The sequence below is a fragment of the Brevibacterium metallidurans genome (assembly GCF_037101285.1).
Taxonomy (GTDB): domain Bacteria; phylum Actinomycetota; class Actinomycetes; order Actinomycetales; family Brevibacteriaceae; genus Brevibacterium; species Brevibacterium metallidurans.
Genome location: NZ_BAAAAF010000007.1, coordinates 1 through 115,343, shown reverse-complemented (window position 1 = coordinate 115,343; position 115,343 = coordinate 1). Strand labels below are relative to the sequence as shown.

Genomic DNA, 115,343 nt, shown 5'->3' with positions numbered 1-115,343 from the left:
GGTGCGGCACTCGTTCGTCCGGGCGCTGCTGTGGCAGTTCGAGGTCATCGCGACCGGGGGCGGGATCGCCGCCCTGACCGGTCTCCTCTCCCCGCAGACGAAGCGCCTCGGCGACTATATGGCCGGGACCATCGCCGTGAGCGAGCGGGCGACGCCCCCGCCGCCGGTCGACGCCCATGTCGCCCCGCAGCTGTTGCCGTGGCTGCAGGTCACCGACGTCTCGGGCGTGCCGACGGGACTGCGCCGCCGGATCGTCCAGTTCCTCTCCATCGCCCCGGGGCTCACGCACGAGTCACGCTGGCAGCGCGCGATCGAGCTCGCAGTAGAGCTCAATCCGCACGTCGCTCCCGCCCCGCCGGAGGGCACCCTGCCCGAGCAGTTCCTCGCAGCCGTCGTCGCCCGCGGGCGGGTGGCCGACCGGGAGAAGGCGCAGCGCCGAGGCGCGCGGGCCGCTGCCTTCGCCGCCAGCGTCGACCGGCTGCCGCACGGTCTGCGGCTGCGTCAGTAGCGGTAGTGCTCGGGCTTGTACGGGCCGGCGACGTCGACGCCGATGTACTCGGCCTGATCCTTCGTCAACTCGCTCAGCCTGGCCCCGAGCGCCGGGAGGTGGAGGCGGGCGACGAGTTCGTCGAGATCCTTGCCGAGCCGGTGCACACCGATCGTGTAGTCCTCGCCGTGGGTCCACAGTTCGATCTGGGCGAGCACCTGGTTGCTGAATGAGGCGCTCATGACGAACGAAGGGTGGCCCGTGGCATTGCCGAGGTTGAGCAGCCGGCCCTCGGAGAGGACGAGGATCTGGGTGGTCTCCCGCTCGAGTCCTGCCTCGGCGGGCACGGGGATCGTCCATTCGTGGACCTGGGGTTTGATCTCGGTCGCGCTCACTCCGGGGAGGCGGCGCAGACCGGCGAGGTCGATCTCGTCGTCGAAGTGGCCGACATTGCCGACGATGGCTCCGGGCTTGAGTCGCTGGAGGACATCGACGTCGACGACGCGGGTGTTGCCGGTCGTCGTGATGACGATGTCAGCGGTCTCGGCGACCTCGGGCAGCAGGGCCACCTGGTAGCCGTCCATCGCCGCCTGGAGCGCGCAGATCGGGTCGATCTCGGTGACGATGACGCGGGCGCCCTGCCCGCGCAGGGCCTCGGCGGCACCCTTGCCGACATCGCCGTAGCCGACGACGACGGCGACCTTGCCGCCGATGAGGACGTCGGTGGCGCGGTTGAGCCCGTCGGGCAGGGAATGGCGGATGCCGTAGCGGTTGTCGAACTTCGACTTCGTCACCGAGTCGTTGACGTTGATGGCCGGGAACGGCAGACGTCCCGCCTCGGCGAGGCGGTAGAGACGATTGACCCCGGTCGTCGTCTCCTCGCTCACGCCCCGGATCTTCCCGGCGAGTGTGGTGAAACGTCCCGGGGAGGCGGTCATCGCGGTCTGGATCTGGGCGAGGAACGCGCGGCGTTCGTCCGGATCGTCCTCGCCGGCGGTCGGCACCCGACCGGCGGCTTCGGCGGCGGCGCCCTCGAGGACGTACATCGTCGCGTCCCCGCCGTCGTCGAGGATGAGGGTGGGTCCGTCCGCGAAGTCGAAGATCCGATCGGCGGCCCACCAGTACTCCTCGAGGCTCTCGCCCTTCCACGCGAAGACGGGCACTCCGCTCGGCGCCGCGGGTGTGCCCTGCCCGACGACGACGGCCGCGGCCGCTTCGTCCTGGGTGGAGAAGATGTTGCAGCTGGCCCACCGGACTTCGGCGCCGAGGGCCGTGAGGGTCTCGATGAGCACCGCCGTCTGCACGGTCATGTGGAGGCTGCCGGCGATCCGGGCACCGGCGAGCGGAGCGGCATCGGCATACTCCTCCCGCAGGGCCATGAGCCCGGGCATCTCCCGTTCGGCGAGGCGGATCTGGTGGCGTCCCGCCTCGGCGAGGCTGAGGTCGGCGACCTTGTAGTCGGTGGACTCGAGCATGGAACCTCCTGGGGTCTGTGGGGTGGGGCGGGTGCCGGTCATGCGACGCGACCTTGGACGACCTCGGTGGCCCGAGCGGTGAGCTCGCGCATCCGCACGTCGTCCGGGGCTTCGACGTTGAGCCGGACGAGGGGTTCGGTGTTCGACTTGCGCAGGTTGACCCACCAGTCCTCGCCCTGGAGGCTGATCCCGTCGAGGTCCTCGATGAGCGTCGGGGCGAAACCGGGGCCCGCCTCGGCGAAGGCTGCGAGCACCGCATCGGGGTCGGCGACGGTGAAGTTGATCTCCCCCGACTGCCGGTACGTGTCATGGTCGGCGACGAGCGAGGAGGCGAGCACCTCGGCCTCGGCGAGGGCCGCGATGAGGTGGCAGGCGGCGAGCATCCCCGAATCCGCGCAGTAGAACTCCTCGAAGTAGAAGTGCGCGGAGTGCTCGCACGCGAACACCGCGCCCTCGGTGCGCATGAGGGTCTTGATCCCCGAATGGCCGACCTTCGAGCGCACCGCCCGACCGCCGGCGGCGGCGATCGCCTCGGGCACGCTGCGGGAGGTGATGAGGTTGTGGATGACGGTCGGGGTGTCGCGTCCGGTGTTGCGGGCGCGTGCGATCTCGCGTTCGGCGACGAGTGCGCCGACGGCCGAGGCCGACATCGTCGCCCCGGTCTCGTCGATGAAGAAGCAGCGGTCGGCGTCGCCGTCGAAGGCGAGCCCGAGGTCGGCGCTGTGCTCGACGACGGCGGCCTGCACGTCGCGGAGGTTCTCGGGTTTGAGCGGGTTCGCCTCGTGGTTGGGGAACGTCCCGTCGAGTTCGGTGTAGAGGCCGATGACTCTCAGCGGCACGGCCGGCAGACCGGCGTCGGTGCCGAAGACCTCGCCGATGAGCCGCCCGGCCATGCCGTTGCCGGCGTCGACGACGACGGTGAGGCCGGTGACGTCGTCGATGCGGGTGAGCTCCCGGATCCGGGACGCGTAGTCTCTGCGCATCGTCGCAGCCGCCTCACTGTCCTCGGCCACCGAGGGTGCGGTGGGGTCGGGGACCGGAGCATGCGGGGCGAGGTCGCGGATGCGGCCGAGACCGGAGTCGAGGCTCACTCCGCCGGCCCCGGGCGAGCAGATCTTGATCCCGTTGTAGTCGGCGGGGTTGTGGCTCGCGGTGATCATCGCCCCGGGGAGGTCGAAGATTCCGGAGGCGAAGTAGAGCTGGTCTGTCGAGCACAGGCCCAGCAGCACGGCTCGGGAGCCTGCCGCTTCGACGCCGACGGCGAAGGCCTGGGCGAATCCGGGCGAGCTCGGGCGCATGTCGTGGCCGAGAACGACCTCGGTCGACCCGTGGATCTCGCGCATCGCCTCGGCGGTGGCCCAGCCGAGGGCGAAGAGGATGTCGTCGTCGAGTTCGTCGGGGATGCGTCCCCGGATGTCGTAGGCACCGACGGCCGTTGACAGGGCGCGGGTGCGGGCTGAGGGGATGTTCTCACCTGACATGGGGGTGTCCTTCGGTTCGGGCTCGGTGGCGCTCACGGGCCGATGATGCGCAGGTGGCCGTGCTTGCGGCCCTCCTGGGTGCGGGCGTCCTCGGTCTCGGCGGCGGGCTGGGCCGGCGTCGAACCGGACTGCCGCGCCGCGGTGCCGGCGGCTTCGCGGACCGCGTCGGCGATCGCAAGCAGGTCGTCGTGGGTGCGCTCGGGCGGCTCGTCGGTCGCGCCGATGCGGATGAGCTCCCAGCCCACCGGCGGGGTGAGTCGAGCGGCATGGTCGGCGCACAGATCATGGGCGCCGGGTTCGGCGCGCCGGGCGAGGGGACCGATGACGACGCAGGCGTCCGCGTGGACATAGGTCATGGTCGCGGAGGCGCTGCGCGAGCAGCTGACTTTCGAGCACGTTCGTAACGCTGACACAGTCGACAACTCTACACGTCGGACCTCTCCGGATCCGGCAGGCGCCGCCGGGGCGGGCTCGGTAGAATGAGCGCTCATGAGCACACGCCGCAGACGGGACCGACACGGCAGGGGCCTGCGCTCCCCGCTCTTCCGCGCCGACGTTCCCGCACGTGAGTCCCGGGCCGAGAGCTTCGCCCGGCTCGCCGCCGAGGAGTTCGCCCGGCATCGCGCCCGGGATCCCGAACTCCTCGCCGATGTCGTCCTCGCCGTCGATGCGGTGCCGCCGGCCTCCTCGGGCGAACCGAGCTTCGGGCGGGTGTTCCCCGCGACGAACCAGCGGCGGACCCACATCGTCCTCTACCGCAGGCCCATCGAATACCACAGCCTCGGAGGGCAGCGGGAGAGCCTCATCGCCGAGGTGCTTGCCGATCAGGTCGAACTCCTCCGCGGTCCCTGAGCGCTGTGCCCGGCAGCGGTGAGGAGCAGCGCTTACCCGAGCCGGATGTCGCGGTAGGCGACTCCGGCAGGTGCCGGGGCGGGCATGACCGCCGACAGCCCCGTCTCGGAATTCACGAGCAGGCTCGCGTGGACGCCGCCGGACTGTGAGCCTGCCGCGTTCGCCCCGCTGATGACCAGCGCGCGCACGGCGTCCGGGGAGACCTCGGAGGGGCTGATCCTCGTCGTCGCCGTGGGCGCGAGGTCGAGGGTGCGGGGATCGGTGAGCGTGCCGTCGTCGCGCATGCCCGAGACCTGCACCTGGCCCTGGCCGGGTGAGAGGTAGAGCTGCGCGGTGCCCGTGCGGGGCAGCGCCATGATCTGGGTGTCGGCGAGGTCCTCGGTGGCCGTCAGCGTCGCGAAGTCCCCCGTGCCGGTGCCGTCGTTCGTCGCCACGGTCGCCGCGGCCTGGACGGGCTGGCTCGAGGTAAGGACGATGCTCGTGTCTGTGAGTTCACCGAGGTCGGCCTCGGCGACGCCGCCGGCGACGACGGTGAGCGAGGACCGGGGAACCTCGTACTCGCCGTCGGGCCCATAGGCCTTGAGTCCCACCTCGGCGAGGTCGCCTGAGGGGTTGGCCACGCGCACGCGCACGTTCTTGCCGCTCAGCCCCGTGAGCACCTGTTCGTCAGCCGCGTCCGCACCGGTGGCCGCGAGGTCGATGCCCTGCGGGGTGAGGCCGTCGAGCTTCGTCTCCTGCACGGAGCCGGCGAGCACTCCCCCGTCGACGGAGACGTCGACGGCGAGTTCTGCGGCATCGCCGGCCAGCCCGGCCAGGCGCACCGCGCGCTGCGCTCCGGCCTTGATGCTCAGCTGGGTCGGCTCTCCGCGGGCGCCCGCGGCAGACATCACCTGGATGCTCGCTTGGACGGGGACGGTGCCGGGATTGCTCAGCAGCAGCTGGGAGTTCGAACCGGCCTGCCCGGAGCCTGCGACGATGCGGAAGTTCGAGGCCGGGGCGGCGCACGTGAGTGTTGCGAGTCCCGTGAGGTCGCCCGAGGTGCCTTCGACGGTCTCGAGCGCCGTGGTCAGCGCGGGCGCCCCGGGGCGGGCGAAGCCGGTGACGATCTTCGTGCTGTCGACGGGGTCGTCGCCGGAGACGAAGCCCGTGGAGGCGGGGTTGTCGAAGTCGGCGGCCCCGCCGAGGTCGGCGACCTGCAGGCGCGCGGCGCTGACCGATCCGTCGGCGGCGCCGATGGGGGCCGTGGCGGAGACGACACGGGTGCTCACGTTGGAGTCGTCGACGAACTCGGCATCGGTGCCTTCGGCGGCCTTGTCGGTGAGCAGCGGGCCGGGGCAGATGACGCGGGTGTCCGCGGTGGGCATCCGCACCTGCTCGGGACTGCGGTCGAGCGTGCCCGAGGCGAGCGGGGTGAGGAACGAAGTCGTCGCGACGAGGACTCCGGGCACGGCGATCGCGGCGAAGGTGACGAGGCTGCGGTTGTGCTTCATGGCGTCTCCTTCGTCAGTGTCCGCGCGGGAGGCTCCGGACTCCCGTCTCTGCGGCCGGTGCCGTCGGCCGAGCCGGCACTGTCGTCGGGGCCCGTGGGCGTCGACGCCTTGGCCTTGGTGGCCTTGGTCTTCGCGGACTTCCTCGACGCCTTCTTCGAGGACGTCCGCTTTCTGGCCGTCGCCGTCGAGGATGCCCCGGCCGTTGCCGCGCCTGCCTCAGCCGTCGACTCCGCACTCGCCGAATCAGTCCCCTCCGGCTGCGCGGGCTCCGGCTTGTCACTCTTCGACTCCGCCGGCTTCACCGGCGAGTGAGTCGCCGAGGCGGTCCTGCGGGGTCGCGCGCGGCTGCCGATCGGCAGGGCGACGACGAGGCAGACGAGCCCGAGGACCCAGCCGGCGATGACACCGGCGGCCACGAGCGGGGAGCCCTCGCGCAGTTCGACGGTGCCGCCGGCGGCGGGCAGGGAGAACTCCTCGTCCCAGTCGGCGCTCGGTTCGGCCGGGCGCGGCAGCGACGTGCCGTCGATCGCGGCCTCCAGCCCATGCGCGGACTCAGCGACGATGAGCGTGCGTCCTTCCGCACCGGGAGCGATCTCGATCGTCCCCCCGGAGACCGGGGCGGTGCTCAGCGTGCCGTCGGGTTCGGCGATGAGGTACCGGCCGCTGTAGGGCTTGTCGACCTGCCACAGCGTGCCCGACTCGGTGGGGCCGACCTCGACGAGCCCGGTGGCCGCGGCCACAGAGCTGCGCAGCGAGTCGTCGCCGGAATCGACGAGGACGAAGTCGGCGCCGAGCCGACCGAGGAGGTCGCGGACGTCACCAGCATCATCGGCCGAGAGCGCGGCGGCGGCCTGGGCGACGAGCACCTGGTCGGAGCCGATGGGCAGGGGCCTGCGCTGCCACGGCGGCCCGCCGACCGCCTCGGCGGCCCGGATCGTCGAGGTGCCCACCACGGTGCCGTCGTCAGAGGAGACGAGGGTGGCGAGCACTTCGCCGTCGACCTCGTTCAGGCGCAGGGTGCGCGCTTCGGCTGCTCCGGCGGCACGATCAGCGGCGAGTGCGGGCACCGACCCGTGCTCAGCAGTCCGCACTGTGTCGGCGGAGGTGAAGGCCGGACCGGTTCCGAGGACGGCGAACCCGAGGGCGGCGACGGCGACGAGACCGGTGAGCACGCGCATGGGCGCGACCCGGCTGCGGGCGCCGAGGCGGTCGGCACCGAGGACGAGGAGCGCGATCGCACCGAGGCTGGTCAGCGTCAGACCGGCCGCCGGATAGGAGCCGATGAGGTGGAAGGGACCGACCTGGGCCGGGAGGTGGACCTGCAGGGTCGCGAGCAGGAGGCCCGCGAGGTAGAGCCCGACGGTCCAGGTGAGGGTCGGCAGCGGGATGCGGGCCTCGATGAGCGTGAGGAACGCGAGGACGAGCATGGGCAGCACGATCGCCGGCGCCCACAGGCCCACGGTGCCGGCCACTCCCGGGGCGACGCCGAGCGAGGTGAGCACTCCGGTCAGCCATTGGAGGTCGAGCGGGGCGGGGAAGCCGACGGCGAGCAGATAGGTCGGCGGAGCGCTCGGTGCCAGTGCCTGCCCGGGCATCGTGAGCAGCGTCCCGGGTTCGGTGACGACGCCGAGCAGCCACGGCCAGGCGAGGACGAGGGTGGGGGCGAGCAGCCACAGATGGCGTGTCCCCCGGCGGAGGACGAGCAGGACGATCGTGAGCACGATGCCGACGACGAGCAGCAGCGGGACGCCTGCGACGAGGACGAAGAGGAGGAGTCCGCCCGTCGCCGCGGCGGACACCGAGCCAGTGCGCAGGCTGCGGCTCAGGGCGAGGACGATGAGCGGCGCGACGATCCAGGCGAGGACGACGCCGAGGCGACCGGTCGAGAGCGCGGTGAGGAAGAGCGGGGCGACGACCCAGAGGAGTCCGGCCAGCGCCCTGATCCAGCGTCCGCGCACGAGGATCCCCGCGGCCGCGTATGCGGCGATCGCGGCGGCGACCGGGGCGAGGAGGATGAGGACGCGGACGGTGAGGTCGATGTCGCCGAGGAAGGGCAGACCGAGGACGGCGAGGACGAGCTGCAGCGGGTCGGCGGGGACGTCGGCGCCGGTGCCGACGTCGAGGAAGCCTCCGAAGAGGCGCCCGACGAGGTCGGGGAAGCTCACATCGGTCGAGCCGAGGGCCCCGCCGACGAGGTGGCCTGGACCGAAGAGCCGGAAGGAGACGAGGCCGCTGAGGACGCCTGAGATGAGGATGAGGTAGGTCAGCGGGTGGGTGAAGATGCCCGCTGAGCCGCTGACCTCGAGGCGGGAGAAGGAGTCGATGGCCTCTTCGGTGTCCCCGACCTGGTGGAGGTCGGCGTCGTCGAGTGTGTCGGCGGTCTCGCCGGGGGTCGGACGGGCGCCGGCCTCGACGAGGCTGCGTCTCTGGACGGCGAGTTCGTCGGGGTCGGCGTAGAGCGCCGAGAGGTGGGCGCTGTTCGCGCGTCTGCCCAGGCGCGCGCGCTTCGCGTTGGCCCTGCGCAGCCGGGCGGTGGCGCTGACGTCGGCGGAGAGGCCGAAGAGCGCGCGGAAGTGCCATCCCGCGGTGCGCGGGTCGTTGCCGAGGAGGGCGAGGAGTCCGTCGCCGAGGCGAGTGAGCGCGAGCAGGCAGACCAAGGGCACGAGTCCGGGCCGGGCGAGGCTGAGCCGGTAGCGCTGCTCGGTCCGGATGTGGGCGGCGGCGCGCGGAGGACGGGGCGAAGTGCCCAGCTGGGCCGCCTCGGTGGCGGAGATGCCTAAGCGGGCGTGCGGGGCGAGGACGACGCGCTTGCCGAGGTCGCGGAAGCGGCGGGAGAACTCGATGCCGCGGTAGGCCGGTCCCAGCGCCCGGCTCGGGGCGCCGACCCGGGAGAGTTCGGCGGTGGCGATGAGCATGCCCGGCAGGTCGAGGGCCAGGGTCTCGCCCTCGCCGTCGCGCTGGCCCTGGTCGATCTCGCCGGATCCGACAGGGTTGAGGCGCACCCCCGCCGAGGTGGTCGTCACTCCTGCGGAAACGATCCTCTCCCCGGCCATGAGCTTGGGACCGACCGCGGCGATGGACTCGGTGGCGCTGATCGCTTCGATGAGTTCGTCGAGGCAGCCGGGCTCCGGGCGCGAGTCGGGCGTGAGGAACCACAGGTACTCACTGCCGGAGACCGCGGGCAGCTCAATCGCCTCGGTGACGGCGAGGCCCCCGAGATCGACGACGGGGATCTCGGGGTGGGTCCGCCGCAGAGCCGATTCGAGCTCGGCACGGGAGGAGTCGTCGCCGGAGAGGACGACGACGGTGACAGCAGGCCTCACACGACTCGCTTCTTGAGTCGGCGGCGTTCGCGCTCGGACATGCCGCCCCAGATCCCGAACCTCTCGTCATTGGCCAGGGCGTACTCGAGGCATTCGGAGCGGACCTCGCAGGATTCGCAGACGCGCTTGGCCTCCCGCGTCGAGCCGCCCTTCTCTGGGAAGAAGGCCTCAGGGTCGGTCTGGGCGCACAGCGCCTGGTCCTGCCAGGACAGTTCCCCGTCCTCGGCGGCGCCGAGGAGCAGCGACAGCGGTGAGACTGCGGTATCGTCGACGGGCAGCGGAGTGAGGTCGTTCGGGTCGATGGCCAGCGGGTCCGGAAGCGTGTCCGGAGTCCTGGCGCCGGGTTCGACGAACCAGTCGCCGGCGCTGCGGGATGTCACTCCCGGTACGACGGAGTGCTCCTCCTGCTCGAGCCTCTTTCTCTGTGCGCTCTGCACGATGTTCCCCTTTCCCACGCTCAGCGTGTTGTGCCAACCGAATCCGTGAATTCGTGCTAAGCGCGTTCCCCTTAGGTATAAATTACACGCGTGTCATTACCGTCGAGTCAAGCCCTCGTGGAGTATCTGGGCGGTCCGCGAGCTCGTATTCGAACACACCTTCACATGCACACGCGCCGCCGACACAACATATGGGGATGCACATGCCTCCCTGCCACTATCCATGGGGTCCGCCAGATGAGACTGTGAGAATTTCGGATTCGTTCGCCCGAGGTGGGAATATGGAGGGATGACAGCGAGCGCGGGCATGAACGACAGACTCCTCACGGTCTACGCCCCTCCGGTCGACGACGACATCCGTCCCGGGTCCGACCTCGCGGCGATCCTCGTGACCAGCCTCCGCCGCAACCGCATCGACCTCAAGGACGGCGATGTCCTCGTCATCGCCTCGAAGGTCGTCTCGAAGGCCGCGGGGCGGCTGACGAGGGTGGCCGACCGCGCCGAGTTCGAAGATCTCGTCGCCCACTCCTCGACCCACCTCGTCGCCGAACGCAGCTACGCCTCGGGCACGACCGTTCAGGTGGTGCGGACCCGTGCCGGCACGGTGCAGGCCGCGGCGGGCCTCGATCAGTCGAACTCCGGCGGCGACGTCGTCCTCCATCCCATCGACGCCGACCGTTCGGCGGACGAGCTGCGCGCCCGCGTCGAGGAGGCCTTCGACGTGCGCATCGGCGTCGTCGTCTCCGATACGACCTCGCGTCCGTGGCGGGTGGGGGTCGGCGACATCGCGCTCGGGCTCTCCGGGTTCTCCGGCCTCGACGACCAGCGGGGCCTGCCCGATGACGACGGACGCGTGCAGACGGTGACCGTGCGGGCGATCGCCGATGAGATCGCCGCGGCCGCCGACCTCGTCAAGGGCGCGGCCCGCGGTCTGCCCATGGCGCTCGTGCGCGGCGCGGGAGGCTACCTCGACAACGGCAGAGCGGGGGCGAAGGCACTGTGCCGCGACCTCGGTGAGGACTGGTTCCGCTACGGCCACGTCGAGGCGATCCAGCGCGGACTCGGCGTCGAGACCGTGCCGGGCCGTCCGGCGGCCGGTGACGGCGGTGACGACATCCTCGAACGCGTCTCCCGGGCGATCCGCGTCGTCCGCGGCGGGATCTCCCGGACTCCGGGGCACGCGGCCTGGCGGATGCGCATCGAGGGCGCGGGGTCGCGGATCATCATGAGCCCCTCGGATTCGCCGGCGATGACGCAGGCCGACGGTCCCCCGCTGCTCGAGGCGATGGTCGGCCTCGGCTCGCTCGTCGAACGCATGCACACCGCGCTCTTCGCCGAAGACCTCTCCGCGACGACGAAATGGCACTGGGCCGACGGCGAGCTCGGCTCCTTCCCCCGTGGGGTGACGATCGACATCGGTCTCCTCACCCCCTGAGCGGCCTCCCGCGGACTGACCGCGGGCGCTCCGCCAGCCCTGACATTCCGACCCCCTGACGTTACGAACCCTTGACGTTCCGCCCCCGGACGTTCTCGCCCCGACGAAAGCAGGTCACCCATGGCACTGACCCGACTCAGCCGCACCGGCGGTCCCGTGCTCTTCTGGCGCGGACCCGACTACGACAGCCTCGACCTCACCGGCCCCGTCATCGCCAACTGGGTGCACAAGGGAGTCGGGCTCTTCGGCGACTACGAGCTCGGACCGGACTTCACGCTCTTCGTCCCCTCCCCGTCCGGTCTCCACTGGCGCGAACTCGTCGCGGTCCTCAGCGTCCTCCTCGGCGGCGGCCGCGTCATCCTCGCACGGGGCGGGGACGCAACGGACAGCGGCACCGGAAGCGCAGCCGACTCCCCCGCGAACGGCGGCGACTCCCCCGCTAGCGACCCCCAATCCTCTGGGGCCGGCGGCATCGATCCCGCGACGGTCCCGGACGGGGACTTCCATGCCTTCGTCCCCCTCGGCTTCGAGACCGACCCGGCGATCGCCTCGGCGGAGGAGATCTTCGTCTTCAATCCGCCCGCACTGGCCCTGAGCACTCCCGTGGACGCCGACTTCATCGACGTCAACTCCGCGATCCGCGCCTACCCCGACGTGGCGTCCCGGCGCTTGGTCCGCTCCGGGACCCTCGCCGTGGCCGGCGCCGACGGCACGAGGGAGATCCCCTGGGCCGAAGCCGCCGCAAGCGATGCGGACACAGGCACTCGGCCCACGGGCATCCTCGTCTCCCACTCGACCCCACGGCCGGACGAGTGGCCCGAATTCCTGCACCACCTCCTCGGCGGGGGTGAGACCGTGCTGGGCACGGGAGTCGAGGTGGCCCACATCACGGACCTCGCACGGACCCTCGGGGACGTCCGTGGCAGACTGGGCTCATGGACAAAGTAGTTGACACGCCCGCAGCGGCGGTGGCCGATATTGCCGATGGATCGTCGATCGCCGTGGGCGGGTTCGGGGTCGTCGGCGTACCCGAATACCTCATCCGGGCCATCCGGGACCAGGGGACGACCGACCTCGAGGTGATCTCGAACAATGCCGGCGTCGACGGCCGCGGACTCGGCGTGCTGCTCGCCGACCACCGGCTGCGCCGCATCATCGCCTCCTACGTCGGGGAGAACAAGGAGTTCGCCCGGCAGTACCTCTCCGGTGAGCTCGAGGTCGAGCTCACCCCGCAGGGCACGCTCGCGGAGAAGCTGCGGGCCGGTGGTGCGGGGATCCCCGCGTTCTACACGATCACCGGTGCGGGCACGCAGGTCGCCGAGGGCGGCATGCCGTGGAAGTACGATGCGGACGGCAACGTGATCAAGGAGTCCCCGGCGAAGGACACGCGGGTCTTCGACACCTTCGGCGAGGAGAAGCAGTACGTCCTCGAGGAGTCGCTGGCTCCCGACTATGCGCTCGTGCGGGCCGCGATCGGCGACCGCGACGGCAACCTCGTCTTCCATTCCTCGGCACGCAACTTCAATCCCCCTGCCGCGCAGGCCGGTCGGATCACGATCGCCGAGGTCGAGAAGCTCGTCGAGCCCGGCGAGATCGACCCGGACCAGGTGCATGTGCCCGGCGTCTTCGTCCACCGCGTCGTGCCCCTGACCCCCGAGCAGGTCGCCGACAAGCCGATCGAGAAGCGCACCCTGCGCCCCACCCCCGCCGCGAGCGCCTGAGGAGAGCCCCTATGTCACTGACACGCAACCAGATGGCGGCACGTGCCGCGCAGGAACTCGCCGACGGCAGCTACGTCAATCTCGGCATCGGCATGCCGACCCTCGTGCCGAACTACCTGCCCGAGGGCGTCAGCCTGGTCCTCCAGTCCGAGAACGGCCTCCTCGGCGTCGGCCCGTACCCGACCGAGGACGAGGTCGACCCGGACCTCATCAACGCGGGCAAGGAGACCGTGACGATGCTGCCCGGCGCCTCGTACTTCGATTCGGCGGCGAGCTTCGGCATGATCCGCGGCGGCAAGATCGATGCGGCGATCCTCGGCGCGATGCAGGTCGCGACCAACGGCGACATCGCGAACTGGATGATCCCGGGCAAGATGGTCAAGGGCATGGGCGGGGCGATGGACCTCGTCCACGGCGCCAAGCGCGTCATCGTCGTCATGGACCACGTCGCCAAGGACGGCTCGCACAAGCTGCTCGAGGTCTGCGATCTGCCGCTGACCGGCAAGGGCGTCGTTGAGCGCATCATCACCGATCTCGCCGTCCTCGACGTCTCCGGGAATGCGTTCACACTCGTCGAGCTCGCTCCCGGGGTCACCGTCGAGGAGGTCAGGGAGAAGACCGGCGCCGAGGTGATCGTCGAGGGCGAGGTCCCCACCGTCTCCGTCCCCGACGTCTGAGCCGCCGGCGCGCTGCGCCGCGCTGGGGCGCTGGTCTCCGCTTCGCGACCACCCGCGGCCGCACGAACCACCCTTGGCTCCTCGAACCACCCGCGGCTACACGCACCACCTTTGGCTCCACACACCACCAGGAGCTCAGCACACACCACCCGGAGCAGCTCGTCCTACCCGTGCAAAGGTAGGACGAGCCGCTGACCGTGCGGGTTGCGGGGTGTCGCGGATCAAGTGCCGCAGGTCAGGAGCCGCCGGTGAGGTGCCGCTGGCCGGTAGCCGCGAGTCAGGTGCCGCTGGCCGCCAGCCGCCATCGAGCAGCCGCCGACCGCGCCGGCAGGCGGACCTCCGCTCTCAGGCGAAGGGCAGGGCGCGGTCGAGACCGGTGGTCGCGATGAAGAGGTCGCCGTGGCCGTCGGCGGTCACGGCAGGTTCGTTCGCGCCGATGAACACGCTCTGCCCACGGGTCAGCGTCGTCGAGGCGCCCACCGAGGTCAGCGTGATCGACCCTGAGGTGCACAGGGCGATCGCCGCACCGCGACGATCGATGCGCTTGAGTCGCGGGCACCGCAGGGCCTGGAGGGCGAAGTCCTCGGTCGCGCCCTTGAGCACGCCGTCGCGATCGGGTTCGATCAGCCTCGGCGCCCCCGAGGTGAAGGTCGCGGTCGCCGTGAGCTCGGGGATGTCGACGTGCTTGCTCGTCAGTCCCCCGCGCAGGACGTTGTCGCTCGACGCCATGATCTCGATCCCCGTGCCGCCGAGGTAGGCGTGGAGGACGCCGGAGTCCATCGCGAGCGCCTCGCCCGGCTGGAGGTGGACGCGGCAGAGCATGAGCGCGACGAGAACACCGGGGTCGCCCGGATAGTCGGCGACGAGTTCGCGGAAGGTCTGCATCGGATCGACCGCGGTCCCGATCTGCGAAGCGTGACCCCGCGGCGGCGTCGCGAAGTCCTGGCCGGCGATCTCGTCGACGAGGCCCGGCGCCCGCGGGTCGCCGAGGATGCGCTCGACGGTGCGCGAGAACGCCTTCGCCTCACTCAGCGCCTTGAGCGATCCGAGGATCTCACCGAGGAAGTCGAGCGAGGTCGCGGAGAGCGAGAGCGAGAGGAAGCGCTCGAAGGTCGCCCGCACGGCCTTGCGCGGGCGGAATCCGGACAGCGCGTGGAACTCGGTGAGCGCGTAGATGAGCTCGGGTTTCGCCGAGGCGTCCTTGTAGTTGCGTTCGGGCGCATCGAGATCGGGGCCGGTCTCCTCCTCCCGCGCGAAACCGGCTGCGGCCTGCGCGGGCGTGGGGTGGACCTGGATCGAGAGCGCCCGCTGGGCGGAGAGGACCTTGAGGAGGAACGGCAGACGGGGGCCGAAGACCTCGAGCGAATCCCGGCCGAGGAGGCCCTCGGGATCGCCGGCGATGTATTCGATGAGGTTCGGACCCGAGGCGACCCGGCCGTTCGCGCGGACGTCGACCGATGAGGAGGAGCCGACGCGGCCGTAGCCGAGAGCGGAGTTCGTCTCCTGTGCGGCCGCGACCTCGAGACGTGAGGGGCTGAGCGGGTGGGCCCCGAGCCAGAGCTCGGCGCACGGCGTTCCGTCCGGGACGGTGCCGAGGATCGCAGGGATCGCATCCGGGGTGCCCCAGTCGAAGTTCTTCACCGTGTTGTTCAGCCGCCGCACCGACCCAGCTCCTTCCGTTCGCTCGTGCTCATCCCACCACCGTAGCGTGTGCGCGTCCCGGATTCCGGAGATGACGCTGTGACTTCATCTCCTGTTCAGGGCCGTACATCAAGAGTTCACTGCGGCAGGCTCGTCGAACAATAGGGGTACCCGCCGTGAATGCGCGCGGGCCCCGCAGCGCGTTGGCACTGCGGGGCCCTGCTTGCGCTGATCTCTCAGCGCTTCACTGACTTCTCAGCGGCTTCTCGATCAGCCGACGACGCGGATGACCTTGGCGCCGCGGCTGAGCATCCACTCGTAGCTGCGCTTGGCCGTGTTCGTCCGGGTCGAGCCCGCATCGTACATCTGCCCCTTGGTCTCGGAGATGATGCCGATGTGACCGGGGATCCAGATCAGGTCACCGGGCTTGGCGTCCTTGACCGAGACGACCTTGCCCACATTGCGCTGCTGGCTGGTCGTGCGCGGCAGCTTGATGCCGTTCTTGCCGTAGACGTACTGGGTGAACCCGGAGCAGTCCCATCCCTTCGGCGTGGTCCCGCCCCAGACGTACTTCACACCGAGGTAGGACTTCGCGTCCTTGACGATCGCGTTGCGCTGGGCCTGGATCTGCTCTTCCTTGCTCGGCTTGTCCTCCTTGGGAGGCTTCGTCGGCTTGGGCGAGGGCTTCGGCGCGGGCTTCGTCGGCTTCGGGGCCGGCTTCGTCGGCTTGGGCTTCGGCGCAGGATTGCTCGAATCGTTTCCGTCGGCTGCAGCACCTTCCCCGGAGTCTGCACCCGAACCGCCGTCTGCGGCATTGCCTCCCGGCGGCGAGTTCTCATCGACGACACCGCCGGAGATCTTGCCGTTCGGTGAGAACTCCGTGGTCCCGTAGCCTTCGGCCCAGACGAGCCTGGCGCCTTCGAAGAGCTGCTCGGCGCGACCGTTCTTCACCGTGGGGTTGGTCTTCGGGTACCCGAGGTGCCCGCGTTCGTACCCTTTGGACTTCCAGTAGCTCTGCAGCACACCGGTGGTGTACTTCGCCCCGGTCTTGGGCGACCAGTGGAACGTTCCCTTCGAGAAGGTCTGATACGCTCCACCGTTCTTCAGGCCGCCCTTCTCGGTCCCCGTGGGCAGCCCGACCTGCTGGATGACGTCACCGGTCAGTGCGCCCCTGATCGCGCCCTTGACGTGGTAGGCACCGGTCTTCTGGGACCAGTAGACGACGCCCTTCTCGTAGTTGCGTCCCTTGGCGCCGGCGATGCCCTTGACGTCGAACTCGTTGCTCGTGGCCTTGCCGAGGTTGTTCTTCTCGGCGTAGGACTCGATCGCGGTCTTCGGCTTCGGCTTGGGCTTCGGCGACTCGGTCTTGTCGTCGGCAGGCAGGTCACCGGACTTGAGGATCGCGTTGACGGTGCTGCGGACCTCGCCGAGCTTGGCGTAGAACGCATCGCCCGGGCAGTCGGTGTTGCCGAGGTCGCGGTGGCCGACGAGGGTCGACTTGCTCGCGGTCAGCCCGTTGAGCGAGAACTTCCAGGCGATCGCGGCCGCCACGGCGTCACGGGTCTTCTTCGGAGGAGCCGAGCCGTTGTACGTGCCGAGCACCGAGATGCCGAACGTTCCGGTGTTGTACCCGGCGACGTGCGCACCGATGACGGCCTTCTCGAGCTTGCCGTCGCGGGCCTGCCACAGGCGGCCGTACTTGTCGGCGACGACGTTGTATCCGATGTCGGACCAGCCGCGTCCCTTCTGGTGGAAGGACTGGATGCCGCGGATGATCGAGGGCACGTCCTCAGCGGAGTAGCTGTTCGACCCCGAGGTGTGGTGGACGACGGCCTGCTTGATGCCGCTCGCGTAGCTGACGCTGCCCTTGTACGGCTTCGCGCCCCAGGACTTGCGGGAGGCGATCTTCGGCATGGGCACCTTCGCCGACTTCGCGACGGTGTCCACCGTGGAGGTGCCGGGAACGTAGTTCTGGGTGCTCACCGTGGCGGCACCGGCAGCTGAGACGTTCGTCGCCTCGGCGCCCGAGCCGTCGACGGCCGGCACGGTCGTCCCCGCGTCGGTCGTTCCGGCGTCGGTCGCGGCCGATTCCTCGGTCGCACCGGTCGACTGCGGGTCGATCTGGACGGGAGCGTTCTCGGCGACCGCCTGGGCGTCTGCGGACGAGCGCTTCGGGTCGACGAGGACGAGTTCGGCGTCGCTGGGAGCCTGATCGCCGAGGATGCGCATCTGCACACCGTCGGCGCGGTTGACGGTGAACGGCTCGGAGCCTTCGTTCTTCGCCTCTTCCTGCTTCTCCTCATCGAGGGTCTGCCAGGCGCCCCATCCGCTGCCGCTCTTGACGCGGACCTGGATGCGGATGCTGCTGGCGGCGTCGGAGAAGGTGACGCCGACGAGGCTGGGGTTCTTCGACGGCACGTCGAGGACGTCGGAGATGAGCGCGATGTTCACGCCGTCCTCGGTCTTCTGCTGCACGGAGCCGGAGATGTCGTCGCCGTCCTTCGACGGCTCCTTCGTCTCCTCCGCCGGAGCGGTCTCCTCCGCCGGTGCGGTCTCCTCGGCGGGAGCGGCGTCGCCGGACTGGCTCTGCTCGCCCTCTGCGGGGGTGGTGGAGTCTCCCGATCCCTCGGGTGAGGTCAGGCCCGCCGAGGCGGGGGTGACGGTCGCCGACGCCGGCTGCGCGCTGACGTTGACCGTGGCAGGCACCTGGGTGGCTGCGAGTGCGGTCTGCGACTTGAATATGTTCGGAAGGTTGCTCGATGCGCTCTGGTTGGCGACGGAGGCAGCTGAGTCACTGGAGTCGCGCGCGCCGGGGACTTTGAGTCCGTCCTCGCTCACGTTGAGCGCCTTCTGGGTCACTTCCGGCTCGACGGTTGCAGCAAAGGCGGTCGGAGCCGTGACCGCTAAGGTGCCGACGAGTGCGACTGAAGCGCAGCCCGCGACTGTGGGCAGAATGTATTTCATCGTTACAGCCTTTTCGAGGAAGTCAGGGAAGTTCAGGCCTTGGGAGTCCGCTTCACCGTCGGCAGAACGGTGGGCAACCCCAACATCTCAAAATTGTTACACATTTCCGGCGTGTCAGACTAGCCAAATAACGAATGAACATAATTACACGGGTGTGGTTCCCAGTGTTCTTGGGCGACACACCGAGCGAAAGTTTTTTCGTCGGGTCCTGCTTCGGTCATCCTCGACCGGACCGACACGCCGTGACCGACCCCGGTCTCAGCGCCTCACGGGACGTAGCAGATCGACCGCGCGTCGGCCTCGGATCCCTTCTCAGGGCTCGCCGAGGCGCTCACGTCGGTCGCCTGCGAGGCGGCCGCCTCGGTGCCTGCGGAGGCACTGACCACGGCTGCCGCGGAGGTGCCTGCGGCGACGCCTGCGGGGGCTGAGAGCGCATTGCTCTGCTTCTCAGCGTCCTTGGTGGCTTTGTCGATCGCATTCGCAACGAGGCGGCGCGCTTCGGCGAAGTCCGGTTGCGATGGTGTCACGCGCGGCGGAGTGAGGTCAAGCGACTCGATCTTCTGGCTCTTCACTTTGAGCGCCAGGTCGACGAACATGTCGACCTGGGTCGAGGGGATGTCGGTGGACACAGCTCCCGGGGTGGCTGCGGCGATGTCCTGGTAGCGGGTGAGCACAGTGGCCGGGTCGAGCTGCTTGACCATCGCCTCCTGCACGCACCGCTGCCGGATCATCCGCTCGTAGTCGCTGGAGAACTCGCGCGAGCGGGCGAACCACAGCGCGTGGTAGCCGTCGAGCTTCTGCTTGCCCGGCTCGATCCAGCCCTTGACGGGGCCGTGCTTGCCGGTGGCCGGGTTGACCTTCGAGGAGATCGGCACGCGCTTGCCCGAGACCAGGGTGATCCCGCCGAGGGAGTCGATGAGCTTCTCGAAGCCCTTGAGGTTGACCATCGCGTAGTACTGGACCTTGAGCCCGGTGATCGCCGAGGCGGCGTCCATCGTCGCCTGCTCGCCTGCTCGCTTCGGGTCGGGGAACTTGTCCTTGTACTTCTCCCCCTGCTGGAACACGGCGTTGAGCAGGCACTCGTTGCCGCAGTTGAATCCCTGCGGGTAGATCGAGGCCAGCGGCGAGCCCTCGGCGAAGGGGACGTTCTGCATATTGCGGGGCAGACCGACGATGACGGTCTTGCCCGTCTCGGCGTCGATCGAGACGAGCGACATCGAGTCGGGACGGATGCCGGTGCGGCCCTTGCCGGCGTCGGAGCCGAGCAGGAGGATGTTGTAGCGGCCGTCGACGGGCTTCGCGGCCTTGCCGGAGGCGAAGAGGTCGCTGACGAGCCCGCGCTGGGAGTTGAGCATCGTCGTCCCCCACGCCAGAGGCCCGGTGACGACGAGGAGGAGGGCGCAGAAGGCGCCGAGGAACCGCGTGCGCGCCTTCTTCGACAGGGTCACCAGCCGGATCCTGCGCACGGTGTCGAAGAGGCAGATGACCCAGTTGAGGCCGACGACGGGCACCCAGATGGTGAGGAACGTGAGGATGTAGGGGTTCGTGCCGATCGTGAACGCGAAGGTGCGGTTGATGAGGATCGCGATGACCGAGGCGATGAGGAGGATCCAGCTGATCGCGGTGATCGACAGGGAGATCTTCGCCCAGCGCCGGGAGCGGAAGAGCAGCTGAACGCCGCCGGGCAGCAGGGCTGAGACGAGGAGGAGCAACCACGCCCGCACGTCCCGCGTCGGCTGCGAAGCGTAGGACGGGAAGCGGATGGGGTCGATGTATCTCGTCTCGGCCACTGCCTCACCTTCTTCTGCTCGCGTGCCGACCCACCGTCCCTGCACAGGCATCAATCCTGCCAAACCAACGTCCGAGTCCTCTGTGTCCATCCATTGTGTCCCGTGGGCGCGGCCGAATCCCGCACATCCGGTCCTCGCATGTCGTGCCTGCGCACGTGTTCTGCCCCACACTCACGCAACCGACCGCCCTCGCACGGGTGCGAGGGCGGTCGGTCGCCGCGGGGACTGCGAGCTGCGCTCAGCCGAGCAGCTGGCGGCCCATGACGAGACGCTGGATCTGGTTGGTGCCTTCGTAGATCTGCGTGATCTTCGCGTCCCGCATCATCCGCTCGACGGGATGGTCGACGACATAGCCGGCCCCACCGAGGAGTTGGACGGCGTCGGTGGTGATCTCCATCGCCGCATCGGAGGCGAAGGCCTTCGCTGCGGCCCCGAAGTACGTGAGGTCCTCATCCCCGCGCTCGCTCTTGGCCGCTGCGGTGTAGGTAAGCTGACGGGCGGCTTCGAGCTTCATGCCCATGTCGGCGAGCATGAACTGGATCGCCTGGAAGTCGGCAATGCGCTTGCCGAACTGCTGGCGCTCCTTGACGTAGGCCAGCGCATAGTCGAGCGCGCCCTGGGCGATGCCCACGGCCTGTGCGGCGATCGTCACCCGCGTGTGGTCGAGGGTGCGCAGGGCGATCTTCAGCCCCTCACCGGGGGCACCGACGATGCGGTCACCGGGCAGCCGGACGTTGTCGAAGAGCAGTTCCCGCGTCGGTGAGCCCTTGATGCCGAGCTTGCGCTCCTTCTCCCCGAAGGTGAAGCCCTCATCGGACTTCTCGACGACGAACGCGGAGATGTTGCGTCCGCGCGCCCCGTCGGGGTCGGTGACGGCCATGACCGTGTAGTACTCGGAGACCCCGGCGTTGGTGATCCACGTCTTCACGCCGTTGAGGATCCAGTCATCGCCGTCTCGGGTGGCACGGGTCTTCATCGAGGCGGTGTCCGAACCGGCTTCGCGTTCGGAGAGACCGTAGGAGAATCCGGCCTCGCCGCGGGCGAGCGGGGCGAGGTACTTCGCTTTGATCGCCTCATCGCCGCCGAGCTGGACGGGCATGCTGCCGAGCTTGTTGACGGCGGGGATGAGGGAGGAGGAGGCACAGCCGCGGGCGACCTCTTCGATGATGATCGCCACCGCGAGCGCGTCGGCGCCCACTCCCCCGTACTGCTCGGGGACGTGGGCGGCGAAGAAGTCGGTCTCGACGAGCGCGTCGTGGGCTTCCTGCGGGTACCGGGATTCGGCGTCGACCTCGGCGGCGAAGGGGGTGATCCGCTTCTCGACGACGTCGCGCACCGCCGCGCGGATCTCTTCGTGCTCTTCACTGGGCTGGTAGAGGTCGAACATCATGCTCCTTTGACTGATCGATCGTTCAGTCAGCAATTATTGCCCGAGCGCCGCCCCTTTGTCGAGGGCGACCTGGCGCAGGCGCGCCCGATACTCGTCGAGACTTGCCCGGATCCGCAGTGATTCGGCGTCCGTTCCGGCACCGAGGATGCGGGCGGCGAGCAGACCCGCGTTCCTCGCCCCGCCGATCGAAACCGTGGCCACGGGGACCCCGCCGGGCATCTGGACGATCGAGAGCAGCGAGTCCATGCCGTCGAGGTGTTTCAGCGGCACGGGCACGCCGATGACCGGCAGCGAGGTCATCGAGGCGATCATGCCCGGCAGGTGCGCGGCTCCGCCTGCTCCGGCGATGATGACGCGCAGACCGCGGTCGGCCGCGGTCTTCGCCCACTCGACCATGTCCTCGGGCATCCGATGGGCGGAGACCACCTCGGCGCTCGAGGCGATGCCGATCTCCGTGAGCGCCTCGGCGGCGGCGGCCATCGTCGGCCAGTCCGAGTCCGAGCCCATGACGATGCCGACGGGGACCGCCGGTGCGGGTGTGTCTGCTGGAGTGCTCATGTCAGGCCCCTTCCCCGGGGTTGTTCGGTGCGGTGAGGTTCGTCGGTGTCGCGGCCGCCGAGGCGGTGGCCTCGGGCATCCGGGGATGCGGGTCGGTGTCGACGCCGGCGATGAAGTCCGCGGCATGCCGGGCACGGGCGAGGACGAGCTCCCGGTCATCGCCGTAGGCGTTGACGTGGCCGACCTTGCGTCCCGGCCGCACCCCCTTGCCGTAGAGGTGGACCTTGACCGCGGGGTCGTGGGCCATGACGTGGAGGTAGGGCTGGTAGAGGTCCTCGTGTTCGGCGCCGAGGATGTTGACCATCACCGACACGTCCTCCCTGGCCTCGGGGCTGCCGAGCGGCAGGTCGAGGACGGCACGCAGATGCTGTTCGAACTGGCTGGTCACCGACCCGTCCTGGGTCCAGTGGCCGGTGTTGTGGGGGCGCATCGCGAACTCGTTGATGAGGAAGCCGTCCGGGGTCTCGAACATCTCCATCGCCATCACCCCGGTGACGTCGAGGGCGCCTGCGACGGTGAGGACCGCCTCGGTGATCTCCTTCGCCTTGTCGCCCGAGAGGCCGGGGGCAGGGGCGATGGCCTCCTTGCACACCCCGTCCTGCTGCCAGGTCTCGACGACGGGCCACACGGCGGTCTGCCCCATCGGGGACCGGCCGACCATGACGGCGAGCTCACGGGTGAAGTCGACCTTCTCTTCGGCGAGGAGGACGGGGACCTCGCGCAGCCACTCACCGACCTCGTCGAGGGAGGAGATGACGCGCACGCCCTTGCCGTCGTAGCCCCCGCGCGGGGTCTTGAGGATGAACGGCAGGCCCACCTCGGCGGCGAAGGCCTCGGCATCGGAGACGCTCGTGATCTCCGCCCATCGGGGGTTGGGCAGGCCGAGTTCGTCCATCCGGCGGCGCATGAGGATCTTGTCCTGGGCGAAGATGAGCGCCTGCGGGCCGGGACGGACCGCGTGCCCGGCGGCGACGAGCGCCTCGAGGTGCTCGGGCGGGACGTGCTCGTGGTCGAAGGTGATGACGTCGACGGTCTCGGCGAAGGCCTTGAGCGTCGCGAAGTCGGTGTAGTCGCCGACGACGACGTCGTGGATGACCTGGGCGGCCGGGGCGTCGGCGGTCTCGGCGAGGACGGCGAACCGGACTCCCAGTGCCTCAGCTGCGGGGGCGAGCATGCGGGCCAGCTGGCCTCCGCCGATGACGCCGATGGTAGGAAAAGTCACGCCTCCCATCCTAACGGCGGCCCGGCCCAGGACGCTCGCGGCTCCCAGCTGACCGACATCCTCACTGTCGTACGATGGACCTCGTCGAGTGCCACGAGGTGAGGAGGGGACCGTGGGCCGCACGCGCACCGAGTTCTCCCGCCTGGCGAAGTTCACCGCCGTCGGCGCCGTCGCCTTCCTCGTCGACCTCGCCGTCTTCAACCTCATCCTCTTCACCACCGACATCGGCCCGCTCATCCCCAAGGTCGTCTCGGTGGCCGCGGCGACCACGGTCAGCTGGCTCGGGTCCCGGCACTGGACGTTCCGCGACGGTCGCACCCATCGTCCGTGGCGGGAGGCGGCAGGCTTCTTCGCCGTCAATGCGATCGGCCTCGGCATCGCCGGCCTCTGCCTCGTCATCAGCCACTACGTCATGGGCCTGACCTCGCCGCTCGCCGACAACATCTCCGGCAACGTCGTCGGTGTCCTGCTCGGCAACATATTCCGCTACCTCATGTACTCCCGCGTGCTCTACCGCGTGCCCGGCAGCGCCTCGACGACAGCCTCGCCGAGGCGGGAGGTCGTCGTCGCCGACACCGACCCCGCAGTCACGGACGATGCCGTCGCCGACGCCGGTCTCACACGAGCAGCAGAGGGACCTGGAGTTCGCGTTCGGTAGTCGCGCCGTGATGGCCGATGAGGGCGAGCGCCGAGGCGGACTCCGTGTCCGAATCGACGACGGCGAAGCCGTCGGCGCAGATCGCGATGACGTCGCCGATGCGCCCGAGCACCCGCGGGTCGACGGGTCCGAAGTACCCGCGGGCGATGGCCTCGGCGCGGGGCAGGACGAGGGCGCGCCCGGCCAGGGTCTCCGTCCACGCGGCCGCCACGTCCGCCTCGGCGCCAGGTTCGGCGTAGAGATGGAGGGCACGCGGCTCCCCGCCGAGGTGGCGCAGCCCCGACTTGAGCTCGGGGGCGTCGACGAGGTCGAGGCGAGTGTCGTGGTCGATGTCGACCATCCCGTGGTCGGCGGTGACGAAGAGAGCCGAATCGTGCGGCAGGTCCTGGGCGAGCCGGGAGAGGACGAGGTCGATGCGCTCGAGCTCCTCGGTCCAGGCCGCCGAGTTCGAACCGTGCACATGGCCGGTCTTGTCGAGGTTGCCCCAGTAGAGGTAGACGAGCCGGGTGCCCGGTGCGCGCACCTCGGCAAGCGCCTGCGCGCTGCGCTCCTCGAGCGTCTTCGAGGCCCGGAACCGGCCGCCGCGCAGCGAGGCCCGGTTGAGTCCCCGACCGGCGAACTTCGCCTCGCCGAGGCTGACGACGTCGACCTCGGCCGATTCGAGGCGTTCGAAAAGAGTCGCATCGGGCACCCAGGCGACAGGGTCGACGTCGAGGTCCCAGGTGAGCTGGTTGAAGACGGCGTCCTTGGCCGGGTCGAGGAGGCGATAGCCGACGACGCCGTGGGCCCCGGGCAGACGGCCGGTGGCCAGGGAGGACAGGGAGTTCGCCGTCGTCGACGGGAAGCCCGCCGAGATCGGGCGGCGGGCGGAGGCCAGTGAGCGGAAGAAGGGTGTGTACCCGCTGTCGCGGCTCAGCAGCCGCTCTCCGAGTCCGTCGATGAGGACGACGATCGCGGTGCGCACCTCACGGTCGGCGCCCAGCGCCTCGGCCCGGCTCAGCGCCGTGCCGTCGAGGATGTGGCCGGCACCGAGGGCGAGCGCCGCGGCGGGCACGACGTCGGAGAGCATCGGTCCCGCGTAGTCGGGAGGTCCGAGCAGGGTCTCGAGGCTCTCGGTCGGGGATCCCACCATCAGCGCCGCGACCGGAGGCGGGCGTGGAAGACGGCCTGGCGCAGGCGGTCGGCGAAGGCGGCGATGCGGTCGACGGCGGCCTGCCCCTCGGCTTCGGCGGAGACGCGGAGGACGACATCCTCGGCGAAGGTCGATCCGCCGTAGCCGTGGTCGCCCATGCAGTCGGGGTCACCGCAGGTCTCGGGGAACGCCTCGATCCGGCGGGCGGCACCCCAGGAGAGGGTCAGCGAGACCTCGACGGGGGCCTCGCCCGGCGTATACGAGGCGGGGTCGGCGAAGGTGCGCCCGACCATGACGGTGCCGAGGCGTTCGAGTTCGATGTCCTCGCTGCTCGTCACGGCCCGCGCCTTCCCACCGGGGGCCACGGCCGGGTCGTCGTCGACGTGGGCGAGCAGCAGGCGGGTCTCGGTGAGGACGAACGCGGTGACGTGACGGTGGATGGACTCGATGTCGACGTGCGTGTCGATGTGGACGAAGTGGCTGAGCACCGGTTCGCCGAACAGGGAATCGGTGAGGATGCCCTGGGTGAGCTGCGGATAGTATCCGGCCGATTGGAGGTCGCGGACGAGGACTTCGGGTAATGCCATGGACTCCATTGTGCCGTACTCGTCCCCGCGCCCCGCATTTATGCTTGAGCCATGGAAGACTATCCTGCCGGGTGGGAAGCCGATGTCGTCCTCCGCGACGGCGGCACCGCCCATCTGCGCCCGATCGTGCCCTCCGACGCCGAGGCGCTGGCCCGCATGCACGAGGCCCAGTCGCCCGAGTCGATCTACCTGCGCTTCTTCGCTCCCCTGCCCAAGCTGCCCCAACGCGACCTCGACCGGTTCGTCAACGTCGACCACAACGACCGGGTAGCGCTGGTGATGACGATCGGCGACGACATCATCGGGGTCGGTCGCTACGACCGGATCTCCCCCACCTCGGCGGAGGTCGCCTTCAACATCGCCGACGCCCATCAGGGGCGCGGCATCGGCTCGATCCTCCTCGAGCACCTCGCCGCTGCCGCCCGGGAGTCGGGGCTGAGGAAATTCACCGCCGAGGTGCTCCCCCAGAACCGCTCGATGCTCCAGGTCTTCCAGGCCGCCGGCTACGAGGTCAGCCGCGGCTTCGACGACGGGGTCGTGGCCGTGACCTTCGACATCGACCCCACGGCCCGTTCGATCGAGGTCCAGGCCACGCGCGAGCACCGCGCGGAGGCCAAGAGCGTGCGCACCGTCCTCCACCCGTCCTCCGTCGTCGTCATCGGCGCCAGCCGGAAGCGGAACTCGACGGGCAACCTCCTCATCCGCAACATCGTCTCAGCCCACTTCACCGGGGACCTCTGGGTCGTCCACCCCGAAGCCGACCAGGTCGCCGGCGTGCCCGCGTATGAGAGCCTCGACGCCCTGCCGGGCACTGCGGATCTCGCCGTCATCGCGGTGCCCGCCGACTCCGTCACCGAGGTGGTCCAGGAGTGCGCCGCCCACGGGGCCAAGGCCGTCCTCGTCATCTCCTCCGGCTTCGCCGAGACCGGCCGGGCCGGCGCCGAACTCCAACGTCAGGTCGTCGCCACCTCCCGGGCCTACGGGATGCGGCTCATCGGACCGAACTCGTTCGGCATCGTCAACGAGGCCCCCGATGTCAGACTCAACGCCTCGCTCGCCCCGTTCCTGCCCGAACCCGGCACCCTCGGCCTGTTCAGCCAGTCGGGGGCGCTCGGCACGGCCCTGCTCGCCACGGCGAAGAACCGCGGCCTGGGGATCTCGACGTTCGTCTCCGCCGGCAACCGCGCCGACCTCTCCGGCAACGACCTCCTCCAGTACTGGGAGGAGGACCCGGCCACGCACACGGTGGGCCTCTACCTCGAATCGATCGGCAATCCGCGGAAGTTCTCCCGCATCGCCCGCCGGGTCTCCCGCGTCAAACCCGTCATCGTCGTCAAATCCGATGTCACGGGCCGCGAACTGCCGCCCGGACACGTCGTGCGCACCTCCTCGCTCGCCCCGCACGCCCTCGACCAGGTGCTCGGCCAGGCCGGAGTGGTCCGCGCCGACACCGTCCACCAGCTCTTCGACTTGGCGCAGGTCTTCTCCACCCAGCCGCTGCCGGCCGGGCGCCGGGTCGGGGTGATCGGCAACTCCGCGGCCCTGTCGACGCTCATCGTCCAGCGCGCCCGCGCCGAAGGGCTGACCGTCGAATCCGCGGTCGTCTCCCTCCACCCCGAGGTCGAGGCCGAGACCTTCGGCAGCGAGCTCGAGGCGATGTACGCCCGCTCCGACATCGACTCCGTCATCGTCACCTTCACCCCGTCGGCCGGGGCCGAGGAGAACGAGATCGCCGCCCGCCTCGCCGAGGCCGCGGCCCGGTCGGAGAAGACGACGGTCGCATGCTTCCTCGGCATCCACGGCGTCCAGGACGAGCTCACGAGCTTCCTCACCGATGACGAGGGCAAACGGGTGACGCACACGGTGCCCAGCTACCTCGGACCCGAGGACGCCGTGTGGGCGCTCGCCCGGGCCACCGACTACTCCCGGTGGCGTGCGGCCGACCACGGACGCTTCCTCGAGATCGAGGACCTCGACGACAAAGGGGTGCGCGAGATCGTCGATGCCGCACTCGAGGGCGCCGGCCCCGGCTGCCCCGTCGTCCTCTCCCGCGAGCGCGCCCGGGACCTGCTCAGCTGCTACGGGATCGAGACGGTCCCCTACATCACGGCCGCCTCGGTGGCCGAAGGACTCAAAGCCGCGGAGACGATCGGCTACCCGGTCGCGCTCAAGGCCGTGACGAAGTCGCTGCGCCACCGCATGGAGCTCGGCGGGGTCCGCCTCAACATCGACACGCCCGAGGAGCTCACGGAGGACTTCACCGCCATCCAGAGCCTCATCTCCTCCCTGCCCGGGGACGAGGAGCTGCTCGTCGACGTCCAGGCGATGGCGCCGCCCGGGGTGCCCTGCGTCATCCGCGCCGGCGAGGACCGCCTGCTCGGACCGATGCTCTCGTTCTCCCTGGCCGGGGACACCACGGAACTCCTCGGCGATGTCGAGCATCGGGTCGCGCCGCTGACGGACAAGGACGCCGGGGACATGATCCGGTCGATCAAGTCCTCGCCGAGGCTGTTCGGCTACCGGGGGCTGCCCCCGGTCGACATCGATCCGCTCATCGACGTCCTCGAACGCCTCTCCGTCCTCGTCGAACGCCATCCGCAGATCCTCGACGTCGAGATGCACCCGATCGTCGCGACCGAGACGAAGAGCCACATCCTCGACGTGCGCATCTCGCTGCTCGCCGATGCGACACGGATCGACACGACCAGGCGGCTGCTCAGCTGAGCAGAGATCGGATGTCTGCCGATTTCGCGGCGGTCCTGGACGCAGCCGACCCGATTGGTGGGAACCGACTGACTTTTTGGCGAGTCATATACCAATCCATCGACCGAACATGTAGTGTCTGTATCCGTTCGAGCATGAATAGTTATGCATTTGTGCCCTAAATAGCACGGCCGGTCCCCGGCCGCAGTCTGTGACCGAAGTGGGTCATTACCGTCAGCAGGCACCCTTGTGCTTCAGGGGTGTCCACGAGAGCGAGGCAGAGAGCATTGATTTCGCGCAAAGATGTCGTCACGGATTCCGCCATCGCCGTCGTCGCCGAGCAGGGGGTCCGCGGACTCACCCATCGTGCGGTCGACGCCATGGCCGAACTCCCCGTCGGCTCGACATCCAACGTCTACCGCACGCGTGACGCCCTCGTCACCGGAATCCTCGAGCGCATCGGCGAGCTCAACTCCCGCCAGTTCGATCGCCTCGTCGAGAACACGACGACGGGTGGGACCCCGCTCGTCGACGCTGCCATCGGACTGTGCTTCGACCTGCTCACCACCGACCGCAACCGCTTCTACACCTCCGTCATGCTCAGCCTCGACCCGGCCCTGCCCGCCGAGGCGCTCGCGGCGAAGAAGGCGAACATGGCCACGGTGGACTCCTTCGTCATGCAGCTCAGCGGCATCGACGCCGACCTGGCCCGCCGCATCACGAGCTCGGTGCTGGGGATGATGATCAGCGAGCTGATGTCGGGTGCCCCCAAGCGCGAGCATGTCGAGTCCTACATCAACGAACTCGCCGCCTGGATGAACGACTACGCGCCTGCGCAGTGAACGCCTGACGACACGAGCCCGACCGGGTGAGCCGGGGAACACGATTCGAACGTTAGAATCGACGGGTGCCGCCGCTGAGGGACAGCGGACCGGCGTGTGAGACAGGAGTTCCATGACCGAAGGCAGAGTCATCGATGTCGACGTCTCGGCGGAGATGGAGAGTTCGTACCTCGAGTACGCGTACTCTGTCATCTACTCGAGGGCTCTGCCGGACGCCCGTGACGGCCTCAAACCGGTGCAGAGGCGCATCGTCTACCAGATGGGCGATATGGGTCTGCGGCCCGACCGCGGCCACGTCAAGTCCTCCCGCATCGTCGGCGATGTCATGGGCAAGCTCCACCCGCACGGGGATTCGGCGATCTACGACGCGCTGGTGCGGCTGAGCCAGGACTTCATCATGCGGGTCCCGCTCGTCGACGGCCACGGCAACTTCGGCTCCCTCGACGACGGTCCGGCCGCTCCGAGGTACACCGAGGCCCGGCTGACGACGGCGTCGATGCAGATGATCGCCGGCCTCGACGAAGAGGTCGTCGACTTCGTCCCCAACTACGACAACACCCTCACCCAGCCCGACGTCCTGCCCAGCGCCTTCCCCAACCTCCTCATCAACGGAGCCTCGGGGATCGCGGTGGGCATGGCGACGAACATGGCTCCGCACAATCCCGGTGAGGTCATCGCCGCGTGCTGCCACCTCATCCGCAACCCCGAGGCCGATCTCGCCGAGCTCATGCGCTTCATCCCGGGCCCCGACCTGCCCACGGGTGGGCGGATCATCGGCCTCGACGGGGTGCGGGAGGCCTATGAGACGGGGCGCGGGACGTTCCGCACCCGGGCGACGGTCTCGATCGAGAACATCAACGCCCGCCGCAAGGGCATCGTCGTCACCGAGCTGCCCTACCTCGTCGGCCCGGAGAAGGTCGTGGCGAAGGTCAAGGACGCCGTGGGGGCGAAGAAGCTCACCGGCATCGCCTCGATCGACGACTACTCCGACCGCAAGAACGGCATGCGCCTGGTCATCGGGGTCAAGAACGGCTTCAACCCCGAGGCGGTCCTCGCCGAGCTCTACCGGCAGACTCCGCTCGAGGAGTCCTTCGGCATCAACAACGTCTGCCTCGTCGAGGGCCAGCCGCGCACCCTCGGGCTGCGCGAGCTCCTCACCGTCTACCTCTCCCACCGCATCGACGTCGTCCGTCGGCGCACGGTCTTCCAGCTGCGCAAGGCCAAGGACCGCCTCCACCTCGTCGAGGGCCTGCTCATCGCGATCCTCGACATCGACGAGGTCATCCAGCTCATCCGCTCCTCGGACGATGCCGGCACCGCGCGGACGAGGCTCATGGACGTCTTCGACCTCTCGGAGCTGCAGGCCACCTACATCCTCGACCTCCAGCTGCGGCGGCTGACGAAGTTCTCGCGTCTCGAACTCGAGGCCGAGCGGGACGAGCTGAAGAACCGCATCGAGTACCTCGAAGGTCTGCTCGCCGACGAGTCGAAGCTGCGCGAGCTCGTCGCCACGGAACTCGAGGCCACCGCCGAGATCATCGGCACGCCCCGTCGCACGGTCCTCATCGAAGGGTCGATGAAGGAGCTCACGGCGAAGGGGAAGAAGGCCCCGGACAACCTGAGGATCGCCGACGCCCCGACCCGGGTGCTGCTCTCGACGTCGGGCCGGATCGCGCGGACCTCGGATGCCGCGGTGCTCTCCCGGTCGGGCAAACGTGCCAGCCATGACGCGCTCGTCTCCGAGGTCGTCGCGACGACCCAGGGGAAGATCGGGGCGGTCACCTCGTCCGGGACCCTGCACATGATCGACGTCGTCGACCTGCCGGCGCTCCCGCCGGGAGCCTCGCGGCCGAACGTCGCAGGAGGCGTCAAAATCGCCGAGTACGCGGCGCTGGAGAAGAACGAGAAGGTCATCGGGCTGATCGACCTCGAACGCGAGTTCCTCCTCGGCACCGCCGACGGTGTCGTCAAGCGCGTGTCCGTCGCGGGTCGGCCGAACAAGACCGAATGGGATGCGATCGCACTCAAGGGCAAGGACTCCGTCATCGGTCTCGCCCAACCGCGTGACATCGACGCATCGCTCGCGGTCTTCGTCACCTCCGGGGCCCAGCTGCTCGCCTTCGACGCCTCGGGTCTGCGCGCGCAGGGCTGGAACGCCTCGGGTGTGGCCGGCATCAAGCTCGGCGCCGAGGCCAAGGCGATCTTCTTCGGTGCGGTCCCCCATGAGGCCGACGAGGAGATGAGCCTGTCGGTGGTGACGATCGCCAGCGGCGAGAACTTCTACGGGGCACCGTCCTCGTCGATCAAGGTCAGCGAGTTCGCGGAGTTCCCGACGAAGGGACGCGCCACCTCGGGCGTGCGCGCCCACAAGTTCCTCAAGGGCGAGACCGAGCTCTCGCTCGCCTGGGTCGGCGATTCGCCGCAGGCGGCCGCGCAGGCCGGTGGGGCGAGGGCCCTGCCGGGCGAGATGTCTCGCCGCGACGGCACCGGCTCCCCGCTCGAGGCGAAGATCGATGTCATCGGCACGCTGCCTCGCCTCGGCGCCCCCGGTGAGGACGTCACCGGTGGCACGGTCGATGGGGACTTGGGTGACGGCGGCGGCGACGGAGTGGGCTCTGAGGCGTCGGGCTCTGACGGTTCGGGCGGCGGCGGTGAGCCGCAGGCGGCCGCTTCGGGCGGATTGGCGACGAGCTTCGAGGGTCTCGACCTCGATCTCGACGACGCGCGCGAGGCGATCTCCCGCGCCCGCATCGACACCGACAACGGCGTCATCGTCTCCCACGACGAGGATGCCGAGGACGACGACTCAGCGCTCTTCTGACGCGTGTTCCGCACGCACGAGCTCGCCGAAGCGTGTCCTCCTGACGTGCACTTCGAGTCGAAGCACTGCGGGTGCCGCATCAACCGGAACCCGCAGCGCCACGTCCTACATCCAGCACTCAATCGCACGTTCGGCTCTACGTCCTCCACTCCGCTCACCGAACGGCACCCGCAGCTTCTTCTCCTACACCAGGAAGGGTAGGACGTAGCGCTGAGGGTGACTGTTGGTACGTGCGGCGGAACCTGACGCCGACGACGTGACGCGGCGACCGATGCCGCTGCGGTGACCGAGGCGGCTCAGGATTCGTCGTCGAGGTCGAGCTTCATCCGTGCGGCCGTGCCCCGCTCCATCCGGCAGATCCCCGTCTCCCCCAGCCCCTGCAGGGTGAGCGATCCGCGGGGTTCGAACACGTAGGCGTCGGAGGTCGAGAGCACCCGCGCGGTCTCCTCGTCGGTGAAGATCGTGCCGGGTTCGGCCACGGCCGTGAGCCTGGCCGCGAGGTTGACGCTCGAGCCGAAGATGTCGCCGAGGCGGGAGAGCACCCGGCCCCAGACGAATCCGACGCGCGCCTGCGGCAGATCCGAGGCCGCGGTGACGCGTTCCATGAGCGTCATCGCGATCTCCGCGCCGGCCATCGGCGTCTCGGCCGCGAAGAACACCTCGTCGCCGACGGTCTTGATGATCCGCCCGCCGCCGGTGGCGACGATGTTGTAGCAGATGCCCTGGAACTCCTGGACCATGTTCGCCAGCTGACGCGGTTCGAGCTTCTGCGACAGCCGGGTGTAGGAGACGAGGTCGATGAACCCGACGGCCCGGGCCAGCGGCATCGACGAGTCGTACCAGCCCTGCCGGTTGTCCATCGCGAGCCCGTCGGAGACGTTGACGTTGAGCCTGCCCATCACCTCGGCGAGGTTGCGCCGCCACGAGTACACGAGCATCTTCTGCATCGGGTCGATGAGATCCTCGATGACCTCGAGGGCCTCCCGCCGGGCCTCGGGTTCGCTCATCCCCTTCTCCTCGGTGAGGTATTCGACGAGCGTCTCCATCTGCCACACGACGAGGCGGTCCGTCGTCTGCCCGATCGCGCGCGCCAGGGACAGCGCCGTCTCCTGGTCGATGAGCCCGTCGGCCACCGGCTTCGCCCACATCCGCAGGGCATGGGCATCGCTGACCGTGTACGCCTTGTCGTGCGCGTCGGTCTGGGACATCCCCAGCGCCCGCCACATCTTCCTCGCCGAGACCGTCGAGATCCCGCCGAGCTTCGCCGCCTCCCGCCGATCGAGCACGCGTTTGCCGTCGAGGAGGATCTCCTCGAGACGCTCGGCCGCGGATCGGGTCTCGTAGATCGGATCGTCGTCCTCGTCGACGATGTCGATCGCCGAGGTGCGCGGATCCTCGTGCAGTCCCTCGGAGAAGTCGTCCCACGTCGAGGTCCCGGATTCCGCGGGGTCGGTCGCTCCCCCACCGGTGCTCTCACCGGATGCGCGACCGGGAATCATGTCCTCACGGATGATCGGCATCGCCGAGGTGGCAGGCAGTTCGCTGTCATCGACCCGCAAGCGACCGCGGACTCCGGCAGAACCGGGGCGGGACGCTGCAGCGCCGGCCGCCGCAGGACCGGTCGCTGCCGAGGCCCCTGCGACCGCCGCGTCGTGTGCAGCTCCGCGGTCAGCGGGGCGTCGCTCACCGGTCGGCCGAGCATCCGAGGACTGGGCAGCCGACGGCCGAACATCCGACGGCTGGGGATCCAGCTCATCGGCATCCGAGCCTTCCAGGTAAGCCTGCCCCGCATCCTCCCGCTCGGCAGCTTGCCGCTCGACGTCAACCTGCGCGGCAGCCTGCCGATCGACGTGATTCTGCCCGGCATCATCCCGCCTGGCACCTGCCCGTCCGGCCTCGACGCCATCCTGCCGCTCATCGGCCGGGTGGTGATGGGACTGCCTCTCTGTCACGGTGTGCGGGGAATCATCGCGACGCTGCGTGTCGTCGCCGGCGGCAGACGCAAACCCGTGCTGGGTGTCCTCACTCATCATCTCTCTGTCGCCCCGGATGGGGTCGTCCCGGAGGCGGTCTCGTCGGACAGGGTCTCAGGGGCCGGGCGCAGATGGTGGACGTCGCCGGCGCTCACGGTGATCTCGTCATCGATGACGAGGTCGCCGGAGGGGTCGAGTCCGGTGGCGCGGCCGATGAGGTGCCCTCCGTCGGGGCGTTCGACCTTGACCCTGGTTCCCAATGTCACCATGCCTGCACGCACCTGCTCGGCGGTCCGGCTGCGGCTGAAGTCCTCGTCACCATACTCGTCGATCTCCCTCAGGGCAGGAATGAGTGTGCTGAGGATCGACACTAGCAACGCTTCATGATCGATCTCTGAACCCGGCTCACCGCCAGGACCCGTACCCGCATCTCCGAGTTCGATCGCCAGGGAGCTCGCGTCCTCCCGTGGCAGATCTTCGGGTTCGAGTCGCGTGTTGATCCCCATGCCGAGCACGATGTGCGGACCCGAGTCGAGCATCTCGATGCGGGCGAGGATCCCGCACAGCTTCTTCCCCTCGGCGGTGAGCACATCGTTGGGCCACTTGAGCACGGCGGGGACTCCCACCTCGGCGACGGCAGAACGCACCGCCTCACCGGTGATGAGCGGGATCCACCCCCAGGATTCGACCCCGACGCTCGGGCGCAGCAGGATCGAGAAGGTCAGCGACCTGCGCGGCGGAACCGTCCACGTGCGTCCGAGCCTGCCGTGACCGGCGTTCTGGTAGTCGGTGCCGAGGATCGTCAGCTCGGGCAGGCCGTCGGGGAGGTCGACGTCCCCGGCGATCTCGCGGACGACCGCCTCGGCGGAGGAACCATTCACCTCGTCGGCGGGGGCGCCCCCCCCCGCCTCGGCGGACAGCGTCTGAGGACTGCGGACCAGGGCCGCGAGCTCATCGTTCGTCGACGGACTCGTCTCGTCCCAGATGATGAGCGGAAGGTCGATTCCGGCGGCCTCGGCGCGGGCGCGCAGCGAGCGGACATCGACGAGGAAGGGCGCGTGTTGGCTGGTCACCAGTCCACTCTAGATTCTTTTGGTGGGAGTGCACAATGAACTCGTGCGCCCTCGATAAGGTGGGGGCATGACGGAAACTCCACGCACCACCGCCGAGCGCATCGACGCCTTCGAAGCCCGCCGCGACGCGGCCCACACCGGCAACGAGAAGTCGGTGGAGAACCAGCACAAGCGCGGCAAGCAGACCGCCCGCGAACGCATCGACCAGCTCCTCGACGACGGATCGTTCCAGGAGATCGACGAGTTCGCGCGCCACCACAACACCCAGTTCGGGATGGCCGCGAACCGTCCCGACGGTGACGGCGTGGTCTGCGGCCTGGGCACGATCGACGGCAAGACCGTGGCCGTCTTCGCCCACGACTTCACCGTCCTCGGCGGCTCTCTCGCCGAGGCGAACGGCCGGAAGATCGTCAAGGTCCAGAAGCTCGCGCTCAAGCTCGGCTGCCCGATCATCGGCATCAACGACTCCGGCGGCGCCCGCATCCAGGAGGGCGTCGGCTCGATCGCGCTCTTCGCCGAGATCTTCCGCCTCAACGTCGCCTCCTCCGGCGTCATCCCCCAGATCTCGCTCATCATGGGCCCCTCGGCCGGCGGTGCCGTGTACTCCCCGGCGCTCACCGACGTCACGATCATGGTCGACAAGACCAGCCACATGTACATCACCGGCCCCGACGTCATCCGCACGGTCACCGGTGAGGAGGTCGGCCACGAGGAGCTCGGCGGCGGACGCACCCACAACACGGTCTCCGGCAACGCCCACTACCTCGCCAGCGACGAGGAGGACGCCCTCAACTACGTCCGCGACCTCCTCTCGTTCCTCCCCCAGAACAACCTCGACCCGGCCGACGCCGACGTCTTCGAATCCGACCTCGAGCTCACCACCGAGGACGAAGCGCTCGACACCCTCATGCCGGATTCGCCCTCGCAGCCCTACGACATCCTCGACGTCGTCACCACGGTCCTCGACGACGGGGAGTTCCTCCAGGTCTCCGAGCTCTTCGCCCCCAACGTCGTCACCGGCTTCGGCCGCGTCGAAGGCGTGAGCGTCGGCGTCATCGCCAACCAGCCGATGCAGCTGGCCGGCACCCTCGACATCGACGCCTCGGAGAAGGCGGCCCGCTTCGTCCGCCTCTGCGACGCCTTCAACCTGCCGATCCTCACCTTCGTCGACGTCCCCGGCTTCCTGCCCGGCACCGATCAGGAGCTCGGCGGGATCATCCGCCGCGGTGCGAAGCTCATCTACGCCTACGGTGAAGCCACCGTCCCGCTCATCACGCTCATCACCCGCAAGGCCTACGGCGGCGCGTACTGCGTCATGGGTTCGAAGCAGCTCGGCGCCGACATCAACCTCGCGTGGCCCTCGGCGCAGATCGCCGTCATGGGTGCCCAGGGGGCCGCGAACATCGTCTACCGCCGCAAGCTCAAGGCCGCAGAGGAGGCCGGTGAGGACGTCGACGCCCTGCGCGACGAACTCATCCAGGACTACGAGGACGCTCTGCTCAACCCGTACCTCGCGGCCGAGGAGGGCTACATCGACGCCGTCATCAAGCCGAGCGAGACCCGGGCGCGCATCGTGCGATCCCTGCGGGCGCTGAAGAACAAGCACGTCGACGCGCCGGCGCGCAAGCACGGTAACATCCCCCTATGAGCGAGGAACTCACCGAGACCGCATCGAGTGCACGGTCCGCGTCGACGCCGGAGACGTCTGCGTCGGTCGAAGACCGCACTCGGGTGCGCGCCGACGACGGTCAGCCGGTCAGCGACGAGATGGCCAGCGCCGCAGCCGTGGCCGCCGTCGTCGCGATCCGACAGGTGGCGCTCGCCTATGCCGCCCACCAGGCCGAAGCCCTCGCCGAGGTGGAGACGAAGAAGCACGACCGTGCCGGCTTCAACGCCCCGCGCCGCAACGTCCGCCGGCGTCTGCCCCAGACCTGGACGCAGCCGCTGGGACGCTGACTCAGTCGCCGAGGCGGTGACTCAGACGGCGGGCCGGTGACTCGGCCGCCGGGCAGCTGACCCGAGTGCCGGGCAGCTGGTCAGTCCGCGCTGCGCTCATCCTCGGCGAAGACCGCGCGGAGTTCGGCGAAGATCTCGCGGATGACGGGATCCGGGTCGCCCTCGTCGCGGCGCAGGCGCATGAAGGTCGTCCTGATCGCCATCATCGCCAAGGCGGCCACCGCTTCGGCCCGTGGGGACACGGGTGGCCCCTCGTCACCAAGACAGTTCCCGACCTCCCCCGCCGAGGCGGTCGCGTCGTCAGTCGTATCCGTCTCCCTTGCGTGCCCAGCCGGTGTGGCGCCGTCGTCCGGTGCGACGCCGTCGACGGGTGCTGAGCCGTCGACTGGTGGCCCGCCCTCGAGTCGACGGTGGATCATCTCGCGGAAGAGGCGCTCGTTGCTGCCCATGCGCGACATCTGCAGCTGCATGAGCGCAGGCTCCTGCTTGAGGATCTGGTGAAACCGGTGCATCTCCTCACGGCGTCGCAGCCGGCTGCGGATGACGACGGTGAGCAGGCCTTCGAGGTCGGTGAGCAGACGCCCTGACGGGCCGCCGGCTTCGAATTCGGCGATCGCCGGACGGTCCTCGTCGTCGAAGACGGTGTCGGAGCGCCCGAGGAGCGCTTCCTCCTTGTTGCCGAAGTAGTTGAAGAAGGTCCGACGGGAGACTCCTGCGCGGTCGCAGATCGCCTCGATGGTGACGTTGGCGAAGCCGTTCTCGGCGGTGAGGTCGAGGGCGGCCCGACGCAGGGCCTGTTCTCGTTCGCGCTTCTTCCGCTCCCGCAGTCCCTCTTCCGGCACGGTCTCCTCTGCTGCTGCCATGCCGCCATTATCGCGCTCGGTGCGATCGCCTCTCAAATGCCGTGACCGTGCTCACGGGCTGCACGCTCACTTCCGACCCACTCCCGCCGAAGCCGGTTCAGTACCCCAGCTTCGCGTTGACGAGCACGGGCAGCGCCTCGGCGGCCTCATCGGCGAGACCGAGGTCGAGGTCGACGACCTCGAGCATCTCCTCCCCGCCGAGTTCGACGACGACGGCGCCGAACGGGTCGGCGACGAGACTGTGGCCGACGCCCGTCGGTCCCTTCGGCGGCACGTCGACCCCGGTGACCTCGGGGTCGGCCTGACCGAGGGCGAGGACGAACATGTTCGAGTCCAGCGCCCGAGCCCGGGCGAGCAGCTCCCACTGCTCGACCTTGCCCGGCCCCGCACCCCACGAGGCGGAGACGATCGCCAGCCGTGCGCCTCGGCGGCTGAGTTCGGCGAAGAGCTTGGGGAAACGGATGTCGTAGCAGATCGCGATGCCCACCTCGTCGCCGGCAAGCGAGACGACAGCGGGATCCTGTCCGGCTGTGACGGTGTCGGACTCCTTGAACCCGAACGCGTCGTAGAGGTGGATCTTCGCGTATTCGGACCGGGTGCCGTCGGGGGCGTAGACGGCGAGGAGATTGACGAGCTTGCCGTCTGCGACCGCGAACTCGCCGACGACGATGCTCGTGTCGGCGTCCGCGGCGAGTGCGGTCAGCGCTTCACGCCACCCGGTCGCCTCCCGTTCGGCGATCTCGGCCAGGCCGCGGCCGAACGCCGACATCGTCGCTTCGGGGAAGACGACGACCTCGGCGTCGGCCTCTGCCGCCCGGTGCGTGTAGTCCCGGACCTTGGCGAGGTTGGCGGCCACATCCGTCGTCGTGTTGATCTGGGCGAGAGCGAGTCGCATGTCATCCTCCGTGCTCGGCGTCGGTCTCAGGCTACTCGGAACCGCGCCGGAGGTCACCCGGGGTCCGGCCTGTGACGGCAGCGACAACCCAGCCGACCTCGGCTCATGCTGCCGTCGTCCTCAGCTGATGAATTCGCGTCCCGGCCGACCCCCGCGACCGCGGCCGTGGACGGCGGTGTAGACGAGCATCGAGACGAGAACGAGGCCCGCACACAGGAGGAACATACCGCTGCCGCCGGTCAGCGGCATGAGCGCGCCGAGGACGATCGGCCCGATCCCGGAGCCGGCGTCGAGGAGGAGGAAGAACGACGCGGTGGCCACCGGCACCCGCGACATCGGCACGGACTTCACCGTGATCGTCTGGGCGCTGGGCATGAGCGAGCCGAAGCCGAAGCCGATGAGCACGCCGGCTGCCACGATTCCGGCTGTCGTCGGCCACATGGCCAGGAGCACATTGCCTGCGGCGTTGAGGGCGAGCGAGGGGTAGATGACGATGTTGTCGCCGTAGGCGTCCTGGATCCGGCCGACGAAGAGCCTGGCCACGAGCGAGGCGGCCGCGAAGGCGATGAAGAACAGTGAGGCCGCACCGGGCACGCCGTTCTCCGCGGCATAGCCGGCGAGGAAGACGAGTGCCGCGGCGAACGCGACGCCGGCGATGAGCATGATCAGCCCGATGCGCAGCCCGTCGCGGTCGACGAGGGTGCGGGGGTGGAGGTGCCATTTCGCGGCGCGCTGGGCCTCGCTGAGCTCCTGCTTCGGCAGGTCGAGGAAGAAGCAGAGGATGAGGGAGACCGCCGACATGAACGCCGAGGCCATGAAGAGCACCGTGTAGTCGAACTCGTGCGGTAGGAGCACGCCGAGGTAGGGGCCGAGCGCCGTGGACAGCGTCGTCGCGGTCCCGAAGTAACCGGTGCCCTCACCTCGGCGAGAGGACGGGATGACCGACTGGATCGCCGTCATGATCGCCGTGTTCCCCGCCCCGAAGGCGACGCCGTGGATGAGGCGGATGACGATGAGGAGGGCGAGCGTGTCCGCGGCGATGTAGGCGAGCGAGGCGAGGACGAAGACCGCCATGGAGATGACGAGCAGCTTCCGGCGGCCGATGAAGTCGAGGTACTTGCCGGTGAGCACGCGGGCGACGACGGCGCCGACGATGAAGCTCGAGGACGCGAAGCCCGCGGCGGCCTGACCGGCGGAGAAGCGGGCGATCGCGTAGCCGGCCATCGAGGTCATGAGCAGGTAGAAGACCATGGACATCGCGAGGTTGAGGCAGATCCCGACGATGAAGTCCTTCGTCCACAGCTGTGCTCGTGCCACGCGTCCTCTTCCCTCTGCTCAGAGCGGCCCGCCGAGCGGCGAGCCTTACCAGGGTATAGCTTCAGGGAATTCTCAGGCAGGGGTGTCCGTCGCTCAGCCGTGTGCCTCTCCTCATAGGCTGTCGCCCTGGTCACGGGGTGTGTCTCAGCTCATATAGGCTGATGGTCATGACTGAGAAGAGAACCCCGTCGGCCGTCGATGCCGTCGCCGAAGAGTACGTTGATGCCTCCCTCGCCCTCTCCCCGTCCCTCGCCCTGTTCCTCGGGCTCGAGGGCGCGAAGGGCTTCGACGACTACTCCCCTGCCGGGCTCGCGAAACGCCATGAGCTGACCATGGAGACCCTGCGCAGACTCGACGAGGTCGAAGCGGATGCCGACCTCGACGACGTCGACCGGGTCACGCTCGACGCGATGCGCGACCGCCTCGGCGTGGACCGGGACTACTACGAGGCCGGGTTCGACCATGCGAACCTCAACGTCATCGAATCCCCGCTGCAGAACATCCGCGACACCTTCGACCTGCTGCCCACCGCCACCGCGGCCGACTGGGAGTCCATCTATGTGACCCTCGCCGCCGTGCCCGCCTCGATCGCCGGCTACCAGGAGTCGCTGCGCCTGGCCAAGGACCGCGGTCAGGTCGCTGCCCGGATCCAGATCGAGAAGGTCATCGAGCAGGCCCGCGATCTCGCCGGGGAGGATTCGACGTTCCTCAGGCTCATCGCCGGTGCCGATGAGGTCGCCGAGGTGAGCCCGCAGCTGCGTGCGGATCTCTCCACCCACGCCGAGGCGGTCCGCACGGCGTTCGCGGGACTCGCCGACTTCCTCGGCGCCGAACTCCTCCCCGAAGCCCCGGAGAACGAAGCGTGCGGACGGGAGGCGTACGCGCTCCATTCGCGGAACTTCCTCGGCGCGGAGATCGACTTCGACGAGACGTACCGGTGGGGGCTCGAGGAGCTCGCCCGCATCGATGCCGAACAGCGGCGGGTCGCCGAGGAGATCATGCCCGGCGTCGACCTCTTCACGGTGATGAAGGCCCTCGATGAGGACCCGAAGCTCACGCTCAAGGGCAAGGACGCGCTGCGCGAGTGGATGCAGGGCGTCGCCGACGAGGCGATCGCCGAACTCGGGAAGTCCCACTTCGACATCCCCGAACCCGTGCGCACGATCGAATGCATGATCGCCCCGTCGGCGACCGGCGGCATCTACTACACCCCGCCCACCGACGACTTCTCCCGCCCCGGCCGCATGTGGTGGTCGGTGCCCGAGGGAGTCACCGAGTTCGCGACGTGGCAGGAGAAGACGACCGTCTACCATGAGGGCGTTCCCGGCCATCACCTCCAGGTCGGCCAGGCCACGTATGTCTCCGACACCCTCAACCGGTGGCGCCGGCTGATGTGCTGGGTCTCCGGCCACGGTGAGGGGTGGGCGCTGTATGCGGAGAAGCTCATGGCCGAACTCGGCTACATGGACGACCCCGCCGACTACCTCGGCATGCTCGACTCGCAGCGTCTGCGTGCGGCCCGAGTCGTCCTCGACATCGGCTTCCACCTGGGCCTCGAGGCCCCTGAGAGCCTGGGCGGCGGCATCTGGGACCGAGAGAAGGCGTGGCAGTTCCTCACCGACAACGTCGCGATGGACCGCAGCTTCCTCGCCTTCGAACTCGACCGGTACCTCGGCTGGCCCGGCCAGGCGCCGAGCTACAAGATCGGCCAGCGGCTGTGGGAGCAGTTCCGCGACGAGGCGAAGGCCGAAGCCGGTGACGACTTCGACCTCAAGGCCTTCCACACGAAGGCGCTGGGGATCGGGTCGGTCGGCCTCGACACCTTGGGGCGTGCGATCAAGCGCTGAGCCCGGGATTCGCCGAGGTGGTCCGCCGTGCGATCAGCAGTGCGGTGGGTTGCCTCGGCGGGCCTGGCGGGGCGGCGCCACAGGGCCGGCGGTCTGCCTCGGCGGGGCCGGTCGTCCGCTTCGGTGGGCGCAGCGGGGCGCTTCGGCGGGCGCAGCGGGGCGCTTCGGCGGGCACGGCTGTCCGCTTCGAAGGGCGCAGTCGGGCGGCGCGGAGTGAGAGAATGGCGGAGTGAAGAACAACGAGAGTCCGCGGTCGGAGACCGTGCGGGTCACGGAGGCCCTGCGCGATGAGATCATCGACGGGCAGCGTGCCCCGGGCAGTCGTCTCGTCGAACGCAATCTCGCCTCCGAGCTCGGTGTGAGCCGGGTGCCGGTCCGGGAGGCCCTCAAGCAGCTCGCCTCCGAAGGACTCGTCACGCACCGGCCGAACACGTGGGCGACGGTGCGGGAGTTCTCCCCCAGCGATGTCGCCGACCTGGGCGAAGTGCGCCAGGCCTTCGACCTCCTCGCCTTCGAACTCGCCGCCCAGCGCCACACGCGGGAGGGTCTGGCCGCGCTCGAGGCGACACTGGAGGCGGGCCGGCGGCAGGCGGAGGCCGGCGACGCCGTCGGCGCGCATCGCAGTGCCGCAGACTTCCATGCGCAGGTCACCGAGCTCTCAGGCAATCGTCTCCTCGTCGAGGTCGGCGAGCTCCTCGATTCGCGGATGCGCTGGCAGCTGAGCCAGCACGACGAACTCGATGTCGTCGCCACCGAACATGCCGAGCTCTTCGACGCGATCGCCCACCGCGACGTCGACCGGGTGCGCGAACTCGCCGCCCACCACCTCGGCACGAGCAGGCAGCAGCATGACAAGCACCGCGAGCGACTCGCGCATGAGACCCACGCCCACGACGACAAAGCCGCTGGCGGCGGCACGGCAGAGGGCGTCAGGGCAGCTGACACGGCTGAGGACGTCAGGACAGTTGACACTGCAGCGGGCGACGACCGCTCGGCTCAGCCTCCGATCATCTGACCCACCTCGGCTCGGCCGACACCCTCTCAGCCCGCGCCGGCGGCCCCGGAACGACGGGCGTCGGCGACGGCCCCGGACCCACCGACCGCCTCGGCGAAGCCCCCTCCGGACCCAGGGGCCGCCTCGGCGAAGCCCCCTCCGGACCCACCGCCCGCCTCGGCGAATCCCCCTCCGGAGCCAGCAGCCGCCTCGGCGAAGTCCCCTCCGGACCCCTGGACTGCCGCTGAACCACCGCCCCCGCCGAACGGCCACCCGCTCAGGCGCTTCGGCCTCGCCGGAGCATAGGTGCGCACCTTCGACGTCGTGAGCCCGAGCCCGACGAGGGATTCGGCGAGCCGCACGGCGGCGGCGACTCCGTCGACGACGGGGACCGCGCAGCGCTGCACGATCGTCTCCGTGAGGTCGGCCATTCCCCCGCACCCGAGCACGATGACTTCGGCACGGTCGGAGTCGACCGCCTCGGCGGCCTGGTCCGCAATCGCCTCGACCGCACGTTCAGGGTGCGCTTCGAGGTCGAGGACGGCCATCCCGGAGGCCCGCACCGAGACGCAGTGCCGGTCGAACCCGGACAGCAGCAGGCGGTCCTCGATGAGGGGGACGGTGCGGTCGAGCGTGGTGACGACGGAGAACCGGTGGCCGAGGAACATCGCCATCCCGGCCCCCGCCTCGGTGATGTCGATGACGGGGACGTCGAGGAGCTCCTGGAGGCCTTCGCGACCGTGCTCCCCGTATCCGGCCTGGATGACCGCATCGAACTCGCCGTCGTAGTTGAGCACGGCGTCCATGACGCCGAGGGCGGCGAGGTAGCTCTCGACGTTGCCCTCGCACGATTCCGCGCCGAAGGTCGGGGTCAGTCCGATGATCGAGGTGCCCGCCGAGGCGGCCTGCCTTGCCGCACGGGCGATGCCCTCGGTCATGGCCGGGGTGGTGTTGACGTTGACGACGAGGATGCGCATGGTGTGACTCCGGTCTGGTGCTGGGACGGCTGCGGACTCCGCAGGCTCAGTGGGCGGTGGGCACGGCGATCTCCTCGCCGTCGACCTCGCGGAAGGTGAAGTCGCGGCGGGCGATGACGAAGTAGATGATGGCGGCGATCCCCGCCCCGAGGAACCACGAGAACTGGGAGACCGAGGCGAACGCGGGGACGAGGGCGAGGATGAGCGAGAGGAGGGCGGCGGGGACGAACGCGCCGATCGCCCGCCAGTTGACTCCGTGGTGGTAGAAGTACTCGCCGTCGCCGGCTTCGGTGTAGAGCTGCGGGACGTTGACCTTCGTCTTCCGCACCACCCAGTAGTCGACCATGATGACGCCGAAGAGCGGTCCGAGAAGGGCACCGAGTCCGCCGAGGAAGTAGACGATGACCACGGGTGAGTCGTAGAGGTTCCACGGCAGGATGGCGAAGCCGATGATCGCGGAGATGATCGCGGCCTTGCGGAAGTTCAGGTGACGCGGGAAGAGGTTCGTCAGCGCATACGTGGGGGCGACGAAGTTCGCCATGAGGTTGACGGCGATCGTGAGCACGAGAAGGGACAGCGAGGCTAGGGCGAGCAGGATCGGGCTGCCGATCTCCTGCACGATGTCGGCCGGGGAGCTGATCACGGTGCCGTCGATCGTGTACTGGGCACCGGCGAGCGAGATGACGACGAGCCCGAAGACGAGCATGTTGATGGGGATGCCCCAGAAGTTTCCGACGACGATCGACCCCCGTTTCTTCGCCGATCGGGTGAAGTCGGAGAAGTTGAGGACGAAGGTGCCGTAGATCGCGACCCACAGGGCGCCCCCGCCGAGGATGTTCGTCCACATCTCCCACCCGGTGAGCGGGTCGTCGATCGAGAAGGAGATGCGGAAGTCGACGCGCACGAGCATCCAGATCGCCAGGGCGAGGAAGGTGGCGAGGATGATCGGTCCGGCGATCGCCTCGTACTTCCGGATCATCTCCATGCCGTAGCTGACGATGATCACCTGGACGATCCACAGCACGGTGAAGGAGAACCAGCCGAGGCCGCTGAGGCCGAGGAACTCGACCTCGGCCCACGACTGCAGGCCGGGGACGAGGGTGAGAAGGAGGACGTTGAGGACGTTCGCGGCCAGATACGTCTGGATGCCGAACCAGGCGATCGCGACGATGCCGCGCACCGAGGCCGCCAGCTGCGCGCCGTGGATGCCGAAGGCGATCCGGCACATCACCGGGTAGGGCACGCCGGTCTTGTGGCCCATGAATCCGGAGAGGGTGAGGAGGACGAAGAGCAGCCCGGCCCCGACGAGGAGGGCGAGAAGGATCTGCCAGGCGCCGAGCCCGAGCGCGAAGAGACCGAGGGCGAACCCGTAGTTGCCCAGCGAGTGCACGTCGTTGGCCCACAGCGAGAACACGCTGTAGGCGGTCCAGCTGCGGCCTTCCTTCCGGCTCGGGGCAAGGTCGGCGTTGTAGAAGCGCGGACTGATCCGGTGGGCGGCGAGCTGTTCAGGGCCCGGCCCGAGGCGCGCGGGAGCGGTGCCTGCCGACGGGGTATCGGGCGACGGAGTGCCTGTCGCCGGGGTGCCGGGCACCGGCTGCGGCTCGGGCACGGGCTGGTCGGAGGTCACGGTGTTCGCCATGGGAACTCTCATATCCGAGAAGCACACCGCTGGAATACCAAATGCTCAATTCGTTGCGGCGTGGGGCTGACTGCTGACGGCGCCAGCGTAACCTGGCTCACATTGGTTCCACAATAGGGAAAACGCTTTCCGGGGGAGCGATTGCACGCCGATACTGCGTTCATAGTGAGTGGGCCGACCATGCCGACCTGGAAGGATTCCGCCAGCACCACTCTCAGCGGTATCGATTATTTGGCATACCATTTGCTCACTATGTGAACTCGGGCCGCCGATTCCACCCCTGCACCCCTTGACGCGGACTCGAACACGTGTTCGAATGAAGGAGTGAGATGGGAAGCGCAGGAGCAGGCGGAGCAGGTGGCCGGACTCTTCGGGGTCAGGGGCCTCGTCCGCAGCGTCCGCACCCCCGAGTTCGCCGGGATGACGTTCCACGAGGTGCTCGCGAAGTCGGCCCTCAACCGGATTCCGAAGAACTCCGCGATGCCCTTCGACTGGACGATCAATCCCTACCGCGGCTGCTCACACGCGTGCGTGTACTGCTTCGCGAGGAGCACGCACCGCTACCTCGACCTCGACACGGGAGCCGACTTCGATCAGCAGGTCATCGTCAAGGTCAACACTCCCGAAGTCCTCGCCGCCGAGGTGGCCAAGCGAACCTGGTCGCATGGGCTCGTCGCACTGGGCACCAACACCGACCCGTACCAGCGGGCAGAGGGACGCTACAGTCTCATGCCCGGGATCATCACCGCCCTGGCCGAGCATGCCACCCCGTTCTCGATCCTCACGAAGGGCACCCTGCTGCGCCGGGACCTTCCGCTGCTCGCCCGGGCCAAGGAGGACGTCCACGTCGAGCTGAGCATGTCGATCGCCGTCCACGACGACGAACTCCAGCAGTCGCTCGAACCGGGCACCCCGACGACGGCTGCCCGTCTGGCCACGGTGCGCGCCGCGGCCGACCTCGGCTTCCGTGTCTCGGTCTTCATCATGCCCGTCATGCCCAAGCTCACCGATTCCCGCGAGCACCTCGACTCCGCGCTGCGCGCGATCAGGGACGCCGGGGCGAGTCGCGTCGCCTACGGCGCCCTCCACCTGCGCCCGGGCGCCAGGGAGTGGTTCTTCGCGTGGCTCGAACGCGAACGCCCCGAGCTCCTCCCCCGCTACCGGCGCATGTACTCCCGCTCGGCCTACGCTTCGAAGGAGTATCGGTCGTGGCTCAAGGCGCGCATGGATCCGCTCATCGACGCCTACGGTCTGCGCGGATCGGCCGATGACGACTACCGCGCGACGAAGTGGAAGCGGACGGAAGGCGCCGGCGAGCTCGCCAGCCCGCAGGGCGCTCTGTTCTGACCGCCTCGGCGACGCCACCACTGTGACCGTCGTCGCGTCCGGGCGCTGAGGGGAATAACCTCCACGACCAGGTAGTTGAAAGTGTCATGAAAATTGAGATCTGGTCGGACATCGCATGTCCGTGGTGCTACATCGGCAAACGTCGCTTCGAATCCGCACTCGACGGGTTCGAGAACAAGGACGACGTGGAGGTCGAGTGGCGCAGCTTCCAGCTCGATCCCACCCTTCCCGACCACGTCGAGGAGTCCGAAGCCGACTACCTCAGCCGCTCGAAGGGCATTCCCGCAGACCAGGTGAGGCAGATGTTCGCCCAGGTCGGAGCCCAGGCTGCCGCCGAGGGGCTCAACTACGACTTCGACAGCGTCAAGGTCGCCAACAGCTTCACCGCCCATCGGTTCCTCCACCTAGCCAAGTCTCGCGGCGTCATGGCCGAGGCCGAGGAGGCCCTCATGTCCGGGCACTTCGAGTCCGGTCGTGACATCGGCAGCATCGATTACCTCGCCGAGGTGGGAGCGCAGTTGGACATCGACCCCGACGAGACCCGTCGTGTCCTCGAATCCGAGGAGTACACCGACGCCGTCGAGGCCGATGTCGCGCAGGCAAGGATGCTCGGCGCGAACGGCGTTCCCTTCTTCGTCATCGACCGCAAGTACGGGATCTCCGGTGCCCAGCCGGCCGCAGCGTTCTCCCAAGCCCTCGAGACCGCATGGGCCGAATCGCAGAAGGTCACCGTGCTCGCCGATCCGACGGCTGCCTCGACCGGCTATCCCGAGGGCGCCGTATGCGGTCCTGACGGCTGTGCGTGAGACCACCTCGGCGACGACCGCCGTCGTCGCAGACGACCATCCGAATCCGCAACACTGAGCTCTGAACCGAAACCCGACCTGACAATCCCAATCTGACGAGGACCCAAGCCCATGACAGACACGACGACACCACTCATCCGCATCATCGTCGGCAGCGTTCGCCCCGTGCGCGTCGGCGACCAGATCGCAGCCGCCGTGGCCGAGATCATCGCCGACGCCGCCGACGCCCGCACCGAGATCATCGACCTGGCCGATCTCAACCTGCCGCTGCTCGACGAACCGCGCATGCCCGCCCTCGGCGACTATCAGAACGCCCACACGAAGGAGTGGGCGGACATCGTCTCCGGGTCCGACGGCATCGTCTTCGTCACCCCGCAGTACAACGCTGGCTACCCGGCGTCGCTGAAGAACGCGATCGACTACCTCTTCGCCGAGTGGAAGGACAAGCCTGCGCTCATCATCAGCTACGGCGGCCACGGCGGCGGAATGTCCGGGGCCCAGCTGCGGTCGGTCCTCGACTTCATCGGCCTCGACCTCGTCGGCGACAACGTCGAGATCACGCTGCCGCGCGACTCGTACGGACCCGACTGGCGGCTCGTCGACGCACAGGCGGTCGTCGCCCCTTATACCGAGGAGCTGCGCACCGCGGCACGGGCCCTCGACCGCAGCCTCGTCCCCCAGAGCTGAGGCCAAGCCGTCCAGAGCTGAGGAAGAATCATTCGGGGTTGAGTCCGCGACAGCACCGCTGATCCCGACAGAGCACCCGCGCAGATCTCCGCACATCCACCGCCGAGGTGGGTGTGCGGAGATCGGCGCATTCACGGGTGCTTCGGGTCTATGGTGAGGGGACTATGGACCCTTTCAGCGACTTCTTCGGATCGACGGTGCGCACCGAGGTGGTGCTGCTGCTCGCAAGCTTCGTCCTGTGCTCCCTCATCGGCTTCGAGAGGCAGTTCCGGCAGAAGAGCGCAGGCTATCGCACGCATGTGCTCGTCGGCATCGGCACGTGCGCGTTCACGCTCGTCTCCGCGTACGGCTTCGCGGGCGTGCTCGACAGTGATGTCCAGCTCGATCCCTCCCGGATCGCCGCACAGATCGTCTCAGGGATCGGCTTCCTCGGCGCCGGTGTGATCTTCAAGGGCCGCAACGTCGTCCGCGGTCTCACGACCGCCGCGACGATCTGGGTGTGTGCGGCCGTCGGCATGGCCTGCGGGGCGGGCATGCTCGCGCTCGCGACGATGCTCACCGCCCTGCATCTCATCACGCTCTTCGTCATGGCGCCACTCATCCGCCGGATCCCCGACAGCGATCACGGCAAACTGCTGCGCATCGTCTACCGCGACGGCGGCGGGATCCTCCGCGAGATCCTCTCCGTGGCGAGCACGATGGGGTTCAAGAGCACGATCCTCGACTCGCAGCGGTTCGAGACCGAGGACGGCGTGACGATGGTGCGCATCGATGTGAAGTTCGACGGCAAACGGCCCCTGCACATGCTCATCCCCATGATCATGGAGCTCAAAGGAGTCGACAAGGTGAGCATCCGCGAGGACCGAGTCCATTCCGTCGACGAGGACGGGGACTCGGTCTGAGCCTGCCGGCGCCTGAGGTTCGGTTTCAGCCTCAGCCGCGCAGGCTGCGCTGCCACGCGAGGGTGGCGAGCGCTGCGGCCTGATCGGGCAGGTGCGCGTCGTCGAAGAGGACTTCGGGCGAATGGTTGACGGCGGCGGTCTCGGGATCGATCCCCTCCGGGGTGACGAAGAGGAAGACGAAGGCGCCGGGGACCTCCTCGAGGACGTAGGAGAAGTCCTCGGAGCCCATGACCGGATCGGGGGCGCTGACCACGCGGTCGGGGCCGAAGGCCTGGGCGAGGGTCTCGAGGGTGAAGGCCGCCTCGGCGTCATCGTTGATCGTCACGGGATACTGCTCGTTCCACACCACCTCGGCGGTGCAGCCGTGGGCTGCCGCGATCGACTCCGCCAGACGGGTCGCGAGTTCGGGGAACCGGGCGGTCGTCTCGGCGGAGAGGGTGCGCACGGACATCGCGAGCGAAGCGGTCCCGGGGATGACGTTGACGGCGGTGCCGGCATCGAGCTGCGTCACCTCGGCGACGATGGGGTCGAAGACGCTGAAGGACCCGGTGACCATCGAGTAGACAGCCTGGCCGAATTCGAGGAGCGGGCGGATGGGGTCGACGGCGTCCTGAGGGCGGGAGCTGTGCCCGCCTTTGCCGTGCATCGTGAGGTGGAACGTGTTGGCACCGGCCATGATCGTGCCGGGGCGGGTGACGAAGGTGCCCGGTGCGCCGGGGGCGACGTGGATCGCGTAGGCGGCGTCGGGTTTCGTGCCGATCGCTGCGAACATGCCTTCGTCGAGCATGTCCTTCGCCCCGCCCATGCCCTCTTCGCCGGGCTGGAACATGAAGGCCACGGTGCCGGCTAGGTCGTCCCGGTGGGCGGAGAGCAACTTCGCGGCGCCGACGAGGCCGGAGACGTGGAGGTCGTGACCGCATGCGTGCATGTTCCCGTTCGTCGAGGCGAAGTCGAGGCCGGTGGCCTCGACGACGGGCAGTGCGTCCATGTCGCCGCGGAGCAGGATCGTCGGTCCGGGTCGCCCGCCGCGGAGGACGGCGAGAACGGAGCTGAGTCCGCGGCCCGTGGTGATCTCGAGCGGCAGTCCGTCGAGGGAATCCAGGATGCGCTGTTGGGTCCGGGGCAGGTCGAGGCCGAGTTCCGGGTTGCGGTGGAGGTCGCGGCGCAGGTCGATGAGTTCGGTGCTCAGGGCGGTGGCTTCTGCGGTGAAATCGATGGTCATGTCTCTGCTCTCTGTGGACGGGGTGGATGGGTCTAGGTGGTGGACGGCAGCGGTCCGCGGATCATTCGGCGAGGCGGGGGCGGTGCGGTTCGGGACCGAATCTCGCTGCCGTGTCCTTGACGACGGTGCCGCCCTGGATGACGGCACGGACGTTGTCGGGTCGAGCGAGCGGGGTGATGTCGGTGAGCGGGTCGAAGTCGAGCACGATGAGGTCGGCGAGTTTGCCGACCTCGAGGGTGCCGAGGTCGTCGTCGAGGCGCAGCAGTTCGGCGGCGTTCTTCGTGCCGGCGACGATCGCCTGCATGGGGCTGAGGCCGAGTTCGACGGCATGGACGGGTTCGCGGAGGTTCTCCCCGTGCGGACAGACGCCGGCGTCGGTGCCGAGTGCCACGCGCACGCCGGCGGCGAAGGCGGCGGTGATGCGTTCGCGGGCGATGGCCGACCACGTGACCTTCTTCTCGTAGAGGTAGCCCGGCACCCGGTCGGGGTCCGGGACGCGCAGTGCGCTCGAGAGGGTCGGGACGAGGAAGGTGCCGTTCTCGAGCATGAGGTCGATGCCCTCGTCGTCGATCCCGTAGCCGTGTTCGACCGAGCGCACTCCCCCGCGGATCGCTGCCTTGATGCCCTCTGCACCCTGCGCATGTGCGGCGACGGGCTGGCCTGCGCGTTTCGCGGTCTCTGAGACGATGAGGCGGACGTGCTCTTCGGGGACGCCGAGGTCGTCGGGGGTGTCCGAGGGGCTCGAGACTCCGCCGGTGGTGCAGATCTTGATGACGTCGGCTCCCCCGCGGATCAGCAGGCGCACGGTGCGGCGGACGTCGTCGTCGGTATCGATGATCGGGTGGACAGGCATCGGCACGGGGACCGCTCGGCCGTTGGGCAGAGTGAAGTCGGTGTGGCCGCCGGTGGGTGAGAGGGCGGAGACGGCGAGGTGGAGCCGGGGTCCGTGGATGAGGCCGGCTGCGATCGCGTCGCGGATGCCGCGGTCGATGCCGCCGAGGTCGCGGGCCGTCGTCACTCCCGCCAGGAGGGTGCGGCGGGCGTTGAGGGCGGCGCGCAGGGTGCGTTCGGAGTCGAATCGGGCGGCGTCGGCCTGCTGGTCTTCGATCGAGAGCCCGAGGTGGACGTGGGCGTCGATGAACCCGGGCAGGATCGTTGATCCGGTGAGGTCGACGGTGCGGACATTCGAGCGGGTCGGGGTGCCGCCTCGGCGCGGGCCGGCGTAGACGATGCGACCGTCGGAGATCTCGATCTCGGAGTCCTTCACCGGGGCTGTGCCGGTGCCGTCGATGAGGACGGCGCCGAGGAGGATCAGGGGCTCCGGCGACGGCGGTGTCGTCGGAAGATGGGCTGTGGGCATCGGTGTCCTCTCGGTGGTGTCGGTCGGTGGGCTCACGGGGCGGTGGTCTGCGGGGCGGTGGTCTGCGGGGCCTTCATGTGGAGCGGCCGACGAGGGCGCGCACGAGTGAGCGGTAGGTCCGGAGCATCTCGGCGTCCGAGCGGGGCGGGTCATCGGCCCGTTGGGTCAGGGTGAAGAGGGTGAAACCGGCGAGGGTGTCGAGGATGACGTCGTGGTCGAGGTCGCTGCGCAGCTCTCCGCGGTCGACGCCGCGGGCGAGGATCGCCCGTCCCATGGCGTGGCGCTTCTGCATGAAGGCCTCGGAGATCAGCGGCATGACGTCCATGTCGAACATCGCGAGCAGCAGGCCGTTGCCGTGCGTGCGCGAACCGCGGACGTTGTCGACGTTCTGCCACGCGTGGGCGACGAGGTCGTCGACGAGGTCTCCCGTATCCGGCATCTCGCCGAGGGCGAAGCCGTCGAGGATGGCGGCCGCGGCGAGAGCGGGTTTGGTCGGCCAGCGCCGGTAGATCGCGGTCTTGCCGCATCCGAGGTCGGCGGCGATCTTCTCGATCCGCAGGTTCATGAAGCCGAACTCGTCGAGGTCGGCACGGACGGCGGCGAGCACACGCGCGGTCAGCTCGGCATCGAGCGGCCGACCCTTCGGTGTGTCCTGCGTCATGATCGGAGCCTCTCACGTCCGCACTGGATTACGCAACACAACGTTTCGTTTCGAGACGGCGGGATTGCGAGGCCTCTGCCGGTCAGCGCTCGAGTTCGGCGAGCAGGGCCGTCATCGACTCCGTGATCATCGTTCGCGCCTCGGTGCCGAACACGGCCGTCTGGACGATGCCGCCTTGGATCATCGCAAGCACGGCAGGAGCGCAGCGGCGGGCGCGGTCTGCCGCGTCTGCCTCGGTCTCGCCGAGCGACTTCCGGAAGTACGCGCTGAGGTAGGCCTCGAAACGGGCTCTCACCTCGGCGAAGATCGTCGAGGCCAGGTCCGCGAATTCGGGGGTGTGCACCGCTTCGGCCCAGACCTGGATGACGAGCGGGGCGAACGGGTTGTCGTCGAGCATCGCATTGAGCAGGCGCGGGAAGACAACCTGCGGAGGCGGGACGTCGGCGGCGGTCGCAAGGTCGTCGAAGACACTCAGCCGCTGCTCCATGATCTGCCGCCCAGCGTCGAACATCAGCTCGGACTTCGACGAGTAGTAGACGTAGACGGCGCCTGCGGAGAGGTCGGCTTCTTTGACGATGTCGGCCATCGACGCCGCGGCGAAGCCCTTCCGGGCGAAGCACGCGAGCGCGGCATCCTGGATCCGGGCGCGCATTGCGGCCTTGTGCTCATCGGTGACCTTCGGCACGGCTCCTCCAAAAACGAATATTCATTCTTGATTTATTCTAACGCAGGGTTTAAAAATGAACGAGTATTCGTTTTCGATGATTGGACGGACATGGCGACACGACTTCTCGGCAGCTCCCCTGCTCGGCGGGGCGGCGAATCCGCGGGCGGGACAGGAGGCGGGACCGCAGGTGCGACCGGCGCGGACTCGGCAGGCGCAGACGCCGGCGACCAGCCAGGACCCTCGGGGCAGGACAGTGCCTCGGCGACGAAACGGACCGCGGCGGACGGCACCGGTGCGGTCGCAGCCTCCGCACGCCACGGGGCAGGGTCGTCAGAGTCAGGATCGCACGGGGCTGGGTCTTCAAGGGTCGGGTCGCACGGGGCCGGGTCGCACGGGATCGAAGCCGGTGCACCGACGGATGAACCGCTGCCCAAGCACAGCGTCGGGCGGGCACTGCTTGCCGCGGTGTTCGCGGCGGCCATCGTCAGCGTCATCCTGTTGGCGTTCAGTTGGCCGACGGTGACCTCGGATCCGCGGGATCTGCCGATCGCGGCGGTCGGGGACGCCAGTCGGATCACCGCGAACGCTCCCGACGGGATGATCGACCTCAAGGAGGCGGACTCCCGGGCCGAGGCCGAGCAGATGATCCGGGAGCGAGAGGTCTACGGTGCCTTCGTCCTCACCGGGGAGGATCCGGAGATCCTCGTGTCCTCGGCGGCTTCACCGGCTGTCGCCCAGCAGCTGCGCGGCATCGGCACGCAGATGCAGGAGGCGATCGACGGCCAGGCGATCTCCGGAATGCAGGAGGGGATGAATCAGATGCAGGCAGCCCTCGAAGCTGCGGCCGAAGCGGCGGAGAATCCCGGGGCGCGAGCTGCGGGAGCCGGCGGTCAGCCGGGGCAGAATGGCCAGCCGGGCGCGAACGGTTCTGGGGCGGCAGAGGTTCCGGACGCCTCGGCGATGGAGGTTCCCAAGGTCACGGTCACCGATGTCGTTCCGCTCTCGGAGGACGATTCGACTGGCGCCGGATTGGCGATCGCGGGTTTGCCGTTGACGATCGGCGGGATCGTCGGCGGTGTGCTCACGAGCATGCTCGTGAGGTCTCGGCGGATGCGGGCGGTCGCCGTGATCGCCTACGGCGTCATCGGCGGCGTGGCTCTCGCGCTCATCCTGCAGGCGTGGTTCGGCATCCTCCAGGGTGACTTCTGGCTCAACGCTCTGGCTGCGGGGCTGGCCGTCGCGTCGACGTCGGCGATCATCAACGGGTTCGTCTCGCTCATCGGGCCGGACGGGATCGCGGTGGGTGCGGTGCTCACGATGTTCATCGGCAATCCGATCTCGTCGCTCACTCAGCCCAAGGAGTTCCTTGCCGGCGCGTGGGGCGAGATCGGCCAGTTCTTCGTGCCGGGTGCCGCGGGAACGCTCCTGCGCGACCTGTCGTACTTCCCCGATGCGCCGATGGCGACGTCGTGGTGGGTGCTCATCGGGTGGTTCGTCGTCGGGATCGCGCTCATCCTCCTCGGTCATCTCATCGCGTTAGCGAAGAAGCGGAAGGTCCCGGCCGGTCGGCACTGAGAGCCGGGTGCCCGGCGCCGGCAGCGGTCCAGTCACCACCGAACCACGGCGATCAGCGCGCCTTCACTACACCAGCCTCTGCTGGGGCGCGGGCGTGGATAGGCCACGCGTTGCGGGTGAAGGCGGGGCACGCGCTGCAGGCGCGGAAGAGGCACGCGTTTCGTGTACAGGCGCCGCGGGCGCGGACGGGACACGAGCTGCGGGCGCGGGTGTGGCACGCGTTGCGGACGTGGATGGAGCACGCGTTTCGTGTACGGGCAATGCGGACGGACGGGGCACGCGTTGCGGACGTGGACGGGGCACACGCTGCGAGCACCGACGGCGCAGGCACGACTGCCAAGATTCCGACTCGTTGTGCTCACGGTGACGTGCGGGAGTGGCGTAGCCTCGAGGGAGTTCGCCGCACACGCGCCGCCGATCTGATCCAGCTCTACCGCTGAGGAGTCTCCGATGATGGACGACGACATTCACCGAACGGACGATGGCCGAGTCCGCATGCGCAGCGGACGGTCGGCGATCGTCCACACTGCAGGGGCGGCGGCAGAGACGGCCCCCGTAGCCGTCATGCACTACGGCACGCCGCACACGGGCCGACATCCGGCGGTGATCGCCCAGTTGGCAGAAGAGCTCGGAGTCCGCCTCATCGCGGTCACTCGCCCCGGATTCGCGGGCACCGACCGTCACCTTGGTCGTTCGGTCGCCGATGCCGCGGCCGAGGTGGTCGAAGTTCTCGAGGGATTGGAACTTCGAGGCGAAGCAGCGCCGCGCGAAGTGGTCACCGTCGGGTATTCGGGCGGCGGACCGCATGCCCTGGCATTCGCTTCTCTGTTGCCCGACCGTGTTCGCGAGGTAGGGGTCTTCGGTTGTCCGGCCCCGTATGACGGATCGGTGGAGTGGTTCGCGGGCATGGCAGGCAACGGAGGCGGCCTTCGCCCTGCTGCAGAGGGGCGGGTGTCGCGTGAAGCGCACCAATCGAGCGCGGAATTCGATCCGGAGAGCTTCACTGCGGCCGACCTGGCCGCTCTCGACGGTCGCTGGGCGGGCATCGGCGAAGACGCGCAAGCTGCTTTCGCGCTCGGAAGCGATATGGGAGAGATCGACGACGACCTCGCCTTTGTCGCGCCGTGGGGATTCGACCTCGACCGGATCACGGCCCGGGTCTCCCTGTTCCAGGCGGAGGATGATCGCATCATCCCGTCTCACCACGCCGTCCGATTGAAGCGGTTGCTTCCCGGCGCCGAGGCCCGCTTCCTCAAAGGATCAGGGCATGTTGCGATCCTCGATGCTCTGCCGGAGTGGATGAGGGCTGCGGTCGCCCGTCTCTCGTGACCGGACGGCGTTCGCTCGCTTTTCGTGACCGGAGCGCGGTCGCCGGCCTGATCCAGCCGGACTGCGGTCGTCCGTCTCTCGTGACCGTAGCGCAGTTGCAGCCGGACGGCTGTCACCCCTCCGACAAGACCGGACTGCGCCCACCCCTCGGCAATTGACGAGGCGAGTCTCTTTGCCGACGGTGGTCGAATCCCATCAAGAAACTCACTGCGGAAACATCGTCATCGCACGCAGAGGCCATAGGCTCGAACGAGGAGGCTCAACGATGACGCAATCACCCAACGAACGAGTATCGACCGACACCCGGGACCGCCTCGGAGATGTCACGATCTGCCGTAACTGCGGTGTGGAGACGGGTGCCTCTCCCCCGCTGGTCTGCCCGATCTGCACGGACGAGCGGCAGTGGATGCCGAAGACCGGGCAGGACTGGGTGAAGCGCTCCGAGCTCGAGACCGAAGGTCATCGGATCGTCGTCGACGAACGCGAACCGGGTCTCTTCGGTCTGCACGTCGAACCGCACGTGGGCATTGGGCAGACGTGCTATCTCGCGCAGACGGAGGCCGGCAATCTGCTCTTCGACGTTCCGCAGTACATCGATACCGAAGCCGTTGCGGCGATTCGGGCTCTCGGTGGGATCGCCGCGATCACTCCGAGCCATCCGCACATGTTCGGCATGCAGTTGGAGTGGAGTGCCGCGTTCGACAATGCTCCGGTCTTCGTCTGCGCGGCAGACGCCGACTGGGTGCAGAGAGCTGGACCGGCCATCAAGTTCTACGACGAGGAGGTCGTCCCTCTGCCGGGCACCGTCCTGCGCCGGGTCGGCGGTCACTTCCGCGGCAGCGCGGTCGCGACGTGGCCGGGCCAAGACGGACGCGGAGTCATGTTCAGCGGCGATTCGATCGGTCCGGTCGCCCGGTCGGGATGGGTGACGTTCATGCGCAGCTTCCCCAACTATCTGCCGTTGTCCGGTCCCGTCGTCAGAAGGATCGCCGCCTCAGTGGCCGACCTCGACTTCGATCGAATGTACGGCAATTTCGGCAGGATGATCGATTCGGGAGCCGCCGAGGCGGTGCAGAGTTCCGCTGACCGTTACGCCCGCTGGGTCTCGGGAGAGTTCGACGACCTCACCTGACCGACTGACGAATGAGTGCCTGACCATCGCTCGGCACTGGGACCGGTGGGCAATGCGGGAGCCCATGTCCGTGCCCAACTCAACTTCGGGCGGAGATCAGCGATCGGGAAGCCAACCGGCGGTCAGTGCTCAGAACGGCGGAGGATCGTCGGAGTAGTCGTGGTACCACTGGACCGGTTTGCTCCAGACGTCATCGAGCGGCTCGGTCCAGGTGTCGCCGGCTTCCTCACGTCGTCGCGCCGACTCCCATGGATCCGCCTGCCTCGCCGGCATCAGCCGTTTCATCGTCACAGGGTCGGAACCGACGGGCAGACACGGCTGCTGGGCGACGTTCTTCCAGTTGAGCAGATCCGCGAGCCGCTTCCGGCGTCGAGCCTCCTGACTGCGCTGGTATTCCACGTCGATGCGTCGGATGCGTTCCGCCTCGGCGGCCGCTCGCGTCTCCTCTTCCTCCCGACGCCGGATCTCCTCTTCATCGGGAGGGAATTCGACATCGTCTTTCGGTGGCGGGATGAGGTGATCGGGTATCGGCACCTCGCCCGGACTGAGACCGCACAGTTCCGCGAACTCGAATGCGTGGGCAACATCGATCGGCTGATCCGGAGCACGGGACTTGGTGGTCACCCCGTGTTTGAACTCGTACTCGACGACGCCTGATTCGCGCATTCGAGCACGGAGGCGCCCCGCGGTTTTGAGCGCATGATGCCGTTTGCACAGAGGGTGGAGGTTGCCGAATCTGGTGAGTCCGCCTGCGAGCGGTTTGAGATGGAAGAACGGATCGACGTGATCGATCTCCGAGGTCACAGCCTTGCGTGGACATCCGGGGACTGTGCACATCGCCCATTGTGCGATGAGGGTCTTGCGCACATTGTTCGGTATCCGATAGGTGGTCGCTTTGGCGTCGATCGGTGTGCCGGTGGCCGGTTCGGTGAGGATCCTCGTCACCGTCGAGCATCGGCCGGCGATTCGTCGGGCGGTCTCTGCCGGAATCGGGGATCCGTCGGGGAGGACTCCCGGAAGCTTCGAGTCACCGAAGAGCGAGAGGAACGGTACGGTGACGACGACGCCTGCCTGCATCGCCAGCCACCATTGGTGGGTGGGCATCGCGATGACGACCATGCTGTCGATGATCACCGGTTCGTTGAGACCGAAGGCGGAGAAGGCACTCCCCGAGGCCGGCGGACGGTGCGCGTTCACGCCGGCACCTGCGGCCGACCCGGAGAGTCCGGCCCTGCCGTCGCCTGCTGCGCGTTTGATGACCTCACCGGAATCCATCACAATCGAGCCTTCGGCGTCGATGTCGAAGAGCAGGTTGCCGTCGGCGTCGAGAAGCGGTTCTTCGCGGGTGGTCTGGAGACCGGTCACCGGGTTGATCGATCGGACCTTGAGAGCCAGTTTGGGCTGCGGCCGCGTGATGATGTCGTACATGAGGTTGTCCATTGCGCGGTCGTCGACGATCTCGACTCCGGGCGGCAGGTCGAATCCGGCTCCGCGACGCGATCGCACCGCACGAGCCATCGCCTCGACCCGGCGGAAGCACGCGTGAAGTTCGTCTGCCGGACCGTTGAGCGTCATGACCGCTCCGCCGTTCTTGAACGTGTGAAGGTCGACGCGACGTCGTTCGGCAGCGATCTTCGATCGGTCCTCCGGCGGCTCGAGGACGTTGATGAACTTCCGCAGTGAGATGCGCAGCTTGTCGCTGGTGACATCTGCACGCCGTGCGGCGAGGTGCTCGTCGATCCTCGGAAGGTACCTGAAGGCTACGGAGCGGCAGAGGTCGGCGACGACGGCGACATGGGCCATGGTGAAATCCCCGGTGCGGACTCGATCGGCGAAGCGGGGAAGACCGTGGATGATCGTGAGGGCGACGCCGAGGTGACGGTAGGCCTTGGCTATCGACATCCCGAGGATCGTCGCCGTCTCTGCAATGTCCTCGGCGGGGACGTTGTCGCTGATCCAAGCCGACATGTCGGTGCCCAGACGGAATTCGGGGAACTCGACCGGAGGTTCCTGCGTTTCGGTCTCCAGGTCTTCTGCGTCCGAGACCGTTTCTCCTTCGACGGCATAAAGACACGTGTGGTCGTGTGTCATCCGAGCGCAGAAGTCAGCGTCGTAGACGGCGAGCACGGTCGAGGTTCGCGGCACATGGACGAGATCGGTCGACGCACCCGTGTGAGGACCGAACTGCGCCGCGGAGGATTGAGGACAATGCGACGTTGTGGTCGACGCGGCTGCTGACTCGGCGCGGGTGGAAGCTTTCGAGGTGCCGGAGGCGGCAGAAGCAGAGTCGGCCTCGGCACTCTCGGTGCACCGCGCGACGGCGGCGACGATGGATTCCACTCGATAGGGAGTGTCCCCTGCAGGCAGAGGCGCACCGAAGAAGCGAACGGCCCGTTCGAGGACGATTCCGGCCGTCACTTCGAGCACTCTGAGCTGCACCTGGTCGGATTCTGCGGCGATCTCGGAGAGCTCGGCGACACTCGATCCGATGCGCACTGTATGGCGAGCGCCTCCGACAGCATTCCGGCCAGCGACACCCGGCAGGGGACGAGCGGTGCGCTGCTCGTTCACGTTCGGTGCGTCCTTCACGGTGTCTCACCTGCCTTCGACGTCAGTGTCGGGGAAGTGCTTCTGGGAATGCGATTCCCTAGTACATCAATGGTATTCTATTCGAACGTATTCCGTGAATACATAATCTGAAAATTCTTCTATGAATTTTCATCCTCTCTGATATCCTCCTCTGCTCTGTGATTCCCATTGTTGCATTCGGCACTGACATGGGAATCCGACGAGCAATCGTTCGGAGACACCGGAGGTCGGCGGAGGATGACAGCGCAAGCGAGGAGCCGTGACCATTCGGCAGCGTCAGTCCCTGCGCCAGCCTCAGGACCCATAGGTGGCGTCAGCCCCCGCGTCCGCATCAGGACCCCGACGCGGTCGCGTCGATGTCGGACCCCTGGTCCCCCACCTCGGCGAACCGGCTTCGCGTCGGCCAGGACAGGGCGAGGTAGAGGAGGAACGAGATGACGAACGACGGGATCGTCGCTCCCAGTGGACTCGGCCACACGTAGGTGAGGAGGTAGGAGGCGAGCGCGCCGACGATCCACACGATGACCGCGGACCAGTTGACGCCTCGGACGTAGGCGTAGATGCCGCCCTCGTCGCGGAGGATGTCGCGGGTGTAGACGCCGCGTTTGATGATGTAGTGGTCGACGATGAGGATCGCGAAGACGGGGACGAAGAACGCGCCGATCATCGTGAGGAAGTCCGTGTACTAATCGAGCAGAGCCAGCCAGGTCGAGCCGATGATCGAGATCGCGCCGAGGATCAGGGCGACGGGCAGGAAGCGCAGCCGTGAGCGGCTCCTGGCTCCGAGCACTGAGTTGACCATTCCGTACACGACCATCGTGTTCGTGGCCATGACGGAGAGGAAGATAACGATCGCGAGCGGCCAGCCGAAGCGGTCGGCGAGCGCGGTGGGATCGAAGGGCTCGGCGGTGCCCCCGTCGAGGAGGATGAAGCTGAAGGCCGTGAGACCGAGCAGCATCGCCAGCACCGTCGAGGTGATGTATCCCAGCCCCGAACCGACGATCCCCGCCCGCTGACTGCCGGCCAGCCGGTTGAGGTCACCCGAGAGCACCGTCCACGAGATCGCCGTGGCGATGACGATGTCGAGTGCGAGCACCGGAGTGAATCCGAGTCTCTCATCAGCGGGGATGCTCATGTATTGGATCGGCGCGTGGCCGGTGAACGCCGTGACGAAGACATAGGCCATGACCAGGAGGATGAGGAGGGCGAACCACGGTTCGGCCTTCTCGATGCCTTCGTGGCCGAGGATGGCGAGCTCGACGACGAGCGCCTGACAGAGCACGGAGAAGAGGATGGGGTTGGAGAATCCCGTCGTCTGCTCGACGACGTAGTTGACGCTGATGCCTGCGAGCATCGCCTGCAGCCATGACCACCCCATGAGGATGACGACGTTCGCGGCCACCGGCAGATAGCTGCCCTTCGCGCCGAACGCGCCCCGGGTGATCGCCATCGTCGCCAGTCCCGTGCGGGTGCCGATGTTCCCGACGAGGACGAGGACGATCGTGCCGGCTACCGTTCCGGCGACGATGACGACGACTGCGGTCATGTAGTCGATGCCGGGGACGAAGAGCGTGCCGGTGAGCATCGTCGTGACGACGAGGTTCGCGGCGAGCCAGATCATGAACATCCGCCCTGTGCCCAGCCGCCCGTGCACGACCTGCGAGCTGTTCGAGTCCGACCCCACCCGCTCCTCGAGCCTGCGGTACCAGTTCATCGGTCGACCGCCTGAGTGCGGGGTTCGTCCCCTGTCCTCGCCGAGGCTGCCGTGCCCGAGCCATCGGAGGTGACCGAATCGTCGGGGGCGACCGACCCGGCGGAGGTCGAGCCGACGTCCGGGACCGTGGACAGGTGCTCGTGGATCGCGATGAGTCGACCGTCGCCGAGGTGGCGGAAGACGATGCTCTCCCGTTCCCGATACGACTCCCGGCCGTCCCCGGTCTCGACCGTCGTGTCGACGGTGTGTGAGAAGACTGCGCCGCCGGGGAAGGTCTGAACGAGAGGGTCCGAGGACACGCAGTCGACGACCGACCATCCGTCGGCGAGCCATCCTCGCCATGTCTCTTCATACTCGGCACGAGAGTTCAGACGGTGGTCCTCGGGGTGGAAGATGAAGGAGGCTTCCTCGGCGAATCCGGCGAAGTAGGCATCCGTGTCCGTGGCAGCGAAGGCTGCGACGATTGCGGCCGCCGCCGCGGTGACGGACTCGGCCGTCGGAGTCGCGGCGATCAGCTGCACAGCCGCCGGAGTCTCAGCGTAGGGCTGGCTCGACGTCTCTGTCATGGTGGGCACCCTTCTGCTTTCCGGCCCGTCGTCGGCCCGGCATGCTCAGACACTCTAGTGACGGCGAGCCCGAGCGCACTATCCATGTTGGACAGGTTTAAGCAGGAATGTGCCGTCGTGGACGGGGCCGCTGACGCTTTCGCGTCCCGACACCTCAGCCACAATGCAAGATTCCGACTTCGAGGCGTGAGATGGTCGGCTAACGTTCGAAGAGTGCCGACCGTGATCGGCGGGACCGTCTGCGCCCCTGCATGTCGCGCGGCCCCGGCCCGCTGAGCGCCGCCTGGCCCGCTGCACGCAGCCTGGCCCACTGAGCGCGGCCCCGGCATGCTGAATGCCGCGCGACCCCGGCCCGCCGGGCGACCCGGGCGTACGAAACGACCCCGGCACTGGGAGTGATGGAGGAGTGACAATGAGTATCGAACTCATCTGCGTGATCGTCCTCGGACTGATGTTCGTCATCGGCACGTGGCGCGACATCAACATGGGCCTGCTCGGCTTCGTCGCCGCAGCCGGCGTCGGCGGGCTCGTCCTCGGCCAGGCGCCCGAGGAGTTCCTCGCCGGCTTCCCCGTCGACCTCTTCCTCACTCTCGTCGGCCTCACCTACCTGTTCGGCTTCGCACAGAACAACGGCGTCATCGAAGTCATCGTCCACTGGTGCGTGCGCCTCGTGGGCGGCCGGACGGCGCTCATGCCGTGGATCTTCTTCCTCCTCACCGCGATCCTCATCGCCCTCGGGGCGCTCTTCGCTGTAGCGATCGTCGCTCCCCTGGCGCTGAGTTTCGCCCGGCGCGAGCGGATCAACCAGTTCATGGTCGGCCTCCTCGTCGTCCACGGCGCACTCGCCGGTGCGTTCTCCCCGATCAGTGTCTACGGCATCTTCATCAACGACTACCTGACGAAGAACGGTCTCACTCCTGCCCCGCTCACGCTCTTCGTCGCCCCCTTCGTCTTCAACTTCGTCTTCGCCCTCGTCGTCTACGCCGTCCTCCACAAGCGACCGGGTCTGCGCGCCGAGGCGGACGACCACCTCGTCGCCCCTCGCCCGGATTCCCCGGATGCCTCCCCCGAGGCTGGGTCGGGGTTCGCGTCGGGCGAGACAGGAGCTGATCCCGAGGCAGCCGTACACGTCGGCCCGGCGACCGCCTCGGCGAGCACAGAGCACACGGCGAAGCATCCGCCCGTGCGGCTCGCCCCGCGTCAGGTGCCCACGCTCCTCGGGCTCATCGCGATGGCACTCTCGGTCCTCATCTTCGGCTGGGACGTCGGGCTGGTGACGATCACGATCTCCATCGTGCTCACCGCGATCAATCCCACCGCCGGCAAGGCGGCGATGACGAAGGTGGCGTGGCCGGTCGTCATCCTCATCTGCGGCGTGCTCACCTACATCGGAGTGCTCCAGTCCGCCGGCACGGTCGAGTGGGTCTCAGCCGGCATCTCCGCGATCGGGATCCCGCTGCTGGCAGCCCTCCTGCTCTTCTACCTCGCCGGGCTCGTCTCCGCACTCGCGTCCTCGCTGGCGATCATCGGCGTCGTCATCGCGCTCGCGGTGCCGCTGCTCGAATCCGGCGACATCGCCGTCGGCGGATTCGTCGCAGCCTTGGCGATCGCCTCGACGATCGTCGACATCAGTCCGTTCTCGACGAACGGGGCGATGCTGCTCGCCAACGTCGACCCCGCGATCCGCGACCGCTACTACCGGCAGATGATCGCGTACGCGGGCCTCATGTGCCTCATCGGCCCAGGCCTTGCGTGGCTCATCGCCGCCGTACCCACCTGGATGGGCGGATGAGCATCGGATGAGCCACGCACGGACCTGCGCCTTCAGGTCGACACCGGCTTCTCTCCCTGGACCAGCAACGCGGCGGTCGGATCGGACCCGTGACGACCGTCGAAGTCCACGAACGCCGATTCGATCTCAGCGTTCACGCCGCGCACGATCGGCAGAAAGTCCTTGTGCGTGACGATGAGGAACTGACCCGCGGCCATCGCTTCGACGACCTGCTGGCCCACAGCGTCCGGATCGGCTCCCTGAGACAGCATTCGCATGTTTCCCTCGACGGCGGCGCGGTCGGCTTCGATGCCGAGCATCTCCTCCTGCACCACAGCAGCGGACTCGACGATCCGCGTTGCCACGGTACCCGGACACAGCACCGAGACACCGATGGCACTTCCCGCCAGATCTGCACGCAGAGCCCGGGAGAATCCGACGCTTGCGAACTTGGACGACGCATAGGCGGCGACGTCGGGGATGGGAACGAGGCCGGCCATCGACGCCGTGTTGAGGATGTGCGCTCGTCCACCGTGCTCCCGAAACCGGGGAAGGAAAGTGGCGACGCCGAGGAACTGCGCATCGATGTTGATGGCATGCACCCACTTCCACACTTCGTATGTCGTCTTCTCCGCAGAACCGCCACCGTTGACCCCGGCGTTGCTGCACAGGATCGTCACCGGCCCGAGTTCTGCTTCGGCCGCATCGGCGGCCGCCTCCCACGCCCCGGGGTCGCTGACGTCGAACCGGACCGTCGCGACGACCCCTCCCTCGTCACGCAGGGCCTCGGCGGCTGCGTCCAGACGAGACTGGTCGATATCGGCGAGGGCGACGCGCGCACCCGCCCTGACCAGTGCTCGGGAGATCCCCAGGCCGATCCCCGAGGCGGCGCCCGTGACGAAGGCGACCTCTCCGCGCGGCCATTCGGGTGCATTCGCTCCCTGACCGGTGTGTGCCGGTGATTCGGACTGTGCTTGGATTTCGGGCATGACTGACTCCGTTCTCTCTTCATCGGTTGTGCCCCCATGCGGCGATTGCCGCCGAGGCGGTGGTTCGTGAGGTAGTGGTTCTTAGGGTGGTGGTTCTGAGGTGGGCCGGCGCTCAGTCGCCGAGGCGGCGGAGGAACTCCGCGGCCGTGTACCGCATCCGCCCGATCGTCGTGCGCGGATCGTAGCCGAGCCGCGCCGTCAGGGTCTCGTGCCGTGCCTGCAGGGTCGAATGGTGCATCGCGAGCTTCGCGGCCGCCGAGCGGATGCTCTCCGAGTCGACGAGCGTCCGCAGGATCTCCGCGGTCAGGTCGTCGAGTTCGCTCAGCGCCGCGACATCGGGGTGGGGCACCGCCGGGTCATAGGCGCGGGCGAGGATGAGCATCCCGCCGAGGTCCGTGGCGTCGAGGATCGTCTCGGGACCGTCGCCGAGGAGGCGGTGGGCGACGAGGGCCGCCTCCCACGATTCCGGGGCGCAGTCCGCCCGCACCCATGTGCCGATGCCGGTCCGGGAGCGTGAGCCCGAGGTCGAGAGTTCTCCTGAGTCCGACTGATCCCGGTTGAGCGCACCGCCCGCGCCCCCACCGCCGCCACCGGCACCCTTCCGCCGGACCTCGAGGCTCGTGTGGAGGATCCCCGAGGGTGTCGGCGTCGGCGCCGTCCACGTCCATCCGGGTCCGGGGTCCTCGTCGCTGACGATGACCCGGACGGAGTCGGTGGGATCGATGCCGATGCGCACGAGCGCTGTCATCCGCTCGGGGACGGTGCGCTGCGCGTCGACGATCACCTCGACCTCACGGGTCGAGCCCTGCCGGGACTCGAACGCCTCGATGGCCAGCGCCAGTCTCTCGGTGATCATGGCATCGCTCGAATGCGGCGCACCCGCACGGTCGAGCCAGACCTCGCCGAGCCGGAATTCGACGACGGATCCCCGGGACGCATCGTCCACCTCGGCGAGACGACGACCATCGGGATCGTAGGCCGTCGTCGTCCCCCGGATCGTCGCCGCCGCTACCGTGCCGGAGAGGGCGGCAGCCGCGCGCAGCAGCCCGCCGAGCCCCACGCCACGGGCGGTCAGGGCGTCGAAGTACCCGACGACCTTGAGCGATTCCCGCGCTTCCGGGTCGAGTGCGGTGAGCTTTCCGAGGAGATCTCGCATGGTCGCTTCCCTTGTCGGTTACCCCATGTTAGGGCGCGGGTGCGGCGAACTCAACGGCCCAGCGCTCACCCGCGCACCCAACGGCCCGACGACCTCAGCGGTCCCCGATGATCCTGGCGACCCACGAGTTGCGGGCGGCGATCGAGGCTCGGCTCACGGCGGCGTGCGGGGCCATCATGTCGAAGCCGTGGAAGCCGCCTGCCCACACATGCAGCTCCGCGTCGACGCCTGCCTCCCACAGCTTCGTCGCATACGCGACGTCCTCGTCGCGGAAGACCTCGGCGTTGCCGCAGTCGATGTAGGTCGGCGGCAGGCCCGACAGCTCCGTGGCCCGGGCGGGCGCCGCATAGATCGAAACGTCCTCGGTGCCCACCCGATCGCCGAGCAGGCTCGACCAGCCGAAGCGGTTGCTGTCCCGCGACCACGTCGTGTTGTCCGTGAACTGGGTCGAGGACACCGTCGAATCACGGTCATCGATCATCGGGCACACGAGGAGCTGTCCGATGAGGTTCGGCCCCTTCCGGTCCCGGGCCACCAGCGCGGTGCCGGCGGAGACTCCGCCGCCGGCGCTCGCTCCGGCGATGAGGATCGACCCGGGATCGACGCCGAGCTCCTCGGCGTGCTCGGCCATCCACGCAAGCCCCGCATAGGAGTCTTCGACGGGATACGGATCGGGGAACTCGGGGGCGAGACGGTAGTCGACGGTGAGGACGACGGCGTCGTACTCGACGATCCACGGCAGGCACATGTCGACGCCGAGGAGCCGGTGGCCGGTGATCATCCCACCGCCGTGGACGTGGTAGATCCCCGGGCCCGCCCCGGTGTGGTCGGCGCGCCGGAAGACCGTCGCCTTCGCCTCGGCGCCGTCATAGACGGGAATGGTGAGATCCGTGCGCACGATGCCCATGGACTCGAGCGTCTCCGGTTCGATCGCCGGCAGCGGACTCGCGGTCTCCTCCCGCAGCGCTGTGACGGTGCCCATGTCGATCGTCGCCGAGGGCATGCTCTCGAGCAGCACCTCGAGGGCCGCGCCGAGCTCGGGGTCGTGGGGTTGCCGGGTGATGGTCATGTCTCCTCCTTGGGGAGTTCGCGGTGGGGAGTTGCGTCTCCATCGTCTCCCCGCCGAGGCGGCTCCCGGAACCGCCGAATGCGGCGGATTCCCCCGGCCGGGTCCGCCGTTCGCGCGGGTGCGCGGTTCGGAAGCCGGCCGTGCCCACGTTCGGCGAACCGACCCCACCGCCGCACTCACATGTGCCCGGTCGCCTGGAACCTCTCGTGCCACGACAGCGCTTCGCTGAGCAGGTGCGGAGTGTGCCGTCCATGCGGGTTCGCAGCGATCGCCCGCTCGAGGTAGTCGGTCAGCCGCTCCCGGTAGTCGGGGTGAGCACAGTTGTCGATGATCGCCCGCGCCCTCGCCACCGGGGAGAGTCCGCGCAGGTCCGCGAGACCCTGTTCGGTGACGATGACCTGCGTGTCGTGCTCGGTGTGGTCGATGTGGCTGGCGAAGGGCACGATCGAGGAGATCGCCCCGCCCTTGGCCAGGGAGTTCGAGACGAAGAAGTTGAGATAGGCGTTGCGGGCGAAGTCCCCCGACCCGCCGATGCCGTTGATGATCGACGAACCCATGACATGGGTGGAGTTGACGTTGCCGTAGATGTCGGCCTCGACCATCCCGTTGATCGCGACGACGCCGAGGCGGCGCACCGCCTCGGGATGGTTCGACATCTCCTGCGTGCGCAGCAGGATCCGGCCCTTGTACGACTCGATGTTCGCGTTGAAGTCCGCCGCCCTCTCCGCCGAGAGCGAGAACGCCGTCGCCGAGACGGAGGCGAGCTTGCCCGAGTCGATGAGGTCGAGCATGCCGTCCTGGATCACCTCGGTGTAGGCACGCATGCCTTCGAACTCGCTGCCCGCGAGGTCAGCCATGACGGCGTTGGCGACATTGCCGACCCCCGACTGCAGCGGCAGGAGGTTCGCCGGCAGCCGGTCGGCGCGGATCTCATGGCGGAGGAAGTCGACGAGGTGCGCGGCGATCGCCTTCGAGTCCTCATCGACGGGTTTGAACGGCAGGTTCCGATCCGGCTGGTCGGTCTCGACGACGGCGACGACCTTCTCCGGGTCGACGCGCAGGTACGGGTCGCCGATGCGCTGCATCGGCTCGAGCAGCTGGATCGGCAGCCGCTCGGGCGGGCGCCGGGTGCCGTAGTAGACGTCGTGGAAGCCTTCGTAGGCGCGCGGATGCCACGCGTTGACCTCGAGGATGACCTTGTCGGCGAGGTCGAGCCACGTCTTCGAGTTCCCGACCGAGCTGCCGGGCACGAGGAGACCGTTGGGCAGGATCGCGGCGACCTCGACGACGGCGACGTCGAGGCTGCCGTAGAAGCCGAACCACGCCTGCTGGGCGGAATGGCTGAGGTGGGTGTCGATGTACTCCGTCGATCCGTCGTTGATCGACCTGCGCATCCGCGGATCGGACTGGAACGGCAGCCGCTTGCTCACCGCCCCCGCCTCGGCGAGGATCCCATCGAGCTCGGGTGCCGTCGAGGCTCCCGTCCACAGCTCGATCGCGAAGTCGCGACCGGCCGCGTGCTCGGTCTCGGCACGGGCGGCGAGCGCACCGGGCACGGCCTTGGGGTAGCCGGAGCCGGTGAACCCGCTCATGGCGACCCGGTCGCCGGCGGAGATGTGGGCGGCCGCCTCGGCGGCGGTGGTGACCCTGGGGATGAGGGTGGGGCAGGAGATCCTCGACATGCTCCGAGTCTATCGACCGGGCCCGGCCCCGCTCCCGCTCAGGGCCACCTCACAGGGGACCGTCATCGTCTCTCGAGGCCCGCGAGGAACTCTGCGGCCCCGAGGGCGATCCGGGTCTCGGCGGCGGCCCCGAGGGCGAGCATGTCCTCGTCGACGTCGAAGCGTTCGGTGTGGTGGCCCCACGAGGTGTCCATGCCGATCTGGACGTACGTGGCCAGTCCCCCGCGCTCGATGACGCGGTTCATCATCGCCGTCGCATCCTCGGAGCCGCCGAGGCCGCCCGAGACCCCGATCTCGGTGACGCCCTCGACACCGGCGAAGCACTCCCCGATGAAGGGCTGGAGCTGCGGTGACGGTGTGGCCTGGTCGGCGCGACCGACGACGGTGACCTCGTGGTCGACGCCGTACATGCGGGCGGCGCCGGCGACGGCGTCCATCGCTCGGGCGACCATGTACTCATCGATCGCGCTCGTCTCCCCGCGGGTCTCGACCTTGATCACGGCCGCACGGGGGACGACGTTGCGGCCCTCCCCGGCGCTGAGCACTCCGACGTTGACCCGGCTCGCGCCCTCGGAATGCCGGGGAATCGCGTGGAGTGCCAGGCTCGCCGAGGCGGCCGCGAGCAGGGCATTGCGTCCCTTCTCGGGGTCCCCGCCCGCGTGGGCGCCGACTCCGGAGAAGGCGACGTCGAACTTCGTCGACGCGAGGTAGCCGTCGGCGCCGGTGAGGATGCTGCCCCGGTCGTCATCGGACTTCAGGTGGGTCGCGACGAAGACGTCGACGTCGTCGAACCACCCGGCCGCGACGATCGAATGCGCGCCCCGCACCCCCTCCTCGGCGGGTTGGAAGATGATCTTCACCGTGCCCGTGAGCGAGTCCCGCAGGTCCGCGAGCACGGTCGCCAGGCCGAGCCCCATCGCGGCATGCCCGTCGTGTCCGCACCCGTGCATCGCCCCGTCGTTGACCGAGGCGAACCCCTCGGCGAACGGCCGGTGGCTCGCATCCCGGAGTTCGACGAGGTCGTTGGCGTCGATGTCGAAGCGGAAGCACACGACGGGACCGGGGCGTCCGGTCTCGAGGATGCCGAGCACACCGGTGAAGCCCTCCCCCATCGCCTCGACGAGTCCGGGATCGGCGCCCTGCTCGATCGCGCGGGCCCGCGCATGAGAGAGAACCTCGACAGCCGGCACGCCGAGGCGGGCGCCGGCGTCGTGGAGTTCGGGTCCCATGACCGTCGACCAGCCGAGCCGCTTGAGTTCCGTGACGATCGCCGCGGTGGTCCGGAACTCCGTCCAGGCTGTCTCCGCATGCCGGTGGAAGTCACGACGCCAGGCAACCAGCCGTGCCCTGAGGTCCGCAGGTATCGTCTCCGTGGTGATCCTCGGGGCCGACGGTTCTGTCATGGGCGGTGTCCTCGTTTCAGTGGTCTCAGTTCCCCGCGTGTGCGCGCATGAGGGCGTCGGTGCGCTCGTGGTCGTGGGATTCGATGGCTTCGACGATGTCGACGTGCAGCTGCAGGCGTTCGGCGATGAACTCGTCGAGCGGCGTCTCCTCGACGGGCAGGACGTTGAGGGTGTGGTCGTCGATGATCGCCATGAGATTGAGGTAGATCGAGCGCAGCAGCTGGTTCGGGGTGATCTCGGCGATGCGGCGGTGCAGCGCCCAGTTCGCCTCGAGGAAGCGCTTGGCATCGTTGACCTCGACCGCGGTGCGCATCTCGTCGACGCACGCCCACATGTCGCGGACGTCGTTGAGCGAACCGTGGTCGACGGCGTCGGAGGCGAGCAGCGGTTCGAGCGAATCGCGCACCCGCATCGCGTCCTCGACCGTCGTCGAATCCGCGTCGAGGGCGAGCAGCGAGTTGCCCAGCCTGGCCATGGGTGTGGGTTCGGCGGCGAAGAGTCCCCCGCCCGGGCCCGGCCGCAGCGTGATGACCCCGCGGTGCTGGAGCAGTCGCAGGGCCTCGTTGAAGGTGCCCTTCGAGACGCCGCATTCGACCTGCAGCGCCCCTTTCGTGCCCAGCCGCTGCCCCGGCTCGAGGCTGCTCGCCCGCTCGGACACGAGGGCCACAGCCCGGTCCACCGGCGAGGCCGACAGGGTCTTGGTCTCCGTCGTCATGTCCTCACTCCCCTCCCTTCGGCAGCGTCTGCCACGAGGTTACCCGACGTGCTTGACATCACGCTGCTCCACCATGCACTCTTGAAGCCGTTAATTGAATATGATCAATTATACCGAATTGGCGGACGCGTGTCCCGCACGATCTCCCGCATCCGCCGAGGCGGTCGCCTCATCCGCATTCTCGTCCGAAGGAGAACGAGCAATGACTCCCTCCCCGATCCGCACCGATGTCCTCATCGTCGGCGCCGGCCCGACCGGGCTGACGCTCTCAGCGATCCTCGCCCGCGACGGCATCGACGCGATCACCATCACCCGATACCCCACGACAGCGCATTCGCCGCGGGCCCACATCACCAACCAGCGCACGATGGAGGTCTTCCGGGACCTCGGCTGCGAGGACGCCGTCATCGCCGCGGCCACACCCAACGAGTACATGCGCAACAACGTCTGGGCGACGAGCTTCGCCGGTCAGGAGATCGCCCGGCTCGAGACCTGGGGCACCGGCACCGCCCGGTCCGGTGACTACGAGGTCGCCAGCCCGAGTGCGATGTGCAACATCTCCCAGCACATCCTCGAACCCGTCATCGCCGAGGCGGCCCTCGGCTTCGGTGCCGACCTGCGCTTCTCGACGGAGCTCGTCTCGGCCCACGAGACCTCTGACGGGGTCGAGGCGACCGTCCGCAACCGGGAGACCGGCGAGGAGTCGACCATCCTCGCCCGCTACATCGTCGGCGCCGACGGCGGTCGGTCCACGGTCGCCGAGGAGTTCGGCTTCACCTTCACCGGGGAGTCCGGTCTCGGGGCGGCACTGAACATCTGGCTCGATGCCGACCTCACGAAGTATTGCGACTACCGGCCGGGCACGCTCTACTGGATGGCGCAGCCGGGCAACGACTACTGGGTGGGCTCGGGCACGTGGATCAGCGTCAAGCCGTTCACCGACTGGGTGCTGCTGTGCATGTACGACCCGGCCGAGGGCGAACCCGACACGAGCGAGGAGGCGCTCATCGCGCTCGCGCAGTCGACGATCGGCGACCCCTCGGTCGAGGTGACCATCAAACAGGTCTCGAAGTGGCAGATCAACCACGTCATCGCCGACGAGTACCGTAAGGGCCGGGCGTTCCTCGCCGGCGACGCCGCCCACCGACACCCGCCGGCCAACGGGCTGGGCACGAACACCTCGATCCAGGATGCCTACAACCTCGGGTGGAAGCTCTCGGCGGTGCTCCGCGGAGACGCGGACGAGGCTCTGCTCGAGACCTACAGTCAGGAGCGGCAGCCCGTCGGCAAGCGGGTCGTCGATCGGGCGATGAAGAGCGTGGTCGACATGGGCCCGATCTCCCAGGCGCTCGGTTTCGCTCCCGGGCAGAGCGCCGAGGAGGGGTGGGCGAGCCTCAACGGGCTCTTCGACGACCCGGCCAGGCGCCGTAAGCTCATCGCCGCGGTCGAGCTGCAGAACTACCAGTTCAACGCCCACGGCATGGAGCTCGGTCAGCAGTACGCCTCCGACGGCATCGTCCCGGCCGACTCTGCTGTCCCGGCTGACACTGCGGCAGACGACGCAGACTCCGCGGTTCACGCGGATCCGACGGCCGCCTCGGCGGGAGACATCGACGTCGATCTCGACTTCGTGCCCTCGACCCGGCCGGGTGTCCCACTCCCGCATGCGTGGGTCGATCACGATCGGCGGCGGCTGTCGACGCTCGACCTCGTCGGCACGGGCGGATGGACGCTCATCACCGGCCATGACGACTCCGGTTGGGTCGAGGCCGCCGAGGCGGTCTCGGCGGAACTGGGACTGCCCTTGCGCACGGCGCAGGTGAGCATGGGCGGGGACTACAACGACGTCCTCCATCGGTGGGCGGAGATCAGCGATGTCGCGGACTCCGGTGCCCTCCTCGTCCGGCCCGACCGGATCATCGCGTGGAACTGCCCGGTGCGCCCCGCCGATCCGACCGCAGCCCTGCGGGAGGCGCTGGCGACAGCGACCGGGCGGGGCGCCGAATCAGCGAGGCGCAGCGAACCGGTCGCAGCAGCCGAAGCCTGAGGACTACCATGGTCGGCATGAGGGAAGGTTCCTTGTGCCAACCGTAGGGTCGGACCCGTCGAAGCGGGCCTCGGTGCGGGCAGCGTCGGCGGCCACGGTGCGGGCCTCTGTACGGGCAGCCTCGGCGGCCTCGGTCACGGCCGGGGTGTGCTGGCTTGCCGCGGGCGTGGCCTACCTCCTCGCCGAGGCGGTGACAGCCTCGGCGTTCCCCGGGTATTCGTACGCGCTGAACTACATCAGCGACCTCGGGATTCCCGATGTCGAGGTCCTCGCCGGGCGACCGATCGACTCCCCGCTCCACGGGGTGATGACGGCGGGGTTCGTCCTCCACGGTGTGCTCTTCGCGCTCGGGGCGATCATCCTCGGTCTCAGCGCACGGTGGCCGCTGCGCCGGACGTTCGTCGCCCTTGCCGTCATCCATGCGTGCGGGATGGGACTCATCGCGTTCGTGCCCGGCGGGCAGGCGAGCATCGCGGCGGGACTGGGGTGGGTCCACCTCCTCGGCGCGGGATTGGCGCTCTTCGGCGGACAGGGAGCAGCCGTCGTCGCCGGCATCGCCCTGCTGCGCGGGCAGGGGCGGGCCCCGGCACGCGGTGGGGCTCAGTTGCCCGGGCACAGGTCGATCCGCCTCGGCGTGGTGGGCATCGTCCTCGGCGTGATCGGGTTCCTCGGCATCGTCATGCTTGAGATCGACGTGCGCGCGGTGCCCGGGACGATCCTGCCCGACGGCGTGTGGGAGAGGATCGGCTTCTACGCGGTCATCGCGTGGGATGTGGTCACGGGCGCCGCGCTCCTGAAGGGTGCGGCGCGCTCGAGGGGCTCGGCGCCGACAGCACGACGCCCCGATCCGAGGGGAATCGGGGCGCCGTGAGGGGTGGTCCGGCAGGCTAGGCGAAGATGCTCACGCCGCCGGGGCCGACGAGGAGGCCGACGACGATGAGGATGACGCCCCACAGGATCTGCTTGCGGAAGAGGGCGAAGATTCCTGAGATGACGAGGATCGCGGCGATGATCCAGAGGATTGTGGCGAGCATGACGGTGTCCTTTCGTTGATGTGTTCGCGGGGGCTAGTGCCGCGGCGCGTTCGGGTTGCGTCGGTCAGGGTCGGGCTGGTTGGGGTCAGGCTGGTTCGGGTCTGGCCGGTTCGGGTCTGGCCACGTTGGATCGGGTTGGTTCGGGTCGTAGGGACCGGGACCGGCACCCTGGGGATCGCCCGGAGCCCGGTCGAACCGTCCGGTTTCAGTCACTCGCGAATCGTTGCCGCCGACCTCGCGGTCGGTGCGTGCCTCGCGGGGGTCGTAGCCGTCGACGTCGTTGACGAAGCCGTCGTCGCTCTCGCGGACCCGCGGGTCACGCCCGTCGACGTCGTTGACGAAGCGATCGGAGCGGTCCCCGGTGGGGTCGTAGGGGTTGCGCCCGCCGAGGCTGTCGTCACGGACATCTGCGTCACGGTCGTACTGCGCCGCACCACCGGCGTCACGGTCGAACCGGTCGCGACCGTCGGTGCCGGCGCCGTCTGCCGTGCGGTCGTACGTACTGGCGTCGTCGCGGTCGTACCTGTCGGCACTGTCGCGGTCGACAGCGGATGCAGCGCCGGCACCGACACCTCGGTTGTCGCGATCCCAGCTGCCGTCTCGGTTCTCGCGACTGTCGTCGCTTCTCTCGCGCCGGTTCCCGTTCTCATCGACATCGGGATCGAGTTCATCGGCTCGGCGGAGGTTGTTCTCCTGCTCCGTGCGGGCTTTCTGCGCCGACTGCTCGAGATGACTGGCCGAGGCATCGAACTGCTCAGCGCGCGCGGCGGCCTCCTGGGCTTCGGCTTCCCGCTGGCGCGCCTCGGCGGCCTTGGCCTCGGCCTCCGCGTAGGCCTGGTCGGCGCGCGAACGGGCGGTGCCGGCTTCGGCCTCGTAGGCTTCGGTCCGCGGCCCGGATGCGGCGACCTCCTCGCGGATCTCGGCGGCCTGCTGCCGCTGGGCTTCGCGCTTCTTCGCGGCGGCCTTCTTGGCCACGACGGCGATGACGATGATCGCGATGATGACAAGGACGACTGCGACGACGATCCAGAGGATCGTGGATCCATTCATGGGTCCGCTTCCTTTCAGCCTGGTCGATCCGCTTTGATCGATTCGACCACTTCAACAGCGTTGTCTCATCGTTGCACGACAGACGTATACCGGCAAGGGCATTTGAGAATGCGTCTTGCCGGATGACACGATTTCGTCACAGGTTCGTCACAGGGGTGCGGCATCCCGCCTGTCTGCTGTACTTCACGGTGCAGGTCGGGGACAGTGGTGGGATGCACCCCACCGACACCATCCCCATCAGCGAACTGGCCGCCACCCACGGCCTCGATATCGATCCGACGACGATCGTCGTCACCGAGCTCGGCCTCGACTTCCGCGTCGCGATCGCCGACGCCGAAGACGGTCGGTCCTGGGTGATGCGCATTCCGCGTCGCCCCGATGTCACCGAACGCGCCGTCGTCGAAGGGCGTCTGCTCTCGCGCATCGCCCCGCATCTCAGCGTCTCCGTGCCCGACTGGCAGATCCAGACCGACGCGCTCGTCGCCTATCCTCTCCTGCCGGGTTCGCCTGGTCTGACGATCGATGACGACGGGCAGCCGGAGTGGCACTTCGACGTCGAGTCAGCCGTGTATGCGCGGTCGCTCGGCGATGTGCTCGCCGAACTCCATGGGCTCGACCCGACCATCGTCGCCGATACGGGCATTCCCATGGAGTCCCCTGACGAGGTGAGGGCCCGCAAGCGGGAGGAGATCGGCCTCGTCGCCGCAGAGTTCGACGTGGCGCCCGACCTGCTCGACCGGTGGAGCGTGTGGCTCGGCGACGACCGTTACTGGCCATCATGGACGACGGTGACCCATGGGGAGATCTACCCGGCTCATCAGCTCATGGACGGACCGGTGATCCTCGGACTCCTCGACTGGACCACCGCCTCGGTGGGTGATCCGGCCCGCGACTTCGCCTTCCACCAGGCCAGCGTGTCGCCGGAGACCTTCGACGCGACCGTGAGGCAGTACGTCGACCGCGGCGGGAGGGTCTGGTCGATGCTCGCCGAGCACTGCGCCCACCTGTTCTCGACGGCCGCAGTCGAGCTGGGACTCTACGCGCTGGAGACGGGCGATGAAGGTCATGTCGCTGCGGCGAAGGAGCAGCTCGAGCCGCACAGGGGCTGAGGGCGCTCAGCGCTCGTCCGAGCAGCCGTTGTTCTGCTGCGGAAGCCAGATCCACCCCTCACGGGAGACGACGTCGCGCATCGCCTCCGGGGGTGGGTCTGCCTGACGGTCTGCCACCAGTCGAGCCATGAGCGCCGAAACTACCGCGTCGAGGGTATTGTCGTCGTCGATGCACAGGTTCCGGTGCCCGTTCCAATCGAGATCCGGGAACAGGTATGAGAGCCGGTCGATGATCTCAACGCGCTGGCCACTCTGCTCTCTGCGTTTGTATCCGCGGCTCGGCAGCCCCCAACAGCTCAGTGCCGCCGCCGGATACACTTCGCAGATCCTGCCCGAGCCGTCTCGCGGGACATCGATCCCCTCGGCACGCAGGCGTGCCTCGATACCGGCCCAGCGGAGGGCCGGATAAGCGATCCGATCCGTCGACACGCTCAGCGGTACACGTCCGGTGCGCTGATGGACGATGACGTCGGTCGTCCGCATTGCCATGGTCCGGCGCCAATCGGAGCCGGTCGATGGCGGAGGAGCGAGAGCGTGCGCAGCGTGATCGGCCAACAGCGCGACGAACGCGTCCGGCCACCCCAACGGAACATCGATCCCGCTCATGTCCGAACCCATGATGATTGCCGCAATGTCGGCGTCTTCGGCACCGACGACGAGCATCTCGACGACCGTCGGCGTGCCGTTGCTGATCTGCGCGACTCCGGTGCGGCGAGGATCCGCCGCCAGATCGATGCCTCCGAAGACCATGGCATCAGACTAGCAATCCGGCTGTGCCGTGGAGCGATGCGGCTTCCCCGACCTCGCCGTTAGCCTGGTGGGATGAGCGAGTTCCTCAAGCAGCGTTCGACGGCTCCGGAAGGATTCTTCTCCGCCGAGGCGGCCGGCTTGGACTGGCTGGCCGCGCCGGGCGTCATTCCCGTCGTCGCGGTGCTCGACCACGGTGAGGACTTCGTGCTCCTCGAGCGACTCGAGTCGGCTGTGCCGGAGGCGCAGGCGGCCTTCGTCTTCGGTCGTCGACTCGCGCGCCTCCACGATGCCGGAGCCCCGGCATTCGGATGGTCCCCGGCCGAACCGTCGTGGTTCGGTCCACTCGAATCGCCCTTCTCAGTCACGGCAGAGCCGGTGGCATCCTTCTCCGATTTCTGGGTGAATCAGCGCCTGCGGCCGGTGGCAGCCGACATCGCGGACGAGCTCACGGACGATGAGAACGCCGCGATCGCCTCGGCGATCACAGCGGTGTCGACGGGTGTCTTCGACGGAATCGCCGGCGGCGACCCCGAGCCCCCATCCCGGGTCCATGGGGATCTGTGGTCGGGCAATCTCATGTGGACGCCGGACGGCGGCACGCTCATCGACCCGGCGGCTCACGGTGGTCACCGGCTCGAGGATCTGGCTCTGCTCGCCCTGTTCGGAACCTCGTTCCTCGCAGACATCTGCGCCGGTTACGAGGCCGCGCATCCGCTGCCGTCGGGGTGGCGTCGCGACCTCCCAGTGCACAGCTTCTTCGCCCTTCTCGCTCACGTGAAGCTCTTCGGACACGGCTTCCTCGGCCAGACCTTGGCGGCAGCTCGCGAGATCACGGCCCGGGCTGCGGAACTGGGTGCGTGACCGGCGGGGGGGGGTCCGAGAATCGGACCAGGACCCACCGGACATTGAGCAAGCAACTGACGCTCCTCCTACTTCAGCGAGATCTCCACGGGATCAGAGAAGATCCCGCCTTCGAAGGTGAGTCGGTCGGGGCTGACGTCCTTCGGGACGTCGAAGACGAGCACGCCTTCGGCGGTGTTGCCGGGGTTGATCTCCTCGAGGAAGAGGATCGAGTCCTCATCGGCGTAGAGGCCCGCTTCCGAATCCGAGGAGTAGGTGTTGCCCTTGTCGTCGCCGAGCTTGATGTTGTCCTCGAAGAAGAGCTCCGGCGAGTTCTTCGTGTTCTTCACCGACAGCGAGACCTTGACGAACTGGCCTTGGGCCTTCGTGTTGAGGTACTCGTTGCCCACAGTCGAGACTCCGTCCTCGACTTTGTTCACGGTGATCTCCCACCCGTCGGCGTTGACGGCATCGCCCATGCCGTATTCGGCGGGAGCCTCCTTCTTCTCCTCCGCGGGCTTCTGCGCGGAGTCCTTGTCTTCCGCGGCCTTGTCCTCGGGCTTCTTCTCCTCGGCGGTTCCCGCTTCGCCGCCCTGGGAGTTCGTCGACCCGGTGTCCTCGGTGTCACCGCCACCGCCGCCGATGGCGTTGATCAGCCCGATGACGACGATGACGATGATGAGCCAGAACCACCAGCGCTTGTACAGCGGCTTCTTCTGCTTCGGCGGCTTCTGTCCGTACGGCATGCCTTGGCCGCCGGGCGGCATCTGCCCTCCACCCGGATAGCCGGGGGCCGACCCGGCAGCCTGGTAGCCGGCCGGCTGGAACTGCGGGGCGCCCGACCCGGTCGGTCCCGGAGCAGAGCCGGTCTGCGCGTTCGGATACGGAGAGGCGTACTGCGGCTGGAACGGCTGACCTCCGTGGTTGGGAGGCTGCCCTGGGGCCTGCTGGGGCCCGGGATTCTGGGGATGTCCGGGCTGGTTCTGGGGATGTCCGGGCTGGTGAGGGTTCTGCGGGTTCGACATGGTGCTCCTTGATCGGCGGGGCGAAGATTTTCTGACTCCCTCAGCCTCGGCGAATTCTCAGGATTGCGCGTCCGCCCATCGGATCGAATGCCCGAGCCGATCGGTTGAACCCGATCCACCCGATGGGTGGACTACGCGTGTCTGTGCCGCTGGTTACGATTCATCTGTGTCAGGTCACCCTTTTCCGCCGCCCGGGCCGAACCCGCTGCCGCGCGGTCCGCAGCCCACCGGGCCCAGCGCGCAGCCCCCGCGCACCACCGCTGTGCCGGTCAACTGGGCAGCCGCACCCCCTCACGGCCTCCGACCCCAGAACGGCGCCGTCCCGCAGAATCGCGGACAGGTGCCTCCTCCGGCCGTGACCGGTCCCCTTCCGCAACGGTCGACCCATCCCGCCGAGGCGGCCCCACCCTCGGCGACTGCCGCTTGCACTCCGCGGCGTTCGGCTCCCCGGTGGCTGACAGTGACGGCGAGCATCCTCGTCGGCATCGTGCTCCTGGTCATTGGATTCCTCACCTCGATCATGGGTCTCGTCTCCAATCGGTGGGCGTTCACCGACGGCGTGGTCAGCATCCTCGGCGTGCTTATGATCTTCCTGCTCGTGCCGATCTGGGCCACTGTCTTCGTCCGTCAGCGCTGGCCGTGGGTCCCCTTCCTCGCCGGCGCCGTCCTCGCCCTCGGATGGGGCGACTGCCTGCTCATGCTCATCGGCATGTTCCACCTCATCATCCGTGGATCCCGCCGCCACGCGATCATCGCCGCGGTCGCCGGTTCGGTGGTCACCCTCGGGTCGATCGTGCGTCTGTGCCTGGCGCCGACGTCACTCAACCCGTTCAGCATGTTCTTCATCTCCCCGGGTGTGCAGCCCGGCAACGGCACGCTGCCGGCTCCCCCGGAGGACACGGCACTCGCCGTCAACGTCATCACGATCATCGTCGGAGTCCTCTCTCTCGGCATCAGCCTCGGCTTCGGCGCCCTGCTGCGCCGCACCCGGCGGATGAAGACCGTCGAAGCCCGCGCTGATCTCGAAGCACAGCGCAGTGAGTCGCTCGCTGCCGAACTCGCCCGTCAGTCCGAGCGCGAACTCCTCGCACGCGAGCTCCACGACACGCTCTCCCATCGGCTCTCGGTGATCTCCCTGCACAGCGGGGCGCTCGAAGTCGGGAGCAAGGGCGATGCCGAGGTCGCCTCCGCCGCCTCGGCGCTGCGTCACGAAGCGCACGCCTCGCTCGAGGATCTGCGCCAACTCGTCGGCGGAGTCAGGGAGGGAACCCTGGCGGGCGGACCGCAGAAGGAACAGTCCACTCCCCCGAGCCTCGCGTCGATGGCCTCGATCCCCCAACTCATCGCCTCCGTGCAGGCGACCGGCACCATCGTGCGCCCGTCGATCATCATCCAGGACGTCGAGAGCGCATCGACGAGCTTCGACCGGGCGGTCTACCGCATCGTGCAGGAGTCCCTGACCAACGTCATCAAGCACGCCCCCGGAGCCCCGGTCACTCTCAGTGTCACCGTTTCCGCCGACCGCGGTGCCCACATCGTCGTTGCCAATCCCGCACCATCGCAGCGTTCCCGCGCCGAGGTCGTCGCCGGCGACGGCCTGCCGCCGCGCCCCCAGCACAGGCCGTCCGTGCGCGGCAGGCTCGACTCGGCGAACCTCGCCGCCACGGGGTCGGGCTCCGGCCTCGAAGGCATCCGCGAACGGGCTGCCATGCTCGAGGGCGAGGCGACCATCGGGGTGCGCGACGGCGACTTCGTCGTCGAGGTGACGCTGCCCCCGTTCACGCGCAAGGGCTGACCCCGAGCAGGACGTGGGTTCAGTCTCCGCCCTCGCGGAGTCGGAGCCGGTCGAGTCTGTGCCCTCCGGTAGGGTATCGACCATGACCGAGACCGCCGCTCCCATCCGTGTCATCGTCGTCGACGACGATCCGATGGTCGTCACCGGCATCAAGGGAATCCTTGCTCCGCACCCGAACATCGAGACGGTGGCTTCGGCATCGAGCGGCGAGGAGGCCCTCGACCAGGTGGCCCTGCACTTCCCCGACCTCGTGCTCATGGACATCCGGATGCCGGGAATCGGCGGGATCGAAGCGATCGCACGCCTCGTCAACAGTGTGCGGCCGCCGAAGGTCGTCGCCCTCACCAGCTTCGACACCGATGACTACCTGTTGCGTGCACTGCAGGCAGGAGCCGCTGGATTCCTCCTCAAAGACATCGGTCCGGTCGACCTCGCCGAGGCGATCGGCAGAGTCCACTCCGGCGAGCCGATCCTCTCCCCTCGTTCGCTCAAGCGTCTGATCAGCAAGACCACGTCGAGTCAGGATCAGCGTCAGCAGCGCGAAGCCGAGGAACTCCTCGCCGAGCTCACCGAACGTGAGCTGCAGATCGCGATCCGCGTCGCGCAGGGTCTGTCGAACCAGGAGATCGCCGATGCGATGTTCATGAGTCAGGCGACCGTGAAGACCCACCTCAACCGCATCAACGTCAAGCTCGACACGAACAACCGCGTGCACATCGCCGTCCTCGTCGAACGCGCCCGGTTGTCGAGGTCAGACGGCACTTGACCGCTCGGCTCTGAGAGCAACCACGGCAGTCCGGATTAAGGCGTTGCCATCCACGTACCCAAACGACGCCGCCGAGGCGACCGACCCGACCCGCTGGAATGGGTGGACCGACGACCGCCTCGGCGACTCAGGGGTCGATCAGTAGTTCTCAGGAGGATCGCTTGCGGGGAACGATTCGTCGCCCCATTCCTCGACGAGCTCATCCTGGTGCTCGCGTTCCGCAGCCTGCGCATCGAGCTCTTCGGCCGAAGGGCCGGTGGTCTCGGTGGGTTCGTCTGCGGGTTGGGTCGTCTCGGACATGTCTGCTGCCTCCATCGGTGACGGATGAGTGTGGTGACTCCATTTTGCCCGGTCAGACTGGATCTGGATACCGGCAGTCCGCGGGATGATCGGAATTCACCGGCGAACGGGCCCCTCACCCGTGGTGAATGCCGCGTTCCTGGCGCTGAGCGAGACCGCGGTAGTGGCGGTTGCGCACGGCCAGCCACACGGCGCCGATGAGGGCGGCGAGCAGCGAACCGCAGAGCACGCCCACCTTGACGACCTGCGACCGGTCATCGCCCTCACCGAAGCTGAGTTCGCCGATGAGCAGGGAGACGGTGAAGCCGACTCCGGCCAGGCATGCGACGCCGATGAGGTCGACCCACTGCATCGTCCGGTCGAGGGAGAAGCCCCGGACCCGGGTGATGAGGAAGGTCAGCAGCGTGATGCCCAGCGGTTTGCCGACGACGAGGCCGAGCATGATTCCGATCGCGATCGGGCTGCTCAGCGACTCCGCAAGCCCGGACAGTCCCCGGACATCGACTCCGGCGGCGAAGAACGCGAAGATCGGCACCGCGATCACCGCAGACGGGATGCTCCAGCGGTCGGCGAACTGGGCGGCAGGACCGTGCCCCTCGGTGCCGTGGATGCCGTCGTGACCGTGGAAACCGCGCTGATCGTCGGCTGTCTTCGTTCCGCCGAGGTGTTTGGCCGCAACCGGCACGGTGAAGCCGAGGAGGACTCCGGCGATCGTCGCGTGGATGCCGGAGGCGTGGACGAGCGTCCACGTCGCGAACGCCAGCGGCAGGAGGATCCACCACGTGTGGATGCCGCGCTGGACCGCGAAAGCGAAAGCCAGCAGCGGCAGAAGCGCGAGCGCCAGCGGCAGCCACGCGAGATCGTCGGTGTAGAAGATCGCGATGATCGCGATCGCGAGCAGGTCATCGACGACGGCGAGGGTGAGGAGGAAGGTCCGCAGGGACGCCGGCAGGAACTTCCCGACCATGGCGATGATCGCGACCGCGAAGGCGATGTCGGTGGCGGCGGGAATCGCCCAGCCGTTCAGCGCGCCGCCGCCGGAATCGAGGTTGACGAGCACGTAGAGCAGCGAGGGCACGGCGACTCCGCCGATCGCCGCGGCCACCGGAACGGCTGCGGTCTTCGGGTCACGCAGCTTGCCGGCGACGAACTCCTCTTTGAGTTCGAGTCCGACGACGAAGAAGAAGATCGCGAGCAGACCGTCCGAGGCCCAGCTGTTCACGGACAGGTTGAGTTTGAGCTCCTCGGGGCCGAACCGAAACGAGCGGAGGCTCTCATACCAGTCGGCCCACGGAGAGTTCGCGAGGATGAGAGCAGCGGCGGTCGCTGCCAGCAGGAGGATTCCGCCGACGGCGTCGTGCTTGAGCACGGCGGCGATCCGATCGCGGAGAGGACGAGGGGAGACAGGAGTGTCAGGGGTGGCCGAAGACATCGGTGGAGTCGCTTTCGCAGAGGTGAGATGAGGACGCTGAGGCGTCGATCCACGCAAGTGTGGATCTGCGCGGTCAGCTGCGTGGCGGCGGGCAGCCGGCGATCTCACCATGGGCGTTCGTTCCCCAGGAACTCATCCACCCGTTCGTGCCGTTCGACAGAGTGGTCACCAGCTTCGACTTCGGGAACACGGCGTCGCGCACGGACTGCCGGAGCGTCGAGACTGAAGAAGGCACCCGGCAATTCTACCGAAGCTCACCCGATCAGAGCCAATTCTCCGAGGCCGTCGACGAGTCCGAGTGAGACAACTGTGCCCGTGCTAGCGTGCAGATCAGCGGCGTTGCCTGCCGCCCCTGCTGCCGACCGAATCCGGGAGGAACCATGACCGTCTCGACCGCCGACCTCTGGGACGAACGCGGCCCCGAGCTCTACTCGATCGCCCTGAACTTCACCGATTTCGGCGACAAGGTCGCGTTCTCGGGTCCGGCCCGAACGGTTCGCTGCTTCGAGGACAACGCCTTGGTCAGGTCCGTGCTCTCGGAACCGGGCGACGGCTGCGTCCTCGTCATCGACGGCGGCGGTTCGATCGCCACGGCGCTCATGGGCGACATGATCGCCGAACTCGCCCTGGGCAACGGCTGGGTCGGCGTGGTCATCAACGGCGCCGTCCGCGACCGGGAGGTGCTTGCGACCCTCGACCTCGGAGTCAAGGCACTGGCGAGCAACCCGCGCAAGAGCGGCAAGACCGGCGAGGGTGAACGCGACGTCGTCGTCGAGTTCGGCGGTGCGACGATCCGACCGGGTGCGATGGTCTTCGCCGACGCCGACGGAGTCGTCGTCGAACGGTGACATGGCCCGCGGGACCTGCCCCTCGCACTGGTCGCAGGGATCACCTCGGCGGGATGCTCAGACATCCGATCACACCGACGCATTCGGACCGAATTGGCGGCCATTCCCGTGGACGGCTTCCGCCTCTACTCCGTCGAACGATCTCCCGCACGACCCCTTGACCACCGAAACATCCTATGTTTAAACTCGAGTCAACGAACGTGACCGAGTTTCTGGACGATCTGTCCGCGGATGAACCGTTCAGACATCCGATCACAACACTGCAGTTGTGTGAAAGGGCGCAATGTCTGAGATTTCCGAGATCGACGTCGTCGACCTGCGATTCCCCACCTCGGCGAGCCTCGACGGCTCCGACGCGATGAACCCCGACCCGGACTACTCCGCGGCCTACCTCATCATCGGCACCGACGCCGACGACGACCTCGAAGGCCACGGGTTCGTCTTCACGATCGGCCGCGGCAACGACATCGAGACCGAAGCCGTGCGCGTCATCGCCACGACCCTCATCGGCCGAAACGTCGAAGCGATCCTCGACGACATGGGCGGCTTCTGGCGCGAACTCGTCCACGACTCCCAGCTGCGCTGGCTCGGCCCCGAGAAGGGAGTGAGCCACATGGCGATCGGCGCGATCGTCAACGCGATGTGGGACCTCAAAGCCAAACGCGCCGGGCTGCCCCTGTGGGAGCTGCTCTCCGCCCTCAGCCGCGCCGAGATCCTCGACCTCATCGACTTCCGCTACCTCAGCGACTTCATGACCCGCGAGGACGCCCTGGCGATCCTCGAACGCGCCGCACCGGGCAGGGCCGAACGCATCGCACAGCTGCGCGAGTCCGGCTACATGGCGTATACGACCACACCCGGCTGGCTCGGCTACTCCGACGAGAAGCTCGCCCGCCTGTGCCGAGAGGCCATCGACGAGGGCTTCGACCAGATCAAGCTCAAGGTCGGAGCCGACCGCGACGACGACATCCGCCGCCTTAGCATCGCCCGCGAGATCTGCGGACCCGGCTTCCCCATCGCCATCGACGCCAACCAGCACTGGGACTCCGCCGAGGCGATCGACTGGATCGGCGACCTCGCCCGGTTCGACCTCCGCTGGGTCGAGGAACCCACCTCACCCGACGACATCCTCGCCCACGCGGCCATCCAGCGGGGTATCGACCCGATCCCCGTCGCCACCGGCGAACACTGCCAGAACCGCATCGTCTTCAAGCAGATGCTCCAAGCCGACGCCCTACGCGTCATGCAGATCGACGCCACGCGTGTGGCCGGAGTCAACGAGAACATCGCCAACCTCCTCCTCGCCGCCCATGCCGGCGTGCCCGTGTGCCCGCACGCCGGCGGAGTGGGATTGTGCGAACTCGTCCAGCACCTGTCGATGTTCGACTTCGTCGCGGTCTCGGCGACGATGGACGAACGCTGCATCGAGTTCGTCGACCACCTCCACGAGCACTTCGTCACCCCTGTCGACGTCCACGACGGCCGTTACTGGCCGCCCACGGCACCCGGCGCCGGTGCCGAGATCCACCGTGGGACGCTCACCGACTTCGCGTTCCCCGACGGACCCGAATGGCGAGCGCGGGAGACCGTCGCCGCCACCGCCTGACCACACCCCCTACCGGTGCCGCCGACCAGCGGCGCCGGCACCGGTGCGCCGGACGCTTCTGCGAAGCGTCCACACAAGAGTCATGATCATTCCAACCACCCTCGTCAGAATCAGGATCGACGACGTGACCAACCGAACCGCCACCGACACCCCACAGGGCCGCAACCACGACACCGAACCCATCCCGCGCAAGATCATCCTCATCGCCGTCCTCGCCGGATTCTCCGGCCTCCTCTACGGCTACGACTCCGGCGCGATCTCCGGTGCCCTCCCGCTGCTCACCGAGCAGATGGGCCTCAACGCCTCCCAGCAGGGGCTCATCACCTCCCTCCTCCTGTGGGGCGCACTGCCCTCGATCATCGGGGCCACACTCGCCGCCCGCCGATTCGACCGCCGCCACCTCCTCATCGTCGCCGCCGTCATCTTCTTCATCGGCTCGCTCGCGTGCGCCTTCGCCCCCACTCCCGAGGTCCTCGGCATCGCCCGCTTCTTCCTCGGCCTCGGCGTCGGAATCGCGAACATGTTCGGCCTCATCTACCTCTCGGAGCTCTCCCCCACCCGCATCCGCGGTCTGCTCACCGGCCTCTACCAGCTCGCCGTCAACTTCGGCATCCTCGCCGCCTACATCGTCGGCGACGCCTTCCAGGCCTCGGGCCTGTGGCAGTGGATCCTCGGCATCGGCGCGATCCCAGCCGCCGTGTTCTTCGTCGGCATGCTCCTCTCCCCCGCCAGCCCGCGCTGGCTGATCACCCGCGGCCGCGACGACGACGCCCTGAGAGTGCTTGACTCCCTGCGCGGAACCACGGAGATCGCCCGCCTCGAATTCGACGACATCAAGTCGAGCCTCGCCCAGCAGGACCACGGTCTGCGCGGACTGACGACCTCGGCCCGCCGCCCGATGATCGTCCTCCTCATCCTCACGTTCTTCCAGGTCTTCACCGGCATCAACGCCGTCGTCTACTACGCGCCGATCATCTTCGCCCAGTCGGGCATGGGCGATCGCGCCGGCAGCTACGCGAACTACGGGGTGGGCCTCGCGCTCGTCATCTCCACGGCCATCGCCCTGCCCATCATCGACCGCCTCGGCCGAGTCCGCCTGCTCGCGCTCTCGATGGCCGGCCAGACCGTGACGATGCTCGTCCTCTGGCTGCTGCCCGACGCCGGATGGATCAGCATCGCCGCCGTCTTCGCCTACACCTTCGCCTTCGGCATCGGCATGGGACCGGTCTTCTGGCTCCTCGTCCCCGAAGTCCTGCCCCTGTCCGTACGCGCGATCGGCACCGGCGTCGTCACCTTCGTCCAGTACCTCTTCAACGCCACATTCGCATGGGCCTTCCCCGTCGCCCTCGACGCCATCGGCCCCCTCGTCTTCCTCCTCTTCGCCCTGCTCTCCGCGGCGGCCCTGTGGTTCGTCCTCACCCGCATCCCCGAGACGTCCGGACGGTCGCTCGAGGAGATCGAAGCATACTGGAGGACGACGGGATCACGGTCACCGGCGCCTGCCTCGGCGACCGAGAAGAACTGACCCCGCCCCCGGACAGAGGAGAGCCCATGCTCACCACCCCGATCACCCATCCCGAACTCCTCGCGGCCCTCGCCCGGTGCGGCCACGGCACGAAGATCCTCCTCGCCGACGGCAACTACCCCCACCTCACCGGGGTGCCCGCCGGCACCACCCGCATCGCCCTCAACGTCACCCCCGGCCTCCTCACCGTCGACCAGATCCTCACGCCCCTGGCCGAGACCGTCCCGATCGAGTCCTGCGAGTTCATGCTCACCGCCGAGGCCGGCACCGCCTCCGCCGTGACCGGCTACGCCGAGACGCTGCCCGACGTCCCCTTCACCGGGCACGAGCGCTTCGCGTTCTACGACATCGCCCGCACCCGCGATGTCGGCCTCGTCATCGCCACCGGAGACCAACGCCAGTACGCGAACCTCCTCATCACCGTCGGAGTCGTCGTGCCATGACCGGCATCATCGACGCCCACCTGCACCTGTGGGACCGCAACCGCTTCGACTATCCATGGATGCAGCGTCTGCCGTCCCTGCCGTCTGTCAGCCTGCCGGAGCAGCAAGCGACGACCGCCACCGGCGCGATCGTCATCGAGGCCGGGACCGTCCCGGATCAGGCCCTCGCCGAGGTGGAATGGCTGAGCGGTCTCGCGGAGGCGTCCCCGCTCATCCGCGGCATCGTCGCCGCTGTTGACTTCACCGACCCCCACCTCGCCGAGGCGCTCGACCGTCTCCGCGCCCGCCCCCTCGTCGTCGGGGTGCGGGACAACTTCGAAGGCCGGGAGGCGGGCGACCTCGCCGTCGGTTCCTCGTCCACGGCCGACGCGCTGCTCGCCGGCGCTCTCGCCGCACTGGACGCAGGTCTGACCGTCGATCTCTGCGTGCGGGCCGCACAGCTTGACGTACTCGACGGGTTCGTCAGCGCCCTCGTCGACGTTCGCGGCACCGCCGACGGTCTCGTCCTCGACCACCTCGGCAAACCCCTGCCCGACGATCCGAGCTTCTCCCGCTCGGACTGGGTGGAGGCGATGACCGCGCTCGCCGCACACCCCGGCCTGCACGTGAAGTTCTCCGGCCTCCCCGGCCAGATCCCCGGCCCGGTCAGCGCTCACCGTGCCTATGAGCTCGCCGCCGACTACATCGGCGACGTCGTCTCCGCGTTCGGTCCCGGACGCACGATGTACGGCTCCGACCACCCCGTCTCGACCACCGGGCACGGACTCACCGCGAAGGCGTGGGCCGACGCGGTCGACACCGCCGTGCGGACCGTCCTCGACGACTCCGACACCGCGGCCGTCATGGGCGGAACCGCTGCGAACTTCTATCCCACGAGGAGGAACGGATGCCCCTGAAGAACCCCGTCGTAAAGCGCCTGCACGACATGCGCACTCTCGGATTCGGAGGCGCCCCGATCGGCAACCTCTACCGGCAGATCGACGACGACACCGCGCACGCGGCCGTCGAGGAGGCGTGGACGCTGGGAATCCGGTACTTCGACACCGCACCCCACTACGGTCTCGGTCTCAGTGAGCGCCGCCTCGGCGGGGTGCTCCGGGACAAGCCCCGCGACGAGTTCCTCCTCTCGACGAAGGTCGGCAGGCTCATCCGACCGGCCGAGGATCCGCAGGAATGGGACGACGAGGGCTTCGCCGTGCCCGGGGACCGTATGCGCGTGCGCGACTACTCCCCCGCCGGGGTGCGACGGTCGATCGAGGAATCTCTCGAGCGCCTCGGCGTGGACCGGCTCGACATCGTCTACATCCACGACCCCGACGACCACTGGACGGAGGCCCTCGAGGGGGCCGTGCCCGAACTCAACCGGCTCCGCGACGAAGGGGTGATCGGCGCGTGGGGTGCGGGCATGAACCAGGCGGAGATGCTCACCCGCTTCGTGCGGGAGACCGACATCGACGTCGTCATGCAGGCCGGCCGCTACACGCTGCTCGAACAGGGCGGACGCGAGGAACTCATCCCCGAATGCGCCGCCCGCGGTGTCGGCGTCGTCAACGTCGGAGTGTTCAACTCCGGGATCCTGGCCAATCCCGACCCCAGGTCGCAGGCGAAGTACAACTACGACGACGCCCCGCCCGCCGTCCTCGAGAAGGCCGAGAGACTCGCCGCACTGGCCGACGCGAACGGAACGACCCTGCCGGCGGCCGCCCTCCAGTTCAGTCTCCGCGACCCGGCGATCACGAACGTCACCTTGGGGATGCGCACCGCCGACCAGGTCAGGCGCGACGTCGAACTCCTCAGGCAGCCCGTGCCGGAGTCCTTCTGGACCGCGGCCGTGGGGCAGGGACTCATCGCCGTCGACCCGCAGACCCTGACCGCCTGACCAGCCCGACAACCACCAGTGCAGGTTCACCACCAGCACCCGACAACCCCGATACTGACGAGGAGATGCCCTTGAGACTCATGCGAATCGGTGCCCGCGACGCCGAGACCCCCATCCTCGAGGTCGGAGACTCCCACTTCGACCTCTCCGCCGTCGTCGACGACATCGACCCGAGCTTCTGGGCCGACGGCCCTGCCCGGATCACCACGGCGCTGAAGGCCGGCACCCTGCCGGAGATCGACATCGCAGGTCAGCGGATCGGGGCACCCATCGCCCGACCCGCCTCGGTGATCTGCATCGGACAGAACTACGCTGCCCACGCCGCGGAATCCGGTTCCCCCGCCCCGACCCAGCCGATCATCTTCCTCAAGACGCCGAACACGATCACCGGCCCCTTCGACGACATCGGCATCCCGCCGCGTGCGGCGACCTTCGACTGGGAGGTCGAACTCGGCGTCGTCATCGGCGCTCAGGCGGCCTACCTGGAGAGTCCCGAGGCCGCCCGTGCGGTCATCGGCGGCTATCTCGTCGCCAACGACCTCTCCGAACGCGACTACCAGACGACGCATTCTGGCGGACAGTGGTCGAAGGGCAAGGTCGTCAAGGATTCGATGCCGCTGGGGCCCTATCTCGTCACGGCCGATGCCATCGACCCCCGCGATCTGCGACTGCGCAGCTGGGTCAACGGCGACCCCCGGCAGGATTCGACGACCGCGGACATGATCTTCCCCGTCGACGACCTCGTCTGGCGGCTGAGCCAGTACATGCAGCTCGAACCCGGGGACATCATCTCCACCGGCACCCCGCAGGGCGTGGCCCTTTCCGGTCTGTTCCCCTACCTGCAGCCCGGCGACGTCTCCGAAGTCGAGATCACCGGCCTCGGCCGGCAGCGCCAGACCTACTTCCGCGTCGACGCCCCGGCCGGCACCGGCGCCGACCTCCTGCTCAGCTGACCAGGCCCGATCCACCAATCCCTTCGACACGAAAGCCGACATCATGAATGCAGAGTTCTCCGGCCTCACCGCCATCGTCACGGGAGGAGCCTCGGGCATCGGCCGCGCCGTCGCCGAGCTCCTCCTCGAAGGAGGCGCGAACGTCGCCGTCCTCGACCTCAACCCGACCGACGCACCCGAGCAGGCGCTCGGTCTGCGCTGCGACGTCTCCGATCGGGCCTCCGTCGATGCGGCCGTCGAGGCGGCCGCGCAGGAGTACGGCGGCATCGACATCGTCATCAACAACGCCGGCATCGGCGCCCAGGGCCAGGTCGATGCCAACGACGACGACGAATGGGACCGCGTGCTCAACGTCAACGTCGTCTCCGTCGCCCGGGTCACCGCTGCCGCCCTGCCCCATCTGCGCCGTTCCGAGCACGCCGCCGTCGTCAACACCTCCTCGGTGGCGGCCACTGCAGGACTGCCCGACCGGGTCCTCTACTCGGCGACGAAGGGCGCGATCTACTCGATGACCCTGGCCATGGCCGCCGACCACGTCCGCGAGGGCATCCGCGTCAACGCCGTGTGCCCGGGCACCGCGAACACCCCGTGGGTGATGAAGGGGCTCATGGCCAAGGCGGAGGATCCCGAGGAGGAGCTGCGCCAGCTCAATGCACGGCAGCCGCATGGTCGGCTCGTCGAACCCGCCGAGGTGGCCCGCACGATCGTCTTCCTCGCCAGTCCGCTGCAGGGTTCGACGACGGGCACGGCCGTGGCCGTCGACGGCGGAATGCAGGGTCTGCGGCTGCGTCCTCAGTGAGCCGCTCGCCGAGGCGGGGGCGCTAGACCTCGTCGCCTGCCTCGGCGGGGTCGCTCCCGCCGAGGTCGTCGGTTGGGTCGCCCCCGCCGAGGTCGTCGTCGGTGGCGACGTCGACGTGGTCGACCCAGCGTTGGACGCCGGAGACGTGGAGGACCATGATCGACTGCGCGAGACGCGCGTCCCCGGCGGCGAGGGCGTCGATGATGCGCCGATGCTCGTCGAGGGTGCGCTCGACCGCACCCACTTCGGTCATCCCGCGCCACGTCCGTGCCCGCGTCGTCTTCACCGACACCGCCTCGAGCATCGCGGCGAGGTAGTCGTTGCCGGCGTAGCCGGCGATCGTCGAATGGAACTCGAAGTCATGGGCGACGAGTGATTCGACCGACTCCGGGTCGGTGTCGCTGATCGTCTGCCGCAACTGCGCGAGCCCGTCCTCGTCGATGCGTTCGGCCGCCCGATAGGCGGTCTCGGCTTCGAAGATCCGCCGCACCTCGAGGATCTCACGCAGCGACCCGGAGGCGTGGACGTCGACGAGGAAGGACACCGCCTCGGTGAGGTCGACCGCCGACAGCGAGGTGACATACGTGCCCGAGCCGCGCCGAACGTCGAGGACGTTGATGAAGTCGAGGGCCTTGACGGCCTCGCGCAGGGAGTTGCGCGAGAGGCCGAGACGCTCGGCGAGTTCACCCTCCGGCGGAAGCCGGTCTCCGGGCTTGAGTTCGCCGGAGACGATGAGGTCCTTGATCTTGTCGAGCGCGTCGTCCGTCAGTGCCATGGCCCCAACCTAATACACAACCGGTGCTGTCCGGCCCAGCGCCTCACTCGTAGAGGAGCTCGGCGATCTTCGGGTCGTCGATGTTGGACTTGTCGTACCAGTAGAAGCTCGTCGGGATCTGCTTCTCCAGCTCCTTGCCGTCGATCGCGTCGACCGCGGCCTGAACGGTCTTCCCGCCGATGTCGAGCGGACTCTGGGTGACCGCGCCGAGCATCGACCCGTCCCGGATCGCATCGGTCTGCGCTTTGCCGGAGTCGAAGCCGACGACGGTGACATCGGTGTTCCCCAACTCCTTGACGCCCTGGACGACGCCGATCGCGGCGCCTTCGTTCGTGCCGTAGAGACCGGCGAGGTCCTTGTTCGCCTGGAGCATCGCCTTCGTCGCGTCCGCGGACTTCGCCTGGTCCCCGTCGGCGTTCTGCTCGGCGACGATCTCGATGCCGGGCTCATTGGCCTTGAGGTAGTCGACGAAGCCGTCGCGACGGTCGACACCGGTCTGCGCGGTCTCCGAATGCGTGACGATGCCGACCTTGCCCTTGCCGCCGAGCGCCTCGGCGAGCTTCTTGGCATCCTCGGCCGCTGCCGCCTTGTTGTCGGTGGCCACCGTGGTCAGCGGGATGTCGCTGTCGACACCGGAGTCGAAGGCGATGACGGGGATGTCACTCGACTGCGCCTGCTGGAGCAGCGGGATGACGGCCTTGCTGTCGAGGGCTGCGATGGCGACCGCGTCGGGCTGCTTGTCCAAGGCCCCCTGGAGCTGGGTGACCTGCTGTTCGACGTCGGTCTCACTGTCGGGACCTTCGAAGGTGACGGTGACCCCGAGTTCCTTCGCCTTCGCCTCGGCGCCCTTCTTCACGGTCTGCCAGAACTGATGCTGGTAGCCCTTGGAGATGATGGCGATCGTCTTCTGTCCGTCTCCCCCGCCCCCGGACCCGCCGGAGCCGCAGCCGGTGGCGATGAGGGCGGCGGCGGAGACCGCCGCGAGCGTGGTGAGCAGCTTGGTGGACCTCATGGTGTTCTCCTTCGAATCGGTTGAGGCTGTGGTCGTTGAGCCAGTTGGAATTGGGGGTGCCGGTCTATCCGGTGGCGCCGGTCGACGAGTTCTTCTTCCGCACGATGTCGAGGTAGACGGCGAGGAGGACGACGACGCCGATGGCGACCTGCTGCCATTCCTGGGCGACGCCGGCCATGCGCAGGCCGTTGTCGAGCACGGCCATGATGAGGGCGCCGATGACCGTGCCGATCATGGAGCCGCGGCCCCCGGCCAGGGACGTGCCGCCGATGATGACCGCGGCGATCGCTTGGAGTTCGATGCCGGCACCACCGGTGGGCTGGGCCGAACTCAGGCGTGAGGCCGAGAGCACGCCGGCGAGGCCGACGAAGAGTCCGCAGAGGACGTAGACGGAGATCAGCCACGCGCGGACGTTGACCCCTGACAGGCGGGTCGCCTTCTCGTTCGAGCCGATCGCGAACGCGGTCCGGCCGATGAGCGTGCGCTGGAGGATGACGACGGAGACGACGATGAGGACGAGGAAGAGCACCGTGCCCAGCGGCAGGCGCATCCCCGGCAGAAGCGAGGCATTCATGATCGCCCCGAAGTCCGGGGTGTCGGTGAAGTAGATCGGCTTGGTGCCGCTGATGACGAGTGAGAGTCCCTGGGTGACCATCATCATGCCCAGGGTGGCGATGAACGACGGCAGCCCGAGGACGGCGACGTTGAACCCGTTGATCAGCCCGATGAGACCCCCGAACCCGATCGTCAGGGCGATGCCGAGAGGCAGCGGCAGGCCCATGTTCGTGATGAACACCCCGGCCATGACACCGCAGAGGATCATGCCCGTGCCCACGGAGAGGTCGATGCCGCCGGTGATGATGATGAAGGTGACGCCGAGGGCGAGCAGACCCACCGTCGTCACCGTGGTGAGGATCGTCGAGAGGTTCGTCAGGGTGAGGAACGAGTCGGGGTTGATGATCGCGAAGACGATGACGATGATGACGAGGCTGGCGACGGCGAGCAGCTGCTGGAGCGAATTGCGCCAGCGGCTGCGCGTGCCCGCAGGACGCTGAGTCGTCATCGGTCCGGTCGACTGCGGCGGGGCGGCGGAGGCGAGTTCGGCATTCATTCAGGCGACGATTCCCATCGATTCGGTGTATCGGGTGGCGAGCTCCATGATCGAGTCCTGTGTTGCCTCGGCGGCGTCGAGGATGCCGGTGAGCCGGCCCTCGGAGAGGACGGCGATGCGGTGCGAGAGCAGGAGGACTTCGGGCAGTTCGGAGGAGATGACGATGATCGACTTGCCCTCGCGGCTCAGCCGCCGCAGCAGCGCGTAGATCTCCGCCTTCGCCCCGACGTCGATGCCGCGGGTGGGTTCGTCGAAGATGAAGATGTCGCAGTCCTTGACGAGCCACTTGGCGATCGCCACCTTCTGCTGGTTGCCTCCGGAGAGCTTCTCGAGGATCTGGGTGATCGACGGCGTCCTGATCCTCAGGGTCGACACGGAGTCCCGGGCGGCGGCGTCGATTCGGCCTTCGTCGGTGAAGCCGAAGCGGCTGAGCCTGCGCAGGCTCGGCAGGGCGATGTTGTCGCGCACGGACTGGCCGGTGAGGACACCGAGCTGTTTGCGGTCTTCGGAGAGGTAGCAGATTCCCAGCTTGGCTGCGGCCGCAGGGTTGGGGATCCTCACCCGCCGTCCCCCGAGGAGGATCTCGCCCGAGGTGAGCGGGTCGGTGCCGATGATCGCCCGCGCCGTCTCGGTGCGTCCTGCGCCCATGAGACCGGCGAGGCCGAGGATCTCCCCGCGGCGCAGGCCGAAGCCGATGCCTTTGAGCGTCGACTTCGTCGTGAGGTTCCGGACTTCGAGGACCACCTCGGCGGAGCCCTGGTACGCCGGGGCCTCGCTGACGGCGTCGAGTTCGCGTCCGACCATCATCCGGATGACCTCGGGCATCTCAGTCGTCGCGGTCGGCACGGTGCCGATCTTCTCACCGTCGCGGATGACGGTAATGCGCTGGGTGATCGCCTTGAGCTCGGGCATGCGATGGGAGATGTAGATGACGCCGGTGGCGGGAGTGACGAAACGGCGGATGAGGCCGTGGAGGATCTCGACCTCCTCGTCGTTGAGAGCCGCCGTCGGTTCGTCCATGATGAGGATGCGGGCGTCCTGGTTGAGCGCTTTCGCGATCTCGACCATCTGCCGGGCGGCGACCGTGAGGCGCCCGACGACGGCCTTGGGATCGAGCGCGAGTCCGAGGCGGTCGAGCAGGGCGGCGGCATCGGCGTTGAGACGGCGTTCGTTGATGAACGGACCCACCCGCGGCTCCCGGCCGAGGTAGATGTTCTGGGCGACGGTGAGATCGTCGACGAGGTTGAACTCCTGGTGGATGATCGCGATGCCGAGCCGTTCGGCCTCCGTTGTCGACCCGATGCGCACGGGTCTGCCGTCGATGCGGAACTCACCGGTGTCGGGCGTGTAGACACCCGAGAGCAGCTTCATCAGCGTCGACTTCCCCGCCCCGTTCTCCCCGACGAGACCGAGGACTTCGCCGGGATACAGGTCGAGGTCGACGTCGGTGAGGGCGCGCACTCCGGGGAATGACTTCCCGGCGCCCCGGATGTCGAGCAGCGGCGTTGACATCTGACGGTTACTCCTCATTGAAAACCTAAGACATCCTATGTCTGTTCTTCAGACTAGATGCCTCAGCCGTCAATGACAAGCACAGTTCGGGAGTTTTTCCGCAACGACCCGGAGATTTCATTCAATACATTGGATGACTTGCCGGAATGCCGCTACCCCGTCGCGACACCGAACATCAGGCCGATGAGATAGGTCGCGATCATCGTCAGGGTGCCCATGACGACGTTGCGGATGATCGCGGGCCGCCTCGGCGATTTGCCGAGGGTGGCGCTGATCCACCCGGTGAGGAAGAGCCCGACGACGACGGCCGCGGCCGCCACCCACACCCGGTGGGGACCGACGGGCAGGAGGATGAGGGCGAGCGGAATGAGGGCGCCGGCGGTGAAGGAGACGAATGATGAGAGGGCCGCCGCCCACGGGCTCGTGAACTCTCTGGGGTCGATGCCGAGTTCGACCTCGGCGTGGGCGCCGAGCGCATCGCGCTTCGTCAGCTCCTTCGCGACCTGCTCTGCGAGTTCGGCGGACAGCCCTTTGTCACGGTAGAAGCCGGCGAGCTCCGCGAGCTCGGCGTCGGGCATCTCATCGAGTTCCCACTTCTCCTTGGCGATGAGGGCCCTCTCCGTGTCGCGCTGCGTGCTCACCGACACGTACTCGCCGCCGGCCATCGAGAAGGCACCGGCGACGAGGGCCGCGATGCCGGCCGTGGCGATGGCGGCGATGTTGTTCGGGGTCGCCGCGGCCACGCCGATGACGACGCCGGCGGTCGAGACGATGCCGTCGTTGGCGCCGAGCACACCGGCTCGCAGCCAGTTGAGCTTCTGACCGGTGCCGCGATCATGGGGTTCATGGGGATGGGACTGCTGCGCACTCATCTTCACATCATGGGCTGACAGGCCCGAGCGGGCAAGCATGCGCAGGCTCCCCTGAATCGCGTGCCGCGGCGAAGCGTACAATTGAAGTTTCAACGACTGCTCGTGCACCGTCTCCCCGGTCGCACCCATGACCTGAGGACCGCCCATGACCACCCCCGTCTCCGAAACCGCGATCAGCGCGCAGGCCGGCATGGATGCCGTGACGCTGCGCGTCGGTGACCTCGAACTCATGACCGGCTACTACGCCGATGCTCTCGCCCTCGAACCGCTCGAGGAGGCCGCCCGCGGGCGCGAGGTCCACCGGGTCCTCGGCCGCGCCGGCACGCCGATGGTCAAGTTCGTCTCCACCCTTGACCTGCCCGCGGGCTCTCGCCGGCAGGCCGGTCTCTTCCACACCGCGTTCCTCTTCGAGACCGAGGAGTCCCTGGCCGCCACCGTCGCCCACGCCGCGGCGAACACGAACAGCCGCTTCTTAGCCTCCCAGGATCACCTCGTCAGCCAGGCCTTCTACTTCTCCGATCCCGAAGGCAACGGCATCGAACTCTACGTCGACCGTGCCCGGTCACAATGGGGCCGCACCCCTGACGGCGAGATCGCAATGGATTCGATCGCCTTCGACCCCGACGCCTTCCTCACCCGGCATCTCGAGTCAGGCGCCCTCGATCACACCGCACAGCTGCCCGGCATCGTCGGCCATGTCCACCTCCAGGTCGGCGACCTCGACCGGGCCCGGGATTTCTACGTCGGCGCTCTCGGCTTCGAGACGACGCACACGGCGATGCGCGGGGCGATCTTCGCCTCCGCCGGCGGCTACCACCACCACGTGGCGATGAATACGTGGAACAGCCTCGGCGCGGGACCGCGGGCGGCGAGCCTCGGACTCGGTGACCTCGCGATCACCGTGCCCGGGCGCGAGGACCTCGATGCTCTCATCGCCCGCCTGACCTCCCGGTCGCTGACCTTCGCCGACGACGGCCGCACCGTGCGCCTCAACGATCCGTGGGGCACACAGGTCACGGTCGTCGTCGGGGCCAGCTCGATCGAGGAGACCCTCGAGCGCTGAGGCGCACTCCGGTCCTTCCCGCCTCGGCATCCAGCGCTCAGCGTTCGGCGGCGGCGACGACCGCCTCGGGCCGCAGATCGAGGCGGCGCAGCAGCTGCGCATTGAGCGCAACGACCACCGTCGACGCCGACATGAGGATCGCGCCGACGCTCATCGGCAGGACGAAGCCGATGGGAGCGAGGATGCCGGCGGCCAAGGGCACGGCGATGAGGTTGTAGCCGGCCGCCCACCACAGGTTCTGCTTCATCTTCCGGTAGCTGGCGCGGGAGAGTTCGAGGACGGAGAGCACCGACCGCGGGTCGTCGGAGGCGAGGATGACGCCCGCCGAGCCGATCGCCACATCGGTGCCGGCGCCGATCGCGATGCCGACATCGGCCTGAGCGAGCGCGGGGGCGTCGTTGACGCCGTCGCCGACCATCGCGACCGTCTTGCCCTCGGCCTGAAGCTCGGAGACCTTCGCGGCTTTGTCCGCGGGACGCACGCCGGCGAAGACGCGGTCGATGCCGAGCTGTTCGGCCACAGACCGGGCGACCGCCTCGGCGTCCCCGGTGATCATGACGACCTCGATGCCCTGCGCGTGGAGGGCTTCGACCGCCTGCTTCGACTCCGAGCGGATCTCGTCGGCCAGGCGCAGGGCGCCGACGACGGACCCGTCGACGAGGACGTGGAGGATGATCGCCCCCTCGGCCCGCCAGACCTCGGCGACAGCAGCTTCGGCAGCTCCGCGTTCGGTGAGCAGATGCGGCCCGCCGACTTCGACGACGGACCCGTCGACCTCGGCGCGCACGCCTACGGCCGGTGACGCGGAGAAGTCCTGGGCGTTCGGCACGCGAAGCCCCCGGTCCTCGGCGGCCCGGACGATGGCGCGGGCGAGGGGGTGCTCGCTGTCGGTCTCGGCAGCCGCTGCAAGCGCGAGCACCTCGTCCTCGTCACGGTCGCCGGTGGTCTCGACGGCGGTGACGGTCGGCTCGCCCTTCGTCAGGGTGCCGGTCTTGTCGAAGAGAACGGCGTCGACCGTGCGCATCGTCTCGAGCGCGAGGCGGTCCTTGATGAGGACCCCGGCCCGGGCGGCGCGTTCGGTGGCGATCGAGACGACGAGCGGGATCGCGAGTCCCAGTGCATGGGGGCAGGCGATGACGAGGACGGTGATCGTGCGCACCACGGCGTCGTCGGGCATGCCGACGAGCGTCCAGACGATCGCGGTGATGACGGCGGAGCCGAGGGCGAACCAGAACAGCCACGCGGCCGCTCGGTCGGCCAGCCGCTGGGCACGGGACGAGGAGTTCTGGGCCTCGGCGACGAGCTTGCGGATGCCGGCGAGTGCGGTGTCGTCGCCAGTGGCGGTGATCTCGATGCGCAGTCCGGAGTCCGTGGCGACGGTGCCGGCGACGACGGTGTCTCCGACCTCGCGGCGCACGGGTCGCGATTCGCCGGTGATCATCGACTCGTCCATCTCCGCGGAGCCGTCGATGATCCGTCCGTCGGCAGGGACGGCGGAACCGGGACGGACGACGACGATGTCGCCGACGACGAGATCTGCGGGTGAGACGGTGACCGTCTGCCCGTCGACGACCTTGACGGCCTCGTCGGGCAGGAGCGCTGCGAGGCTGTCGAGCGCCGAGGTGGTCTGCGCGAGCGAGCGCATCTCGAGCCAGTGCCCGGCGAGCATGATGACGATGAGGAGGGCGAGCTCCCACCAGAAGTCGAGTTCAGGGTCGAGGAGACCCAGCGACGATCCCCACGAGGCAAGGAAGGCGACGGTGATCGCGAGCGCGATGAGGAGCATCATGCCGGGCTTGCGTGACCTGATCTCGCTCAGCCCTCCCGTGAGGAACGGTTTGCCGCCCCAGACGTACATGACCGTGCCGAGGATCGGGGCGATCCACCGCAGCCACCCCCACTGCCCGGAGTCGGGAACCATATAGCCGACGAGGTGGCCGAACATCGGGCTGAAGGCGACGACGGGGATTGAGATGAGGAGGTTGATGAAGAAGAGGCGACCGAAGATCGCGGCATGGCCGCCGTGACCGTCATGGCCGTCATGGCCGTCGTGGCCCCCGTGGCTCGAGTGATCGCCATGCATCGAGTGATCCCCGTGCATCGAGTGGTTCATGTGCTCCGAATGGTCGCCGTGCGAGCCGTCGCCTGCATCGACGCCCATGGTCGTCTTGTCGCTGCGTTCCGTGTCCATGTCGCCAATCTATACCCCCTAGGGGTATCAATCAAGGCCCAATCGGTGAGATCTCTGAGAATTTTCTTTGCGTTACTGAGCAGTTATGGAACATACTTGCTCATACTGAGCAACTTTCCGGTCGGCATCGACGCCGAGCCGGAAGACAGCACCTCACTGACCGGACCGACCGGTCAGCCTCATCGTGGAGGACACCATGGACCTGCAGCTCATCCTGGCTCTCGTCGCCGGGATCGCGACGATCGTCGTCATCGTTCTCTTCACCCGCCTCGACGCCTTCATCGCCCTGCTCATCGCCGCGATCGTCACCGGCGTCGTCGCCGGTCAGGACCTGCTCTCCCTCATCGACGCCGTGACCACCGGCTTCGGGAACACGCTGGCGAGCATCGGCATCGTCATCGGCCTCGGCGTCGGCATCGGCAAGATCCTCGAGGTCTCCGGCGCCGCCGACTCCCTGGCCCGGGCCTTCCTCCGCACCTTCGGCAAGGGCCGGGAACCGTGGGCGATGGGTTCGGTCGGATCGCTCGTGTCGATCCCGGTCTTCTGCGACTCCGGGTACGTCATCATGAACCCGCTCGCCCGGTCGATCGCCCGCGTCAAGCGCGGCGGCTACATCACCCTGGCGCTGGCGCTCGGCGCGGGGATGACGCTGACCCACCACATGGTTCCGCCCACGCCCGGCCCGCTCGCTGCGACCGGCATCCTCGGCGCCGACATCGGCTCGGTCATCCTCACCGGTCTCGTCTTCACGGTCCTCCTCCTGCCCGTCGTCGTCATCTACGCCCGCTGGATCGGCCCGAAGCTCGAACCCTTCCTCAATGCCAAGGTCCGGCACGACGTCTACTCGACCGTCGCCGCCGGTGCCCCGACCTCCTCGACGAGCGCGGTCGAGACGATCACCGAACCCGACGGCACCACGGAGACCGTGACGGTGGAGGCGACGACCTCGGTGAGGGATGCCGGCACGAAGCAGCCGGGAGCGTTCCTCGGCTTCCTCCCGCTCATCATCCCGCTCCTCCTCATCGTCGCGAACACCGTATCCACGGCCATCGACCGCAACGCTCAGGGCGTGCTCTCCGGCGATGACTACGAACCCTCGAGCTGGGTCGCCCCGCTCGCGTTCATCGGCAACCCCGTCGTCGCCCTCATCATCGGCCTCGTCCTCGCCGTCTACACCCTCCTGCCCCGGCTCACCCCGCGCACGCAGGTCCAGAGCTGGCTCGCCGACGCCGCCGCCTCGGCGGGTCTCATCCTCCTCATCACCGGGGCCGGCGGCAGTTTCGGCATGGTCCTGCGCGAATCCGGTGTCGGCGACGCACTGGCCGAGGCGATCGCCTCGATCAGCCTGCCCGCACTGCTCGTGCCGTTCATCATCGCCTCCCTCGTCCGCCTCGCCCAGGGGTCGGGCACGGTCGCGATGATCACCGCCGCTTCCGTCACCGCCCCGCTCATCGCCCCGCTGGGGCTCAGCCCGCTCGTCGCGGTCATGGCGTGCACGGCCGGATCGATGGTCTTCTCCTACTTCAACGACTCGTACTTCTGGGTCGTCACCCGCTTCGCCGGCCTCGACGGCATCCAGGCGATCAAGGGCTGGTCGGGCATCACCACCGCCGTGTGGCTCGGTTCCATTCCCCTCCTCTTCGTGCTCGACTTGGTCGTATGAGCACCGAGTCCACCGCCTCCGCCGAGCCGGAGCACTCCCGGATCCTCATCGTCGCCGACGACCTCACCGGCGGCAACGCGTGCGGTGCCCTCTTCGCCGAGGCGGGCCTGCGCACCATCACCGTCACCGGCACGAGCGCACAGGAGACGGTCGACCTCGACGTCCTCCTCGATGACTACGACGCCGTCGTCCTCAACGCCGATTCCCGACATCTGCCCCCGGTCAAGGCCGCCGAACTCACCGCGGCCCTCGTCCGGATCGCCGGGGACGTCGACCTCCTCGCGTGCCGCATCGACACGACCCTGCGCGGCAACGTCGGTGTCACCGCCGAGGCGGCCCTGAGCGCCCGACGCCGCATCGCCGCGGAGTCCGGCGGAGCGCCCAAACGGGTCATCGGTCTCTGCGTCCCGGCCTTCCCCCAGGCCGGGCGCACCACCGTCCAGGGCCTCCAACTCCTCGACGGCAGGCTCCTCGAGCACACAGAACTCGCCCGGGACGTCCGCTCGCCCATGCGCACCTCTCAGGTGGCGGAGATCCTTGCGGACGGCACCGACCTCGAGACCCACCGCATCGACCTCTCCCAGGTCCTTGCGGGACGACTCGCCATTCGCGCCGAGGTGGTCACCGGCATCGCGTCGGGCGCCGATGTCCTCATCGTCGACGCCCTGACCACGGAGCACATCGACCTCGTCGGCTCCGTCGTCGCCTCGGTGACCCGCGAGATCGCGGCCACCCCCGGTGACGCGCCCGGGGAGAACGTCCGGCTGCACGCGAATCTGCGCCAGGGTGAGCTCATCGACTGGGTGACGATCGATCCGGGTCCCGGCAGCCTCGCCCTGGCTCTGCCGCTGCTGCCGACGCGACCCGACGGCGTCATCCTCGGGATCTCCGGTTCGGCCACCGAGGTGACCCGAGAGCAGCTGGCGACGCTGGCCGAGGATCCCCTCGTCGCACTCGTCGGCACCGCCCTCGACGAGGACGGCCTGCCCGACGTCGAGGCCACTCTCGCCCGGGTCGACGGGATCACCTCGGCGAAGGCGATCATCATCGCCACGGTGGTCGAGGGCTCGGACGTGCGCGAGCTCACCGATGCGCAGTCGGAGGAGACGACGCGGCGGCTGGCCGCGATCGCCGGCATCCTGCTCTCCTCACCCGCGGTCACCGGCCTCTACACGACCGGCGGCGACGTCACCGCCGCCGTCATGCGCAGCGTCGGGGCGGTGGGCATGGAGATCGCCAAGGAGATCATCCCGCTCGCCGTCGGCGGCCGCCTCGTCGGGGGACGCTGCAACGGTCTGCCGATCGTGACGAAGGGCGGGCTCATCGGCGATTCCGACACCGCGACGCAGTGCCTCGACTATCTCAGAGCCGTCTCCCGGGTCGGCCAGGGATGAGCCCGATCGCCGACCACCCCCGTCCACTCGACCTGCCACCCGCCAGACTGACCGGATTCGGCCCAGCCCAGCAACGAAGGAGAAGCTCATGAGCGCACCCGTCCTCGCCGTCACCGTCGGAGACCCCGTCGGCATCGGCCCCGAGATCACCGCACAGGTGCTCGCCGAGTTCGCCGGTCGCGACGACCAGCACGGCATCGCCGTCGCCGACCTCGCCGTGATGAGGCGCGCCGTCGAGGTCATCGGCCTCGACGTCGAGCTGCGGTCGGTGACCGATTGGTCGACCGCCTCGGCGGGGGAAGGCGTCATCGACGTCTTCGACATCGGCGTCCTCGGCGAGAACCTGCCCGAGTGGGGCACCGTCGACGCCCGAGCGGGGAAGGCTGCGGTGACGGCGATCGAAGTCGCGACCACGGCGGCGATGGACCAGCGGATCGCCGGCATCGTCACCGGACCGATCAACAAGGAAGCCGTCTGGGAGTCCGGATCGGTCCATCTCGGGCACACCGAGATGCTCGGGGAGCTCACCGGGGTGACGAAGCAGGACACGATGTTCGTCGTCGAGAACACGAAGACGCCCGGACACAAACTCCAGATCTTCTTCGCCACCCGGCACATGTCGCTGAGGAAGGCGATCGACGCGCTCACGGTCGAGACCCAGGTCGATTCGATCGAACGCGCCCACCGCGCCCTCCAGCTCTACGGGGTGGCCGAGCCCAGACTCGCCGTGGCCGCCCTCAACCCGCACGGCGGGGAGAACGGGGCGTTCGGGGATGAGGAGATCGAGATCCTCCGCCCTGCTGTCGAGGCCGTCAATGCTGGCAGCGGTTTCGATGTCGCCGGTCCCATCCCCGCGGACTCCGTGTTCCACCAGGGCCTGACCGGCCGCTTCGACGGCATCCTCTCCCAGTACCACGATCAGGGCCACATCGCCTCGAAGACCTTCGACTTCGACGGAACGATCTCCGTGACCGTGGGTCTGCCGATCCTGCGCACCTCGGTCGATCACGGCACGGCCTTCGACATCGCAGGGAAGGGACTCGCCGATGCGGGCACGATGCGCTCGGCCTACACCGCGGCCATCGGCTACGCTCCTTTCGTCGACGGAATCCGGGCGGAGTATCTGCCGAGGTAGGAGCACGAGGAACTGAGGAGGGGCAGCCGATGGCGATCCGCACCGGTACGCAGAGGAGACGCGAGTCGATCGGGTCCCTGCTCAAGTCGGGGTCGTGGACGATCCCGCGGCTGGCCGCCGAACTCGGCACCTCGGAGTCGACGATCCGCCGGGACCTGCGCGAGATGGCCGAGGCGGGTGAGGTCATCCGCACGATCGGCGGGGCGACCGCGGCCGGCTACGTCGAACCCCCGTTGGGGCAGCGGATGGAGCTCAACGCGGAGGCCAAGGACACGATCGCCGCGGCCGCGGCCCACCTCATCGATCAGAGTGTGCGCACCATCTTCCTCGACGCCGGGTCGACGACGGTGCGTCTGGCCGAGCGCATCCGCGATCGCAGCGATCTCACGGTCATCACCCGCGGCCTCGAGATCGCCCTCACCCTCGCCCACCCGCAGGGGCCGCGCGTGGTCATGGTCGGCGGGGAGGTCTCGACGATGTCCCACGGGACGACCGGTGCGCTGAGCGATCACGCCCTGTCCCGCATCCACGTCGACGTTGCGTTCCTCGGTGCCGATGCCGTCGACCCGGACATCGGGCTCGGCGAACCCACGCTCGAGGAGGCGCGGACGAAGGAGCTCATCGCCGAACGCGCGCGCCGCGTCGTCGTCCTCGCCGACTCCTCGAAGGACGGGCGCGAGGTCGCCGCCTGGGCGCCGCTGCCCGCCGGGTGGATCTGGATCGACGAGTCGGCCGGACGCCCGGGCGGCGACTGAGCCTCCCAGCGCCGGCCGGGCCCGGCCTGCAAGGCGCGGCCCGCGAGGCGCGCCCGCGCCCCGTGAGCCCTGCGCCTCACACCCCTTCGGGGGCGAGGACGATGTCGAAGCGGGCCCGGGACCACGTCGCATCGCCGAGGTCGCGACCGTCGGGGGTCGGAGTGCCGGCCGGCTGCTGTTCGAAGTCCTTGACCAGGGACTCCTTGACCCCGAACACGGAGTCGGTGGCCAGCAGCTCATCACCGGTGACGAAGATGTGCGTGACGAGGGTGCGCAGCCCGGGGGCGGTGACCATGAAGTGGAGGTGGCTCGCACGCATCGGCGAGCGGCTGGTGGCCTCGAGCAGGGCACCGACCGGGCCGTCGTCGGGGATCGGGTACGGGGTGGGGGTGAGTCCCCAGAACCGGAACGAGCCGTCGTCCTCGGAGAAGAGGAAGGCGCGGCCGTAGACGCGGTCGTCGTCGTGCTGGACGTCGTAGAGACCCTCCTCGTCGGCCTCCCACACCTCGATGCGGGCACCGGGGACCGGGTTGCCGTCGGTGTCGCGGACGACTCCTTCGACCCATGCGGGCTGTCCCACTCCCCCGCCGGCGATGTCGCCGCCGTTGTCGATCTGCGGTGCATCGTCGACGAAGAAGGGGCCGAATACCGTCGCCTCGGTGGCGTCCTTGTACGGAGTGTTGCTCACGTTGATCGTCTGCATCGAGGCGCCGAGGACGTCGGAGAGGAGGATGAACTCCTGCCTTCGGTCATCGGTGATGTGCCCGACCGCGGTGAGGAAGTTGATCGCCTGGTTCCATTCCTCCTCGGTCAGGCGCACATCCCTGATGAAGCCGTGGAGGTGGGTGACAAGCGAGGTCAGGAGCTCCTTGAGCCGGGCATCGGAGGTGCCGGCAAAGGAGGCGATGACCGTATCGGTGAGCTGCGATTCGACCTCGTCGGGGGTGAGGCCGGTCGCCTTGCCTGCGGTCGCCGAGGCGGTGGTGTCGGTGGTGTTCGTCATGGCTGCACTCCATTCGTGGCGGCGGTGAGCAGGGCGGTGAGGTTCTCCCTCGTCACCGATTGCGGGTTGGATTCGGGGATCGCGGACAGAGACAGGTCGACGGCTTCGGGGATGTCGCCGGGTGAGAAGCCGATCTCGGAGAGCGCGCTCGGCGCACCGACGGCCTCCCGCAGGCGGCGCAGGCCCTCGACGGCCGTCTCGGCGTCGAAGGCCTCGGCCATGCGCGCCTCCGCCTCCGGCACTCCGGGGGCGTTGAAGGCGAGGATGTGGGGCAGCAGGATCGCGTGGGTCTGGGCGTGCGGCAGGCCGAAGGTGCCCCCGAGGACGTGGGCGATCTTGTGGTGCATCCCCGACCCCGCCGAGGCGAACGCGACCGCCGCGAGGTACGCGCCGTAGAGCGTGTCCTCGAGGCCGCTGAGTCCGTCGTCGCCGGGTCCCAGCTGCGGCAGGCCGCGGTTGAGCGCCCGGATGCCCTCGAGGGCGAGCGCGGCGTTGATCGGGTCGGCGCGCGGCGCCCACATCGAGTCGATGCAGTGGGCGAGCGCGTTGAGCCCGGAGGACACGGCGAGGTCGTGGGGTAGGTCGGTGAGCAGCTGCGCATCGTAGACGACGGTCGTCGGCAGCACCGCGTCGTCGGTGCCCGTGCGTTTGCGGGCGTTCTCGGTCCGGCCCCACACGTTCGTCGCCTCGGATCCGGCGAAGGTCGTGGGCACGGCGATGATGGGGATCCGGGTCTCGAGCGCCACGGCCTTCGCGAGTCCCGTGGCCGATCCGCCGCCGACGCTGACGATGAGGTCGATGTCGCCGACCTCCGCTGCGGCTACGGCACGGTCGGCCACCTCGGCGGGGACGTGCATGACGACCTCCCGATGCCACAGCGCCACCGGGAAGTGCTCGGTGAAGTCGGTGACCTTCTCCGCGGCGGATCCGGAGACGATGACCATGACGCGGTCGGCGCCGAGTCGTCGGACCTCGTCGCCGACGCGGGCGGCCGCTTGGCCGGGGGCGAAGACGACGCGCTGGCGAAGCGTCTGATGGGTGAAGTCGAGGGTCATGCGGGTGCCTCCTGCTTCTCGATGATGGGGTCGAACGTCGGCTGTGTCGCCGCAGCGGCCTGGGTGCCGGCAGCATCACCGGGCTGTGCACCGGCCGGCACCCCGGCGGGCACAGGCGCGCGCCTCTCCCGGGAGAGGACTGCTTTCAGGGCCGTTTCGAGGTCGCCTGCGGGATCGCTCGGCAGGGACTCCACCCGCCACGCGATGTGTGTGTCGGGGCGGACGAGGATCGCCCCGTCCTCGGCGATGCCGCGCACCCGGTCCCAGTCGAAGTAGAGGTCGGTGATGTCGCGGTCGGGGCCGATGACGACGGTGGCGACGTCGATTCCGAGGCGGTCGCTGACCGTCCGCGCGGCGTCCTCCCAGGCCGCCCCGGTGGTGCCGGTGATGAGGGTGAAGCGCGAATACGGTGCGAGGTCGTGGGTCGAGGACTTCTCGATCCAGTTGCCCACCCAGGCATGCGGCAGGCGCACCCCGGGATCGGTGCACGCTTCGTAGTAGAGCTCGGGATCGCGGGGGTTCGGCGTCGGCTCCCGGCCGTCGTCGATGACCGCCGAGGAGGCGTAGCGCTGACCGAGTTCGACGCCGTGGGCGTTGAACTCGTAGTTCTTCAGCTCCATTGCCGCCTTGACCCGTCGGCGGCGTTCGGCTCCGGCGGGGGTCGCGTCCTTGCGGGCGGCGATCGCTGCGGTCATCTCCTCCTCGGTCTGTCCCGGTTCGAGGCCGAGGGCTGCGAAGAGTTCGCCGAACTCGCGGCCGGACTGGTTGGCGCGGGTGACGATCTGCCGGGCGACGGGGGCACGTTCGGCGGTGTAGGTCTCGAGCAGCTCCTCCCCCGCGGTGCCGTTGAGGACGGCGGCGAGCTTCCACGCGAGGTTGTAGGAGTCCTGGATCGAGGTGTTCGAGCCGAGTCCGTTCGACGGCGGGTGCTTGTGCACGGCGTCGCCGGCGCAGAAGACCCGGCCCGACTGCAGGCGGGTGGCGAACTGTTCGTTGTTGCCCCACAGGGAGATCCCGGTGATCTCCGCCTCGAGGTCGGGGTCGCCGATGAGGTTGCGCACGATCTGCAGCGCGTCCGCCTCGGTGACCTCGGGCACTCCCTGGTCGATGTCGAAGCCCCAGACGATGAGCCATTCGTTCCACGGCCTGACCATGCGCACGAGGCCCGCGCCGATCCCGCCGATGTTCGACCCCGGCTGGATGACCCAGTAGAGGACCGAGGGCCGGTGTCCGACGAGCTTCTCGAGGTCGGTGGTGAACGTGATGTTCATCGAGCCGGCGATGTCCATCTGACCCACCATCGGCAGGTCGATGTCGTCAGCGACCTTCGACCGCGCCCCGTCGGCGCCGATGAGGTACTTCGCGCGGATGACCTGGGTGCGACCGGTGAGCCGGTCGAGGACGGTGACGTCGACATGGTCGGGGTGCTGGACGTGGGAGAGGTATTCGGTCGAGAAGCGGGTCTGGGTTCCGCGCATCGTCGCGTTCCTCACGAGGATCGGTTCGAGGTAGGTCTGCGGGATGTCGCAGTTGAGCGAGGGCGAGGCGAGCTCGTAGTCGGCGTGCCTGGCGGGATGGTTGCCCCACGTGAGGATCCGTCCGATCTCCTCCCCGGCGATCGAGGTGCAGAAGACGGTGTCGCCGATCATCTCGTGCGGGGTCGCCTCGGCGAGGACCTGATCCTCGATGCCGACGTCGCGGAAGATCTCCATCGTCCGCTGGTTGGTGATGTGGGCGCGCGGGGTGTTCGCCGTCCACCGGTACTTCGTGATCATGATGTTGGGTACGCCGAGGGTGGAGAGGAAGAGCGCCGCCGAGGCGCCCGCCGGGCCCGAGCCGACGATGAGGACGTCGGTGTCGACGGTGTCCCCGTCCGGGGTCGTCGTCTCTGCGACGCCGTCGTTGAAGGTGACCATGGTGGCTCTCCTTGTCGTGATGCTGCGGTGGACCATGACGATTGAGCTCGAGCGTGGCAGGCGGAGGGTGCTGAGTCACCCCGCCGAGGCGATCGTGGCCGAAATCGACAAAAACTTGAGAGCCGGGTCACAACATCGCGTCTAGCATGGGGGCATGTCCGTCCCCGGTGACACAGCGACCGCAGCCGGCGAGCCTCGTGCGCTCGCACGGTTCGCCACGGGCTCCGTGCCCTCGCATCGTCGCGTCTCCGGGTGGGAGGACTACCATGCTTCGACGCTCGTGGGTCTGCGCACCGCGCATGCGGGTGGGGCCCGGTTCCGGGCCGAGACCTCGACGCTCGACCTTGCCGATTTGCGCATCGCCCGGGTGACGGGCAGCGAGCATTCGGTGCGGCGGGAGGCCTCCGACATCGCCGCCCACCCCGTGTCGGGGGCTCTCGTCTACGTGCCCTTGGCGGGGTTGAGCACCTTCGTCCATCGCAGCGGGGGGTTCGATCTCGGTCCCGGTCGCGGTGTCGTGTGCAGCGGGGACACGGCCTTCGCCCGCGATCTCATCGGCGGAGTCGACGAGATCGTCGTGCGCCTGCCGCGCACCACCGTCGAGGAGCTCACCGGTTCGCCGACGTGGAGGCGTCCGACGGTGCTCTACCTCGACCGCAGTGCGGCGGCCCGGGCCTCGGGGCATGACTTCGCCGAGGTGGCCGATGGACTCATCGGGCGCGGCCTGCGCGCCGGGTCCGGTCTTCACGATCGCCTCCTCGATCTGCTCGGGACGATGCTCTCCGGGCTCAGCGGATCCGTCGACATCGTCGACGACGTCCTCGCAGCGATCACCGTCCACCATCGCGAGCCCGATCTCAGCGCCGGCCGGATCGCCCGGCTCACGGGAGTGTCCGAACGTCATCTCTCCCGGATCCTCGCCGAGGCGGGGCACAGTCTGCCGCAGGCCGTGGCGGCCGCGAGGCTGGAGACGGCGCGGTCGATCCTCGCCGATCCCGACCGCGCCGGTGCTTCGATCGCCGAGGTGGCCGTCGAGAGCGGGTTCCGCTCGCAGGCAAAGCTCTCCCGCAGCTATGCCGCCCGGTTCGGGATCACCCCGCTCAAGCACCGCAGGCAGATGCGGGCGCGTAAGGATCCGTGATCCTCGAGCCCGGTGTCGAGGGCGTCGGAGGAAGTTCGGCCGGGCCTCTTGATTGTCGGAGATTCACTGCTATCGTATTGAGCATAATCATTATGATTGATTAGCTCGAAGGGGAGTGGACCATGACCGCACAAGGATCTGTCTCGGAGATCGGATACGTCTCGTTGCTCACGCGCGACCTCGGGGCTTCGATGACGAACGCCATCGACGTCTTCGGGCTCGTCGAGTCCGAGTCGAGCGGGAAGAAGGCGTTCCTCACGGCGCAGAACAAGCACCATGAGATCGTCTACACGCAGTCGGACAAGGACGCCCTCGATCACACGGGACTCGTCGTGGAGAACGACGAGGAGCTGGCGGCGATCCGCGCGAAGGTCGATCGCGGCGGCTATCAGGTGATCTCGGAGAATCCGATCGAGGACCACATCGAGAAGGGGTTCGCGTTCGTCGGCCCCGAGGGCTTCACGTGGCAGATCTACACCGAGAAGCTCGACTACAGCATGCTCAAGCGCGGTTCAGCCGCACCGGACCGGCTCGGGCACACGAACATCCAGGTCGCCGACCCGATCGCCCAGAGCGCCTTCCTCCGCGATGTCTTCGGTTTCGCCGTCTCCGATCAGATCGGCAACGACAACTTCTTCATGCGCTGCAACAACGACCATCACGGGATCGCGATCTTCCGGTCGAACAAGACCGGCATCCATCACCATGCCTGGCAGGCCGGGAACGTCTTCGATCTGGTCCGCCTCGGCGATCGTCTGGCCCGTCGCGGTGCACGCCTGGCGTGGGGACCGGTGCGCCACGGGGCCGGGGACAACGTCGCGGTCTACTACGTCGAACCCAACGGGACGGTCATCGAGTACTACTGCGACATGGAGACGATCCGCGACAAGGAGCGTCCGGCCAGGCACTGGGATCCCGACGACCTCTACTGGATCAACCAATGGGACGGCCAGGTTCCTCCCGGCATCCTCGACCACGGCGTCGCCAACGCGCCCCGCTGACGCACCCGCACTGCTGACATTCCTCACCCACCGAAAGGGACACCATGAAGCTTGCCAACCACAACTCCCGCGCCGTCATCCTCACCTCGGAGACCGAGGGCATCGATGTCGCCACCGCCAGTGAGGGCCGTTTCGGCCCGGAGATCCAGGACGTCTACGACCAATGGGACGACTTCCTGACCTGGGCGCCGAACGCCTCCGGGGACACCGTGACCATCGACCCCGCGCAGCTCGGCGCCGTCTCACCCCGCCCCCTGCAGTCGATGGGCGTAGGACTCAACTACGCCGAGCACGTCACCGAAAGCGGCTTCGACACCCCCGACAAGCTGCCTCCGGTGTTCCCGAAGTTCCAGTCCTCGCTCTCGGGTCCGTACACGACGGTCACCCTCGTCCCCGGCGGTGACAACGACTGGGAGGCCGAGCTCGTCATCGTCATCGGGCGCACCGCCCACAACATCGCCGCGGGCACCGGCTGGGACTACGTCGCCGGTGTCACCGTGGGTCAGGACATCTCTGAGCGGAAGATCCAGCTCGAGGGCCCGGCGCCGCAGTTCGGCCTCGGAAAGTCCTACCCCGGCTACTCCCCGCAGGGTCCGTGGCTCGTCACGCCCGATGAGCTGCCGAACCGCGACGATCTCGAGATCACGTGCACGCTCGATGACGAGGTCGTCCAGTCCGGTCGAACGAGCCAGATGCTCTTCGACGTACCCTCGCTTGTTGAGAAGCTCTCGGAGATCCTCACCCTCTCCCCCGGTGACGTCATCTACTCGGGCACACCGTCTGGCGTCGGCTTCACCCGCGAACCCCCGAAGCTCATCCAGCCGGGACAGGTGCTCGTCTCGACGATCGAGGGCATCGGCACAATCCGCCAGGAGTTCGTCGGCTGAGCTCGCAGCGCGGCCCTGCTTGACCGCCTCCGGCCCCGGTGCCAGACTGAACGAACGATCAGTGATCGTCGTCCGTCGCGGCATCGGAGCCGGAGGCGGACGCTTTCCGGCACCGATGAAGGGCGGCCATGAAGAGGGACCTGTACGACGACGATCACGAAGCGTTCCGCGGCACAGTCGCCGCGTTCCTCGACCGGGAGGTCGTCCCGCACGTCGAGGAGTGGGAGGACAACCACCTCGTCGATCGGAGCATGTGGGTCAAGGCCGCTGAGGCCGGCGTCATCGGGCTGGCCATCCCCGAGGAATTCGGGGGCGGTGGAGTCGACGACTACCGTTTCGAGATGGTCCGCTCGGAGGAGATCGCCCGCCGAGGCGTCGGCGGAGTGACCGCCGGGTGGGGCGTGTCCGACGGGATCGTCCCCGGCTACCTCAAGGCCTTCGGCACGCAGGCACAGAAGGAGAAGTACCTCACGGGACTGGCGTCGGGCACGATGATCGGTGCGATCGCGATGACCGAGCCGGGGGCCGGCTCCGACCTCCAGGGGATCACGACCAAGGCGGTGCGCGACGGCGAGGACTGGGTGATCAACGGGGCGAAGACCTTCATCACCAACGGCTATCACAGCGACTTCGTCATCGTCGTCGCCCGCACGAACCCCGAGGTCAAAGCCGCACGCGGCACGTCGCTGTTCATCGTCGACACCGACACCCCCGGCTTCGCCCGCGGCCGCCTGCTCAAGAAGCTCGGCATGGAGGCCCAGGACACCGCGGAGCTCTCCTTCACCGACGTCCGGGTGCCCGCCGATGCCCTCCTCGGCGAACTCGATCAGGGGTTCATCCATCTCATGGTCAACCTCCCCACCGAGCGCCTGCTCATCGGTTCGGGAACCCTCGCCTCCGCCCGGGCGGCACTCGAATGGACGAGCGAGTACGTCTTCTCCCGCCCCGCCTTCGGGCAGACGATCGGCGACTTCCAGAACACGCGGTTCGAACTCGCCGAACTCGAGACCCGCGTCGATGCGCTCGAGGCATATATCGATCGGTGCGCACTCGCCCTCAACGCCGGTGAGCTCACCGCCGTCGATGCGGCGAAGGCGAAATATCTGGGCTCCGATCTCGAGATCGAAGTCGTCAACCGCTGCCTGCAGCTCTTCGGCGGCTACGGCTACATGCTCGAATACCCGATCGCCCGGGCGTTCAAGGACAACCGGATCCAGGCGATCTTCGGTGGTGCCAACGAGGTGATGAAGGAGCTCATCGGCCGCGACATCGCCCAGCGCCACAGAAACCGTTGACTCCCCCGCCGCGAGTGAATAGGGTGAGAAGCACTGAACGAATGTTCACTTGAGAGGTCAGCGCTGACGTCATCCGCCATCACCGCGCATGGGAGCGCGGGGTGTCGAGGATCCTCCGCGCTCCTGCCGACGGCACGTGAGGAAGTGACCCGATGAGCTCATGGTTCGACACCCGCCCCTGGCTGCAGACGTGGGGCGACATCGCCCCGATACCCCACACTTTGGAGATATCGACACCGTTGCGGGATCTCGCCGCGACTGTGGCCGCTCGCGGTGACGAGGTCGCCGTGAGCTACTACGGATTCGAACCGACCTGGTCGGACTTCGACCGGCAGTCGACGGCATTCGCCGCGTACCTGTTCGAGCAGGGAATCGGCCGGGGCGACCGCGTCGGCATCTATGATCAGAACACCCCGGCGTTCATGGTCGCCGTCTACGGCATCTGGAAGGCCGGCGGAGTCGTCGTTCCCCTCAACCCGATGTACCGCGGAGAACTCGAGCACGTCTTCGCCGACGCTGAGATCGCGGCCCTCGTCGTGTCGAAGGCCGCCTACCTCGATCGGGTGAAACCGTACGCGGAGTCGATTCGCACGATCATCCTCGCCGATGACCGCGGCTACCAGGTCAACGGTCCTGCTTCGATCTTCTCGATGTTCGATGGACTGCCCGGTGCACCCGGGGTGAACGCGGATCCGGGATCCCCGGACTTCCTCGGCGGTCCCGACTTCGAGGCGATCGTCACCGAGCGCCTCGACACCGATTTCACACCACTCGATCCCGTGCCGGAGGACGAGGCGATCGTCGTCTACACCTCGGGTACCTCGGGACGGTCGAAGGGCGCGTCCGGGTCGCATGCCTCGGTGTCGAGCAATTCCCGTTACAACGTCCGCAATCCGCTGTTCGAGCCTGGGGACGGCTACCTCACCTTGGCGCCGATCTTCCACATCACCGGGTTCATCTGCCTGTTCATCGCCGGAGTCTCCGGCGGCGCGCGGCTGATCCCCAACTATCGGTTCGATCCGCATTCGTTCCTCGATCTGCTTGTCAACGAGCGGCCGACATACATGGCAGGACCGGCAACCGCGTTCACTGCGATGCTCGCCCATCCGGCGGTCACGCCCGACCACTTCTCGTCGTTCAAACGGCTCATGTCGGGTGGGGCGCCTCTGCCCGAAGGTCTGGTGACGAAGTTCGAGGAACGGTTCGGGGTGCCGATCGGGCAGGGGTACGGTCTCACGGAGACGGTCGGTCAGGCCGCGGCCGTCCCGGCTGGGCTCGAGGCGCCGGTCGATCCTGACAGCGGGAATCTCTCCTGTGGGCTGCCGCAGCCGGATACGATGATCCGCATCCTCGATGACTTCGGCGAGCCGGTGGGTCCCGGGGAGATCGGTGAGGTGGCGATCTCGGGACCCGAGGTCGCCTCGGAGTACATCAACAATCCAGCGGCGACGGCCGAATCGCTGCCTGGTGGCGAACTGCGGACCGGGGACGTCGGCTACATGCGCGAGGACGGGTGGCTGTTCATCGTCGATCGGAAGAAGGACATGATCAACGCCTCGGGCTACAAGGTGTGGCCGCGTGAGGTCGAGGACGTCCTCTACACGCATCCCGCGGTGCAGGAGGCAGCCGTCGTCGGTGTCCCCGACGAGTATCGCGGGGAGGATGTCGCCGCGTTCGTCACCCTGCAGCCGGGCGCCGAGGCGAGTGCCGAGGAGATCATCGCCTTCTGCCGCGAACGGCTCGCCTCGTTCAAGGCACCCCACCGGGTGACGTTCATCGATGAGCTGCCGAAGACGAGTTCGGGCAAGATCCTGCGCCGCACGATCCGCGCCGAGGCGGCCGAGGCGAACACCTTGAGGTATGACGAACGGACGCACCCAACTGTTCGACGTGTCAACTGATCTCTTACCACTCCGAGCTTTCAGGCCACTCGGGATCTGAGTCAACGAACTCAGCCCATACTTCCCTGTTCTGCAGGCCGAATGCACCGTCACGGTCTATTTTCAACCACGTGTCCGATGAGGCAGCAAATCGATTGCTCTCGCTATGCGCATCCGTCTCGGTCCAGCCAAGCGCCAGCTCGATTGACGGTCGAGTCGGCCTTTTACCATGCGACACAACGAGAACCTGGGGTAGGTCATCATCCTTACGACGTCGATGCAGTTCCGACCTCAGTACGTCATTGACAGGCTCATCTCGGAACGAGTAACCAATCACAAGCCACCGCGAAGAACGGTGCACAGCTTCCGCAAACTTGGTGTAGGCAAGATCGAATGGCTGCTGCTCGATAGCCGCACGTTTCAATCGACTGTTCGTTAGAACAACGCAAGGTCTGTACTCGTGCTCGTGCATTCTCAGACTTCTCCACATAGCCGGATCTTTGATGACCTCACGAGATAGTTTCACACAACTGGTGCTATCCGACTGCCAGTACGTCGCCGAGCCGTGCAGGTGCGCCAAACGAACCTTAGTCCTTTCGAAGAAGTGATCTTTGTCTCCACGGAGCGGATGACCAAGGCAATCTTCGAACCCTAGAGGCACTGTGAGCCTGTGTTCTTCGCGACCGTCGAACAGGTCAACGAATCTCAGCTCATTTTCTTCCTTCTCCGCCATGAGTGCCGCGAGAAGTAAAGTGTCGTAGTTGAGGTTAGAGAAGTTGGCATAAGAAAACTGGCTCTTCACAATTCGGGGTGTAGGTGTGGTCTGAATCCGCCGGCTTCGAGGAGTGCGCGGGCGATGTAGTTGGTGAGGTTGCGGAAGCCGAGGGCCAGGCCACGCAGGTGCTCGAGGCGACCGTTC

At 68.2% G+C, this 115,343-nt stretch carries 95 protein-coding genes and 2 pseudogenes (1 of these 97 running past the window's edge); 46 read left to right on the top strand and 51 right to left on the bottom strand.

The annotated features are described in order from the left end of the window. Window positions 1–508, top strand: partial view of an RDD family protein gene (locus tag AACX88_RS10670; protein ID WP_339392991.1) — the 3' portion only. It extends 314 nt beyond the left edge of the window; 508 of the gene's 822 nt are visible here — the last part of the coding sequence; its start codon lies beyond the left edge, outside the window; its stop codon occupies window positions 506–508. Here AACX88_RS10670 and ahcY read toward each other — a convergent pair. Genes ahcY through AACX88_RS10655 form a run of 3 tightly spaced genes read right to left on the bottom strand, consistent with a single transcriptional unit; the run spans window position 502 to window position 3,799 of the window. Then, on the bottom strand, window positions 502–1,962 hold the full coding sequence (gene ahcY, locus AACX88_RS10665; protein ID WP_339392990.1) for an adenosylhomocysteinase: 1,461 nt from the start codon (window positions 1,960–1,962) through the stop codon (window positions 502–504). The genes AACX88_RS10670 and ahcY overlap by 7 nt on opposite strands. A 38-nt stretch (window positions 1,963–2,000) precedes the next feature. Then, window positions 2,001–3,443 (bottom strand): phosphohexomutase domain-containing protein, encoded by a 1,443-nt coding sequence (locus tag AACX88_RS10660; protein WP_422614434.1) that lies wholly within the window; start codon window positions 3,441–3,443, stop codon window positions 2,001–2,003. Window positions 3,444–3,475: 32 nt separating this feature from the next. Then, window positions 3,476–3,799 (bottom strand): DUF3499 family protein, encoded by a 324-nt coding sequence (locus AACX88_RS10655; protein WP_422614432.1) that lies wholly within the window; start codon window positions 3,797–3,799, stop codon window positions 3,476–3,478. A gap of 133 nt (window positions 3,800–3,932) precedes the next feature. Here AACX88_RS10655 and AACX88_RS10650 point away from each other — a divergent pair, with 133 nt between their 5' ends. Next, window positions 3,933–4,295: a metallopeptidase family protein gene (locus AACX88_RS10650; protein WP_339392987.1), complete on the top strand. Its 363-nt coding sequence runs from the start codon at window positions 3,933–3,935 to the stop codon at window positions 4,293–4,295. A 32-nt stretch (window positions 4,296–4,327) separates the two neighbouring features. Here AACX88_RS10650 and AACX88_RS10645 read toward each other — a convergent pair whose 3' ends face one another. Genes AACX88_RS10645 through AACX88_RS17745 form a run of 3 tightly spaced genes read right to left on the bottom strand, consistent with a single transcriptional unit; the run spans window position 4,328 to window position 9,545 of the window. After that, window positions 4,328–5,785 carry a DUF5719 family protein gene (locus tag AACX88_RS10645; RefSeq protein WP_339392986.1) on the bottom strand — a complete coding sequence of 486 codons (1,458 nt, stop codon included), beginning with the start codon at window positions 5,783–5,785 and terminating at the stop codon, window positions 4,328–4,330. Then, entirely contained in the window at window positions 5,782–9,108 is a 3,327-nt protein-coding gene (locus AACX88_RS10640) for a glycosyl transferase (RefSeq protein WP_339392985.1), read from the bottom strand. Before AACX88_RS10640 ends, AACX88_RS10645 begins: the two co-directional genes overlap by 4 nt. Then, the gene (locus AACX88_RS17745; protein WP_425286489.1) at window positions 9,105–9,545 is read right to left on the bottom strand and encodes a WhiB family transcriptional regulator; all 441 of its coding nucleotides are present in this window, start codon (window positions 9,543–9,545) and stop codon (window positions 9,105–9,107) included. The genes AACX88_RS10640 and AACX88_RS17745 overlap by 4 nt, the downstream gene beginning before the upstream one ends. A gap of 307 nt (window positions 9,546–9,852) precedes the next feature. On the opposite strand from AACX88_RS17745, the gene AACX88_RS10630 reads away from it, so the two are divergent. The 4 genes from AACX88_RS10630 to AACX88_RS10615 all read left to right on the top strand — a co-directional run bounded on the left by AACX88_RS10630 (window position 9,853) and on the right by AACX88_RS10615 (window position 13,378). Continuing rightward, window positions 9,853–10,980: a coenzyme F420-0:L-glutamate ligase gene (locus tag AACX88_RS10630; RefSeq protein ID WP_339392984.1), complete on the top strand. Its 1,128-nt coding sequence runs from the start codon at window positions 9,853–9,855 to the stop codon at window positions 10,978–10,980. Between the two features lie 120 nt (window positions 10,981–11,100). Beyond that, complete coding sequence (locus AACX88_RS10625; protein WP_339392983.1) at window positions 11,101–11,928, top strand: hypothetical protein; 828 nt, start codon at window positions 11,101–11,103, stop codon at window positions 11,926–11,928. Then, window positions 11,916–12,701 (top strand): CoA transferase subunit A, encoded by a 786-nt coding sequence (locus tag AACX88_RS10620; protein WP_339392982.1) that lies wholly within the window; start codon window positions 11,916–11,918, stop codon window positions 12,699–12,701. The genes AACX88_RS10625 and AACX88_RS10620 overlap by 13 nt, the downstream gene beginning before the upstream one ends. 11 nt (window positions 12,702–12,712) lie before the next feature. Continuing rightward, window positions 12,713–13,378, top strand: coding sequence for a CoA transferase subunit B (locus tag AACX88_RS10615; RefSeq protein ID WP_339392981.1), 666 nt, complete (start codon window positions 12,713–12,715; stop codon window positions 13,376–13,378). Between the two features lie 345 nt (window positions 13,379–13,723). Here the strand turns inward: AACX88_RS10615 and manA are convergent, their stop codons facing one another. The 6 genes from manA to AACX88_RS10585 all read right to left on the bottom strand — a co-directional run bounded on the left by manA (window position 13,724) and on the right by AACX88_RS10585 (window position 22,895). Continuing rightward, the gene (gene manA, locus AACX88_RS10610; protein WP_339392980.1) at window positions 13,724–15,040 is read right to left on the bottom strand and encodes a mannose-6-phosphate isomerase, class I; all 1,317 of its coding nucleotides are present in this window, start codon (window positions 15,038–15,040) and stop codon (window positions 13,724–13,726) included. A gap of 249 nt (window positions 15,041–15,289) precedes the next feature. Then, window positions 15,290–17,857: an NlpC/P60 family protein gene (locus AACX88_RS10605; RefSeq protein ID WP_339392979.1), complete on the bottom strand. Its 2,568-nt coding sequence runs from the start codon at window positions 17,855–17,857 to the stop codon at window positions 15,290–15,292. Window positions 17,858–18,249: 392 nt separating this feature from the next. Further along, a complete protein-coding gene (locus AACX88_RS10600; protein ID WP_339392978.1) occupies window positions 18,250–19,773 on the bottom strand; it encodes an LCP family protein in 1,524 nt (507 codons plus the stop codon). A 238-nt stretch (window positions 19,774–20,011) separates the two neighbouring features. Next, window positions 20,012–21,160 carry an acyl-CoA dehydrogenase family protein gene (locus tag AACX88_RS10595; RefSeq protein WP_339393027.1) on the bottom strand — a complete coding sequence of 383 codons (1,149 nt, stop codon included), beginning with the start codon at window positions 21,158–21,160 and terminating at the stop codon, window positions 20,012–20,014. Window positions 21,161–21,196: 36 nt separating this feature from the next. Continuing rightward, window positions 21,197–21,721: a 5-(carboxyamino)imidazole ribonucleotide mutase gene (gene purE / locus AACX88_RS10590; RefSeq protein ID WP_339392977.1), complete on the bottom strand. Its 525-nt coding sequence runs from the start codon at window positions 21,719–21,721 to the stop codon at window positions 21,197–21,199. 1 nt (window position 21,722) lies between these two features. Beyond that, window positions 21,723–22,895: a 5-(carboxyamino)imidazole ribonucleotide synthase gene (locus AACX88_RS10585; protein WP_422614433.1), complete on the bottom strand. Its 1,173-nt coding sequence runs from the start codon at window positions 22,893–22,895 to the stop codon at window positions 21,723–21,725. A gap of 160 nt (window positions 22,896–23,055) precedes the next feature. Here AACX88_RS10585 and AACX88_RS10580 point away from each other — a divergent pair, with 160 nt between their 5' ends. Then, window positions 23,056–23,601, top strand: a complete 546-nt coding sequence (locus AACX88_RS10580) for a GtrA family protein (protein ID WP_339392975.1) — start codon at window positions 23,056–23,058, stop codon at window positions 23,599–23,601. Here the strand turns inward: AACX88_RS10580 and AACX88_RS10575 are convergent. Together AACX88_RS10575 and AACX88_RS10570 are read right to left on the bottom strand one after the other, a co-directional pair. After that, window positions 23,561–24,733, bottom strand: coding sequence for an alkaline phosphatase family protein (locus tag AACX88_RS10575; protein WP_339392974.1), 1,173 nt, complete (start codon window positions 24,731–24,733; stop codon window positions 23,561–23,563). The genes AACX88_RS10580 and AACX88_RS10575 overlap by 41 nt on opposite strands. Next, the gene (locus tag AACX88_RS10570; protein WP_339392973.1) at window positions 24,733–25,320 is read right to left on the bottom strand and encodes a DUF5998 family protein; all 588 of its coding nucleotides are present in this window, start codon (window positions 25,318–25,320) and stop codon (window positions 24,733–24,735) included. The genes AACX88_RS10575 and AACX88_RS10570 overlap by 1 nt, the downstream gene beginning before the upstream one ends. 51 nt (window positions 25,321–25,371) lie before the next feature. On the opposite strand from AACX88_RS10570, the gene AACX88_RS10565 reads away from it, so the two are divergent. The 3 genes from AACX88_RS10565 (at window position 25,372) to AACX88_RS10555 (ending at window position 31,686) form a co-directional block, all read left to right on the top strand. After that, complete coding sequence (locus AACX88_RS10565; protein ID WP_339392972.1) at window positions 25,372–28,044, top strand: bifunctional acetate--CoA ligase family protein/GNAT family N-acetyltransferase; 2,673 nt, start codon at window positions 25,372–25,374, stop codon at window positions 28,042–28,044. A 266-nt stretch (window positions 28,045–28,310) separates the two neighbouring features. Next, complete coding sequence (locus tag AACX88_RS10560; RefSeq protein ID WP_339392971.1) at window positions 28,311–28,865, top strand: TetR/AcrR family transcriptional regulator; 555 nt, start codon at window positions 28,311–28,313, stop codon at window positions 28,863–28,865. A gap of 112 nt (window positions 28,866–28,977) precedes the next feature. After that, a complete protein-coding gene (locus tag AACX88_RS10555; RefSeq protein ID WP_339392970.1) occupies window positions 28,978–31,686 on the top strand; it encodes a DNA gyrase/topoisomerase IV subunit A in 2,709 nt (902 codons plus the stop codon). A 296-nt stretch (window positions 31,687–31,982) separates the two neighbouring features. On the opposite strand, the gene AACX88_RS10550 is transcribed toward AACX88_RS10555, so the two are convergent. After that, window positions 31,983–33,716, bottom strand: coding sequence for an adenylate/guanylate cyclase domain-containing protein (locus AACX88_RS10550; RefSeq protein ID WP_339392969.1), 1,734 nt, complete (start codon window positions 33,714–33,716; stop codon window positions 31,983–31,985). Next, window positions 33,716–34,732, bottom strand: coding sequence for a biotin--[acetyl-CoA-carboxylase] ligase (locus AACX88_RS10545; protein ID WP_339392968.1), 1,017 nt, complete (start codon window positions 34,730–34,732; stop codon window positions 33,716–33,718). Before AACX88_RS10545 ends, AACX88_RS10550 begins: the two co-directional genes overlap by 1 nt. Before the next feature lie 67 nt (window positions 34,733–34,799). Here AACX88_RS10545 and AACX88_RS10540 point away from each other — a divergent pair, with 67 nt between their 5' ends. Further along, on the top strand, window positions 34,800–36,380 hold the full coding sequence (locus AACX88_RS10540; RefSeq protein WP_339392967.1) for an acyl-CoA carboxylase subunit beta: 1,581 nt from the start codon (window positions 34,800–34,802) through the stop codon (window positions 36,378–36,380). Further along, window positions 36,377–36,688: a hypothetical protein gene (locus AACX88_RS10535; protein ID WP_339392966.1), complete on the top strand. Its 312-nt coding sequence runs from the start codon at window positions 36,377–36,379 to the stop codon at window positions 36,686–36,688. The genes AACX88_RS10540 and AACX88_RS10535 overlap by 4 nt, the downstream gene beginning before the upstream one ends. Before the next feature lie 80 nt (window positions 36,689–36,768). Here AACX88_RS10535 and AACX88_RS10530 read toward each other — a convergent pair whose 3' ends face one another. The 3 genes from AACX88_RS10530 to AACX88_RS10520 all read right to left on the bottom strand — a co-directional run bounded on the left by AACX88_RS10530 (window position 36,769) and on the right by AACX88_RS10520 (window position 39,763). After that, window positions 36,769–37,551, bottom strand: coding sequence for a TetR/AcrR family transcriptional regulator (locus AACX88_RS10530; protein ID WP_339392965.1), 783 nt, complete (start codon window positions 37,549–37,551; stop codon window positions 36,769–36,771). A gap of 97 nt (window positions 37,552–37,648) precedes the next feature. Next, complete coding sequence (locus AACX88_RS10525; RefSeq protein ID WP_339392964.1) at window positions 37,649–38,446, bottom strand: nitrilase-related carbon-nitrogen hydrolase; 798 nt, start codon at window positions 38,444–38,446, stop codon at window positions 37,649–37,651. 120 nt (window positions 38,447–38,566) lie between these two features. After that, complete coding sequence (locus tag AACX88_RS10520) at window positions 38,567–39,763, bottom strand: MFS transporter (RefSeq protein WP_339392963.1); 1,197 nt, start codon at window positions 39,761–39,763, stop codon at window positions 38,567–38,569. 167 nt (window positions 39,764–39,930) lie between these two features. Here AACX88_RS10520 and AACX88_RS10515 point away from each other — a divergent pair, with 167 nt between their 5' ends. After that, window positions 39,931–41,610 carry a DUF885 domain-containing protein gene (locus AACX88_RS10515; RefSeq protein WP_339392962.1) on the top strand — a complete coding sequence of 560 codons (1,680 nt, stop codon included), beginning with the start codon at window positions 39,931–39,933 and terminating at the stop codon, window positions 41,608–41,610. Window positions 41,611–41,839: 229 nt separating this feature from the next. Then, complete coding sequence (locus AACX88_RS10510; protein ID WP_339392961.1) at window positions 41,840–42,625, top strand: GntR family transcriptional regulator; 786 nt, start codon at window positions 41,840–41,842, stop codon at window positions 42,623–42,625. A 245-nt stretch (window positions 42,626–42,870) separates the two neighbouring features. Here the strand turns inward: AACX88_RS10510 and AACX88_RS10505 are convergent. Then, a pseudogene (locus AACX88_RS10505) lies at window positions 42,871–43,581 on the bottom strand (aspartate/glutamate racemase family protein); the annotation flags it as partial. Between the two features lie 46 nt (window positions 43,582–43,627). Beyond that, window positions 43,628–45,220, bottom strand: coding sequence for an NCS1 family nucleobase:cation symporter-1 (locus AACX88_RS10500; RefSeq protein ID WP_339392960.1), 1,593 nt, complete (start codon window positions 45,218–45,220; stop codon window positions 43,628–43,630). Between the two features lie 324 nt (window positions 45,221–45,544). On the opposite strand from AACX88_RS10500, the gene AACX88_RS10495 reads away from it, so the two are divergent. The 4 genes from AACX88_RS10495 (at window position 45,545) to AACX88_RS10480 (ending at window position 48,962) form a co-directional block, all read left to right on the top strand. Further along, window positions 45,545–46,567 carry an Rv2578c family radical SAM protein gene (locus tag AACX88_RS10495; RefSeq protein ID WP_339392959.1) on the top strand — a complete coding sequence of 341 codons (1,023 nt, stop codon included), beginning with the start codon at window positions 45,545–45,547 and terminating at the stop codon, window positions 46,565–46,567. A gap of 86 nt (window positions 46,568–46,653) precedes the next feature. After that, the gene (locus AACX88_RS10490) at window positions 46,654–47,373 is read left to right on the top strand and encodes a DsbA family oxidoreductase (protein ID WP_339392958.1); all 720 of its coding nucleotides are present in this window, start codon (window positions 46,654–46,656) and stop codon (window positions 47,371–47,373) included. Between the two features lie 111 nt (window positions 47,374–47,484). Further along, entirely contained in the window at window positions 47,485–48,060 is a 576-nt protein-coding gene (locus AACX88_RS10485; protein ID WP_339392957.1) for an NADPH-dependent FMN reductase, read from the top strand. Window positions 48,061–48,224: 164 nt separating this feature from the next. Continuing rightward, window positions 48,225–48,962: an MgtC/SapB family protein gene (locus AACX88_RS10480; protein ID WP_339392956.1), complete on the top strand. Its 738-nt coding sequence runs from the start codon at window positions 48,225–48,227 to the stop codon at window positions 48,960–48,962. Between the two features lie 31 nt (window positions 48,963–48,993). On the opposite strand, the gene AACX88_RS10475 is transcribed toward AACX88_RS10480, so the two are convergent. From AACX88_RS10475 to AACX88_RS10460, 4 genes are all read right to left on the bottom strand, one after another. Beyond that, window positions 48,994–50,184 carry a M20 metallopeptidase family protein gene (locus AACX88_RS10475; protein WP_339392955.1) on the bottom strand — a complete coding sequence of 397 codons (1,191 nt, stop codon included), beginning with the start codon at window positions 50,182–50,184 and terminating at the stop codon, window positions 48,994–48,996. A 61-nt stretch (window positions 50,185–50,245) separates the two neighbouring features. After that, window positions 50,246–51,544 (bottom strand): metal-dependent hydrolase family protein, encoded by a 1,299-nt coding sequence (locus AACX88_RS10470; RefSeq protein WP_339392954.1) that lies wholly within the window; start codon window positions 51,542–51,544, stop codon window positions 50,246–50,248. A gap of 73 nt (window positions 51,545–51,617) precedes the next feature. Further along, window positions 51,618–52,205 (bottom strand): TetR/AcrR family transcriptional regulator, encoded by a 588-nt coding sequence (locus AACX88_RS10465; protein WP_339392953.1) that lies wholly within the window; start codon window positions 52,203–52,205, stop codon window positions 51,618–51,620. 82 nt (window positions 52,206–52,287) lie between these two features. After that, window positions 52,288–52,890 (bottom strand): TetR/AcrR family transcriptional regulator, encoded by a 603-nt coding sequence (locus AACX88_RS10460; RefSeq protein WP_339392952.1) that lies wholly within the window; start codon window positions 52,888–52,890, stop codon window positions 52,288–52,290. 90 nt (window positions 52,891–52,980) lie between these two features. Here AACX88_RS10460 and AACX88_RS10455 point away from each other — a divergent pair, with 90 nt between their 5' ends. The 3 genes from AACX88_RS10455 (at window position 52,981) to AACX88_RS10445 (ending at window position 56,908) form a co-directional block, all read left to right on the top strand. Continuing rightward, entirely contained in the window at window positions 52,981–54,447 is a 1,467-nt protein-coding gene (locus AACX88_RS10455) for an ABC transporter permease (protein ID WP_339392951.1), read from the top strand. 450 nt (window positions 54,448–54,897) lie between these two features. After that, window positions 54,898–55,776 (top strand): alpha/beta fold hydrolase, encoded by an 879-nt coding sequence (locus AACX88_RS10450; RefSeq protein ID WP_339392950.1) that lies wholly within the window; start codon window positions 54,898–54,900, stop codon window positions 55,774–55,776. A 265-nt stretch (window positions 55,777–56,041) separates the two neighbouring features. After that, window positions 56,042–56,908, top strand: a complete 867-nt coding sequence (locus tag AACX88_RS10445; RefSeq protein ID WP_339392949.1) for an MBL fold metallo-hydrolase — start codon at window positions 56,042–56,044, stop codon at window positions 56,906–56,908. Between the two features lie 129 nt (window positions 56,909–57,037). Here the strand turns inward: AACX88_RS10445 and AACX88_RS10440 are convergent, their stop codons facing one another. From AACX88_RS10440 to AACX88_RS10430, 3 genes and pseudogenes are all read right to left on the bottom strand, one after another. Continuing rightward, window positions 57,038–59,479, bottom strand: coding sequence for an HNH endonuclease signature motif containing protein (locus AACX88_RS10440; protein ID WP_339392948.1), 2,442 nt, complete (start codon window positions 59,477–59,479; stop codon window positions 57,038–57,040). 349 nt (window positions 59,480–59,828) lie between these two features. Next, window positions 59,829–61,118, bottom strand: a pseudogene (locus AACX88_RS10435) (purine-cytosine permease family protein). Between the two features lie 89 nt (window positions 61,119–61,207). Further along, window positions 61,208–61,777, bottom strand: a complete 570-nt coding sequence (locus AACX88_RS10430; protein WP_339392947.1) for a YybH family protein — start codon at window positions 61,775–61,777, stop codon at window positions 61,208–61,210. Between the two features lie 412 nt (window positions 61,778–62,189). Here AACX88_RS10430 and AACX88_RS10425 point away from each other — a divergent pair, with 412 nt between their 5' ends. After that, window positions 62,190–63,569, top strand: coding sequence for an SLC13 family permease (locus tag AACX88_RS10425; protein WP_339392946.1), 1,380 nt, complete (start codon window positions 62,190–62,192; stop codon window positions 63,567–63,569). Window positions 63,570–63,601: 32 nt separating this feature from the next. Here AACX88_RS10425 and AACX88_RS10420 read toward each other — a convergent pair whose 3' ends face one another. The 6 genes from AACX88_RS10420 to AACX88_RS10395 form a co-directional block, all read right to left on the bottom strand. After that, window positions 63,602–64,537: an SDR family NAD(P)-dependent oxidoreductase gene (locus AACX88_RS10420; RefSeq protein WP_339392945.1), complete on the bottom strand. Its 936-nt coding sequence runs from the start codon at window positions 64,535–64,537 to the stop codon at window positions 63,602–63,604. A gap of 112 nt (window positions 64,538–64,649) precedes the next feature. Continuing rightward, complete coding sequence (locus tag AACX88_RS10415; protein WP_339392944.1) at window positions 64,650–65,693, bottom strand: CdaR family protein; 1,044 nt, start codon at window positions 65,691–65,693, stop codon at window positions 64,650–64,652. A gap of 94 nt (window positions 65,694–65,787) precedes the next feature. Next, window positions 65,788–66,762, bottom strand: coding sequence for an alpha/beta hydrolase (locus AACX88_RS10410; RefSeq protein WP_339392943.1), 975 nt, complete (start codon window positions 66,760–66,762; stop codon window positions 65,788–65,790). Between the two features lie 176 nt (window positions 66,763–66,938). After that, the gene (locus AACX88_RS10405; RefSeq protein ID WP_339392942.1) at window positions 66,939–68,444 is read right to left on the bottom strand and encodes an acetyl-CoA hydrolase/transferase family protein; all 1,506 of its coding nucleotides are present in this window, start codon (window positions 68,442–68,444) and stop codon (window positions 66,939–66,941) included. A gap of 62 nt (window positions 68,445–68,506) precedes the next feature. Further along, window positions 68,507–69,847, bottom strand: a complete 1,341-nt coding sequence (locus AACX88_RS10400) for an amidohydrolase (RefSeq protein WP_339392941.1) — start codon at window positions 69,845–69,847, stop codon at window positions 68,507–68,509. Window positions 69,848–69,872: 25 nt separating this feature from the next. Beyond that, the gene (locus tag AACX88_RS10395; RefSeq protein WP_339392940.1) at window positions 69,873–70,562 is read right to left on the bottom strand and encodes a FadR/GntR family transcriptional regulator; all 690 of its coding nucleotides are present in this window, start codon (window positions 70,560–70,562) and stop codon (window positions 69,873–69,875) included. A 202-nt stretch (window positions 70,563–70,764) separates the two neighbouring features. Here AACX88_RS10395 and AACX88_RS10390 point away from each other — a divergent pair, with 202 nt between their 5' ends. Both AACX88_RS10390 and AACX88_RS10385 read left to right on the top strand, forming a co-directional pair. Next, on the top strand, window positions 70,765–72,609 hold the full coding sequence (locus AACX88_RS10390) for an FAD-dependent oxidoreductase (protein WP_339392939.1): 1,845 nt from the start codon (window positions 70,765–70,767) through the stop codon (window positions 72,607–72,609). Window positions 72,610–72,643: 34 nt separating this feature from the next. Beyond that, window positions 72,644–73,480, top strand: coding sequence for a DUF998 domain-containing protein (locus AACX88_RS10385; RefSeq protein ID WP_339392938.1), 837 nt, complete (start codon window positions 72,644–72,646; stop codon window positions 73,478–73,480). A gap of 16 nt (window positions 73,481–73,496) precedes the next feature. Here AACX88_RS10385 and AACX88_RS10380 read toward each other — a convergent pair whose 3' ends face one another. Together AACX88_RS10380 and AACX88_RS10375 are read right to left on the bottom strand one after the other, a co-directional pair. Continuing rightward, a complete protein-coding gene (locus tag AACX88_RS10380) occupies window positions 73,497–73,643 on the bottom strand; it encodes a GPGG-motif small membrane protein (protein WP_339392937.1) in 147 nt (48 codons plus the stop codon). Window positions 73,644–73,676: 33 nt separating this feature from the next. Then, complete coding sequence (locus tag AACX88_RS10375; RefSeq protein ID WP_339392936.1) at window positions 73,677–74,693, bottom strand: hypothetical protein; 1,017 nt, start codon at window positions 74,691–74,693, stop codon at window positions 73,677–73,679. 212 nt (window positions 74,694–74,905) lie between these two features. On the opposite strand from AACX88_RS10375, the gene AACX88_RS10370 reads away from it, so the two are divergent. After that, window positions 74,906–75,802 carry a macrolide 2'-phosphotransferase gene (locus AACX88_RS10370; RefSeq protein WP_339392935.1) on the top strand — a complete coding sequence of 299 codons (897 nt, stop codon included), beginning with the start codon at window positions 74,906–74,908 and terminating at the stop codon, window positions 75,800–75,802. A 6-nt stretch (window positions 75,803–75,808) separates the two neighbouring features. Here the strand turns inward: AACX88_RS10370 and AACX88_RS10365 are convergent, their stop codons facing one another. Then, window positions 75,809–76,552, bottom strand: coding sequence for a DUF429 domain-containing protein (locus AACX88_RS10365; RefSeq protein WP_339392934.1), 744 nt, complete (start codon window positions 76,550–76,552; stop codon window positions 75,809–75,811). Window positions 76,553–76,624: 72 nt separating this feature from the next. Here AACX88_RS10365 and AACX88_RS10360 point away from each other — a divergent pair, with 72 nt between their 5' ends. Then, on the top strand, window positions 76,625–77,413 hold the full coding sequence (locus AACX88_RS10360; RefSeq protein WP_339392933.1) for a fructosamine kinase family protein: 789 nt from the start codon (window positions 76,625–76,627) through the stop codon (window positions 77,411–77,413). Window positions 77,414–77,481: 68 nt separating this feature from the next. Here AACX88_RS10360 and AACX88_RS10355 read toward each other — a convergent pair whose 3' ends face one another. Next, on the bottom strand, window positions 77,482–78,417 hold the full coding sequence (locus AACX88_RS10355; protein WP_339392932.1) for a DUF4352 domain-containing protein: 936 nt from the start codon (window positions 78,415–78,417) through the stop codon (window positions 77,482–77,484). Window positions 78,418–78,877: 460 nt separating this feature from the next. On the opposite strand from AACX88_RS10355, the gene AACX88_RS10350 reads away from it, so the two are divergent. Both AACX88_RS10350 and AACX88_RS10345 read left to right on the top strand, forming a co-directional pair. Then, window positions 78,878–80,212 (top strand): sensor histidine kinase, encoded by a 1,335-nt coding sequence (locus AACX88_RS10350; protein WP_339392931.1) that lies wholly within the window; start codon window positions 78,878–78,880, stop codon window positions 80,210–80,212. An 82-nt stretch (window positions 80,213–80,294) separates the two neighbouring features. After that, entirely contained in the window at window positions 80,295–80,978 is a 684-nt protein-coding gene (locus AACX88_RS10345) for a response regulator transcription factor (protein WP_339392930.1), read from the top strand. Between the two features lie 138 nt (window positions 80,979–81,116). Here AACX88_RS10345 and AACX88_RS10340 read toward each other — a convergent pair whose 3' ends face one another. From AACX88_RS10340 to AACX88_RS10330, 3 genes are all read right to left on the bottom strand, one after another. Next, window positions 81,117–81,278, bottom strand: coding sequence for a hypothetical protein (locus tag AACX88_RS10340; RefSeq protein WP_339392929.1), 162 nt, complete (start codon window positions 81,276–81,278; stop codon window positions 81,117–81,119). Between the two features lie 115 nt (window positions 81,279–81,393). After that, window positions 81,394–82,647: a Na+/H+ antiporter NhaA gene (gene nhaA / locus AACX88_RS10335; protein WP_339392928.1), complete on the bottom strand. Its 1,254-nt coding sequence runs from the start codon at window positions 82,645–82,647 to the stop codon at window positions 81,394–81,396. Window positions 82,648–82,783: 136 nt separating this feature from the next. Next, the gene (locus tag AACX88_RS10330) at window positions 82,784–82,945 is read right to left on the bottom strand and encodes a hypothetical protein (RefSeq protein ID WP_339392927.1); all 162 of its coding nucleotides are present in this window, start codon (window positions 82,943–82,945) and stop codon (window positions 82,784–82,786) included. Window positions 82,946–83,090: 145 nt separating this feature from the next. On the opposite strand from AACX88_RS10330, the gene rraA reads away from it, so the two are divergent. The 8 genes from rraA (at window position 83,091) to AACX88_RS10290 (ending at window position 90,763) form a co-directional block, all read left to right on the top strand. Next, window positions 83,091–83,558, top strand: a complete 468-nt coding sequence (gene rraA / locus AACX88_RS10325) for a ribonuclease E activity regulator RraA (protein ID WP_339392926.1) — start codon at window positions 83,091–83,093, stop codon at window positions 83,556–83,558. Window positions 83,559–83,841: 283 nt separating this feature from the next. Next, window positions 83,842–85,164: an enolase C-terminal domain-like protein gene (locus tag AACX88_RS10320; RefSeq protein ID WP_339392925.1), complete on the top strand. Its 1,323-nt coding sequence runs from the start codon at window positions 83,842–83,844 to the stop codon at window positions 85,162–85,164. 124 nt (window positions 85,165–85,288) lie between these two features. Further along, entirely contained in the window at window positions 85,289–86,689 is a 1,401-nt protein-coding gene (locus AACX88_RS10315; RefSeq protein WP_339392924.1) for a sugar porter family MFS transporter, read from the top strand. Between the two features lie 26 nt (window positions 86,690–86,715). Beyond that, a complete protein-coding gene (locus AACX88_RS10310) occupies window positions 86,716–87,132 on the top strand; it encodes an RbsD/FucU family protein (protein ID WP_339392923.1) in 417 nt (138 codons plus the stop codon). Further along, a complete protein-coding gene (locus AACX88_RS10305; RefSeq protein ID WP_339392922.1) occupies window positions 87,129–88,028 on the top strand; it encodes an amidohydrolase family protein in 900 nt (299 codons plus the stop codon). Before AACX88_RS10310 ends, AACX88_RS10305 begins: the two co-directional genes overlap by 4 nt. Then, window positions 88,019–89,011 carry an aldo/keto reductase gene (locus AACX88_RS10300; protein WP_339392921.1) on the top strand — a complete coding sequence of 331 codons (993 nt, stop codon included), beginning with the start codon at window positions 88,019–88,021 and terminating at the stop codon, window positions 89,009–89,011. Before AACX88_RS10305 ends, AACX88_RS10300 begins: the two co-directional genes overlap by 10 nt. A 71-nt stretch (window positions 89,012–89,082) precedes the next feature. Further along, the gene (locus tag AACX88_RS10295; RefSeq protein ID WP_339392920.1) at window positions 89,083–89,964 is read left to right on the top strand and encodes a fumarylacetoacetate hydrolase family protein; all 882 of its coding nucleotides are present in this window, start codon (window positions 89,083–89,085) and stop codon (window positions 89,962–89,964) included. 43 nt (window positions 89,965–90,007) lie between these two features. Further along, window positions 90,008–90,763, top strand: a complete 756-nt coding sequence (locus AACX88_RS10290) for an SDR family NAD(P)-dependent oxidoreductase (RefSeq protein ID WP_339392919.1) — start codon at window positions 90,008–90,010, stop codon at window positions 90,761–90,763. A gap of 22 nt (window positions 90,764–90,785) precedes the next feature. On the opposite strand, the gene AACX88_RS10285 is transcribed toward AACX88_RS10290, so the two are convergent. The 5 genes from AACX88_RS10285 to AACX88_RS10265 form a co-directional block, all read right to left on the bottom strand. After that, window positions 90,786–91,538 carry a FadR/GntR family transcriptional regulator gene (locus tag AACX88_RS10285; RefSeq protein ID WP_339392918.1) on the bottom strand — a complete coding sequence of 251 codons (753 nt, stop codon included), beginning with the start codon at window positions 91,536–91,538 and terminating at the stop codon, window positions 90,786–90,788. Between the two features lie 43 nt (window positions 91,539–91,581). Further along, complete coding sequence (locus AACX88_RS10280; protein WP_339392917.1) at window positions 91,582–92,550, bottom strand: ABC transporter substrate-binding protein; 969 nt, start codon at window positions 92,548–92,550, stop codon at window positions 91,582–91,584. Between the two features lie 64 nt (window positions 92,551–92,614). After that, window positions 92,615–93,661: an ABC transporter permease gene (locus AACX88_RS10275; protein ID WP_339392916.1), complete on the bottom strand. Its 1,047-nt coding sequence runs from the start codon at window positions 93,659–93,661 to the stop codon at window positions 92,615–92,617. Then, window positions 93,662–95,173, bottom strand: a complete 1,512-nt coding sequence (locus tag AACX88_RS10270; RefSeq protein WP_339392915.1) for a sugar ABC transporter ATP-binding protein — start codon at window positions 95,171–95,173, stop codon at window positions 93,662–93,664. A gap of 152 nt (window positions 95,174–95,325) precedes the next feature. Beyond that, the gene (locus tag AACX88_RS10265; protein ID WP_339392914.1) at window positions 95,326–96,045 is read right to left on the bottom strand and encodes a VIT1/CCC1 transporter family protein; all 720 of its coding nucleotides are present in this window, start codon (window positions 96,043–96,045) and stop codon (window positions 95,326–95,328) included. Between the two features lie 145 nt (window positions 96,046–96,190). On the opposite strand from AACX88_RS10265, the gene AACX88_RS10260 reads away from it, so the two are divergent. Beyond that, window positions 96,191–97,108, top strand: a complete 918-nt coding sequence (locus AACX88_RS10260) for a VOC family protein (RefSeq protein ID WP_339392913.1) — start codon at window positions 96,191–96,193, stop codon at window positions 97,106–97,108. A 37-nt stretch (window positions 97,109–97,145) separates the two neighbouring features. Here the strand turns inward: AACX88_RS10260 and AACX88_RS10255 are convergent, their stop codons facing one another. After that, window positions 97,146–99,299 (bottom strand): heavy metal translocating P-type ATPase, encoded by a 2,154-nt coding sequence (locus AACX88_RS10255; protein ID WP_422614431.1) that lies wholly within the window; start codon window positions 99,297–99,299, stop codon window positions 97,146–97,148. 196 nt (window positions 99,300–99,495) lie between these two features. Here AACX88_RS10255 and AACX88_RS10250 point away from each other — a divergent pair, with 196 nt between their 5' ends. The 4 genes from AACX88_RS10250 (at window position 99,496) to AACX88_RS10235 (ending at window position 104,246) form a co-directional block, all read left to right on the top strand. Beyond that, entirely contained in the window at window positions 99,496–100,962 is a 1,467-nt protein-coding gene (locus AACX88_RS10250) for a GntP family permease (RefSeq protein ID WP_339392912.1), read from the top strand. Then, on the top strand, window positions 100,959–102,356 hold the full coding sequence (locus AACX88_RS10245) for a four-carbon acid sugar kinase family protein (RefSeq protein ID WP_339392911.1): 1,398 nt from the start codon (window positions 100,959–100,961) through the stop codon (window positions 102,354–102,356). Before AACX88_RS10250 ends, AACX88_RS10245 begins: the two co-directional genes overlap by 4 nt. 88 nt (window positions 102,357–102,444) lie before the next feature. After that, a complete protein-coding gene (gene pdxA / locus AACX88_RS10240) occupies window positions 102,445–103,491 on the top strand; it encodes a 4-hydroxythreonine-4-phosphate dehydrogenase PdxA (protein WP_339392910.1) in 1,047 nt (348 codons plus the stop codon). A 29-nt stretch (window positions 103,492–103,520) separates the two neighbouring features. Next, entirely contained in the window at window positions 103,521–104,246 is a 726-nt protein-coding gene (locus AACX88_RS10235; RefSeq protein ID WP_339392909.1) for a DeoR/GlpR family DNA-binding transcription regulator, read from the top strand. A gap of 76 nt (window positions 104,247–104,322) precedes the next feature. Here the strand turns inward: AACX88_RS10235 and AACX88_RS10230 are convergent, their stop codons facing one another. Genes AACX88_RS10230 through AACX88_RS10220 form a run of 3 tightly spaced genes read right to left on the bottom strand, consistent with a single transcriptional unit; the run spans window position 104,323 to window position 108,220 of the window. Further along, the gene (locus AACX88_RS10230) at window positions 104,323–105,249 is read right to left on the bottom strand and encodes a dioxygenase family protein (RefSeq protein WP_339392908.1); all 927 of its coding nucleotides are present in this window, start codon (window positions 105,247–105,249) and stop codon (window positions 104,323–104,325) included. Continuing rightward, the gene (locus AACX88_RS10225) at window positions 105,246–106,304 is read right to left on the bottom strand and encodes a maleylacetate reductase (protein ID WP_339392907.1); all 1,059 of its coding nucleotides are present in this window, start codon (window positions 106,302–106,304) and stop codon (window positions 105,246–105,248) included. The genes AACX88_RS10230 and AACX88_RS10225 overlap by 4 nt, the downstream gene beginning before the upstream one ends. Then, window positions 106,301–108,220: an FAD-dependent oxidoreductase gene (locus AACX88_RS10220; protein WP_339392906.1), complete on the bottom strand. Its 1,920-nt coding sequence runs from the start codon at window positions 108,218–108,220 to the stop codon at window positions 106,301–106,303. The genes AACX88_RS10225 and AACX88_RS10220 overlap by 4 nt, the downstream gene beginning before the upstream one ends. Window positions 108,221–108,374: 154 nt before the next feature. Between AACX88_RS10220 and AACX88_RS10215 the strand changes: the two genes are divergently transcribed. The 5 genes from AACX88_RS10215 to AACX88_RS10195 all read left to right on the top strand — a co-directional run bounded on the left by AACX88_RS10215 (window position 108,375) and on the right by AACX88_RS10195 (window position 114,445). Beyond that, window positions 108,375–109,361, top strand: coding sequence for a helix-turn-helix transcriptional regulator (locus AACX88_RS10215; RefSeq protein ID WP_339392905.1), 987 nt, complete (start codon window positions 108,375–108,377; stop codon window positions 109,359–109,361). A gap of 122 nt (window positions 109,362–109,483) precedes the next feature. Further along, entirely contained in the window at window positions 109,484–110,362 is an 879-nt protein-coding gene (locus AACX88_RS10210; protein WP_339392904.1) for a VOC family protein, read from the top strand. Window positions 110,363–110,406: 44 nt separating this feature from the next. Further along, window positions 110,407–111,249, top strand: a complete 843-nt coding sequence (locus AACX88_RS10205) for a fumarylacetoacetate hydrolase family protein (RefSeq protein WP_339392903.1) — start codon at window positions 110,407–110,409, stop codon at window positions 111,247–111,249. A 128-nt stretch (window positions 111,250–111,377) separates the two neighbouring features. Further along, complete coding sequence (locus AACX88_RS10200; protein ID WP_339392902.1) at window positions 111,378–112,544, top strand: acyl-CoA dehydrogenase family protein; 1,167 nt, start codon at window positions 111,378–111,380, stop codon at window positions 112,542–112,544. 152 nt (window positions 112,545–112,696) lie between these two features. Continuing rightward, the gene (locus tag AACX88_RS10195; protein ID WP_339392901.1) at window positions 112,697–114,445 is read left to right on the top strand and encodes a class I adenylate-forming enzyme family protein; all 1,749 of its coding nucleotides are present in this window, start codon (window positions 112,697–112,699) and stop codon (window positions 114,443–114,445) included. Between the two features lie 4 nt (window positions 114,446–114,449). Here AACX88_RS10195 and AACX88_RS10190 read toward each other — a convergent pair whose 3' ends face one another. Continuing rightward, window positions 114,450–115,226, bottom strand: coding sequence for an SIR2 family protein (locus tag AACX88_RS10190; RefSeq protein WP_339392900.1), 777 nt, complete (start codon window positions 115,224–115,226; stop codon window positions 114,450–114,452). Window positions 115,227–115,343: the final 117 nt, after the last annotated feature.

Excerpts from the sequence above, each read along its gene's own strand:
- AACX88_RS10615 (WP_339392981.1), top strand. The coding sequence starts at position 12,713 with ATGTCACTGACACGCAACCAGATGGCGGCACGTGCCGCGCAGGAACTC.
- AACX88_RS10620 (WP_339392982.1), top strand. The coding sequence starts at position 11,916 with ATGGACAAAGTAGTTGACACGCCCGCAGCGGCGGTGGCCGATATTGCC.
- rraA (WP_339392926.1), top strand. The coding sequence starts at position 83,091 with ATGACCGTCTCGACCGCCGACCTCTGGGACGAACGCGGCCCCGAGCTC.
- AACX88_RS10360 (WP_339392933.1), top strand. The coding sequence starts at position 76,625 with ATGAGCGAGTTCCTCAAGCAGCGTTCGACGGCTCCGGAAGGATTCTTC.
- AACX88_RS10200 (WP_339392902.1), top strand. The coding sequence starts at position 111,378 with ATGAAGAGGGACCTGTACGACGACGATCACGAAGCGTTCCGCGGCACA.
- AACX88_RS10555 (WP_339392970.1), top strand. The coding sequence starts at position 28,978 with ATGACCGAAGGCAGAGTCATCGATGTCGACGTCTCGGCGGAGATGGAG.
- AACX88_RS10230 (WP_339392908.1), bottom strand. The coding sequence starts at position 105,249 with ATGACGAACACCACCGACACCACCGCCTCGGCGACCGCAGGCAAGGCG.
- AACX88_RS10575 (WP_339392974.1), bottom strand. The coding sequence starts at position 24,733 with ATGGTGGGATCCCCGACCGAGAGCCTCGAGACCCTGCTCGGACCTCCC.
- AACX88_RS10270 (WP_339392915.1), bottom strand. The coding sequence starts at position 95,173 with ATGTCAACGCCGCTGCTCGACATCCGGGGCGCCGGGAAGTCATTCCCC.
- AACX88_RS10425 (WP_339392946.1), top strand. The coding sequence starts at position 62,190 with ATGAGTATCGAACTCATCTGCGTGATCGTCCTCGGACTGATGTTCGTC.
- AACX88_RS10345 (WP_339392930.1), top strand. The coding sequence starts at position 80,295 with ATGACCGAGACCGCCGCTCCCATCCGTGTCATCGTCGTCGACGACGAT.
- AACX88_RS10430 (WP_339392947.1), bottom strand. The coding sequence starts at position 61,777 with ATGACAGAGACGTCGAGCCAGCCCTACGCTGAGACTCCGGCGGCTGTG.
- AACX88_RS10400 (WP_339392941.1), bottom strand. The coding sequence starts at position 69,847 with ATGACAGAACCGTCGGCCCCGAGGATCACCACGGAGACGATACCTGCG.
- AACX88_RS10275 (WP_339392916.1), bottom strand. The coding sequence starts at position 93,661 with ATGAATGCCGAACTCGCCTCCGCCGCCCCGCCGCAGTCGACCGGACCG.
- AACX88_RS10655 (WP_422614432.1), bottom strand. The coding sequence starts at position 3,799 with ATGACCTATGTCCACGCGGACGCCTGCGTCGTCATCGGTCCCCTCGCC.
- AACX88_RS10660 (WP_422614434.1), bottom strand. The coding sequence starts at position 3,443 with ATGTCAGGTGAGAACATCCCCTCAGCCCGCACCCGCGCCCTGTCAACG.
- AACX88_RS10395 (WP_339392940.1), bottom strand. The coding sequence starts at position 70,562 with ATGACGACGGAGACCAAGACCCTGTCGGCCTCGCCGGTGGACCGGGCT.
- AACX88_RS10405 (WP_339392942.1), bottom strand. The coding sequence starts at position 68,444 with ATGTCGAGGATCTCCTGCCCCACCCTCATCCCCAGGGTCACCACCGCC.
- AACX88_RS10280 (WP_339392917.1), bottom strand. The coding sequence starts at position 92,550 with ATGAGGTCCACCAAGCTGCTCACCACGCTCGCGGCGGTCTCCGCCGCC.
- AACX88_RS10220 (WP_339392906.1), bottom strand. The coding sequence starts at position 108,220 with ATGGTCACCTTCAACGACGGCGTCGCAGAGACGACGACCCCGGACGGG.
- AACX88_RS10245 (WP_339392911.1), top strand. The coding sequence starts at position 100,959 with ATGAGCACCGAGTCCACCGCCTCCGCCGAGCCGGAGCACTCCCGGATC.
- AACX88_RS10375 (WP_339392936.1), bottom strand. The coding sequence starts at position 74,693 with ATGAATGGATCCACGATCCTCTGGATCGTCGTCGCAGTCGTCCTTGTC.
- AACX88_RS10290 (WP_339392919.1), top strand. The coding sequence starts at position 90,008 with ATGAATGCAGAGTTCTCCGGCCTCACCGCCATCGTCACGGGAGGAGCC.
- AACX88_RS10380 (WP_339392937.1), bottom strand. The coding sequence starts at position 73,643 with ATGCTCGCCACAATCCTCTGGATCATCGCCGCGATCCTCGTCATCTCA.
- AACX88_RS10215 (WP_339392905.1), top strand. The coding sequence starts at position 108,375 with ATGTCCGTCCCCGGTGACACAGCGACCGCAGCCGGCGAGCCTCGTGCG.
- AACX88_RS10525 (WP_339392964.1), bottom strand. The coding sequence starts at position 38,446 with ATGCGACTCGCTCTCGCCCAGATCAACACGACGACGGATGTGGCCGCC.
- AACX88_RS10370 (WP_339392935.1), top strand. The coding sequence starts at position 74,906 with ATGCACCCCACCGACACCATCCCCATCAGCGAACTGGCCGCCACCCAC.
- AACX88_RS10305 (WP_339392922.1), top strand. The coding sequence starts at position 87,129 with ATGACCGGCATCATCGACGCCCACCTGCACCTGTGGGACCGCAACCGC.
- AACX88_RS10205 (WP_339392903.1), top strand. The coding sequence starts at position 110,407 with ATGAAGCTTGCCAACCACAACTCCCGCGCCGTCATCCTCACCTCGGAG.
- AACX88_RS10265 (WP_339392914.1), bottom strand. The coding sequence starts at position 96,045 with ATGAGTGCGCAGCAGTCCCATCCCCATGAACCCCATGATCGCGGCACC.
- AACX88_RS10595 (WP_339393027.1), bottom strand. The coding sequence starts at position 21,160 with ATGTTCGACCTCTACCAGCCCAGTGAAGAGCACGAAGAGATCCGCGCG.
- AACX88_RS10225 (WP_339392907.1), bottom strand. The coding sequence starts at position 106,304 with ATGACCCTCGACTTCACCCATCAGACGCTTCGCCAGCGCGTCGTCTTC.
- AACX88_RS10210 (WP_339392904.1), top strand. The coding sequence starts at position 109,484 with ATGACCGCACAAGGATCTGTCTCGGAGATCGGATACGTCTCGTTGCTC.
- AACX88_RS10630 (WP_339392984.1), top strand. The coding sequence starts at position 9,853 with ATGAACGACAGACTCCTCACGGTCTACGCCCCTCCGGTCGACGACGAC.
- AACX88_RS10445 (WP_339392949.1), top strand. The coding sequence starts at position 56,042 with ATGACGCAATCACCCAACGAACGAGTATCGACCGACACCCGGGACCGC.
- AACX88_RS10420 (WP_339392945.1), bottom strand. The coding sequence starts at position 64,537 with ATGCCCGAAATCCAAGCACAGTCCGAATCACCGGCACACACCGGTCAG.
- AACX88_RS10450 (WP_339392950.1), top strand. The coding sequence starts at position 54,898 with ATGATGGACGACGACATTCACCGAACGGACGATGGCCGAGTCCGCATG.
- AACX88_RS10475 (WP_339392955.1), bottom strand. The coding sequence starts at position 50,184 with ATGACCATCGATTTCACCGCAGAAGCCACCGCCCTGAGCACCGAACTC.
- AACX88_RS10530 (WP_339392965.1), bottom strand. The coding sequence starts at position 37,551 with ATGGCAGCAGCAGAGGAGACCGTGCCGGAAGAGGGACTGCGGGAGCGG.
- AACX88_RS10540 (WP_339392967.1), top strand. The coding sequence starts at position 34,800 with ATGACGGAAACTCCACGCACCACCGCCGAGCGCATCGACGCCTTCGAA.
- AACX88_RS10490 (WP_339392958.1), top strand. The coding sequence starts at position 46,654 with ATGAAAATTGAGATCTGGTCGGACATCGCATGTCCGTGGTGCTACATC.
- purE (WP_339392977.1), bottom strand. The coding sequence starts at position 21,721 with ATGAGCACTCCAGCAGACACACCCGCACCGGCGGTCCCCGTCGGCATC.
- AACX88_RS10255 (WP_422614431.1), bottom strand. The coding sequence starts at position 99,299 with ATGGACACGGAACGCAGCGACAAGACGACCATGGGCGTCGATGCAGGC.
- AACX88_RS10550 (WP_339392969.1), bottom strand. The coding sequence starts at position 33,716 with ATGAGTGAGGACACCCAGCACGGGTTTGCGTCTGCCGCCGGCGACGAC.
- AACX88_RS10485 (WP_339392957.1), top strand. The coding sequence starts at position 47,485 with ATGACAGACACGACGACACCACTCATCCGCATCATCGTCGGCAGCGTT.
- AACX88_RS10310 (WP_339392923.1), top strand. The coding sequence starts at position 86,716 with ATGCTCACCACCCCGATCACCCATCCCGAACTCCTCGCGGCCCTCGCC.
- AACX88_RS10415 (WP_339392944.1), bottom strand. The coding sequence starts at position 65,693 with ATGCGAGATCTCCTCGGAAAGCTCACCGCACTCGACCCGGAAGCGCGG.
- AACX88_RS10300 (WP_339392921.1), top strand. The coding sequence starts at position 88,019 with ATGCCCCTGAAGAACCCCGTCGTAAAGCGCCTGCACGACATGCGCACT.
- AACX88_RS10355 (WP_339392932.1), bottom strand. The coding sequence starts at position 78,417 with ATGTCGAACCCGCAGAACCCTCACCAGCCCGGACATCCCCAGAACCAG.
- AACX88_RS10570 (WP_339392973.1), bottom strand. The coding sequence starts at position 25,320 with ATGGCATTACCCGAAGTCCTCGTCCGCGACCTCCAATCGGCCGGATAC.
- AACX88_RS10285 (WP_339392918.1), bottom strand. The coding sequence starts at position 91,538 with ATGGCACTGACGGACGACGCGCTCGACAAGATCAAGGACCTCATCGTC.
- AACX88_RS10645 (WP_339392986.1), bottom strand. The coding sequence starts at position 5,785 with ATGAAGCACAACCGCAGCCTCGTCACCTTCGCCGCGATCGCCGTGCCC.
- AACX88_RS10260 (WP_339392913.1), top strand. The coding sequence starts at position 96,191 with ATGACCACCCCCGTCTCCGAAACCGCGATCAGCGCGCAGGCCGGCATG.
- AACX88_RS10650 (WP_339392987.1), top strand. The coding sequence starts at position 3,933 with ATGAGCACACGCCGCAGACGGGACCGACACGGCAGGGGCCTGCGCTCC.
- AACX88_RS10535 (WP_339392966.1), top strand. The coding sequence starts at position 36,377 with ATGAGCGAGGAACTCACCGAGACCGCATCGAGTGCACGGTCCGCGTCG.
- AACX88_RS10235 (WP_339392909.1), top strand. The coding sequence starts at position 103,521 with ATGGCGATCCGCACCGGTACGCAGAGGAGACGCGAGTCGATCGGGTCC.
- AACX88_RS10365 (WP_339392934.1), bottom strand. The coding sequence starts at position 76,552 with ATGGTCTTCGGAGGCATCGATCTGGCGGCGGATCCTCGCCGCACCGGA.
- AACX88_RS10455 (WP_339392951.1), top strand. The coding sequence starts at position 52,981 with ATGGCGACACGACTTCTCGGCAGCTCCCCTGCTCGGCGGGGCGGCGAA.
- AACX88_RS10470 (WP_339392954.1), bottom strand. The coding sequence starts at position 51,544 with ATGCCCACAGCCCATCTTCCGACGACACCGCCGTCGCCGGAGCCCCTG.
- AACX88_RS10480 (WP_339392956.1), top strand. The coding sequence starts at position 48,225 with ATGGACCCTTTCAGCGACTTCTTCGGATCGACGGTGCGCACCGAGGTG.
- AACX88_RS10250 (WP_339392912.1), top strand. The coding sequence starts at position 99,496 with ATGGACCTGCAGCTCATCCTGGCTCTCGTCGCCGGGATCGCGACGATC.
- AACX88_RS10625 (WP_339392983.1), top strand. The coding sequence starts at position 11,101 with ATGGCACTGACCCGACTCAGCCGCACCGGCGGTCCCGTGCTCTTCTGG.
- AACX88_RS10340 (WP_339392929.1), bottom strand. The coding sequence starts at position 81,278 with ATGTCCGAGACGACCCAACCCGCAGACGAACCCACCGAGACCACCGGC.
- AACX88_RS10390 (WP_339392939.1), top strand. The coding sequence starts at position 70,765 with ATGACTCCCTCCCCGATCCGCACCGATGTCCTCATCGTCGGCGCCGGC.
- ahcY (WP_339392990.1), bottom strand. The coding sequence starts at position 1,962 with ATGCTCGAGTCCACCGACTACAAGGTCGCCGACCTCAGCCTCGCCGAG.
- pdxA (WP_339392910.1), top strand. The coding sequence starts at position 102,445 with ATGAGCGCACCCGTCCTCGCCGTCACCGTCGGAGACCCCGTCGGCATC.
- AACX88_RS10195 (WP_339392901.1), top strand. The coding sequence starts at position 112,697 with ATGAGCTCATGGTTCGACACCCGCCCCTGGCTGCAGACGTGGGGCGAC.
- AACX88_RS10585 (WP_422614433.1), bottom strand. The coding sequence starts at position 22,895 with ATGCTCGCCCCCGCAGCTGAGGCACTGGGAGTCCGGTTCGCCGTCCTC.
- AACX88_RS10565 (WP_339392972.1), top strand. The coding sequence starts at position 25,372 with ATGGAAGACTATCCTGCCGGGTGGGAAGCCGATGTCGTCCTCCGCGAC.
- AACX88_RS10465 (WP_339392953.1), bottom strand. The coding sequence starts at position 52,205 with ATGACGCAGGACACACCGAAGGGTCGGCCGCTCGATGCCGAGCTGACC.
- AACX88_RS10320 (WP_339392925.1), top strand. The coding sequence starts at position 83,842 with ATGTCTGAGATTTCCGAGATCGACGTCGTCGACCTGCGATTCCCCACC.
- AACX88_RS10515 (WP_339392962.1), top strand. The coding sequence starts at position 39,931 with ATGACTGAGAAGAGAACCCCGTCGGCCGTCGATGCCGTCGCCGAAGAG.
- AACX88_RS10500 (WP_339392960.1), bottom strand. The coding sequence starts at position 45,220 with ATGGCGAACACCGTGACCTCCGACCAGCCCGTGCCCGAGCCGCAGCCG.
- AACX88_RS10410 (WP_339392943.1), bottom strand. The coding sequence starts at position 66,762 with ATGACCATCACCCGGCAACCCCACGACCCCGAGCTCGGCGCGGCCCTC.